Raw genomic sequence first — 96073 nt, 5'->3', positions numbered from 1 at the left:
AAAGGCGCCCGGCAAGGCGTAAACCGCAGCCATACCGCGTGGTATGGCGAGGATTTACAACGCAGCAGGGCGCTTTTTTCCGTGCCAAGACCGCCGCCATGAATAAATCAGCGCTTCCTTAAGCATCAGGTACCCGGCTCGGTATCGGCCGGGTCGGTCAGGCTCTCGCCTTTCGACAGGTTGATGGCCAGGTCGCGCAGGGCGGTGCGCACGCCCTCTTCGATCACCGGGTGGTAGAACGGCATCTCGAGCATCTGGTCGACCGTCAGCCGCATCTGGAACGCCCATGACAGCAGATGGGCCAGGTGTTCGGCGCGCGGCGCGATCATCTCGGCGCCCAGGAACAGCCGGGTGCCATACTCGGCATACACCCGCAACATCCCCTTGTTCTGCAACATCACGCGGCTGCGGCCCTGGTTGGCGAACGATACGCTGCCGACCGCGAACTTGCGCTGGCCGCCGGCGCACAGGGCCTTGTAGTTCTTGCCCAGGGTGGCGATATTCGGCTCGGTGAAGGCGACCGCGATCGGCGCACGGCGCAGGCCCGGACGCACGTCCGGATAGCGGCCCGCGTTGTCGCCGGCGATCTTGCCGTGGTCGGCCGCGTCGTGCAGCAGCGGGCGCTCGTTATTGGCATCGCCCGCGATGAAGATATGGCTGGTACCGCACTGCATGGTGCGCGCGTCAAAAACAGGGATGCCATCCGGCCCCCGCTCCAGTCCCGTATGTTCCAGTCCCAGGTCGTGCACATTCGGCGTGCGGCCGGCCGTCATCAACACATACTGGAAGCGCTCGGTGCTGTCCTTGCCCAGCGCGTCGCGCACCGTCAGCGCCACCTCGTCGCCCTCTTGCACCGCCCCCACCACCTCGGTCTGGAAGGCGATGTCGAGTTCCTCCATCAAGACGCGCCCGGCGCAGCGCAGCACTTCGGGATCGGTGATGTTGGCAATGCTGCCGCCGCGCGCGTAAAAACGCACGCGCACCCCGAGCCGGGCCAAGGCCTGGCCCAGTTCGAGGCCGATGACCCCGGTGCCGATCACGGCCACCGAGCGCGGCAGGTCGTCCCAATAGAACACGTCGTCGCTGGTGACGATGGCGGGGCCGACGTTTTCCAGCTGCGGCAGGCGCAGCGGCGTCGAGCCGGTGGCAATCACGATGCGGCCGGCCTGGATCTCGGTGTGCTCGTCGACCACCAGGGTGTTGGGACCGGTGAAGCGCGCGCGGCCCTGCAGGCGGTCTTGCACCGGCATCGCCTCGACGCCTTCGAGCACGAAGCCGACGAAGCGGTCGCGCTCGCGTTTGACCCGGTCCATCACGGCGCGGCCATCGATGCGTTTATCGGAAGCATGGACGCCGAACGGGCCCGAGGTGTCGATCACGTGGGACGCCTCGGCGGCCGCGATCAGGAGCTTGCTCGGCATGCAGCCGACCCGGGCGCAAGTGGTGCCATACTGGCCGCTCTCGATCACCACCGTGCGCGCGCCTTGCGCCTTGGCGGCGCGATAGGCGGTCATGCCGGCGGTGCCCGTGCCGATGATGGCGACGTCCACGTTCATTTGTTTCATTCATGCTCTCCGCGATTGACTGGCAAAACGATACGCTATTTTGTCCTCTCAGGTGACGGTATGCAGCTTCAATCCCCCCAGCAGAGATACGATATTTTCCGGGGACAGGTGTCGGGAAACTTTACATATCTCCCCTTTGCGAGATATTGAAATTTTAATTTTGTATTGAAATCAGTTTGTTAGGCAAACATTCCTTCTGAGGCACATTTTTTGCTTGATTAGCACTTTATATCTATAAGGGAGATCTCATGAAGTTGATCAACTTAAGCAAGCTGCTTGCCAGTATGTCGCTTCTTGCCTGCACGTCCGTATTCGCCGCCCCCATTGTTGTCGATGTCACTGGCATCCAGAGCTATAGTGAGCTTGACGATCCTGGCAATACGGTTATCTCGCTCGACGTTGGCGCCAATTCAATGGTGACCAGTGTCACCTTCGACGTCAATGTGACAGCGTTCAGGCCGAGCTGGCAATCGGAAATCGGCCTCGTTTTCGAGACCTCGAAGCTGACCGAGAGCGTGACCTTCTATCCGGGAGCGTTGGTCAACGAATCAGGTACGGATAACTATACCGGCGTCTACGACCTGGTTGCCGCGAACCTCGATTTCGCCGTAGGCGTCGACGGCATTCTGCGCCTGGAGTTCTTCGATTTCTTCGACGATATTATTGGCGCAGCTGACGGCGTCTGGAACTTCGGCACCATCACCTTTAATGTCGAGCCGCCCGACGTTGAACAGCCCGGCGAAGTGCCCGAGCCGTCCACTATCCTGTTGATGGGCGCCGGTCTCGCCATGCTGGGTTACGCCGGTCGCCGTCGCGCAGCCTGCGGAACTGCCGCCCCAAACCTCTAGATGTCGAGCGGGTCGACTTCAAGCGACCATTTCACGCGGGCTTTCATGGCCCGCAGCTCCTCGATCCAGACCCGCAAGAAGGCCTGCAGCGCGGGCCGCGAGCTGGACTCGACCAGCAACTGCGCGCGGTCCACGTTGTGGACCCGCGTCATCGTCATCGGGATCGGGTCGTTGATCAGGATGCCGTCGGCCGGCAGGCAGTCGCGCGCCGCCTCTAGAAATGCCATCGCGATCGGCAGTTCCTTCGCCTCGGCCCGTAGCAAGGCCTGGTACATGAAGGGCGGCAGGCCGGCTTCGCGACGCTCTTCCAGCAGCTGGCCGGCGAAGCGCTCGTAATCGTGGCGCACCACGGCGCCATACAGCGGATGCTGCGCATAGCGGGTCTGCACCAGCACCTCGGACGCCAGGCCGGCGCGACCCGCCCGCCCCGCCACCTGCATCAGCTGCGCGAACAGGCGCTCGCTGGCGCGGTAGTCCTGCGAGAACAGCGCGGTATCAGGGTTCAGGATCCCGACCAGGGTCAGCTTCTTGAAGTCGTGGCCCTTGGCGACCATCTGCGTGCCGATCAGGATGTCCACCTCGCCCCGGTGCACGCTGTCGAAGGCGGCTTGCGCACTGCCCTTCAGGCGGGTGGAATCGGCGTCGATGCGCAGGATGCGCGCCTCGGGGAACATGGCCTGCAAATGCTCTTCCACGCGCTGGGTGCCGCGGCCCAGCGGCTGCAGGTCGACATTGCCGCAGGTCGGGCAATGGCGCGGGATGCGCAATTCCAGGCTGCAGTGGTGGCAGCGCAGCCGGTGCTCGGGCTTGTGCAGCACCATGAAGGCGGTGCAGCGGGTGCAGTTGCTGATCCAGCCGCAGGCGTCGCAGCTGATCACCGGGGCGTAGCCGCGCCGGTTCAGGAACAGCAGCGACTGCTCGCCGCGCTCCAGCCGCCCGCGCAGGGCCGCCAGCATCTCGCCCGTCAGGCCGTCGCGCGCACGGTCGCGTTCCATGTCGACCAGGCGTACCTTGGGCAGCACGGCGTCGCGCACGGCGCGCTGGCGCAGGTCCAGCCGCTTGTAGCGCCCAGAGCGCGCGTGATGCCAGGATTCGAGCGAGGGGGTGGCCGAACCCAGCACGATCGGGATCCCCAGCTGGTGCGCGCGCCACACGGCCAGGTCGCGTGCCGAATAGCGCAGCCCTTCCTGCTGCTTGTACGAAGGGTCGTGCTCTTCGTCGATCACGATCAGCTTGAGGTTCGGCAGCGAGGCCAGGATCGCCAGCCGGGTGCCGAGCACGATGCGCGCCTGGCCCGTGTGCGCAGCCAGCCAATGCAGCATGCGCTCGCCCTCGGACAGGCTGCTGTGCAGGGTGGCCAGCATCATGCCCGGGAAGCGCGCGCGGATATTCCCTTCCAGCTGGGGCGTGAGGTTGATCTCGGGGACCATGATCAGGATCTGCGCCTGCGGGTCGCGCTGCAAGACCTGGGCGCAGGCCTGCAGGTAGACCTCGGTCTTGCCGCTGCCGGTCACGCCCCACAGCAGGAGCGGCGTGAAACCGTCGGCGCCGCCGATCGCATCGGCCGCTTCCTGCTGGGCCGGATTGAGGGTCGGCATATCGACCGCCGTCGCATCCTGCCCGGCATCGAGCTTGCCGAGCTTCTTGAGCGCGCGGTCGAGAGCCACGGTCCTGGGCACGCGCAGGTTCTTGGGCAGGCCGGGCAGCGCCACCTCGCCCAGGGGGCGCTGGTAATAGTCGGCGGCAAAGCGCGCCAGCGCGATCCAGCGCTCCGGCAGCGGCGACAACTGGCTGCGCACGGCCAGCGCATCCTTAAGTTTTTCTGGCGCGACATCGGTGTCGTGTTTGACAGCGACGATCAGGGCCATGACCTCGCGCCGCGCGAACGACACCAGCGCCAGCTGGCCGGGCAATGGTTCCTCGCCCGGCTGGCAAGGCCAGCGGTAATCGAAGCTGCTGTTCAGCGGGGTATCGAGCACGACTTCAAGAAAGCAGTGCGTGCCGGTGCGATCGGTGCTGGTCGACAATCTGAGCCCTGTGCAAATCTGTGGAAAACTTTGTGAATAGCGTGGGACTTGACCCCATCAAAGGTTTACGTTAGATCAAGTCGCAACCGATAATTCCTGAATTCAAGACAATTTTTATCTTATAAATCAACAGCTTGCATATTCGTCTTTAGAACTGTTAACAAGCTCGGGTGCTTTTTCCGCGTTGTGCATAACTAAGACAATCGACGTGGAAAACTCGCTGCATTGCATCACGAAGTTAAGGCAATACTTGAAGAAGCGTGCTAAGTCCCGGTAAACCAAGCACTTTTCCCCTTCGCCCAAACGTCTGTTGATAACTTTGTGAACAAGCGTCAAACTTTGCTGGATTCTACTGGACAACCTTGTGGCCCAGAAGGCACTCAGCACTGGATCGATGCAAAAAACGCTTATAAATCATCGTTTTACGTTGATTAGGAAGATGCTGAGATGTCCACAGGAATTTTTACCCGCTTTTAGGAAGTTGTGAACAAGTGAGGGGTCTGGCTGGCAGCCTTGTCAAACCAGGCCGCCAGCCGCGGGGGATAACTCAGGCGGCGCGCTGCTTGCGGCTGAAACTGTGCACGGCCTCGACCATGGCGCTGACCGATTCCGGCGGCGTGAATTGCGAAATGCCGTGGCCCAGGTTGAACACATGGCCATGGCCGGCGGACGGCGCGCCATAGGCGGCGAGCGAGCGCTCGACTTCGGCGCGGATCTGGTCCGGCTCGGCGAACAGGATGGCCGGGTCGAGGTTGCCCTGCAGCGCCACGCGGTCGCCCACCAGGCTGCGCGCGCGGCCCAGGTTGACGGTCCAGTCCAGGCCCAGGGCGTCGGCGCCGATGTCGGCCATCTCGTCCAGCCAGATGCCGCCGCCCTTGGTGAACACGATGGCGGGAATGCGCACGCCATCCTTCTCGCGTTGCAGGCCGGCCAGGATGGTCTGCATATAACGCAGCGAGAATTCCTGATAGGCGCCATCGGCCAGCGCGCCGCCCCAGGAATCGAAGATCATCACGGCCTGGGCGCCGGCGTCGATCTGCGCGTTCAGGTACTGGGTCACCGCCTGCGCATTGATGTCCAGGATGCGGTGCATCAGGTCCGGACGGCTGTACAGCATCTTTTTCACCGTGTGGAATTCGCGCGAGCCGCCGCCTTCGACCATATAGCAGGCCAGGGTCCATGGGCTGCCCGAGAAGCCGATCAGCGGCACGCGGCCGTTCAGCGCGCTGCGGATCGAGGTCACTGCCTTGAACACATAGTCGAGCGAGGCCATGTCGGGCACGGCCAGCGCGTTCACGTCAGCTTCGGTACGCAGCGGACGCTCGAATTTCGGGCCTTCGCCATCGGCGAAATACAGGCCCAGGCCCATCGCGTCCGGCACCGTCAGGATGTCCGAGAACAGGATCGACGCGTCCAGCGGATAGCGGTCGATCGGCTGCAGCGTGACTTCGGTGGCGTAGTCGGGATTCTTTGCCAGCCCCAGGAACGAGCCGGCGCGCGCGCGGGTGGCGCGGTATTCCGGCAGGTAGCGGCCCGCCTGGCGCATCAGCCACACCGGGGTGTAGTCGGTCGGCTGGCGCAACAGCGCACGCAGGAAGGTGTCGTTCTGGAGCGGGGCAAATTGTGGCATGGCTGACAATGGCGTTGGTAGGGAAACGGCTATTATCGCATTCTTGGGCAAACACTATAATGCTGGTCCGACCAAGGAAAGAGTCAAGATCATGACGATTGCCACCAGCAAACAACCGATTCCCTGCGGCGCCTGGCCCTCCCCGATCAGCGCCGCGGTGGTTGCCGCCGGCGCGGTGCCGCTGGCGCAGGCGATGCTCGACGGCCAGCGCCTGGGCTGGCTCGAAGGCCGGGCCAGCGAGGCCGGACGCACCACGCTCATGGTCCACGATGGCGGCGGCACGCGCGAACTGACGCCGGCGCCGTTCAATGTGCGCAGCCGCGTGCATGAATACGGCGGCGGCGCCTGCCTGCTGGCCGGCGGCGTGGCCTGGTTCTCGCATCACGTGGACAACCGCCTGTACCGGGTCGAGGACGGCGCCGCGCCGGTGGCGGTGACCGCCGAAGGCACGGGCCACCGCTTTGCCGACTTCGTGCTCGACGCTGGCCGCCAGCGGCTGGTCGCCGTGCGCGAGGATCACTCGGCCGGCGCCACCTACCCCGTCAACACCGTGGCCGCGGTCGGCTTCGACGGCGTCGAGACCGTACTGGTGGAGGGCAACGACTTCTATGCGGCCCCGCGCCTGTCGCCCGACGGCCGCCAGCTGGCCTGGCTGTGCTGGGACCATCCGCGCATGCCGTGGGAAGGCACCGAGCTGTGGCTGGCCGACGTGCTCGAAGACGGCGCGCTGGTCAACGGCCGCCTGGTCGCGGGCGGCCCCGAGGAATCGATCTGCCAGCCCGAATGGTCGCCCGGCGGCGTGCTGCACTTCGTGTCCGACCGCAGCGGCTGGTGGAACCTGTACCGCTTCGACCACGGCGTCGTGCATGCGCTGTGCCCGCGCGCGGCCGAATTCGGCGGCCCGCACTGGAATTTCGGCGGTTCGCTGTACGGTTTCCGCTCCGGGGACGAGATTGTGTGCGCCTATATCGAGAAGGGCGTGAGCTACCTGGCGCGCCTGTCCGGCGGCACGCTGCTGCCGCTCGAATCGCCATATGAAGAAATCCGCGAGCTGCGGGTGCAGGGCGACGTCGTGGCCCTGCTGGGCGGCGCGCCGACCATCGCGCCGGAACTGGCGCGGATCGACCTGGCCACCAACGCCACCGAGGTGAGGGCCCACTCGATCCCGCAACTGCCGGCCGCCGGCTACCTGTCGGTGCCGCTGGCGATCGACTATCCAAGTGAAAACGGCCGCACCGCCCACGCTTTCTACTATGCGCCGACCAATGCCGACCACGCGCCCCTGGCCGGCGAACTGCCGCCGCTGATCGTGATCGGCCACGGCGGCCCGACCGGCATGGCGGCCAGCACCCTGAAGCTTTCCACCCAATACTGGACCAGCCGCGGCTTCGCCGTGCTGGACGTAAACTATGGCGGCAGCACCGGCTTCGGCCGCGACTACCGCAACCTGCTCAAGCATCAATGGGGCGTGGTCGATGTCGCCGATTGCGTGGCCGGCGCGCGCCACTTGGCGGCGCAAGGGATCGTCGACCCCGAGCGCCTGCTGATCCGCGGCAGCAGCGCCGGCGGCCTGACGGTGCTCTCGAGCCTGGCCTTCCACGACGTGTTCAAGGCCGGCGCCAGCTACTATGGCGTATCCGACCTGGCCGCGCTGGACGCCGACTCGCACAAATTCGAGTCGCACTACAACCAGTACCTGATCGCGCCGCCGGAGCGCGCGCAAGCGGTCTACCGCGAACGCTCGCCGATCCACCACACCGATAAGCTGCGCCGGCCGATGATCTTCTTCCAGGGCCTGGACGACAAGGTGGTGCCGCCGCAGCAATCCGAAAGCGTGGTCGAAGCGCTGCGCGCGCGCAAGCTGCCGGTGGCCTACCTGACGCTCGAGGGCGAAGGCCATGGTTTCCGCAAGGCCGACAGCGTGGTGCGCACGCTGGAAGCGGAGCTGGTGTTCTATTTGCGTGTGTTCGGCATCCCGGTACCGGGCGACCTGCCTGCGATCGAGATCGAGAATCTCGCGTGATGGTGGAGGATGTGAACGCGCGCCTGGCCGCCTGCACGGCGGAAGAACGCGCGCTGCTGGTGGTGCTGGCGATCGCGGGCGAACCGATGGGCCGCCAGCGCATCCTGGAACATATGCGGGCACTGGGCGTGGCGCTGCCGATCGCGCAATGGGTCGATGAACTGGCGCGCCTGCGCGAGCGCGGCCTGGTGCTCGACATGGGCGAGCGCGGCACCGGCATCGCAGCGGAGCTGGCCTGGCCGGTGCTCGACGCCGCCCTCGACGACGGCGTGTTCGACAGCGTGGCGGGCGCCTATGCCCAGGTCTCGACCGTGCGGCGCGACTGGCAGGGCACGCTCATGCTGCGCAGCTACCGCCAGGGCCTGGCGCTGCTGCGCATCGCCCTGCTCACCGGGCAGGAACACGACGTCGTGTTCCCGCTGCTGGACGCCTGCCAGCGCTGCCACGAGGCGAGCTACCTGCATCCGCTGGTCGACGTCTGCGCGCGCCCATTCGCACCAAGCATGATGGAGCGCATCCACCCACGCCTGCGCGAAGGCATCCTGCACATCCTGGTCATGCACGCGCGCAGCGAACCGGCGCTGGCCCCTGGCGTGCGCGACTACGCCGAGCGCCTGATACCGCGCAGTAGCCCAGAGAGCCCCTTGCGCCGGTCGCTGGGCGAACACTACATCCTGTGCGGCCGCCTGGACGATGCCCTGCTGCTCGTGAATGAGACGGGCGATTCGCCCGGCCTGTTCCTGCGCAGCGTGGTGCAAGTGCTCCGCGACGACCTGGATAGCGGCCTGGCCGGCATCGAGGCCGCGCTCAAGCAGCTGCGCCGCGAAACCGGCAAGCGCAAGGCCGTATTCGACGGCCATTGCGCGCACATCGCCGTCGCCGCCCTGCTGCGCAGCAACGACCCCGGCCACCGCAAGCTGGCCGACGCCTGGCTCGAGATCGAGACGCGCGCGGTCCAGCGGCCCGACAACGCCGTCTGGTTCCAGCTCGGCATGCTGCACGAGATCCAGCGCGGCACCGTCGACGCGCTGCTGTTCGGCACGCGCAGCTGGGAGATGTCGCTGGAACCGACCGTGTTCCGCGCCCTGATCCACCATTGGCTGGCCCTACCGGCCCTGGACAGCCAGCGCGCGCGCCTGGAAGACATGCTGGCCCAATCCGAGGCGGCCGGCTTCGACCTGTGGTCGGCCCAGCTGGCCGGCGTGCTGGCGCAGATGGGCCAGGCCGGCTACCTGGTCCACGAACAGCGTGCGGGCGAATTGCGGCGCCGCCACCGCCTGCCCGACATGGCCGGCTGGTTCACGCGCGAAGAGCCGTGGGAGCGCCAGCTCAATGCCCTGATCAACCTGCAGCCGGCGGTGAGCACCGAGAACGTGCGCGAGTCGCGCCTGGTCTGGCTGATCCGCTACGACCCGCACCTGGGCGTGCAAGAACTTGAACCGCGCGAACAGAAGCGCGATGCGCAAGGCGGCTGGAGCCGCGGCCGCGCCATGGGCCTGAAACGCCTGGCCGAGGAAGGCGCCGGGCTCGACTTCCTCACCGCGCAAGACCTGCAGGCGGTGAACGCGATCGCCGGCCGCCGCTACTATGCCGGCAGCGGCATCCGCTTCGAGCTCGAGGTGCACAAGGCGCTGGCCGCCCTGGTCGGCCATCCGCTGCTGTTCTGGATGGAGTCGCCCGGCACCCGGGTCGAGCTGCTGCCGGGCGAACCGGAGCTGATGGTGAAGAAGCACGGCGACACGGTCTCGATCGCGCTCAATCCCCCGGTCGAGGACGGCGATGGCGACGTCGTCGTCACGCGCGAGACGCCGACCCGCCTGCGCCTGGTGCAGATCAAGGAAGAACACCGGCGCATCGCCGCCATCGTCGGCGCCGGCCTGGCGGTGCCATTGGCGGCCGAGCGCCGCGTGCTGCGCGCGATCGGCGCCGTGTCCTCGGTGGTCACGGTGCAGTCGGACATCGGCGCCAGCAGCAGCGATATCGAGACCGTGCCGGCCGATCCGCGCCTGCACGTGCTGCTGCGTCCTTATCAACAAGGCATGCGCATGCAGCTGCTGGTGCGTCCGCTGACGGGCGGCGCCTATTATGGCCCGGGCGAAGGCGCTGCCAATGTGATCGCCGACGTCGAAGGCATCCGCACCGAGGCCCAGCGCGACCTGAACGCCGAGCGCGAGGCCGAGCGCCAGCTGGTGGGCAAGTGCCAGGCGCTGGAGCACGCGGAACCCGACCACGGCGAATGGCTGCTCGGCCAGCCGCTGCTGGCGCTCGAACTGGTCGACCAGCTGCGCGCGCTGGATGGCGCATCCATCGTGGTGGCCTGGCCCGAAGGCGAGAAATTCCGCGTCACCAGGAAGGCGACGACCAAATCGGTGCGGGTGCAGATCCGGCGCGAGCGCGACTGGTTCGCGGCCAGCGGCGACGTCGTGATCGACGAAGGCCGCGTGATGAACCTGCGCACCCTGCTGGAAAAAATCCAGGAGAGCGGCAGCCGCTTCGTGGCCCTGGGCGAGAACGAATACCTGGCCCTGTCCGACGAGCTGCACCGGCGCCTGATGGAGCTTGGCGCGTATGGCGAGCCCCATGGCGACGGCATCCGCACCCATGCGCTGGCCAGCTTCGCGCTGGACGAACTGGCGCGGGAGGCCGGCAGCGTCGACGCCGACAAGGCCTGGCAGGGGCACCTGCAACGCATGGCCGACAATGCGGCGTATCTACCCGAGCTGCCCTCCACCCTGCAGGCCGAGCTGCGCGATTATCAAATCGACGGCTTCGGGTGGCTGGCGCGCCTGGCCCAGTGGGGCGTGGGCGCCTGCCTGGCCGACGATATGGGCCTGGGCAAGACCTTGCAGGCGCTGGCGCTGCTGCTCACGCGCGCGAAAGACGGCCCGGCGCTGGTGGTGGCGCCGACCACGGTGTGCCTGAACTGGATCGACGAGGCAGCACGCTTCGCGCCGACCCTGAAGCTGCACCTGTTCGGCCCGGGCGAACGCGCCGCCACGATCGACAATGCAGGACCGTTCGACGTGGTCGTGGTCAGCTACGGCCTGCTGCAACTCGAGGCGGCGCGCTTCAAGGGCCGGCGCTGGCACAGCATCGTGCTCGACGAGGCCCAGGCGATCAAGAATATGCACACCAAGCGTTCGCAGGCGGTGATGGCGCTACAGGGAGATTTTCGGATGGCGGCCACCGGCACGCCGCTGGAGAACCACCTGGGTGAGTTGTGGAACCTGTTCCGCTTTATCAATCCGGGCTTGCTGGGCAGCGCCGAGCAGTTCCAGCTGCGCTTTGCCGGTCCGATCGAAAAAGCGCAGGACAAGCGCGCCGAAGCCGGCGCCCGCGCGCGCCTGCGGCGCCTGACCGCACCCTTCATCCTGCGCCGCACCAAGGCGCAAGTGCTGTCCGAGCTGCCGCCGCGCACCGAGATCGTGGTCCCGGTGGAGCTGAGCGCCGAGGAAAACGCGCTCTACGAATCGCTGCGCCGCCAGGCCCTCGACAAGCTGGCCGCGCTGGAAGCGCCGGAAGGGCAAAAGGCGATCGAGATCCTGGCCGAGATGATGCGGTTGCGCCGCGCCTGCTGCAATCCCGAGCTGGTCGCGCCCGGCGCCGGCATCGCCAGCAGCAAGCTGGCCACCTTCGCGCGCCTGACGACCGACCTGCTCGAGAACCGGCACAAGGTGCTGGTGTTCAGCCAGTTCGTCGACCACCTGACCCTGATCCGCCAGTATCTCGATGCGCAGGGCATCGCCTACCAGTACCTGGACGGCTCGACGCCGATCCAGGAAAGGAAGCGCCGGGTCGACGCCTTCCAGGCCGGCGAGGGCGACCTGTTCCTCATCAGCCTGAAGGCGGGCGGCGTCGGCATCAACCTGACGGCGGCCGACTACGTGATCCACATGGACCCGTGGTGGAACCCGGCGGTGGAAGACCAGGCCTCGGACCGCGCCCACCGCATGGGCCAGCAGCGGCCGGTAACGATCTACCGCCTGGTGGCGCGCGGCACGATCGAGGAAGGCATCGTCGACCTGCACCGCCACAAGCGCGACCTGGCCGACAGCCTGCTGGAGGGGACCGAGATGGCGGCGCGCATGTCGCCGGGCGATATGCTGGAGATGCTGCGCACGGGGCTGGGACGCTGACTTGCACTTTGGTCAACGTTGACATTCATGCGTGTCGGAATGTTTCAACTGTCGGCAAATGCAGCGTTTGGTGCTAATCTGCACGCCTTCGCGCATGCGCGCGTCAAGACATCTCCTTACGTTACAGGGCCTGAATACGATGATGAAAACGAAAATCGCGCTGGCAGCCTTGCTGGCGTGTTTCGCACTGACGCCGGCCGTCGCCGCCACTTCCAAACCGGCCAAGGGCAAGGCCAAGTCCTCGAAGGTCGTCAAGAAGAAGACCCCGGGCAAAGGCAAGAAGGCCCTCGTCGGCGCCGCGGCAGTGGGCGCGACGGCGGCAGCGGCTGGCGTCGCCAACGCCAACGCCGCCGAAATGCGCCTCGACCGCCGCATGTCGACCCTGAGCATGCAGTACCTGACCGCCCTGTGGCGCAACGATCCGGAAGGCGGCATCTACGTCGGCAAGTTCGACCACGCCGCCAACCTGACCATCCCGAATGCCGACACGCGGGCCAAGCAGCTCGCCTTCGCCAACGAGTGGCTGGAAAAATTCGGCAAGCTCGATCCCAGGCAGCTGTCGCCGCGCTACCGCACCGACCTGGCCCTGCTGGTCAACAAGCTGGAAAAGGACCGCTGGCGCCTGACTACCTGGCGCGAGTTCGAGTGGAATCCGTCGCAGTACAACGTCGCCGCGCCGCTCGACCTGATCCTTAACACCGACTACGCGGCCAAGCCGCAGCGCCTGCGCACCATCCTCAAGCGCCTGGCCGATGTGCCGGCCTATTACGCGGCGGCGCAAGCCTCGATCACCCATCCGACGCGCGAACACACCCAGCTCGCAATCGGCCAGGCGCCGGGCACGATGGCGGTGCTGGCCGACCTGGGCCGCGCGGCCGAGGAATCGATCCTGACCCCGCAAGAAAAAGCCATCTTCGCCCAGCGCATCGCCAACGCCGGCAGCGCGGTGCTGGGCTATGTCGACTTCTTGAACGGCGTCGAAAAGCGCCAGGCGGCCAGCGGCCAGGCGCGGCCTTTCCGCGCCGGCAAGGCGCTGTACGAGCAGAAATTCGCGCTCGACATCCAGTCGTCCTCCAGCGCCGAAGAGACCTTCCGCAAGGCCTTGGTCACGCGCGAGGAACTGCTGTCGAATATGGACCGCATCTCGGACGAGCTGTGGCCGCGCCATATGGCGGGCGTGAACAAGCCGCAGGACCGCTTCCAGAAGATCGGCATGATGATCGACAAGTTATCAAGCCGCCACGTGGCGCGCGAGAACTTCTTCGCCGAGATCCGGCGCCAGATCCCGCTGCTGCAGGACTGGGTGATCAAGCACGACCTCTTGACCCTGGACCCGAGCAAGCCGCTCGAGGTGCGCGAGACCCCGATGTACCAGCGCGGCGTGGCCGGCGCCAGCATCGACGCGCCCGGCCCCTACCGCTCGAAGGACAAGACGTATTACAACGTCACACCGATGGACAGCCTCTCGGCGCAGCAGGCCGAGAGCAGCCTGCGCGAGTACAACGAGTGGATCCTGCAGATCCTGAACATCCACGAGGCGATCCCCGGCCACTATGCGCAGCTGGTACACGCCAACCGCTCGCCTTCGCTGATCAAGTCGCTGTTCGGCAATGGCGCGATGGTCGAGGGCTGGGCCGTGTATGGCGAGCGCATGATGCTCGAATCGGGCTATGGCGACAACGCGCCCGAGATGTGGCTGATGTACTCGAAATGGAACCTGCGCAGTGTGACCAACACCATCCTCGACTACAGCGTGCATGTGAACGGCATGGGGCAAGAGGCGGCGATCGACCTGCTCACCCGCCAGGCCTTCCAGACGCGCCAGGAAGCCGACGAAAAATGGCGCCGCGTGACCCTGACCTCGGTGCAGCTGACCAGCTACTTCAGCGGCTACCACCAGATCATGGAATTGCGTGAACGCCGCAAGCAGCAGCTGGGCGACCGGTTCAAGCTGAAGGAGTTCCACGACCAGTTCCTCAGCTATGGCAATGCGCCGGTCAAGATGATCTCGGAACTGATGCAGTAGCGACCCTCCCTGCATGGCCGTCCAGGTCGTGCAAAAACGCACAAGCGGCGTGCTCGCACGCCCGCTTGTGCGCCTCGTTCTCCGCACTATGATGAAAGTCGGCAGGCCTTTCGCGCCAGCCCACGACAACCATATTCGGAGACACAGCATGCAGCCCTTCCATCGACGAGCGGCGCAAGCCGCGATCTGCCTGGCGCTATCGGCGCCCTTCTCCCACGCCGTCGCACAAACCCCGGTCCAGGCCGGCCCCGGTTACAGCGGCAGCGTGACCGCCATCGGCAGCAATGGGCAAGCGTCCGGCGCCTGCACCATACCGGCCTTCCAGGTCGGCGGCGGCACGCCGCCGCCGGTGTTCACCTGCACCACCTCCAGCGCCAGCAACTACGCCCATGTGCAGGCGGGCCGCGCCCATGCCGGCGGTGGCTACGCGCTCGCCAATGGCTCGAACCAGAACATGGGCCTGTACAACACATTCTTCACCAGCACGCTGGCGCAGACGGCGCAGGGCTATTACATTGTGGGGAACTGTCCGTAGGAGTGCGGATCACATCCGCATCTGCTTCATGATCTCGCCCGCGATCCCGCGCAGCGGCAGGCTGCGCTCGACCGCACCGCGCTTGACGGCTTCTTTTGGCATGCCATAGACCACGCAGCTGGCTTCGTCCTGGGCCACGGTCGCGGCGCCGGCCTGCTTCATCTCAAGCAGGCCGGCCGCGCCATCGTCGCCCATGCCGGTCATGATGACGCCGAGCGCGTTGGCGCCGGCGCTCTTGGCCACTGACCTGAACAGCACGTCGACCGAGGGCCGGTGGCGGTTGACCAGCGGCCCGTCGACCACGTCGACGTGGTACTGGGCGCCGCTGCGGCGCAGCAGCAGGTGCTTGCCGCCGGGGGCCAGCAAGGCCTGGCCGGCCATCACGCGCATGCCCTGGCGCGCTTCCTGCACGCGGATACGGCAGATGCTGTCGAGGCGGGCTGCGAAGGCGGCGGTGAATTTCTCGGGCATGTGCTGGACGATCACGATGCCGGGCGAGACCTGGGGCAGCGCGGTGAGTACTTCTTCCAGCGCCTGCGTGCCGCCGGTGGAAGTGCCGATCGCGACCACCCGTTCCGTGGTCTGGGCCATCGGCCCGTGGCCGCCCGGGGGCAGCACCGCGTCGGCGGAGAGCTTCGGCGCCGGCACCGCGGGGGCCGCCGCTGGCACGTTGCGCGCACGCGCTGCCAGCACGCCGACGTTGGCGCGCGCTGCCGCCTTGATCACGCTGGCCAGGCTCTCGGTCGACTCGCTCAGGAATTGCTTGAGGCCGAGCCGGGGCTTGCCGATGGTGGTGACCGCGCCTGCCGCCAGCGCCTCGACCGTGGTGCGCGCGCCCTGCTCGGTCAGGGTCGAGCAGATCACCACCGCCGTCGGGCGCTCGGCCATGATGCGGCGCAGGAAGGTCAGGCCATCCATCTTGGGCATCTCGATATCGAGCAGGATCACGTCGGGCCAGGCGTTCTTCATCCTGGCCATGGCCAGGATCGGGTCCGAGGCCACCCCGATCACCTCGATCGCCGGGTCGCTGCCCAGGATCTCCGAGGCGACCTGGCGCACGACCGCGGAATCGTCCACGATCATGACCTTGATGCGGCGCGCCGTCACGCGCCGTTCCCGGGCTTGCGATAGACCGACGGTGCGATTGGCCGCAGTTCGCCGCAGATGTCGTGCAGGCTTTCGGAGTGGCCGATGCACAGCACGCCGCCCGGCCGCAGGGTCGAGGCGATCCGCTTGACGACCTCGCGCTTGGTCTCCTTGCTGAAATAAATCATCACATTGCGCAGGAAGACCATGTCGAACGGTCCCAGGCGCGGCAATTCCTCGTTCAAGTTGACCTGGGCGAACTGCACCTGGCTGCGCACTTCCTTCGACACCAGCATGGTCCCTTCCTGCTCGCCGGTGCCCTTCAGGCAGAAGCGCTGCAGCAGGGGCGACGGCAGCAGCCGCGCGCGCTCGAGCGGATAGTGGCCGCGGCGCGCGCGCGCCAGCACGGCGGTGCTGATGTCCGAGCCCAGCACGCTCCAGCGGCTGCGCTTGCCGAGGGCGTCGGCCAGGGTCATCGCCATGCTGTAGGGCTCCTCGCCGCTGGAACAGGCCGCGCTCCACACATGGAATTCGCGGCCCCGCTCCGCCGCTGCCAGCGCATGCTCGCGCAGCACCTCGAAGTGGCGGCCCTCCCTGAAGAAATAAGTCTCGTTGGTGGTCAACAGGTCGACCGCGGTCTGGAACTCGCCCTCGGCCGAGCCGCTGCTGAGCAGCTTGAAATAGGCGCCGTAGCTGGCCAGGCCGCAATGGTCGAGGCGCTTGGCCAGGCGCCCGCTCACCAGCGCCTTCTTGGCGCCCGACATGCTGATGCCGGCGGCGTCGAAGATGAAGCGCTGGAACTGGGCGAACTCCTGGTCGCTGATGGACGGACGAAGCATGGCGATCCTATTCCGCGCTGGTGCCGGCCGCCTGCAGCAGGGCGATCTCTTCGATCGAGAACACGCGCGCCACGTCGAGCAGGATCACGAACCGGTCCTTCACCTTGCCCATTCCGGCGATGAATTCGGTGCGGATGCGGGCGCCGAAGCCGGGCGGCGGCTCGATGTCCTCCGGTGCGATCTCGAGCACCGCGCTGACGCTGTCGACCAGGATGCCGACCACGTGCTGCTCGCCGGCTTCCTCGAGTTCGACGATGATCACGCAGGTACGCTTGCCGATCTCGGCGCGAGGACGGCCGAAGCGCGCCGCCAGGTCCATCACCGTGACGACCGCTCCGCGCAGGTTGATCACGCCGCGCACGCACTCCGACATCATCGGCACTTCAGTCACGCCGGCGTACTCGATGATCTCCTTGACGCACAGGATGCCGATCGCAAAAGTCTCGCTGCCGGAGCTGAAGGTCAGGTATTGCGTCGGCTCCTGCCTGGGCGCGGCCGACTGCGTCGTTGCTGGTTTCATGCGCGGCCTTTAGAAGTTGGTGAAGGCGGCTTCGTCGAGGTCGCCCGCGGCCGCCATCGAGACCGCGCCGGCGCGCGACATGCCGCGGTTGGCCAGCGCCGGCTTGGCTGCCGGGGACTTGCGCACGCGGGTGTCGCGCTGCTTTTCACCGGCCACGGTGAAGAAGGCCATCGTCTGTTGCAGCTGCTCAGCCTGGCTCGCGAGTTCTTCGGCGGTCGCCGCCAGTTCTTCCGAGCTCGATGCGTTCTGCTGGGTGGCCATGCTCAGCTGGCCGACGGCGGCGTTGATCTGGCCGACGCCCGACGACTGCTCTTCGGAGGCGGCGGTAATCTCCTGCACCAGGTCGGAGGTCTTGCGGATGTTCGGCACCATCTCGTCGAGCAGGCGGCCGGCGCGGCCGGCCAGTTCGACGCTCGAGCTGGCGACGGTGCTGATTTCCTGGGCCGCGACCTGGCTGCGTTCGGCCAGCTTGCGCACCTCGGCCGCCACCACGGCGAAGCCCTTGCCATGCTCGCCGGCGCGCGCCGCTTCGATCGCGGCATTGAGCGCCAGCAGGTTGGTCTGGTAGGCGATGTCGTCGATGATGCCGATCTTCTGGGCGATCTGGTTCATGGCGCTGACGGTCGCCTTGACCGCTTCGCCGCCTTCCTGCGCCTCGGCCGCCGACTTGGTCGCCATGCCGTCGGTGACGCGCGCATTCTCGGTGTTCTGCGAGATCGAGGCGGTCATCTGCTCGATCGAGGCGCTGGTTTCTTCCACGCCGGCCGCCTGTTCGCTCGACGACTGCGACAGCGACTGGGCGGTGGCGTTGACTTCTTCCGAGGCGCTCGACAGGGCGTCGGTGGCGCTGTTGACCTCGCGCACGATGCTGGAGAGGCGCTCGACCATCTGCTTGACCGCATACATCATGCTGGCGTTGTCGCCCTTGCGGGTCGCCACCTCGACCGCCAGGTTGCCCTTCGAGACTTCGATCAGGATGTCGGCTGCGTAGCCCGGCTCGCCGCCCAGGGTCTTGAGCAGGTTGCGGGTGATCAGCACGGCGATCAGGATCGACAGCAGCACGGCGGCGCTGGACAGGGTCACGATCATGTCCTTCGCATCCTGGTAGGCACTGGCCGCTTCCTTGGCCGATTCGACCATCAGCTCTTCCTGGTAGGTAGACAGTGTGCCGATAGCGGCAATCAGGCCGTTGTTGGCCGGCGCGAAATCGTTCTTGAGGTAGGCGACGGCCCGGGCCGGGTCGGTCTTGGCCAACTGGTACAGGGGCTCGTACTTGCCCGACAGGATGCGGCGCTTCTCCAGGGTGTCCTTGAGCAGCGCCCGCCCCTTGTCGCTGCCGATCAGCTTCTCGATCTGGTTGAAGATCTCGGTATTGGCGGCACGGTTGGCGGCGATGGTTTCCTTGGCGCTCTGGGCTTCGGCCTCGTCGACCGCCAGCAGGATGCTGCGCACCAGGCGGCCATTGTCCAGCGTGCCCTGGATCGCTTCGGACGCCAGCTTGGTCTTGACATAGCGGTCCTCGGTGATCAGGACCGTCTGCGCGTTCATGTCGTGCATCTTGTTCAGGCTGATCAGCGACTGTGCAACCAGCATGACCAGCACGATCCCGAACCCGAGCGCCAGCCGGGTGGCGATCCGCATATTCTTAAACATGATGTGATTCCTTCAGACAGGTAGGTGGTATGGTTGTTATGCGAACGCCGATTCGCTCGGCTGGGTCAGGCGCGCGTGATCTCCCGCCGCCTGGTGGATCAGGGATGGCACGTCCAGGATCAGGGCCACGTCGCCGCTGCCGAGGATGCTGGAGCCGCTGATGCAGCGCATGTGCCGGAATACCTTGCCCAAGGGTTTGATGACGGTCTGCGATTCGCCCAGCAGGCCGTCGACCACCAGGCCCGCGCGCTGGCCCGCGTAGCGCACCACGACCAGGCTCTGGCGGCTCGCGGCCGCGCCGTCCAGGGCGAACAGCTCGCGCAGGCGGATGAAGGGCAGCACCGTGCCGCGCAGGTTGGCGTAGTCGTGGGCGTCGTCGCTGCGAAATTCCACGCATTCCTCGACCATCTCGAGCGGCACCACGAACACCGAGCCGCCGACCGCGACCTGGAAGCCGTCGATGATCGCCAGGGTCAGCGGCAAGCGCACCCGCATCGTGGTGCCCACGCCCGGGGTGCTGTCGATCTGGATGGTGCCGCGCAGCGCCGTGATATTGCGCTTGACGACGTCCATGCCGACGCCGCGGCCGGACAGGTTGGTCACCTGCTCGGCGGTCGAGAAACCGGGCTCGAAGATCAATGCGTACACCTCGGCGTCGCTCAGGTGGCGGCCTTCCTCGACGATGCCGCGCTCGATCGCCTTGGCCAGCAGGCGCTCGCGCTGCAGGCCGCCGCCGTCGTCGCCGACCTCGATCACGACGGTGCCGGAATCGTGGTAGGCGTTGAGCCAGATGGTGCCGTGCGCCGGCTTGCCGCGTTCGCGGCGCAACTCGGCCGGCTCGATGCCATGGTCGATCGCATTCCTCACCAGGTGGGTGAGCGGATCGGCGATCTTCTCGACCACGGTCTTGTCGAGCTCGGTGTCCTCGCCGTCGATCGCCAGCTCGATGTCCTTGCCCAGGTCGCGCGCGACGTCGTGCACCACGCGCTTGAAGCGGGTGAAAGTCGAGCCGATTTTGACCATGCGCAGCTGCAGGGCGCTGTTGCGCACGTCCTCGACCAGCGAATTGAGGGTCGCGCCATATTCTTGCAGTTCGACGTTCTGGGCACGGCGCGCCGCCAGGTTGGCGCCGGCGGTGGCCACGATCAGTTCGCCCACCAGGTTGATCAGGTGGTCGAGCTTGTCGGCATCGACGCGCACGCTGTTCTTTTCCTGGCCGCGCCGTTCGCGCGGGCGGGCGCCTTCGGCCGCATCCGGCTCGCCTGCGCAATCGGCGGCGGGGAGGGCCGCGTCGGCATCGACCTCGGTCCAGCTGCCGCATTCGGCCAGCAGGCGCTGCATGACGGCGCGCTCGGCGGGAAATTCGTCCAGCAGCGCACGGTAGGCCTCGGGTGGGCTGTCGGGCGCCACGATGCGCAGGCGGCAGTCATCGCGCACGAACTCGAACGCACCCTCGATGGCGGCCAGGCTGGCGCTGCTGCGCAGGGCCAGCTCCAGGCCGAGATAGCAGGCTTCGGCATCGAGTTCGTCGAGGGCCGGGACGGCGTCCAGCACCGGCGCCACATGCACCACGCTGCCGAGCGTCGACAGGTAGCGCAGGAAGGACAGCGGGTCCATCCCGTTGCGCAGCACCTCGCTGCCGAAACGCAGCGAGATATGCCAGTGGCCGGCGGCGGCGGTGGCCGCCGCAGAATCGGGGGCAGCCGCGGCCTGGCCCGCCGACTCGCCGCCGAGGTAGGCCGCCAGCCGCTGCCGCAGCGGCTGGCCGGCGTCGGCCAGTCCAGGGTCTTCGTCCAGGTGGCCGGCCGCCACTTCGTCGACCAGGCGCGCGATGTGGTCGCGGCAGGCCAGCATCAGTTCGATCAGCTCCGGCGTGAAAGGCAGTTGTCCGGCGCGCACGGCATCGAGCACGCTCTCGGCGACGTGGGTGAAGCCGACGATGTGGTCCAGGCCGAACAAGCCGGCCGAACCCTTGATCGTGTGGGCCGCGCGGAATACCGCATTGATGCTGTCGGCGCTCACATTGCCCTTGACGCCGCTGAGCAGCGCGTCTTCCATTTCTTGCAGCAGTTCACGGCACTCGGCGGTGAAGGTCTGCAGTGCCTGTTCGATGGACATGGGGTTTCCTTTCAGGCGGCGATGGGCAGGTGCCGGCCCAGGCCGAGCAGGTCGATTGTCTCGACCAGCGCGGCGTTCGGCCGTGTGAGGCGCAAGCTGCCCTCCCTGGCGGCGAGCGTGCGCGCCGTCGCCAGCAGCAGCTGCAGGCCGGCGCTGTCGATCTCGCCGACGTCGGCCAGGTCGAGGTCGACCGCCCGCGCGCTGTCGACCAGCGCCAGCAGCGATTCACGCGCCTCGGCCGCCTGGTAGATGGTCAGGTCGCCCGCGACGTGGATGGACAGGCGGCCGTCGGCGCCCGGGTGGATAGTCAATTTCATGTCAGGGCAGGATCAGCTTCTGGACCGCGTTCAGCAGCACCTCGGGCTTGAACGGCTTGACCACCCAGGCCCTGGCGCCGGCGGCCTGGCCTTCGCGCTTCTTCTCGTCGCCCGACTCGGTGGTCAGCATGATGATCGGCAGGAAGCGGTATTCGGGCTGGGCCTTGACCGCCTTGACGAATTCGATGCCGTTCATCTCGGGCATGTTGACGTCGCTGACGATCAGGTTGACCTTCTGGCGGCCCAGTTTCGCCAGCGCGTCCTTGCCGTTGCTGCCCTCGACCACGTCGTAGCCGGCGCCGCGCAGGGTCAGGCCGACCACCTGGCGGATCGATATGGAGTCGTCGACGATCATCACGGTTTTTGCCATGGTTTGCTCACTTTTTTGCTGGAAGATTGTTTCGGGAGGCCGCTCAGAAGAAGGTCACTTCGTCGTCGGCGTCGGCGCGCCGGGCGGCCGGGGTATGGCTGACGTGTTCGTCAGCCATCGTGTATTTTCCGCTCAGTTCGAGCAGCCAGGTCTCGGCCGCGGGCAGGGGCGCCGCCTCGTCGGCGGCCAGCCGCGCCAGCCGGTCGATGTCGGCGTCGACCACCTCCAGGATCTGGCGGATACGGTCCTGGAACTGCAGCGCGACGATCATCTGTTCGACCTCGGTGCGGATCGCGCTGCCCTGTTCACGCATGGTGTCGGCATCCTGGCCCAGGCCGCGCACATGGCCCAGCACTTCCTCGACCACGCCACGCGAGGCGCCGATGGTGCGGCGGTCGTTCTCGTCGGCGTCGGCGGCCGATTCGAGGGTCAGCGACATCGTGGTGGACATGCGGTCCATGCCCTTGGTGATTCGCTTGCCGATGTCGGCCGACACGTTCGACAGCTTGCGCACCTCGGCGGCGATGACGCCGAAGCCACGCCCCATCTCGCCGGCACGCGCCGCCTCGATGGCGGCATTGATGGCCAGCAGATTGGTCTGGGCCGCGATCTTGCCCACTTCATCGGCCAGCGACTTCAGTTCGGACGTGGCTTCCGACAGCGTGCGCACATGGGTCAGGAGTTCGGTCTTGCTGTCGACCATCTGCTCGAGCCAGGACATCACCGGATCGAGTTTCTGTTCGCAGGTCGCCAGGCGCTGGGCGCTGCCGCCGGCGCCGGCGTCCTGGCCGCTACGGATGCCCGAAAAACCGGCGCGCTCGAAGTGCTCGAGCAGCGCGCTGAAGCCACCGAGCAGCTGGGCGATCGCGGTCTCGCTCTGGTCCTTCACGCTGCGCACGTGACGCCCCCAGACCGGCGCCACCTCGGCCATCAGCGGCGCCATGCGGTCGGCGTCCGCAGCCGCGCTTCCTGCCGACGGCGTCGCCGCATCCTGCCCAAGCGGCCGCACGCACCACAGGACGAGGCCGGCCAGCATGGCCAGTCCCGCGAACGAGATGCATTCCAGCACCGACATACCGTCGAGGAGCGGCAGCACGGCCAGCGCCAGCATGACGGCCAGGGCCGCACGAATCCGGCCTTGGGTAATCGTTGGTACTGATTCGAAGTTGAGTATCGGTGGCATAGCGAGACGAAAGGGTTGCTTCCGTGAAAGTCGTATGCGTTCGATTATGGCTGGTTCTGATTTTTCGTAGGACAAATCCTACTGACATTTTTTTGATTTCGTTGTCGCACGGCAACGATATTTGCGGGATTTGCTGTTCTTTCAAGCTTTAAAGACAAGTATTTCAGCTTGATGGCACAGTATTCTGGAAAAGCTTTGCAAGTCGGGAACATCAGATCGTGCCGGCGAGCGCCGGCACAAACTGCGAAGAATGGGAATAGACGGGAAGAACGAAACGCTTAGGCAGTTTCTTCAGGCGCCGTGGTCGCGCGCTGGAACATCGGCGCCACCAGCAGGCCCAGCTCGTAGAGCAGGCACATCGGGATGGCCAGGGCCAGCTGGCTGACCACGTCCGGCGGGGTGACGATGGCGGCGATCACGAAGGCGCCGACGATTACGTAGGAACGGATTGCGCGCAGCTTCTCGAGGCTGACGATGCCCATGCGCACCAGGATCACGACCACCACCGGCACTTCGAACGAGGCGCCGAAGGCCAGGCACATCGACATCACGAAATCGAGGTAGTTCTCGATATCGGGCATGACCGCGATCGAGGTCGGCGCGAATTCGCCGATGAAGTGGAATACGCGGCCGAACACGAAGAAGTAGCAGAACGCCACGCCGGCAATGAACAGGACCGAGGACGAGATCACCAGCGGCAGCACCAGGCGCTTCTCGTGGGCGTACAGGCCGGGCGCGATGAAGGCCCAGGCCTGGTAGAACACCCAGGGCAGCGCCAGGATGAAGGCCAGCAGCAGGGTGACCTTCATGGGCACCAGGAAGGGCGAGATGACGCCGGTGGCGATCATGGTCGAGCCAGGCGGCATCGAGGCAATCATCGGCGCCGCGATCAGGTCGTAGATGTGCGACGGCCCCGGCCACGCCATCAGCACGGCGCATACGATCGCGATCCCGATCGAGGCCTTGACCAGGCGGTCACGCAGCTCGACCAGGTGCGAGATGAAAGTGTCTTCGCCGGCGGCTTGCTCAGTCATTTAGAAGAAGGAAGAATTGGATTTGGCGCCCGAGCCGGGGCGGAACTTGCGCACCCGGGCCGCGCCCGACATCACATGGCGCTTGGTGCCATGGCGGTTCTTGTACCAGGCCGGCACGGCGGAAGTGCGCACCAGCTTTTTACGACGGAAATCCTTGGCCTTGCGGTCGATGTCGGCCACGGTCGGCGCGATCGTGTTGCCGGCGTCATGCGATGCGCGGCCATCCCACAGGGCTTCGACTTCGTCGACGTGGCTGGTGACCGAGGATTCGAAATCGCTGGTGGCCGATTCGACCTCGCTCTTGAACGATTGCGCTTTCTCTTGCACTTCCTTGTGCAGGTTGCGCAGCTCGTCGAGCTCGATCTCGCGGCTGACCTCGGACTTGACGTCGTGCAGGTAGCGCTGGGCGCGGCCGTACAGCGTGCCGGCCATGCGCGCCACCTTGGGCAGCTTTTCAGGGCCGATCACGATCAGGGCGACCACGCCGATGATCGCGATTTTCGACAATCCGAGATCGATCATGCTGCGCGCCGCTTACAGGCGGGTCTTGTCGCGGGCTTCCACGTCGATGGTCGACTTGTCGGCCACCTGCTGCGTTGGCTGGACCGGCGCGGCGGGATTGGCTTCGGCAGCCTTCTCTTCGTCACCCTTCACGCCATCCTTGAAGCCCTTGACGGCCTTGCCCAGGTCGGAACCCATATTGCTGATTTTCTTGGTACCGAAGATCAGCATCACGACCACCAGCACGATGACCCAGTGCCAAATACTCAAACCACCCATATTGTTCTCCTAGCAAGGCGTATATGCCTGAAAAATCGGGAAAGCGTCTACCACAGTATACGCGATGCGGGGCACTCTCGCCCCTTCGAAACTTAGTCCTGGCTTAGGCCAGGCATTACAGCGCCAGGCCGCGCCACGGGCGCGGACCGCCATACATATGCAAATGCAGGTGATACACCTCTTGCCCGCCATCCGGGCCAGCATTGATCAGCGTCTTGAAACCGCCGTTCGGCTTGCCATCGGCGTCGGTCTTGACGTCAATCCCATTCTCTTTTGCAAGCTTTGGCGCCAGCGCCAGCATCTTGCCCAGCACCGCCGTATGTGCCTCGGTACAGTCGGACAGGGTGGACACGTGCAGCTTGGGAATCACCAGCAGGTGTACCGGCGCCGCCGGGTTGATGTCCTTGAATGCCAGGACGTCATCGTCTTCATAGACGACGGCGGCCGGAATCTGCTTGGCGACGATCTTGCAAAAAATGCAGTTATCCATCTTGTCTCCGGATGTATTACAACTCTTGTATTACAACAGTCCAAGGAATTATATGACCATGAAGCCGAGGCATCGTATCAGCGACGCATGACATCGGTATGACGGCAAGTAGCCGATTATGACACCGACCGCCGGGCTGCGCACGGTGAGCAGGTACTCACTTGCAATACTTGGGAAATATTATTCCTTGCGGGCAGCTTTTTCCTCGATGCCCGAGACGCCTTCGCGCCGCGCCAGCTCGTCCAGCACCTGTTGCGGCGTCAGGTCGAACTTGGCCAGCAGCACCATCGAATGGAACCACAGGTCGGCGCATTCGTAGAGCACCTTGGAGGGATCGCCGGCGACGCGCGCGTCCTTGGCCGCCATCACCAGTTCGGTAGCTTCCTCGCCGATCTTCTTGAGGATGGCGTCGTCGCCCTTGGAAAACAACTTGGCGACGTACGAGGTCGCAGGGTCGCCGCCGTGTTCAGGCTTGCGCGATTCGATCACGGCCGCGACACGGGCCAGGGTAATGCTCATGGGGTTTTCTTTGTATCTGGATAAATGGTGGCGGGGTCCTGCAGCACCGGTTCCACGCTGTGCCAGTCGCCGTTGTCGTACTTCTGGAAGAAGCAGGAATGGCGGCCGGTATGGCAGGCGATGCCGCCGACCTGCTCGATCTTGAGCAGCACGACGTCTTCGTCGCAATCGAGGCGGATCTCGCTCACCTTCTGGATGTGGCCGGATTCTTCGCCCTTGTGCCACAGTTTCTTGCGCGAACGGCTCCAGTACACCGCCTCGCCGGTCTCGACGGTGCGGGTCAGGGCTTCGCGATTCATCCAGGCGAACATCAATATGTCACCGCTTGCAGCTTCTTGCGCGATCACCGGCACCAGGCCGTGCTCGTCCCAGCGCACCTTGTTGAGCCACTTGGCATTGGTCGGCATGGGGCTTCCTTAGACGAGGCGCATCGGGATGCCGCGATCAAGCATGTAGCGCTTGGCTTCGCCGACCGTGTGCTGCCCATAGTGGAAGATGCTGGCCGCCAGCACCGCATCGGCATGGCCTTCGAGCACGCCATCGGCCAGGTCTTGCAGGCCGCCGACGCCGCCCGAGGCGATCACCGGGATACCGACGGCGTCCGAGACGGCGCGGGTCAGGCCCAGGTCGAAGCCGACCTTGGTGCCGTCACGGTCCATCGAAGTGAGCAGCAATTCACCGGCGCCAAGGCTCTCCATCTTGCGCGCCCATTTCACCGCATCCAGGCCAGTGGCGTTGCGGCCGCCATGGGTGAACACTTCCCATTTGCCGGGCCCCGTCTGCTTGGCGTCGATCGCCACCACGATGCACTGCGAACCGTGCTTGTTGGCGGCGTCGAACACGAGCTGCGGATTGGTCACGGCCGAGGTATTCATGCTGACCTTGTCGGCGCCGGCGTTGAGAAGGCGGCGCACGTCCTCGACCTTGCGCACGCCGCCACCGACGGTGAGCGGGATGAACACGGTGGAGGCCACGGCCTCGATGATCGGCAGGATCAGGTCGCGGTTGTCGCTCGAGGCGGTGATGTCGAGGAAGGTGATCTCGTCGGCGCCCTGGCCGTCATAGCGGCGCGCGATCTCGACCGGGTCACCGGCGTCGCGCAGCTCGGTGAAATTGACGCCCTTGACCACGCGGCCGCCGGTGACGTCCAGGCAGGGGATGATGCGTTTAGCGAGCATGGGTTATGCGCCGGCGCCTTCCGTCAGTTCATCGGCACGTTCCTGGGCCGATGCCAGGTCGAGCGTGCCTTCGTAGATCGAGCGGCCGCAGATCACGCCTTCGATGCCCTCGTCTTGCACCGCGCACAGGGCTTCGACGTCGGCCAGCACGTGCACGCCGCCCGAGGCGATCACGGGAATCCTGACGGCGCGCGCCAGCTTGACGGTCGCCTCGATGTTCACGCCGGCCATCATGCCGTCGCGGCCGATGTCGGTGTAGATGATCGATTCGACGCCATAGCCTTCGAACTTCTTGGCCAGGTCGATGACCTCGTGGCCCGACATCTTGCTCCAGCCGTCGGTCGCGACCTTGCCGTCCTTGGCGTCCAGGCCGACGATGATGTGGCCCGGGAAGGCGCCGCAGGCATCGTGCAAAAAGCCCGGGTTCTTGACCGCGGCGGTGCCGACGATGATGTAGCTGATGCCGTCGTCCAGGTAGCGCTCGATGGTGTCGAGGTCGCGGATGCCGCCGCCGAGCTGGACCGGGATCTCGTCCAGGTCGTTGTCTTCGGCGTATTCCTGCACTACCTGCAGGATCGATTTGATGGCGCTCTCGTTCTTCGGCTTGCCCGCGAATGCGCCGTTCAGGTCGACCAGGTGCAGGCGCCGCGCGCCCTTCTTGAGCCAATGCAGCGCCATGTCGGCGGGATCTTCGGAAAACACGGTGGCGAGGTCCATATCGCCTTGTTTCAGGCGAACGCAGTGACCGTCTTTCAGGTCGATGGCGGGGATCAGCAGCATGGTCGTTGTCGGTTGGTTGACGGGTTGTGTCGGAAACTAAAACCTGGAATCACGGATTCCAGTGGATGAAATTGCGGTACAGGCGCAGCCCGGCGGCGGCGCTCTTTTCGGGGTGGAACTGGGTGGCGACGATATTATCGCGGCCCACGGCGCAGCAGAACGGCGCGCCGTAGTCGGTCTCGCCGATCACATCGTCCGCATTCCCTGGCGCCGCATAATAGCTGTGCACGAAGTAGAAATAGCTGCCGTCCTCGACGCCTTCCCACAGCGGGTGGGCGCGCGACTGCTGCACGCGGTTCCAGCCCATCTGCGGCACCTTGAAGCGCGAACCGTCGGCCTGCAGCCTGCCGTCGAGCTGGAACCGCACCACCTTGCCGGGCAACAGGCCCAGGCCGGGGGTGCCTTCGTTCTCTTCGCTCTCATCGAACAGCATCTGCTCGCCCACGCACACGCCCATGATCGGACGGGTCTTGGCGGCGCGCAGCAGCGCGTCTTCGAGACCGGATTCGCGCAGGCTGTTCATGCAGTCGCGCATGGCGCCCTGCCCCGGCAGCACGATGCGGTCGGCGCGGTCGAGATCCGCGGCCGAGCTGGAAATGAGGACGTCGGCCTCGGGCGCGGCGGCGCGCAGCGCCTGCGCCACCGAGCGCAGGTTACCGAGTCCATCGACGACGACGATCTTGTTGGCCATGATTACAGGCTGCCCTTGGTCGACGGGATGATGCCGGCCGCGCGTGGGTCCAGTTCGGTCGCCATGCGCAGTGCACGGCCGAAGGCCTTGAACACGGTCTCGCACTGGTGGTGGGCGTTCACGCCACGCAGGTTGTCGATGTGCAGGGTGACGGCAGCGTGGTTCACGAAGCCGCGGAAGAATTCGCCGGTAAGGTCGACGTCGAAGGCGCCGATCATGGCGCGCGTCCATGGCACATGCAGTTCCAGGCCCGGGCGGCCCGAGAAATCGATCACCACGCGCGACAGCGCTTCGTCCAGCGGCACATACGAATGACCGTAGCGCACGATGCCCTTCTTGTCGCCGATCGCCTTGGCCACCGCCATGCCGAGCGTGATGCCGACGTCTTCCACCGTGTGGTGGGCGTCGATGTGCAGGTCGCCCACGGCCTCGACCTCGAGGTCGAACATGCCATGGCGCGCGATCTGGTCGAGCATATGGTCCAGGAAAGGGACGCCGGTATTGAGCTTCTGGCGGCCAGTGCCGTCGAGGTTGATCGAGACGCGAATCTGCGTCTCGTTGGTATTGCGCGTGATGTCGGCGGTGCGGGTCATTGCTCAGGGCGTTCGTGACCGGTCTCTCGCTGGGGAGAGGCCGGCTGGATTAAATGGTGTCCGTCAGGGGCGCTGGATTACAGCGACGTCTTCAGGGCTGCCAGGAACTGGTCGTTCTCTTCGGGGGTGCTGACCGTCACGCGGATGCAGTTGGCCAGCAATTTATGCATTTTACTCAAATTTTTGATCAACACCTTCTCGCCGTGGAGAATCGCGCAGGCGCGCTCGGCGTCCGGCACGCGCAGCGAGATGAAATTGGCGGCCGAGGGGAAGACTTCCACGCCCGGCAGCGCGGCCAGCGCGGCGGCCAGGCGCGTGCGTTCCTCGTTGAGCAGGCCCGCCTGGCGGTCCAGCACCTCCACGTGGTCAAGCGCGAACTCGGCCGCCACTTGGGTGAGCACGTTGACGTTGTACGGCGGCCGCACTTTCTCGAACTCGGCCAGCAGCGGCGCCGCGGCCGACATATAGCCGAGGCGGATGCCGGCCAGGCCCAGCTTGGACAGGGTGCGCATCACGACCAGGTTCGGGTATTGCGGCAGGCGCTCCATGAAGCTGACCCGGGCGAACGGTTGATAGGCTTCGTCGACCACCACGATGCCATGCTCGCCGCAGGCCTCGATGACCTGCGCCATCGCACCGGCGTCGTACAGGTTGCCGGTCGGGTTGTTCGGATAGGCCAGGAACACCAGCGAGGGCTTGTGCTCGTCGATCGAGGCCAGCATGGCCGGCAGGTCGAGCGAGAAGTCATCCTTGATCGGCACGCCGACGAAATCGGCGCCCGCGAACTGGGCCGAACGCGAGAACATGACGAAGGCAGGCACTGGCGCCATCACCACCGCGCGGCGGCTGCCCGGCTCGCGCTCCTGGCGCGCGATGGTCGTCGCCAGGATCGTGATCAGCTCGTCCGAGCCATTGCCGAGCAAGACGTCGTAGCCTGCCGGCACGCCCAGCTTGCTGCAGATGCGGCTCTTGAGCGTGCTGTATGACGGCACCGGATAGCGGTTCAGGGCCGCCTCGGCCAGGCGCGCGCCCAGTTCGGCGCGCAGTGCCTGCGGCAGCTGGTACGGGTTTTCCATCGAGTCGAGCTTGACGTAGCCGATCGAGTCCGGCACGTGATAGCTGCCCACGGCGCGCACGTCGGCGCGGATGGTGTTCTCGATCAGTCTGGCGATGTCGGTCATGATGTTTCTTCCGTAGTGGTGACGGCCTTGGCGGCCTTGCGCAGTTTCTTTGCCTTTGCTCCCGTCATCGGCACCTCGGGCGCGGCCAGGCGTTCGGCGATGATGGCGCAGTAGTCGGGATTGAGCTCGAAGCCGCTGTACTGGCGGCCCAGGCGCTTGGCCGCGATGGCCGTGGTGCCGCTGCCCATGAAGGGATCGAGCACGACGCCGCCCGGCGGGCACGAGGCCTTGACCATGCGCTCGATGATCTCGAGCGGCTTCTGGGTAGGGTGATCGGCCCGCTCCGGGTGCTCGCGGTGCAGGCGCGACACGCTCCACACGTCCTTCGGGTTGTAGCCGACTTCGAGCCACTTGGCGCCAACGAAGATCGAGCGCGAGCGCGCCTTCTTGGTCTCGGCGTCATACGGGATGCGCACCGCGTCCAGGTCGAAATAGTAATCCTTGCGCCTGGCGAAGAAGCCGATGGTGTCGTGCACCGACGAGAAGCTGCGCACGCTGCCGCCCATCGACGGCACGCGGCGGTCCCAGATGATCTCGTTCATCATCGTCATGCGCTTCTTGAGCATGACGAAGATCTCGGGCGCGAAGCGCCAGGTGAGGAAGATGTACAGGCTGCCGTTGGGTTTGAGCTTCGGCACCGCCGCATCGATCCACTGCTCGGTCCAGGCCAGGTAGGCCTCGACGCTTTGCTGGTCCGAGGCATTGCCGTAGTCCTTGCCCAGGTTATAGGGCGGGTCGGTCAGGATCAGGTCGATGGACCCGTCCGGGATGCGCGCCAGGCCGGCCAGCGCATCCTCGCAGAATACCTGGTTGACCCAGGCCGTCATGATTGCTGCGGTGGCACGGGGTCCAGACGCAGCTCGGCGCTGCGCGCGTGCGCCTGCAGGCCTTCGCCGTAGGCCAGGGTGGCGGCGACCTTGCCCAGCACCTGGGCGCCGGCTTCGCTGACCTGGATGATCGACGAGCGTTTCTGGAAGTCGTAGACGCCCAGCGGCGACGAGAAGCGCGCCGTGCGCGAGGTCGGCAGCACGTGGTTCGGGCCGCAGCAGTAGTCGCCCAGCGATTCGGACGCCCAGCGGCCAAGGAACATGGCGCCGGCGTGGCGAATCTTGTCGGCCCACTGCATTGGGTCGACGGCCGAGATTTCGAGGTGTTCGGCGGCGATGGAGGATGCGATCTCGCAGGCTTCATCCATGTCGCGCACGAGGATCAAGGCGCCGCGGTCGGTCATCGACGTCGTGATGGTCGCTGCGCGCGGCATCGATGGCAGCAGCTTGTGGATGCTTTGCTCCACCCTGGCGATATAGTCGGCATCGGGGCACAAGAGGATGGCCTGGGCCAGCTCGTCGTGCTCGGCCTGCGAGAACAGGTCCATCGCCACCCAGTCCGGGTCGGTGGTGCCGTCGCACAGCACCAGGATCTCGGACGGGCCGGCGATCATGTCGATGCCGACCGTGCCAAACACGCGGCGCTTGGCAGCGGCGACATAGGCATTGCCCGGGCCAACGATCTTGTCGACCGGCTCGATGGTCTCGGTGCCGTAGGCCAGCGCGCCGACCGCTTGCGCGCCGCCGATGGTGATCACGCGCGTCACGCCGGCGATCGCGGCGGCGGCCAACACCATCTGGTTCTTCACGCCATCAGGGGTTGGGACGACCATGATGATTTCCTTCACGCCGGCGACGTGGGCGGGAATCGCATTCATCAGCACCGACGACGGATAGGCAGCCTTGCCGCCCGGGACGTAGATGCCGACCCGGTCCAGCGGGGTCACGCGCTGGCCCAGTACCGTGCCGTCGGGCTCGGTGAAGGTGAAACCGGTCGAGGCATCCTTCTGGCGCTCGTGGAACACGCGCACGCGCTCCGCCGCCACTTGCAGGGCCGCGCGCTGGGCGTCGGGCAAGGAAGCCAACGCCTGTTCCAGCTCGGCCTGGCCGATGTCGAAGGCTGCCATCGAGGTCGCGCCGCCATTCGGGATACGATCGAATTTGTTCGTATATTCCAGCACAGCCGCATCGCCACGCGCTTTCACGTCGCGCAGGATATGCGCGACCGCGGTTTCGATGGCGTCATCGGTTTCCGCTTCGAACGCCAGCAGGGCGTCGAGGGTCTTCTTGAAGTCGGGCGCGGTGGAATCGAGCTTGCGGATCTGTACTGCCATGGTTGTGCTTCAGCCTTGTTGTTGGGACGCGCGTTCAAACGCTTCCAGGATCGGTTGCAGGCGCTCGCGCTTGAGCTTGAGCGCGGCCTGGTTCACCACCAGGCGCGAAGAGATATCCATGATCTTTTCGACTTCGACCAGGTTATTGGCGCGCAGGGTGCCGCCGGTCGAGACCACGTCGACGATGGCGTCCGACAGACCGACCAGCGGCGCCAGTTCCATCGAACCGTACAGCTTGATCAGGTCGACGTGCACGCCCTTGCTGGCGAAGTGCTCGCGCGCGGTGTTGACGAACTTGGTCGCCACCCGCAGGCGCGCACCCTGGCGCACGGCGCTGTCGTAGTCGAAACCGGCATTGACCGCGACCGACATCCGGCACTGGGCGATGCGCAGGTCGATCGGCTGGTACAACCCCTCGCCGCCATGCTCGAGCAGCACGTCCTTGCCGGCCACGCCGAAATCGGCGGCGCCGTGCTGGACATAGGTCGGCACGTCGGAGGCGCGCACGATCAACACCCGCACGCCGGGGTCGTTGGTCGAGAGGATGAGCTTACGCGAAGTCTCGGGGTTTTCCAGCACCTCGATCCCGGCCGCCGACAGCAGCGGCAGGGTGTCTTCGAAGATGCGGCCCTTGGAAAGCGCCAGGATCAGCTGGGGTTCTCCATTGATGCCATTGAATGTCATGTTCGTCTTACTTGATTCGCTTATTTGATGCGGACGATGTCGGCGCCAACCGCCGACAGTTTCACTTCCATCCGGTCGTAGCCGCGATCGAGGTGGTAGATGCGGTCGATCAGCGTCGTGCCTTCGGCCGCCATGCCGGCGATTACCAAGGAAGCCGAGGCGCGCAGGTCGGTCGCCATCACCGGCGCGCCGACCAGGCGGTCGACGCCATTGATGAAGGCGGTATTGCCCTCGGTCGAGATCTGCGCGCCCAGGCGGTTCATCTCCTGCACGTGCATGAAGCGGTTCTCGAAAATCGTCTCGGTGACTTTCGACGGGCCGTTGGCGATCGTGTTCACGGCCATGAACTGGGCCTGCATATCGGTCGGGAAGCCCGGATACTCGGTGGTGCGGAACGAGACCGGATGCGGACGGCCATCCATTTTCGCGCGGATGGTGTCCGAGCCCACGGTCAACTGCAGGCCGATCTCGCGCAGCTTCTCGAGCGCCACGTCGAAGATATCGGTGCGGGTATTGGTCAGCACGATGTCGCCGCCGGTGGCCGCCACCGCGCACAGGAAAGTCGCCGCCTCGATACGGTCCGAAATCACCGCATGCTGCGCGCCGTGCAGTTCGTCGACGCCCTGGATCACCAGGCGGTCGGTGCCGATGCCGTCGATCTTCGCGCCCATCGCCACCAAGAGGTTGGCCAGGTCGGTCACTTCAGGCTCGCGCGCCGCGTTCTCGAGCACCGTCTCACCTTCGGCCAGGGTCGCGGCCATCAGCAGGTTCTCGGTGCCGGTGACGGTGATCATGTCGGTGTGGATGCGCGCGCCTTTCAATCGTTTGGCTTTGGCATGGATGTAGCCGCCCTCGATCGTGATCTCGGCGCCCATCGCGCGCAGGCCCTTGATGTGCTGGTCGACCGGACGCGAGCCGATCGCGCAGCCGCCCGGCAGCGAGACCTTGGCTTCGCCGAAGCGCGCCAGCAGGGGGCCCAGCACCAGGATCGAGGCGCGCATGGTTTTCACCAGCTCGTACGGCGCTTCGAGGGTGTCGATGGCGCCGCCGTTCAGGGTCACTCGCTGTTCTCCTTCCTTGTCGTCCTGTACGACCCGGAGGCCGGTCTTTTCCAGGAGCTTGAGCATGGTGCGCACGTCATGCAGGCGCGGCACGTTCGACAGCTGCAGGTCGCCGGCGGTCAAGAGGCCCGCGCACAGGATGGGCAGCGCCGCGTTCTTGGCGCCGGATACCGAAATCTCACCGGCCAGGCGCTTGCCGCCGACGATCTGGAGCTTGTCCATGCTTATCCTCCGAATTCTTCAGGGGTCAGGGTTTTCATCGACAGCGCGTGGATTTCCTCGCGCATGCGGTCGCCCAGCGCGGCGTATACGATCTGGTGACGCTGGATGGGGCGCTTGCCGGCGAATGCGTTCGAGACGATCACGGCGTCAAAATGGTGGCCGTCGCCCTTGACCTCGAGGTGGGTGCATTCAAGGCCGGCGCTGATATAGCCGTGGATCAGTTCAGGTGTGGTCGCCACGATAACTCCAGAATAAAAAAGCTTGGTTCTTAATGACGCAGATTGTAGCCGCGCTTGAGCAGGTTGATCGCCACGCCCGTCAGCACCGCGAAGAACACGGTCACGACGGCCAGGCTGGTCCAGGGCGAAACGTCGGACTGGCCGAAGAACCCATAGCGGAACCCGTCAATCATATAAAAGAACGGGTTGAAATGCGAGACAGTCAGCCAGAAAGGCGGCAGTTTTTGCACGGAATAGAACACACCGGCCAGGAAGGTCGCCGGCATGATCAAGAAGTTCTGGAAAGCCGCCAGCTGGTCGAACTTCTCGGCCCAGATGCCGGCGATCGTGCCCATGGTGCCCAGGATGGCCGCGCCCAGCAGGGCGAACACCAGGATCCACACCGGCGCCACGAACTCGAGGTGGGCGAACCAGGCGGTGATGATGAACACGCCGGCGCCGACCGCGATCCCGCGCAGCATCGAGGCCAGCACATAGGCCGACAGGATCTCGGCATGCGACAGCGGCGGCAGCAGGATGAAGACCAGGTTGCCGCTGATCTTGGACTGGATCAGCGACGAGGACGAGTTGGCGAAGGCATTCTGCAGCACGCTCATCATCACCAGGCCCGGGACCAGGAAGGAGGTATATGCCACGCCGTCGAGCATCTCGACCCGGCCGTCGAGCACGTGGCCGAAGATCAGCAGGTACAGCATGGCGGTGACCACGGGCGCGGCCACGGTCTGGGTCGCGACCTTCCAGAAGCGCAGCGACTCCTTGTAGAACAGGGTACGGAAACCGATCGAGAACATTATCTGCCTTCCTCCATGATCTGGATGAAGATGTCCTCGAGGTCGGCCTGCTCCAGCTGCATCTCGTCGATGACGGCGCCGTTCTCGCGCAGGCGGGCCAGGATCGGCTCGACCTCGTTGTAGTCGTTCACGCGCAGCGTGTACTTGTTGCCACTGGCATGCTCGTCGTGCGATACCAGGTGGCGCAGCCCGTCGGGCAAGTCGCCCGACTTCAAATGCACCACCAGCTGCGAACCCGACACCCGGCGCAGCAGCGCGCTCATGCTGTCCAGCGCCACCACATTGCCGCGCCTGAGCATGGCCACGCGCTGGCACATGGCCTGCGCTTCCTCGAGATAGTGGGTGGTCAGCACCACGGTGTGGCCGCCCTCGCGGTTCAGGCGGGCGATGAATTTCCATAGCGTCTGGCGCAGCTCGACGTCGACGCCGGCGGTCGGCTCGTCGAGCACGATCACGGGCGGACGGTGCACCAGGGCCTGCGCCACCAGCACGCGCCGCTTCATGCCGCCCGACAGCGCGCGCATGTTCACGTCGGCCTTGTCGGTCAGGTCGAGATTGTGCATCACCTCGTCGATCCAGGCGTCGTTGTTGCGGATGCCGAAGTAGCCCGACTGCAGGCGCAGCGTCTCGCGCACCGTGAAGAAGGGATCGAATACCAGCTCTTGCGGCACCACGCCCAGGCGCTTCCTCGCTTCGCGGAAGTCGGAGACGACGTCGTGGCCATGGATACGCACGCTGCCGGCATCGGGCCGGATCAGGCCCGCGATGGTCGAAATCAGGGTGGTCTTGCCGGCGCCGTTCGGGCCCAGCAGGCCGAAGAACTCGCCTTCCTGGATGTCCAGGGAGACGCCCTTGAGCGCCTTGAAGCCTTTGTAGCTCTTCTCGACGCTATCAATCTGGATTGCTGTCATGCTTGTTGGATGGCGCGCTGCGCGTAGTGGAAGGCGCAACGGTAGACCGTGCAGGGAAACGGTCCATTATAGGTGAAATCGCCATGTCAAGCGGCAGAGGGGACAATTGCGCAAGACGCGCAAGAGGTAGGCAGAAAAACAATCGGCGGCCAATGGCCGCCGATGCTCAAGCTTGTGGCAGCAGCGTGTCGACGCCGTACAGCGCCGCCAGCTTTTGCACGTTGTCGGGCACGTTCACGAAGGTGAGACGATGGCCGGCATCCAGCGCGCGGCGCTGCCAAGCCAGCAGCAGGGCCACGCCGGACGAATCGGCAGCCTTGACACCGCCGAGATCGAACACGGTTTCGCCGGCGCGGATCGCTGCCTCGCCCTGTTCCAGCGCCTGGTGGGCGCTCAGGAAGGTCAGGGCGTCGATCGACAGCATCGGGTTGGATTCAGCCATATCAGTCGGTCACTTGGCCGGCGCGGCCAGCGGCTTGGATGCCAGCTGGGCGTTGCGGTCGGCCAGGCGCTTGATCAGGCCATCGACGCCGCTCTTGCTGATCTCGCTGTTGAAGGTGCTGGTGTAGGTCTGGACCAGCCAGGCGCCCAGCACGTTCACGTCATAGATCTTCCAGCTGCCTTTTTCGTTGCTCAGGCGGTAGTTCAGGGTGATCGGTTCGCCGCGGGCGACGTTCACCTGCGAGCGCACTTCGACGTCGCTATCGGTCGGCGCGCCGCGCATCGGCTTGAACTCGACGGTCTCGTTCTTGATGGTCGACAGCGCGCCGGCATAGGTATACACCAGCAGGTCGCGGAACTCTTTCGTCAGCTTCTGCTTCTGTTCCGGGGTGGCGCTGCGCCAGTGGCGGCCGGCCGCCTGCTGGGTCATCTTCTCGGCGTCGACGTAGGGCAGGATCTTTTCATTGACCAGGCCCATGATCTTGCTGCGGTTGCCGGACTGGATGTCCTTGTCGGCCTTGACGCTGTCGATCACTTCATTGCTGATGCGCTTGACCAGCGCGTCCGGCGCTTCGGCGGCGGCCACCGGGGCGGCGACCAGGACGGTGGAGATGGCCACGGTGGCCGCGGCTGCTACCAGGTGCATGAATGGCTTCATCGGTTTCCTTTCGGTTGGCGGCGGCGACGGCCGCGCGCACGGTTTATCTGATTACTGCTTCGCGGCCGGCGCTTCGGCGTCGCCCTCGTCGACAGCCTGGCGCGGCACGTCGCCGTCATACACCTGGCTCTGGCGGCGCTGCAGGTAGCCGTCGCGCAAGAACTCGTAACGGTCGAGCGCGGCGTCTTCGAGCAGGCTGGACGCGTCGAGCAGCGAAGCGCGGGTATCGACGATCCGGATCGCGGCGCCGATATTGCGCCAGTTGGCCGGTTCCTTGTATTTCCAGATATCGCCGCCGATATCGGCCGGCAATGCTGCGGTATCACGCACCGTAGATGGGCCCAGCAGCGGCAAAATCAAGTACGGGCCGCTTGGCACGCCCCATTTGCCCAAGGTCTGGCCGAAATCCTCGTCGCTTTTCTGCATGCCGGCTTCGGACGCGATATCGAGCAGGCCGAAGATGCCGAAGGTCGAGTTCAGCGCAACGCGGCCGAAGTCGGTGCCGGCTTGCTCGGGCTTGCCCTGCAGCAGGTTGTTGACCGAGCTCCAGGCGTCCGACAGGTTGCCGAAGAAATTACCGACCCCGGTCTGGGCGAAGCCCGGCACCACGTTCTTGTAACCGGTAGCCACCGGCTTGAGCACGGCGCGGTCGACCGCGTCGTTGAAGCCGAACATGGCGCGGTTATAGCCTTCCAGCGGATCCTGGGGATTATTGGCAGTGGTGGCGCACCCGGTCAGGACCAGGATGGCAGCGGCGGCGGCGCCGAGGCGCAAGTGCGAGAGCGTGACGGCGTAGTTCATTCACTACCTTCCTTTCCTTCTGCAGCTTTGCTGTAGATAAATTGATTAATCAAGTCTTCCAGGACCGTCGCCGACTGGGTGCGATTGATGCGATCGCCTTCCGCCAGGTTCTTTTCGTCGCCACCGGCTTCGATGCCGATGTATTGCTCGCCCAACAGGCCAGCAGTCAAGATCTTCAGCGAACTGTCTTTAGGGAATTTATATTCCGTTTCCATATCGAGGCGTACTGATGCCTGGAAGCTCTTGTCGTCGAAGGTGATGTCACCCACGCGACCGACCACCACGCCGGCGCTCTTGACCGGCGCCTGTGGCTTGAGCCCGCCGATATTGTCGAAACGGCCCGTGACCGAATACGTCTGGCCGAAGGACAGCGTCCTCATATTTCCTGCCTGGAAAGCCAGGAATAGCAGCGCGGCCAGACCCAGCAGAACGAACAAGCCGACCCAGACGTCGATAGTTTTGCGATGCATTTGAATACCTTACAGTAACCGATTTAATTATTTATTAAACATCAGGGCGGTCATGACGAAGTTCAGACCCCAGACCAGCAACGATGCGATCACGACCGTGCGCGTGGTTGCGCGCGACACGTCTTCCGGCGTCGGCTGGGCCTGATACCCCTGGAACAGGGCGGTAAAGGTCACTGCGATGCCAAAGATAAAGCTTTTAATCACGCCGTTCAGTACGTCATCTCGCACATCGACGCCGGATTGCATCTGGGCCCAGAAGGAACCTTCATCGACACCGATCAGCTTGACGCCGACCAGGTAGCCGCCCAGCACGCCCACCGCCGAAAACACGGTCGCCAGCACGGGCATGGCGATGACGCCGGCCCAGAAACGCGGGGCCAGCACACGCTGCACCGGGTTGATGGCCATCATTTCCATGGCCGACAATTGCTCGCCCGCCTTCATGAGGCCGATCTGCGCGGTCAGCGAGGTGCCGGCGCGGCCGGCGAACAGCAGCGCCGTGACCACCGGCCCCAATTCGCGCACCAGCGACAGGGCGACCACCTGGCCCAGCATCTGTTCGGCGCCGTACTGGTTCAGGGTGTAGTAACCCTGCAGGCCCAGCACCATGCCGACGAACAGGCCCGACACGGCGATGATCACCAGCGAATAGTTACCGATGAAATGAATCTGCTCGGAAATCAGGCCCGGACGGCGAAACGCACCGGGTGAGACTTTCAGCACACTGAAGAAGGAGCGCACGGCGAAGCCGAGGCCGGCGAAGGCCTCGCGCACGGTGCAGCCGACCAGGCCGAGGACGCGGGCGATCATGTGCGCGCTCCCAGGCCCAGGTCATCGGCCAGCGACTTGCCGGGATAGTGGAAGGGCACCGGGCCGTCCGGGGCGGCGTTGACGAATTGTTTCACGTAGGGGTCTTCCGAGACACGCAGGTCGTCCGGCGTGCCCTCGGCCACGATCTTGCCAGCGGACATGAAGTACACGTAGTCGGCGATCGCGAAGCATTCGTGCACGTCGTGCGAGACGAGGATCGAGGTCGAGCCCAGCGCGTCGTTCAGGTTGCGGATCAGGTTAGCGGTCACGCCCATCGAGATCGGGTCGAGGCCGGCGAACGGCTCGTCGTACATGATCAGTTCGGGGTCCAGCGCCACTGCGCGCGCCACGGCCACGCGGCGCGCCATGCCGCCCGAGATCTCGGCCGGCTTGAGGCGGTGCGCATTGCGCAGGCCGACGGCGTTGAGTTTCATCAGGACCAGGTCGCGAATGATTTCTTCGGGCAGGTCGGTGTGCTCGCGCAGCGGGAAGGCGACGTTATCGAATACCGACAGGTCGGTAAACAGGGCGCCGAACTGGAACAGCATGCCCATGCGGCGGCGCAGGCGGTACAGGCCTTCGGTATCGAGCCGGTGCACGACTTCGCCACCGATACGGACTTCGCCGCGCTGGGGACGGATCTGGCCGCCGATCAGGCGCAGCACCGTGGTCTTGCCGCAACCCGATCCGCCCATGACGGCAATAAGCTTGCCACGTGGGAAGTCCATACGGAGATTCGACAGGATTGAACGCTCACCGTAAGCAAAATGCAGATCGCGGATTTCGACTAGGTTCGACACAGCATAATTAATGTTTGGGGAATCCGGTATTGTAGTGCAGAAAGCTATTTACCTGCTTGGGGGACCCGATTTTACCCCCGGTTGGCGACGCACTATTACAACACTAATAACTAATGAGTCAGCTATTTCAACTCATAAGTGTTTGTTTTTGTTGTGATATGTATGTTTCGCAATATTGCTCTTGTTGAATTGTATCAACAAGAGCGGTGTCATAAACCGCCGAAGGAGCCGATTTAAGCTCCTCCTAATTACTGACACGATCTTGTCTCTTTTTGCATCGCACCATCATATGAGGCGCGATGCAGAAATAACAAGTGACATAATATGCAACACTTTGTCGCTGATTTGTCGTCGCAAGCTCAAGCGCCGAAATGACGCCCCACCTCGGCCGAGGCCCGGGCCCGCCCCTCGGCCTCCCGCTCCGCCCCCAGCGCCAGCCCTTCGGCCGAAAACACCGTCACGTCCTTCAGGCCGATCATGGCCAGGATGGCCCGCAGATAGGGTTCGAGAAAGTCTGGCTGGCGCGCCCGTTCGCCGGTGCGCCAGCCCCCGCTGGCCAGGGCCAGGTAGACCGGGCGGTCATGCAGGTTGCCGACCTTGCCCTCGGGCGTGGGCCGCATGGTGCGGTTGATGCGCACCACGTGGTCGATCCAGGATTTCAGGGTCGAGGGCACGGTGAGATTGTGCATCGGCGTGCCGATCACGACGATGTCGGCCCGCACCAGCTCCTCGATCAGGCCATCGGAGCGCAGCTGCGCGCCATCGACGCCCGGCTCGTTGGCGGCGCTCGACAGGGCCAGCGCATAGCCGGCGTCGATATGCGGCAGCGCCGTACTGTCGTCGCCGTCTTCGCCGCCGGCCAGTTCGCGCAGCGTGACGCTGGCGCCGGGATGGCGCGCCAGCAGGCGCGCGACGACCTGGTTGGACAAGGCGCGGCTGGCCGCTTGCGCGCCGCGCGGGCTGGCGCTGATGTGCAGGATGTTCATCTGTTGCTCCAATGTCGATAGTGAAATCAGGCGAAATGCAGGCGCAGGCCGCACATCGCGAGGATGATGACGGTGGCCAGCAGCGCGGCGAACAGCGTGCCGCCCACCAGCACGCGGTCGGCACTGGCGCGCGGCGCATGGTGCGCCAGCATCACGATGCGCAGGCCGCAGAAGGCATGGGCCACCACGAAGAATACCGCGCCCAGGTAATACGGCAGCAGCCGGATATTCCAGGAATCGAGCAGCATGCCCACCGGCGCCCCGACCGCGAAACCCCAGTCGGTGTCGATCCCGAAGTGCACGCGCGCCAGGTACAGCACTGCGTTGACATGGCTGATCACGGCCCACACCAGAAACACGCCGCCGGCCACCTGCAGGGTGCGCGCCGCATCCATCGGCCGCGCGCTCCAGCGCCAGGCCAGCCGCGAACCGGTCACGATCATGAAGGCGAACACGCCGATCAGCAGCGGCTCGACGAACGGCGAGCGGTACACCACGCGCAGCACCTTCATCACCGCCATATGGGCTTCCGGTCCGACCAGGCCGACCAGGTGGTTACTGAAGTGGAAGCACAGGAACAGGATCGCCAGCACGGCGCCGAAGCCGTGCGCGCGGCGCCAGTTGCCGGTCGCGCCGGCCGGGCCAGGCGCCGCCTGGCGTTGCGGCGCGCGGTCGGCGCTGGCGATGCGCAACGCCAGTGCGGCCCACACCACCAGCAGGAAGCCGATGTCCCAGTCCGGATGGCCGAGCAGCAGCGCGCCGACGCCGGTCAGCGTGAACATCGGCGGCACCGCCACCGCCAGCAGCGCGGTGCGGCGCGCCGCCAGTTCGGCCGCGCTGGGGTCCGGTATGCGGCCCAGGCGCAGCGCGGCGCCGAAGGCGATCGCCGGCATCGCCAGCGCCGCCGCCAGGGCCAGGCCGGCGCCGAGCCAGGCGCCGGCGCCATCGCCGCGCTCGACCGCCCTGGCTGCGCCGTGATACAGCGCCAGCAGCCAGGGATAGACGGCTGCCGCCAGCGGCGCCGCGAACCAGTGCGCCTGCAAGGTGCTGGAGGTGGCGATCCTGTTGCCACGGGCCAGGTCGATGTCGCTCATGCCGCCCTCCTTCACGGAACGATGACGTGGTCGGGACGCGCCAGCGCGAAGGCGGCGTCGCGGTCCGGGGCCGGCGGATAGATCCACTCGGTGTTGATGGCGCGCTTGAGCGCCTTGCCTTCTGCGCGCGTCAGCCTGACCTGGCGATCCCAGCCCTCCGTATACAAGGCGCCCCATGGACCGAGGTCGAGGCAGGTCACGTACTTCGGCTGGCTGTAGGCGTGCAGCGGCAGGCCCACCAGTTCGGCCACCGCGTTGTAGCCGGCCACCCGGCCCAGGCTCAGCGCGTGCTGGCACGACATCGCGGCCACATTGCCTTCGTTGTCGGTGGCGGCGCGCGCCACGTCGCCGCTGACGTAGATACCGTCGGCGCCGGGCGCCCGCAGGTAGGGATCGGCGTGCACCCGGCCGAAGCGGTCGATTTCGCCGCCGATCTGCTCGGCCAGCGGATTGGCGCGCATGCCGGCGGTCCAGATCACGGTCGAAGCAAAAAAGCGGCGGCCGTCGGCGGTGACCACGCCATCGGCGTCGATCGCGGCCACGCCGCTAGAGGTGAAGGTCTCGACGCCGACTTCGCGCAGCGCTTCCTCGATCACCGGACGCGGACCGGCGCCAAGTTCAGGGCCTACCACTGGCGCATGTTCCAACATCAGCACCCGCACACTGGCATCCTGGCCCAGGATGGCGCGCAGGCGTTCCGGCATGTCGGACGCGGTCTCGATGCCGGTGAAGCCGGCGCCGACCACCACCACCGTGTCGCGCGTCTCGCTTTGCGGCCTCGCGGCCAGGCCTTGCAGGTGTTGTTCCAGCCTTTCGGCCTGTTGTAGCTGGTCGACGTTGAAGCCATACTCGGCCAGGCCCGGCACGTCCGGCGTCAGGACCTGGCTGCCGGTGGCGAGCACGAAGCGGTCATAGGGCAAGGTGCTGCGGCTGCCGTCGTTCAACGCGACGTCGACCTGGCGGCCCTTGGCGTCGATTTTTTCAATGCGGCCGGCCACGTGGCGCACGCCGATGGCGGTGAACAGCGGGCCCAGTTCGGGGGCCATATTGTCGAGGGTAGCCTCGTACAGGCGCGGACGCATATGGAGCGCTGCGACTGGCGAGACCACGGTGATCGAAAGTTCGTCCGACTTGCCTGCGACGTGGGCGGCGCGGGCGGCGGCGATGGCGGCCCACAGGCCGGCGAAGCCGTTGCCGGCGATGATGACGTTCTGGATCATGATGGTCTCCTCGGAGTTGGTTGTCGCTGGGTTGTCGATGGAAGCATTCTGGCGGTAGACTGGCCCGATGTATTGATCCAGTCCTCTCACAAACGATTGATCCACTTCCCATGACAGAGGCATCCACCACACGATCGAGCCGCGGCGCCCTGGCCCTGGGCGCGCCGGACCGGGGCGAGACCCTGCAGCGCTGGCTGTACCGCAGCCTGCGCCAGGCCATCCTCGATGGGCGCCTGCCCGAGGGCGCCCTGCTGCCCGGCACCCGCGCGCTGGCCCAGCAATACACGATGGCGCGCGGCACCGTGCAACTGGCCTACGACCAGCTGCTGTCCGAAGGCTATCTGCAGGCCCGGCACGGCAGCGGCACCCGGGTCAGCCGGGTGCTGCCGGACGCCAGCCTGCAGGCCGGGCCGGCCCCGGTACGGGTGCTCGAAGTGCCGATGCGGTTCGAGCCGGGCGGCCCCTGGCTGCGCAATATCGGCGACCAGGCGCCGGCCTTCCCGCTGCGGCCCGGCAGCGGCCTGCCGCCCACCTTCCACCCGCACCGCTGCGACGTGCGCGGCTTTCCCATCGACCTGTGGCGGCGCCTGCACGGCCGCCATCTGCGCACCTCGAAACTGGCGATCCTGTCCGAGAACGAAGCCGCGGGCCTGGCGGCGCTGCGCGCGGCGATCGCGCGCCACCTCGACCTGGCGCGCGGCGTGTCGGTCTCGCCCGACCAGATCGTGGTGCTGGGTAGCGTGCAGCAGGCACTCGACATCTGCCTGCGCCTGCTGGTCGCGCCGGGAGACGCGGTGTGGATGGAAGATCCCGGCTATCCCGGCGCGCGCCAGGCCATGCACGCCCACGGCGCGCGGGTAGTCGACGTCGCCCTGGATGGCGACGGCATGCGGGTGCACGATGCGATTGCCTGCGCACCGGATGCGCGGCTAGCCTATGTGACGCCGGCGCGCCAGGCGCCGCTGGGCATGGCGCTGTCGCCTGAACGCCGGCTGGCCCTGCTGCAGTGGGCGCGCACGCACGGCGCCATCGTGTTCGAGGACGATTACGACAGCGAATACCGCTTCTCGGCCAAGCCGGTGCCGGCGCTGCGCAGCATGGAAGGCGCCGAATCGCACGTGGTCCTGGCCGGCACCTTCAGCAAGCTGCTGTTCCCGGCGATCCGCCTGGCCTTCGTCGCCCTGCCCTGGCAGCTGGTCGACCCGTTCATTCGCGCCGCCTCGCTGGCTGCGCGCAATGCCAATGCGCTGTCGCAGGCGGTGCTGGCCGACTTCATCGACGATGGCCATTTCGACCGCCACGTGCGGCGCATGCGGCGCGTGTATGCCGGCCGCGCGGCTGCGTTCGAACAGGCGGCGCAGCGCCATTGGTCCGGCTTGATCGAAGTGCCGGCGGTGACGGCGGGGCTGGATGTGGTGACGCGCCTGGTGGCGCATGAGGAGCGCGATGCCTGGCAGCGCCTGAATGCGGCCGGGCTGACGGCGTTTCCGCTCGCGCGCTATTGCGCGCAGGCGCAGCTGCCGCCATCGCTGGTGATGGGTTTCGCCGCTTTCGACGAGGCGGCAATCGATGCGGGAGCGAAGGCGGTGGCGGCCGCCTTGCGCAGCCGCACCTGAGGTTTTATTGCACGCCTAGCGCGGCAGGTTCGACACGCCCATCAGGAACTCGTCGACCGAGCGCGCGCACTGGCGGCCTTCGCGGATCGCCCACACCACCAGCGACTGGCCACGGCGCATGTCGCCGGCCGCGAACAGCTTCGGGTTCGAGGTCTGGTAGGCGCCTTCGCCTTCGGTCGCGGCGCGCGCGTTGCCACGCGGGTCCTTCTGCACGCCGAAGGCGTCCAGCACCTGCTGCACCGGCGAGACGAAGCCCATCGCCAGGAACACCAGGTCGGCCTTGAGTTCGAATTCGCTGTCCGGCACTTCGGCCATCTTGCCGTCCTTCCATTCGACGCGGCAGGCGATCAGCTTCTCGACCTTGCCGCCCTTGCCTTCCAGGCGCTTGGTCGCCACCGCCCAGTCACGTTCACAGCCTTCCTCGTGCGAGGACGAGGTGCGCAGGCGGGTCGGCCAGTAAGGCCAGACCAGCGGCTTGTTTTCCTGCTCCGGCGGCTGCGGCATCAGTTCGAACTGGGTCACCGAAGCAGCGCCATGGCGATTCGAGGTGCCGACGCAGTCCGAGCCGGTGTCGCCGCCGCCGATCACGACCACGTGCTTGGCCGTCGCCTTGATCTGGTCCTTGACCTTGTCACCCGCATTTACGCGATTCTGCTGCGGCAAAAAGTCCATCGCGAAGTGCACGCCTTTCAGCTGGCGGCCCGGCACCGGCAGGTCGCGCGGCTGCTCGGCGCCGCCGGCCAGGACCACGGCGTCGAAGTCTTTTTCCAGGTCTTCCGGGAAGATGGTCTCGCACGCCATATTGCTGACCGTGGCCGGGAAATCCTTGCCGATCAGGACACTGGTGCGGAAGGTCACGCCTTCGGCCTGCATCTGCGCGACCCTGCGGTCGATCAGGTCCTTCTCCATCTTGAAGTCGGGGATCCCGTAGCGCAGCAGGCCGCCGATGCGGTCGCTCTTCTCGAACACCGTCACGTCGTGGCCGGCGCGCGCCAGTTGCTGGGCCGCGGCCAGGCCGGCGGGGCCGGAGCCGACGATGGCGACCTTCTTGCCGGTCTTGACGCTCGGTGGCTGCGGCACCACCCAGCCGTGCTCCCAGCCGGTATCGATGATCTTGCGCTCGATCGACTTGATGCCGACCGGGTCGTCGTTGATGCCCAGGGTACAGGCCGATTCGCACGGCGCTGGGCAGATGCGGCCGGTGAACTCGGGGAAGTTATTGGTCGAATGGAGGTTGTCCAGCGCATGGCGGTAGTTGCCATGGAAGACCAGGTCGTTCCAGTCCGGGATCATATTGTTGACCGGGCAGCCCGTATTGCAGAAGGGGATGCCGCAATCCATGCAGCGCGCGCCCTGCACCTTGGCCTGGCCGTCGGTCAGGGTGACGACGAATTCCTTGTAGTTCTTGAGACGGACGGGCGGGTCGAGGTATTCCTCTTCCTGCCGTGCGAATTCCATGAAACCGGTGATTTTGCCCACAATGTTTTCCTTTTCTACGGCGCTCAGGCGGCCAGTTCGATCTTGTCGTTCGCTTCTTCCATGCTCGAGTTGTGCATCTCCTCGAGGGCGCGCTTGTAGTCGGTCGGGAACACCTTGACGAACTTGGCGCGGCTATTGGCCCAGTCATCCAGCAGGTTGCGCGCGCGCGTGCTGCCGGTGTGCTTGAAGTGACGCTCGATCAGGCGGCGCAGGATGGTTTCATCGCATTCGCGCTCGCCATTGCGGGTCTGGCTGTGCCAGGCCGCCGGGTCGCTCTGCTCCTTGGCCGACAGCACCGGCTCCAGGTTGACCATCGTGGTGTTGCAGCGGCCCGCGAACTCGCCTTTCGGGTCGTAGACGAAGGCCACGCCGCCCGACATGCCGGCCGCGAAGTTACGGCCGGTCTCGCCCAGCACGACCACGGTACCGCCGGTCATGTATTCGCAACCGTGGTCGCCGCAGCCCTCGACCACCGCGATGGCGCCCGAGTTACGCACCGCGAAGCGTTCGCCGGCCACGCCATTGAAGAAGGCTTCGCCCGAGATCGCGCCATACATCACGGTATTGCCGACGATGATGTTGTCCACCGCCCAGCCGCGGAATTCGGTGTTCGGGCGCACGATGATGCGGCCGCCCGACAGGCCCTTGCCGACGTAGTCGTTGCCTTCGCCGACCAGGTCCATCGTGATGCCGCCGGCCAGGAAGGCCGCCGCCGACTGGCCCGCCGTGCCTTGCAGCTGGATGTGGATGGTGTCGTCCGGCAGGCCGGCGTGGCCATAGCGCTTGGCGACTTCGCCCGACAGCATGGCGCCGACGGTGCGGTTCAGGTTCTTGACCGGCGAGATGAACGAGACGCGCTCGCCCTTTTCCAGCGCGGCCTTGGCCTGCGCGATCAGTTTATGATCCAGCGCCTTGTCGAGGCCGTGGTCTTGCCCGCTCGTGTGGTAGAGCGAGGTGCGACAGTCGACCTGCGGCTGGTAGAAGATGTTCGAGAAGTCCAGGCCCTGCGCCTTCCAGTGGCCGATCGCCTTCGATTTATCCAGCAGGTCGGCGCGGCCGATCAATTCGTCATAGGTGCGGATGCCCAGCTGGGCCATGATCTGGCGTGCTTCTTCGGCGACGAAGAAGAAGTAGTTCACCACGTGTTCGGGCTTGCCCTGGAACTTGGCGCGCAACACCGGGTCTTGCGTGGCCACGCCCACCGGGCAGGTATTCAGGTGGCATTTACGCATCATGATGCAGCCCTCGACCACCAGCGGTGCGGTGGCGAAGCCCACTTCGTCGGCGCCCAGCATGGCGGCGATCACGACGTCGCGGCCGGTGCGCATCTGGCCGTCTGCTTGAACCCGGATTCGGCTACGCAGGCCATTGAGCACCAGGGTCTGCTGGGTCTCTGCGAGACCCAGCTCCCACGGGGTGCCGGCGTGCTTGACCGAGGACAGCGGCGAGGCGCCCGTGCCGCCGTCATGGCCGGCGACCACCACGTGGTCGGCCTTGGCCTTCGAGACACCGGCGGCGACGGTACCGATGCCGACTTCCGACACCAGCTTGACCGAGATCGAGGCGCGCGGGTTGGCGTTCTTGAGGTCGTGGATCAGCTGGGCCAGGTCTTCGATCGAATAGATGTCATGGTGCGGCGGCGGCGAGATCAGGCCGACACCCGGCACCGAGAAGCGCAGGCTGGCGATGTACTCGGACACCTTATGGCCCGGCAGCTGGCCGCCCTCGCCCGGCTTGGCGCCTTGCGCCATCTTGATCTGGATCTGGTCGGCCGCGTTCAGGTATTCCGCGGTAACGCCGAAACGGCCAGACGCGACTTGCTTGATCTTCGAGCGCAGCGAGTCGCCGTCTTCGAGCGGGATGTCGACCATCACGCGGTCCTTGCCCAAGACCGACGACAGGCTCTCGCCCTTCTTGATGGCGATGCCCTTGAATTCGTTCAGGTAGCGCGCCGGATCCTCGCCGCCTTCGCCGGTATTGCTCTTGCCGCCGATGCGGTTCATCGCGATCGCCAGCGTGGCGTGGGCTTCGGTGCTGATCGAGCCGAGCGACATCGCGCCGGTGGCGAAGCGCTTGACGATGTCCTTGGCTGGTTCGACTTCCTCGATCGGGATCGCCTTGTCGCGGTCGATCTTGAACTCGAACAGGCCGCGCAGGGTCAGGTGACGGCGCGTCTGGTCGTTGATCAGCTGGGCATACTCTTTATAGGTCGAGAAGTTGTTGGAACGGGTCGAGTGCTGCAGCTTGGCGATCGCATCCGGCGTCCACAGGTGGTCTTCGCCGCGCACGCGGAAGGCATACTCGCCGCCGACGTCGAGTGCATTGGCCAGCACCGGATCGTTGCCAAAGGCCAGCGCGTGCAGGCGCAGCGCTTCTTCCGCCACTTCAAACAGGCCAATGCCTTCGACATTCGACGAGGTGCCCTTGAAGTATTTGTCGACCAGCGACTTGTTCAGGCCCACGGCCTCGAAGATCTGGGCGCCGCAGTAGGACATATAGGTGGAGATGCCCATCTTCGACATCACCTTGAGCAGGCCCTTGCCGATCGCCTTGATGTAGTTGTAGCTCGCGGTCTCCGCCGACAACTCGTGCGGCAGACCGTGGGCCAGTTCGGCCAGGGTTTCCAGCGCCAGGTAGGGGTGGACGGCTTCGGCGCCGTAGCCCGCCAGCAGCGCGAAGTGGTGCGTTTCGCGCGCCGATCCGGTTTCGATCACGAGACCCGTGGAGGCACGCAGGCCCTTGGCCACCAGGTGCTGGTGCACGCTGGACGTGGCCAGCAGCGCGGGAATCGCGACCAGGTCGGGCGACAGGCGGCGGTCGGACACGATCAGGATGTTGTGGCCCGACTTGACGGCATCGACCGCTTCGGCGCACAGCGAGGCGAGCGAGGCTTCGATGCCTTCCTTGCCCCAGGCGACCGGATAGCAGATGTTCAGCTCATAGGCCTTGAACTTGCCGCCGGTGTGCTGGCCGATGGCGCGCAGGCGCGCCATGTCGTCGAAGCCGAGGATCGGCTGCGACACCTCGAGGCGCATCGGCGGGTTGACGTTGTTGGTGTCGAGGATGTTCGGCTTGGGGCCGATGAAGGACACCAGCGACATGACCATGCTTTCGCGGATCGGGTCGATCGGCGGGTTGGTCACTTGCGCGAACAGCTGCTTGAAGTAGTTATACAGCGGCTTGAGCTTGTTCGAGGTGACGGCCAGCGGCGAATCGTTGCCCATCGAGCCGGTGGCTTCCTCGCCCAGCACGGCCATCGGCGCCATCAGGAACTTGAGGTCTTCTTGCGTGTAGCCGAAGGCTTGCTGGCGGTCGAGCAGGGTCAGGGCCTGTTTCTCGCCTTGCGCGTCTTTTGCGCGCCCGGCGATCAACTGCAGGTCGGGCTGTGAAGCGGACAGCTTGATCTCATTGAGCTTGATGCGCACCGACTTGATCCAGGCCTTATAGGGCTTGGCGTTGGCGAAGCTGTCCTTGAGCTCCTTGTCGTCGATGATGCGGCCGGCTTCCAGGTCGATCAGGAACATCTTGCCCGGCTGGAGGCGCCACTTCTTGACGATGCGCGATTCCGGGATCGGCAGCACGCCCGATTCGGAGGCCATGACGACCAGGTCGTCCTCGGTGATGACGTAGCGCGCCGGACGCAGGCCGTTGCGGTCGAGGGTGCCGCCGATGTGGCGGCCGTCGGTGAAGGCCATGGCGGCCGGGCCGTCCCATGGTTCCATCATGGCCGCATGATATTCATAGAAGGCGCGGCGGTTGTCGTCCATCGCGGTGTGGTTTTCCCAGGCTTCCGGGATCATCATCATCATCGCCTGGGCCACCGGATAGCCGGCCATCACCAGGAGTTCAAGCGCGTTGTCGAAGCAGGCGGTGTCGGACTGGCCTTCGTAAATCAGCGGGAATAGCTTGTTCAGGTCGTCGCCCAGCACGGCCGACTTGAGCGTGCCTTCGCGCGCGCGGGTCCAGTTGAAGTTGCCCTTGACGGTATTGATCTCGCCGTTGTGGGCGATCATGCGGTAAGGGTGGGCCAGCGGCCACTCGGGGAAGGTATTGGTCGAGAAGCGCTGGTGGACCAGCGACAGGGCCGAGATGCAGCGCGGATCCTGCAGGTCTTTATAGTAGACGCCGACCTGGTCGGCCAGCAGCAGGCCCTTGTAGACGATGGTGCGTGCCGACATCGACGGCACGAAGAACTCCTTGCCGTGCAGGAGTTTCAGGGCCTGGATCGCGTGGCCGGACGATTTGCGGATCACATACAGCTTACGTTCCAGTGCATCGGTGACCATGATGTCCGCGCCGCGGCCGATGAAGATCTGGCGGATGACCGGTTCCTTGGCGCGCACGAAGGGCGACATCGGCATGGTCTCGTCGACCGGCACATTGCGCCAGCCGAGCACGACCTGGCCTTCGATGCGCACGGCGCGTTCGATTTCCTGTTCGCAGGCGATGCGCGATGCATGCTCTTTCGGCAAGAACACCATGCCGACGCCGTATTCGCCGGGCGGCGGCAGCTCGACGCCCTGCTTGGCCATTTCGTCGCGGAAGTACTGGTCCGGGATCTGAATGAGGATGCCGGCCCCGTCGCCCATCAGCGCATCGGCGCCGACGGCACCCCGGTGGTCGAGGTTCTTCAGGATCTGCAGACCCTGTTCAATAATCGAATGACTCTTGTTGCCCTTGATATGGGCGATGAAGCCGACGCCGCAGGCATCGTGTTCATTGGCTGGGTCATACAAACCTTGGGCAATCATGAGGCAATCTCCACTACTTTTCAGGGGTCGAACGCCGAGAATAGTGCACTGCAAAATACCCCGTCAACCAGAATAATTAGGGTCAGAGTCGAATTGTTTGACAACTTTCTATCTTGACGATTAATTGGGGACAGAGTCAATCGCCCGTGTTCAAAATCAGTTGATTGTCCGCTAAACTGTTGATTTTACTTGGTATTTCAGTAAAAAAAACGGCGCGAATAACCGCGCCGTGATGTCAAGAATTGCCCGCTTCAGGCTGCTGGTAGCGGCGGCAAAGGCGGATTGAACGGACGTCCGCGCTTGGCAGGAAGGATCTGGCGTTGCGTTTTTTGCTCGAGTTCTGTCTTGAAGGTGAGCGAGCCGAGCGGCTGGTTCTTGAGGATGGCGACCGTGATGAAATCGACCTCTTCCGTGCTGAGGCCTTGGCGTACCATATCGATATACGCCGCCTCGCGCTGGAATGGGGTATTGCCCAGTCCCCAGAACAGCGGGTGATCGGCGACCAGCGTGTCGGTGCGGATGCCGGCGTGGTGGGCATAACTCGACCAGGGATAGTCATCCGGGGCAATCGAGAGCTGGGCACGTACCGGATTGAGCTCGATATAGCGGCTGCAGGTCATGAAATAGCGTTCCGAATCGATCAACGAGGTACGGAAACGCCCCTCGAACAGGCCGCCGCTGCGCTCGTACTTGTGATTGAACCAGGGTACGTACAGCCGGCCGACCTTCTGCATCATCAGCGCCAGGCCGGTGGTGTCGCTGGGCGTGGCCAGTAAATGCAGGTGGTTCGGCATCAGGACATACGCATGGATCGCTACGTCGTAGAACTTGGCGCCTTCCTTGAGCCAGACCAGAAAACGCTGGTAATCGGCCTGTTCGCGAAAGATCACCTGGCGGTTATTGCCGCGCTGGATGACATGGTGCGGTTGCTCGGGAACGATGAGTCGGGGTTGGCGTGCCATGGCGGTCTGCTCGTTGTGAGCCGCCGATTCTACAATAGAAATCGACTCTGTCCCTAATTAATCGCAAGCCGCGCTCAGAACAGGCTGACTCTGTCCCCATTTATTCGGAACCTGGCCTAAACGCCATGGCTGCCGTGCTCTTTTACATAAATTTGGTTAAATCTGGCACGATTGCAGAAGAAATTGGCCAATAATTCTACGCTGACCCTAGTTGTCCGAGTGGCAATTGGCCAATAATTTTACTCTGACCCTAATTGAGGGTGAAGCCGGCGGAGAGGCTGTAGCCTTCGCCGTAGGCGCTGCGCAGGGGGAGGTCCTGGCCGAGGCCGGAACGGGCTTTCTTGCGCAGGCGGTAGACGAGCATGTCGACCCGGCGGCTGGCGTCCGGGTCTTCGCCGCCCATGCCGGCCACGATCACGTGACGCGGCACCGGACGGGTGTTGATCGTCAGCAGGTGCAGGAAATTGCACTCTTTTTCGGTCAGGTCGATCACCTTGCCCATCAGCTCGAGCTGGCGCGCGCTCACGCGCAGGGTCCACTTGCTCGGGGCCGGGGCGGGATCGGGTGGGCGCACGCGGCGGTCCAGGGCTTCGATGTGGGCCGCCAGTTCGGGGAACTTGATCGGCTTGGTCAAATAATGGTCGGCGCCCAGGCGCAGGCCCAGGATGCGGTGGTCGAATGCCACCCGGCCCGTCAATACCAACAGCCCGATTTCAGGATATAGCTGGCGCATGCGCGGGATCACGTTGAAACCGTCCTCGTCCGGCAAACCGAGGTCGAGCACCACCACCCCTGCCGGCGTGCGCGTGAGCGCCGCCCACATCTCGCTGGCGGTCCTGGCGATCGCCACTTCATGGTCGAGCTCCTTCAGGAACTCGGCCATGTCGTCGGCGTACTCGCCATTGTCTTCAACAATCAGAATCTGCGTCATGCCTTGGCCATAGTGTTCTCTTCACCAGCAATGATACCAATGGTAACGTTATCCTTGCTGGATTGCGGTCCGATTATCACTGCTGAGGCTGTCTGAGGCAAGGAGTTGTTCCCTCAGAGCCCTAATGCCGGCATCCAGAGACGGAATTCGGCGCCTGCCCCATCCTGCCCCGGCGCCAGGCTCAGCACCCCGCCGTGCACCTCGACGATCGAGCGCGCCATGTACAGGCCGAGGCCGCTGCCGGCCAGGCCGGCGGCGTTGCGGCCACGGTAGCCCTTGTCGAAGACCCGCGCCACGTCGTCCGGCGGCACGCCGGCGCCGCCATCGAGCACCGCCAGCTCGACCCCGCCGCCGCTGCGCCGCGCGCGCAGCGTCACGGGGGCCGAGGGCGGCGAAAACGCCAGCGCGTTGTCGATCAAGACCTTCAGCGCCAGCCGCAGCCCTTCCGGCTCGCCGCGCAGCGTATGCTGCAGCCGGTCGCCCTGGCTGGATGCCAGCTCGTCCAGCCGCAGCACGGCTTCGCGGTTGGCCGCGCGGATCTGGGTGGCGCCGGTCTCGACCAGTTCGCTCACGGTGATCGTGTTCGGCTGGCGCGTACGGCCGAGCGCGGCCATGCGGTCCGGCGACAGGTATTCGTCGAGCATCCCGATCAGGCGGTCGACCGCGGCGCCGATCTTGCGGTAGCGCGTGCGGGTCGGCTCGTCGGCATGGTTCGAGGTCGCCTCCAGGCGCTGGATGGCGCCGTCGATGGTGGCCAGCGGGGTGCGGAATTCGTGGTTGAGCATGCTGGCGAAGCGTTTTTGCTCGCTTTGATGGGCGCGCCGCGCCGACAGGTCGCGCAGCTGGCCGACCAGGGTCGCTGCATCGTCCAGCGGGACGATGGCCAGCGCTTCCAGCGCCAGCGGCCGGCCCTCGGCATCGAGCAGGTCGAATTCGCGCCGGCTGCGCACGCCGGACTGGCCGCCGGCCGCGTCGCGCAGCCAGGCCGCGAGCGGCGCCAGGCTCGACGCGCCGTCGCCGTCGAGCGCTTCCTGCAGCTTGTCGCGTTCGTAGCCGCTCAGCTCGGTAAAGACGGGGCTCAGGTAGCCGAGGCGGTGGGTGGGCAGCGCAATGGCGAAGGCCGCGTCGCCGTCCAACTCGGCGATCGTGCGAAACTGCCAGGCCGGCAGCGCGTCGTCGCCAGGGGCGGCGGCGGCGGGGGGATTGGACTTCATCTAGGCTCTTTCTTAACCAACTGGCAATGATTTCATGTTTACCAGCAAGTATACAGCCGCGAAACGATATTTGTGAAATATCTATCGATGGCAAGCAACGATTGTCGCCACGCAGGATGACGGTGCCGGCGACACGAGCAAAGAAATGCGCCATGTTGCGGCGAGTTGAGGGATAATTCGCGCACTATGAACGATACCGCAACCCTCCCCCCGCTCCCAGACCGGCTGTCGATCGACCCGAGCAGCCCTTTCCACAACCGTGACGTGTTCCAGCAAGAAATCGGCATCCGTTTCAACGACAAGGATCGCTACGACGTCGAAGAATATTGTCTCAGCGAAGGCTGGATCAAGGTCGCCGCCGGCAAGACCCTCGATCGCAAGGGCAAGCCGATGCTCATCAAGCTCAAGGGCAAGGTCGAAGCCTTCTACAAATAAGATGTTCTCACGCGGCCTTGCGCGGCGTGTCCTCCCCGGTCGCGCTCAGCTTAATGAGCGCGACGCCAGCTCCAGTCCCAATCCGATCAAGAAGGCCAGGAAGCACTGCCTGAAGCGCTTGGCGCTGATGCGCGCCCGGATCGCCTGCCCGATCCACATCCCCAGCAGCGCCGGCGCGATCGCCAGTGCCGACAGGCTCAGTTGCTCCAGCGCGAAGGCGCCATGCGTCGCCAGCCCGATCGCCAGCGCCACGGTCGAAACCGTGAACGACAGGCCGAGCGCCTGCACCAGTTCATCCTTCCCGAGCCTGAGCGCCTGCAGATAAGGCACGGCCGGCACCACGAACACACCGGTGGCGCCGGTGACCAGGCCCGTCGCCACGCCCACCACCGGTCCCAGCCAGGGTTCATGGCGGCGCGGCAGCGCCAGGTTCGGCGCCGCCAGCGCATAGCCGGCGTACAGGATCAGGGTCACGCCCAGCGCCAGGCTCGACGTCTGCGGATCGACCCGCGCCAGCAGCACCACGCCGCCGGCGGTGCCGACCACGGTCCCCAGCAGCATCGGCCACAGGCGCGCCACCAGCCGGCCGGCACTTGGCCCCGCCGTCATCTGCAGCACATTGGTCACGAAAGAAGGCAGCACCAGCATCGCCGCCGCGGCGGCCGGCGCCATGGCGATGCCCAGCAGGCCCATGGCCACCGTGGGCAGGCCCATGCCGGTGACGCCCTTGACCAGGCCCGCAACCAGGAAGGTGGCGGCCAGGATCGACAACAGGAAGAAAGACTCGTTCATGGCACGTATTGAACCAGCGCGCCAGTCCCGGCACAATGCGGTTTTCACCTTGCCGCCTTCGGCCAATCCGAAGGCAGAGAAAGGCGCACCATGCGGCTCGACCTGGCCGACCTGCAGCTGTTCTTGTCCATCCTCGACGCCGGCAGCATCTCGGCCGGCGCCGCGCGCGCCAACCTGGCGCTGGCCTCGGCCAGCGAGCGGTTGCGCAGCATCGAGTTCGATGCCGGCGTGATGCTGTTCGAACGCCGGCCGCGCGGCGTGGTCGCCACCCAGGCCGGCGAGGCGCTGGCCCATCACGCGCGCCTGATCCTGCGCCAGCAGGCGCTGCTCAAGGGCGAGCTGCGCGATTTCGCGCACGGCGTCCAGGGCACCCTGCACCTGCATGCCAACACCGCGGCGCTGGCGGAATTTCTACCACGCCGGCTGGCGCCCTGGCTGGCCGGGCGCCCGCGCCTGCACGTCGAACTGAAGGAACGCACCAGCGCCGACATCGTGCGCGCGATCGCGGCCGGGCTGGTCGAGGCGGGCGTGGTGTCGGATGCGGTCGAGGCGGCTGGATTGCACCTGCAGCCGGTCGAACGGGACCACCTGGTGCTGATCATGGCGCCCGGACACCGGCTGGCGGATGCGGGAAGGCTACGGCTGGCGCAGGTGCTGAACGAAGCCTTCGTCGGCCTGGCGCACGGCAGCGCCCTGCAGGACTACATCGACGCGCAGGCACTGGCGTCCGGGCGCACGCTGGCGTTGCGCATCCGGATGACGACGTTTACGGGATTATGCGAGATGGTGGCGCATGGCGTGGGCATCGGGATCGTGCCGCAGAACGTCGCCACGCGTAACCGGCGCCGCTACGGCTTTCGCACGATCGCGCTGGACGAGCCGTGGGCGCGGCGCCAGCTATGCCTGTGCTGGAAAGACTGGGACAGCCTGGCCGCACCGATGCGCAGCCTGCTGTCCCATCTGGGCGCGACGAACGTTTAGTCGTCCAGCGGCGCGAAGATCGCCTGCAGGTCTTCTTGCGTGAGCGCCATCTTCTGCGACTCGCCTTCGGACAGGATCGACTGCGCCAGCTCCGATTTCTTCTGCTGCAAGAGCTGGATCTTTTCTTCCAGCGTGCCTTTCGCAATCAGCTTGTAGACGAACACGGGCTTGTCTTGCCCGATGCGCCAGGCGCGGTCGGTCGCTTGATTTTCGGCCGCGGGGTTCCACCACGGATCGTAGTGGATCACGGTATCGGCCGCTGTGAGATTGAGCCCGACCCCGCCGGCCTTCAGGCTGATCAGGAAGATCGGCACCGCGCCCTGCTGGAAAGCCGCTACCTGGGCCGAGCGGTCGCGCGTCTCGCCGGTCAGGATCGCATAGGGGATGTTGCGGGCGTCGAGTTCTTCCTCGATCAGGCCCAGCATGCTGGTGAACTGCGAGAACACGAGGATCTTGCGGCCCTCGCCCAGCAGGTCTTCGACCATCTGCATCAAGTCGGTCAATTTGGCCGACACTGCCGCCGTGTTCTTCTTGGACGGCATCGCCTTCACCAGGCGCGGATCGCAGCAGACCTGGCGCAGCTTGAGCAGCGCCTCGAGGATGACGATCTGGCTGCGCGCCACGCCCTTGCGGTCGATCTCGTCGCGCACCTTCTTGTCCATCGCCAGGCGCACGGTTTCGTACAGGTCGCGCTGCGGGCCGGACAGCTCGATGCGGCGCACCATCTCGGTCTTTTGCGGCAGTTCCTTGGCCACGTTGTCCTTCGTGCGGCGCAGCAGGAAGGGACGGATGCGGCGATTGAGCAGGGTGCGGCGCACCGGGTCATCTTGCCGTTCGATCGGATGGCGGAACTGCGTATTGAAGGTCTTCTCGTCGCCCAGGAGGCCCGGGAGCAGGAAGTGGAACTGCGACCACAGCTCGCCCAGGTGGTTCTCGAGCGGGGTGCCCGACAGGCACAGGCGATGGCTGGCGTCGAGCGAGCCGGCCGTCTGCGCCGCCTTGGAGCGGGTGTTCTTGATGTAGTGCGATTCGTCCAGGATCACCAGGTGGTAGTGGTGCTTGCGCAGTTCTTCCTCATCGCGCGGCAGCAGCGCATAGGTGGTCAGGACGATGTCGGCGCCATCGATCTGGTCGAACTGGTCCATGCGCTCCTTGCCCTGCAAGAGCAGGACCTTGAGGCTCGGCGCGAAGCGCGCGGCTTCGTCGCACCAGTTGGCCATCAGGCTGGTCGGGGCGATCACCAGGGCCGGGCTGGTCAGGCGCCCGGCCTCTTTCTCGGTGAGGATGTGGGCCAGCGTCTGCACGGTTTTACCGAGGCCCATATCGTCGGCCAGGATGCCGCCCAGGTCGTACTCGCGCAGGAACTGCATCCACGACAGGCCGTCGAGCTGGTAGTCGCGCAGTGTTGCTTGAAGTCCGACTGGCGCCTCGACCTTCTTCACGGCCCCGAACTGGCTCAGTTTGCGGCCAGTCTCGCGCAAGCGCTCGCCGCCGGTCCAGCGCAGCTCGACGCCGCGCGCCAGTTCTTCGAGGCGGGCCGCGTCGAGCGTCGACAGGCGCAGCTTGCCCTTGATCTTGTCGTTGAAATACAGCTCGCCCAGGGTGGCCAGGATGGGCTTCAAGCGGCCCCACGGCAGCGCCACGCGCGCGCCATCGGGCAGCACGGCCAGCATCTGGTCGGCCTCGCCATGGGCGGCCAGCACGGCCGGGTCGAATTCGAGCGGCGCGCTGCGGATCAGCTGCACCAGCACCGGCAGCAGCGGCACGCGCTTCTTTGCCACCACGATGCCCAGTTCCAGCTCGAACCAGGCGTTGCCTGCCTCGGCCGGTTCGTCGATATCGGCATACCAGTCTTCGACCGGCACCACGTCATACCGGTACTTGTTCGATTTCTGCAGGTGCCAGCCGGCGTCGGACAGCGCGTCGACGTCGTTTTCGGCAAAGCGCAGCCAGTGCGCCTGGCTTTCGAGCTGCAGCGCGCCGGCCATGGCGTTGAACGGCGCGGTGGCCGGCTTGCGGAAACCGATCTCGCCCAGTTTATCCAGGGCGTCGCTCTCGGCCTTCGGATCGCGTTCGATGATCTCGGTAAGGTCGCCGACCTGGCGCACCACGCGCTGCGACGGGTCGAACGAGACGCGCTGGCCGTCGTAGTCGAAGGCCAGCACGGCGAAGTCTTGCCAGCGCGTGACGTTGCCGTCGGCGAGCTGCACCGCATCGAGCATCAGGTGCGGAATCGGCTTGACGTCATTCCGCAGGCGCTGGGTGAGCGGCTGCGGCAGCGGCATCAGGGCCTGCAGGCCGTGCGCCAGCAACAGCTGCGAGACGCGTTTTTTATCGGTGCCGGTCAGGGTCGGGGCTTGCGCCACCAGGGCCTGCAATTCGGCCAGCGAGATGTCGATGCCGCCGCGATTCAGGTCGAGCGGCCCGCACGACAGGTTGTCGATATACCACGGCGGATCGGTCGGCAGCATGTAGTCGATCTGGTCGGCCGCGTTGTGGGTGGCGCCGCCGCCCACCGGCTCCACCGACCATCCGAGCTTGGCCACGCGGCCTTCGTCGCGCCAGGCCAGGCTGGCCAGGCGGGTCGGGCCGCCCTGCAGCGGATACACCAGGCCGCTGGCCATGTCGGACCACGAGTTCGCCCACAGCAGCTTGCCCTGCTCGAGCAGCATCTGCAGCAGGATCGCGCCGACCTTGCCTTTGGGTTCGGTGGCGCTGGTGCCCTGGGCCGACCCGCTGCGCATGGCGATGAAGAAGCGCACCAGGTCGACGTCGTCGCCTTCGAGGTAGGCGGGCGGCGCCGACAGCAGCGAGAATACTTCGCTCACCGGACTGGCCGCGGCCACGTCGCCGTTCGGACGCAGGCGCGCCTTGCACAGGCACAGGGCGACGTGGCGGCCGCCGCTGGTGGGTGCCATGACGTAGACGAATTTGTATTGCGCGGCCTTGGGGTCGACGACTTCGTCGGTCAGCTTCGGCTGGGGGTGGGCTGCCGCCTCGACCCGCTGCAGCCAGCTCACCACCGGCGCGGGAAGGGCCGGGGAACGTGCGGGAGCGCGGACCGGAGCTGCGTCGCCGGCTTTCTCGCGAAGATAATCGACTGTGGTCATTGGGTCCCGTGGCTTCGTATCAAAAAAGGCAATAAACGACATTATCTCGCATACGAACACTTCCGTTTTGTTCGGAATCGCACGTAGCGGACAAATCTCATCAGTGCGCACTGCGCACGCTTTCACGTCAACCGGTTGTTCTCTCATGTTCGTGTGGCGCTGTCAAGACTGGCGCATCGCCAGTGAGCGGGTATCATTGATCGCTTGACCTTCGATACAACGATCCACGATCCATGCTGCCATCCATCGAACAACGCCTCGCCCAAGAACTCGCCGCCAGGCCCGCCCAGGTGGCCGCCGCCATCGCCCTGCTCGACGAAGGCGCCACCGTGCCCTTCATCGCCCGCTACCGCAAGGAAGCCACGGGCGGTCTCGACGACATCCAGCTACGCCTGCTGGAAGAACGCCTGCGCTACCTGCGCGAGCTCGAAGACCGCCGCGCCACGATCATTGCCTCGATCACGGAGCAGAACAAGATGACGCCCGAGCTGATGCAGGCCATCGCCCTGGCCGAGGATAAAACCCGGCTCGAAGACCTGTATTTGCCGTACAAGCAGAAGCGCCGCACCAAGGCCCAGATCGCGATCGAGGCGGGCCTGGCGCCGCTGGCCGACAGCCTGCTGGCCGATCCCTCGCTCGCCCCCGAAGACGTCGCGAACGGCTACCTGCGCGAGGCGTTTACCAACGCCGATGGCGGCGCCAACCCCGGCGTGGCGGATACCAAGGCGGCCCTGGACGGCGCGCGCCAGATCCTGATGGAGCGCTTTGCCGAAGACGCCGAGCTGCTGCAATCGCTGCGCGAGTACGTACAGGAGCACGGCGTAGTCGAATCGAAGGTCGTCGCCGGCAAGGAAGACGAAGGCGAAAAATTCGCCGACTACTTCGACTACAACGAACCCCTGGCAGCCGTGCCCTCGCACCGCGCGCTGGCCCTGCTGCGCGGCCGCCGCGAGGGCGTGCTGGACGTCTCCCTGCGCCTGGACACCGAGCCCGAGAAGCCGAAGTGGGATGCACCGCTGAACTCCTGCGAAGGCCGCATCGCGGCGCGCTTCGGGATCAAGGCACAGGGCCGCCCGGCCGACAAATGGCTGCAGGACACCGCGCGCTGGACCTGGCGCGTCAAAAGCTTCATGCACCTGGATACCGAGTTGATGGGCGCCCTGCGCGACAAGGCTGAACAGGACGCGATCGGCGTGTTCGCGCGCAACCTGAAGGCCCTGCTGCTGGCGGCGCCGGCCGGCCAGCGCGCCACCATGGGCCTCGATCCCGGCCTGCGCACCGGCGTCAAGGTGGCCGTGGTCGACGCCACCGGCAAGGTGGTCGACACCGCCACCGTCTATCCGCACCAGCCGCGCAACGACTGGCATGGCGCGCTGCACACGCTGGGCCAGCTGGCGGCCAGGCACCAGGTGTCGCTGATCTCGATCGGCAACGGCACCGGTTCGCGCGAGACCGACAAGCTGGCGCAAGACCTCATCAAACAGCAGCCCGACCTCAAGCTGACCAAGATCGTGGTGTCGGAAGCCGGCGCTTCGGTGTATTCGGCGTCCGAATTCGCCTCGCGCGAGTTGCCCGATATGGATGTCTCGCTGCGCGGCGCGGTCTCGATCGCGCGCCGCCTGCAGGACCCGCTGGCGGAGCTGGTGAAAATCGACCCGAAATCGATCGGCGTCGGCCAGTACCAGCACGATGTATCGCAGACCCAGCTCGCGCGCTCGCTCGACGCCGTGGTCGAGGATTGCGTCAATGCGGTGGGGGTGGACGTGAATACCGCCTCGGCGCCGCTGCTGGCGCGGGTCTCGGGCCTGTCGAACACGGTGGCCCAGGGCATCGTGGCCTATCGCGACGCCAATGGCGCCTTCGCCTCGCGCGCGGCGCTCAAGAAAGTGCCGCGCCTGGGCGACAAGACCTTCGAGCAGGCGGCGGGCTTCCTGCGCGTCGTGAACGGCGCCAATCCGCTGGACGCGTCGGCGGTGCACCCGGAATCGTATCCGGTGGTCGAGAAGATCCTGGCCGACGTGAAGCGCGACATGAAGGCCGTGATCGGCGACGGCTCGCTGCTCAAGGGGCTCAATCCATCGAAGTACGCCGACGAGAAGTTCGGCGTGCCGACCGTGAGCGACATCCTGAAAGAGCTGGAAAAGCCGGGCCGTGACCCGCGTCCGGAATTCACGACCGCCACCTTCAAGGAAGGCGTGGAAGAGATCTCGGACCTGCGGCCGGACATGATCCTGGAAGGCGTGGTGACCAACGTCGCGGCCTTCGGCGCCTTTGTCGACATCGGCGTGCACCAGGACGGCCTGGTCCACATCTCGGCGCTGTCGAACACCTTCGTCAAGGATCCGCACACGGTGGTCAAGGCCGGCCAGGTAGTGAAGGTCAAGGTGCTGGAAGTGGACCCCAAGCGCAAGCGCATCGCGCTTACCATGCGCTTGACGGACAGCGCGCCGCAAGCCGGTTCGCGGCCCGAGCAGCGCGCCGACCGCAACGACGCCAAGCGGGTGGCCCAGCACCAGCGCCAGGAACGTGCGGCGCCGCCGTCGAATAATGCGATGGCGGATGCTTTCGCCAAGCTGCGTAAATAAGGCGGGGGATGGCGGGGGCGGGCCGCCGGCCCGCAACGCGCGATGTTATCCGCTGTGCTTCATGAACATGCCGATCAGGTAGACCGTCAGGCAGCCAAAGCCGATCAGCAGCATCTTCGCCTGCGGAATCGCCGGCAGGCCGGTCTTCTTGATGTGCAGGGCGTCGCGCACCAGCAGCGCGGCGTACACCAGCGCGGCCAGGCCCGACAGGATGTCGCCCGGGCTCGAGCGGGTGATGCCGCCATAGACGTTCAGCATGCCGGGAACGCCCAGCAGGGCGGCGATCACGAAATTCATGGTCGGCGACGGTACGCGCGGGCGAGGTTGCTGCATCTTTACTCCGATATCAGGTGACAAACCTTGGGATCATACCGCAATGCCGGCCGCATACCCAGCCAGCTTGAGCGACGAACCCTGGGTCATGATCTTGACCAGGAAGCTGCCGGCGAAGGCGCCGAAGCAGATGTAGCCGACCAGGGTGGCGCGCCGCGACGCGATCAGCGCGCTGCGGCCGGCCTTGCGCTGCCAGGCGCACCAGGCCAGGTACAGCGCCATCATCAAGGGACCGATTGCGAAGAAGATGCCGGCCAGCCAGCCGCGCGAGAAGGCGACGAACAAATCGTACAAGGCAGGCAGCCCCAGCAAGGCCGCAAACACCCACATGGCGATGGGTGGCAAGGTAGCAAACGTCTTCATCGTCTTTCTTGTTAATCTTGAACTGGTCGATGATACCGCAGACTAGTGGCGGTCGATGGCGATGCTCCCCACATCGATTTCTTATAGAATGTCGCCATCTACTTATTCCTTTTCTTCAAAGGCAGAATCAAAATGAGCGATGTGCAAACCTGGATCAAAGAAACCGTGACCTCCACCCCGGTCGTGCTGTTCATGAAGGGCACCGCCCAGTTCCCGCAGTGCGGCTTCTCGGGCCGCGCCATCCAGATCCTGAAAGCCTGCGGCGTTGACAATGTTGCCACCGTCAATGTGCTGGACGACCCTGAAGTTCGCCAGGGCATCAAGGACTTCTCGAACTGGCCAACCGTTCCGCAGCTGTACGTGAACGGCGAGTTCATCGGCGGCACCGACATCATGAACGAGATGTACGACTCTGGCGAACTGCAGACCCTGTTCAAAAAAGACTGAAGCATGACTGAGCGTCCGCGCCGCGGTGGCGACCGCCGAATCATTGTCGCCATCACGGGCGCGACCGGCGCGACCTATGGCGTGCAGCTGCTGCGGCGGCTGCACGCCACCCCTGGCGTCGAGACCCACCTGGTCATTTCCGACGCCGCCTCCCTCACCCTGCACCAGGAACTCGGCCTGCAGCGGCGCGACGCCGAAGCATTGGCCCATGTCGTCCACCGCAACCGCGACATTGGCGCCTCGATCGCCAGCGGGTCGTACCAGACCGACGGCATGGTGATCGCCCCCTGCTCGATGAAAACGCTGGCGGCGGTGGCCCATGGTCTTTCCGACAACCTTGTGACACGCGCGGCCGACGTGGTCCTGAAGGAACGCCGGCGCCTGGTGCTGATGGTGCGCGAAACGCCCTTCAACCTGGCCCACCTGCGCAATATGACGGCCGTGACCGAAATGGGCGGCATCGTCTTCCCTCCCCTGCCAAGTTTTTATCACCGGCCAGCGACGATTGCGGACATGGTCGAGCACACGGTCGACCGTGTCGTGGATTTATTAGGGATAGAGAATGCCCAAGCCGCCCGCTGGGGCGGCATGAAGGGCGAACAAGACGTGTAAAGCGCGGCGCCTGCGTCCTGCCGGCGCTGTGCTCAACGCTTGTCGTCGTACTGCTTGTCCTCGGACTTCTTCAACTCGCGCGCCTCTTCAAGCATTCGTCGCCGGGCGTTGCGCTCTCGCATGACCTCGGCATGACGCGCTGCCGTCATTGGCGGCGCAGTCATCAAATCCTTGAGCTGGGCGGTATTGGCGTAGTTGTTTCGCATGCGTCAGCTGCTCCTGGGTGGACCTGGGGCGGTGGCGAACATGCTGCCACCTGAACAGATTATGACCCAGCTGCGGTCGTTTGTGCGGCCGGCATGTCGAAAAGTGCAAGTCTCGAGGAAACCGGCTTACTTCGCCTCTGCCTTCTGGTGATTCATGCGCACCAGCATGCGGATGAACTCGCGCGCCAGCTGGCGGTGGTGTTCATCCAGGCGTTGCAAATCTGCAATAAGCTTGACGTCGGCCGACTCAAAGCGGGCGCCGCCGTTGGCGGCATCGGTGCTGGCGGCCTGCTCGGCGCCGCCGAAACGCAGCCAATCGGCTGGTACGCCCAGCCATTGGGCGATCATGCGCAGCTTTTCTTGCGTCGGAATGGCTTCACCTACCAGCCATTTGCGGGCTGCGTGGACCGTGATCGGACGACCTTCGAAGCGGATATTAAATTCTCGGGCCAGGCGGGTGGGGCTGTCGGGCGAGTAATGGGCGTTTTTCAGGGCCTGCTGCAGACGCTCGCTGAAGCTCTCCCGTTCATTCGTTGAGTTCATCGTGATACTAGGTTGTATAGACTGGACGGGCGGCTTCTTCTCTCTTATGGATGAGAAGCCATGGGGTCCAAATCATACAACTAAAATGTAACAATGATGTGGTTTTTTAAGAGTTTTTACGCCTAATGCAACTAATACCCAACAGCAATACAGTAAAGGATGTTTTTCACTAAATATTCTATTATTCAAAATGAATAAGTGTACGCAGCATTACTTAGACAAGATAACTGGAATGCATGTCCCAAAAAAATTGTATCCAATGGTTACAATTTAATTGTTAGATTTGTTGAAATCTTATTACGCCATCGTTACCTTTGACCCGCCGTAATTCGCCGTCGCGCCAGAGCTTGTGCAAGTGGGCCAGTGCCTCGCCCAGTGCAAAGCTGAGCTGGTGGGCATCGAGCGGCCGGCGGAACATGATCGGCACGATGTCCACCGCCGATTGTGGCGTGGCGCAGGCCTCGATCACCTCGGCCAGGCGCGCTAAGTGGTGTTCGCGCAACTGGGCGATGCGGGTGTGCAGGCCGCGGAACGGCTTGCCGTGGGCAGGCAGCACCAGCACGTCGTCGGGCAGCCCGGCGAACTTCGACAGCGAATCGAGGTAGAGCTGGAGCGGATTGCCTTCGGGCTCGACCGCAAACACCGAAACGTTGGTCGAGATGCGCGGCAACACCATATCGCCCGACACCAGCACGTTCAGCTCCGCGCAATACAGCGAGGCGTGTTCCGGAGAATGGCCGAAGCCGGTAATTACGCGCCAGTCGTGCCGGCCAATCCTTACGACCTGCTCATCCTGTAATCGAGTATAACCTTGCGGTACCGATGGCACCAGTGAAGGATAGTAATTACGGCGGCTGCGCATCTGGTCCAGCATCGCTGCGTCAAGCAATCCGTGGCGCTCGAAGTGGGGAATGGCCGACGGCCCGTCCACGCCGGGCAGCGCCGCCGCCATCATGCGCATGAAGCCGAACTCGCCCGTAGTAGTCCAGAACGGCGCATCGAAGCGCTCGCACAACCAACCCGACAGGCCCACGTGGTCGGGATGGCAATGGGTGGCGATCACGCGCACGAGCGACTGGGCATCCAGGCCCTCGGCCAGCACTTGCTCCCAGGCGGCGCGGGTGGCGTCGGTCCCGGCGCCGGTGTCGATGAGGCTCCAGCCACGCTGCCCCTCGAGCTCGTCTTCCAGCAGCCACACATTGATATGATCCAGCGCAAACGGCAATGGCATGCGCGCCCAGCGAAGGCCAGGCACGATGTCGTGCACGGCGCCGCGGGCGGGGATAGTGTCGTCGAAGGGATAATCCAGCTGGGCTTCAAGGGCGTTCATGGCAATCTTTCGTTTTCCGGGTGCGCGGAGCGCGCTACAATGCGACGAGACAGTTAACGTAAACGGCAACCGTGGGTTCGCTTTCGATTCTAAGCGATTCGCGCCATCGTTTCCCAACCGCCCTGAAACTCATGCCTACTACCTATACCATCGCCGAACTGGCACGCGAATTCGACATCACCGCCAGGGCGATCCGTTTTTATGAAGACCAGGGCCTGCTCAGCCCCATGCGCGAAGGCGTGGGCGGACGCAACCGCGTGTATACCCCGCGCGACCGCACCCGCCTGAAACTGACCCTGCGCGGCAAGCGCCTCGGCCTGACCTTGTCCGAAATTAAAAGCATCGTCGACATGTACGAGTCGCCGAAGGACACCGTGGCCCAGATCAACCGCTTCCTGGGCGTGCTGGGCCAGCAGCGGCTGACGCTGGAACAGCAGCGCGCCGATATCGAGATGGCACTGGAAGAGATCGCGGCCCACGAAGACGAATGCCGCCGCCTGCTCAGCGAAGACGCGGACCGCGGCGAGAAGGCGGCCGCGGCCGCGGCCTGAAGCCTGAAGGCGGGAACCGAGGTTCCCGCCTTTTTTTCGGCAGATGGTTGACGTTTACGTTAACGTAACAGGCGAGTATGATATTCCTTCATTGGCTGTCCCATCTGCCCAACCACCGTTCACCGTGAGGACGACATGCTGCACCTTCCTGGCTTGACCTTTGACCATGGCGAAGACATCGCCGCGCTGCGCGAAGCAGTCCAACAATTCGCGGCAAGCGAAATCGCGCCGCGCGCGGCGGAGATCGACCGCAGCGACCAGTTCCCGATGGACTTGTGGAAGAAGATGGGCGAGCTGGGCCTCTTGGGCATCACCGTGAGCGAGGAATATGGCGGCGCCAATATGGGTTACCTGGCCCACATCGTCGCCATGGAAGAGATCTCGCGCGCCTCGGCCTCGGTCGGCCTGTCGTATGGCGCCCACTCGAACCTGTGCGTCAACCAGATCAAGCGTAACGGCAACGAAGAGCAAAAACGTCGTTATCTGCCTCGGCTGATCTCGGGCGAGCACGTGGGTGCGCTGGCGATGTCCGAGCCGAATGCCGGCTCCGATGTGGTCAGCATGAAGCTGCGCGCCGACCTCAAGGGCGATCGCTACGTGCTGAACGGCAGCAAGATGTGGATCACCAACGGTCCCGACGCCGATACCCTGGTGGTGTACGCCAAGACCGACCTCGACGCCGGCCCGCGCGGCATGACCGCCTTCCTGATCGAAAAAGGTTTCAAAGGGTTCTCGGTCGCCCAGAAACTGGACAAGCTGGGAATGCGCGGCTCGCACACCGGCGAACTGGTGTTCCAGGATTGCGAAGTGCCCGTCGAGAACGTGCTGGGCGGTATCGGCAAGGGCGTCAATGTGCTGATGTCGGGCCTGGATTTCGAGCGCACCGTGCTGTCCGGCGGCCCGCTGGGCATCATGTCGGCCTGCATGGACGCGGTGGTGCCGTATATCCACGACCGCAAGCAGTTCGGCCAGGCGATCGGTGAGTTCCAGCTGATGCAGGGCAAGATCGCCGACATGTATTCGACCATGATGGCTTGCCGCGCCTATGTGTATGCCGTGGGCCAGGCCTGCGACCGCGCCACCGGGCCCGAGCAGGTGCGCGCCCTGCGCAAGGACGCCGCCGGCGCCATCCTGTACAGCGCCGAGAAAGCCACCTGGATGGCGGGCGAGGCGATCCAGACCCTGGGCGGCAACGGCTACATCAATGAATACCCGGTCGGCCGCCTGTGGCGCGACGCCAAGCTGTACGAGATTGGCGCCGGCACCAGCGAAATCCGCCGCATGCTGATCGGCCGCGAGCTGTTCGGCGAAACCATGTAACGTATATCAGGAGAACAACACCATGAACGATCCAGTCGTTATCGTCGGCGCCGCGCGCACCCCGATGGGCGCCTTCCAGGGCGATTTTTCTTCCAAGACCGCGAGCGACCTTGGCGCGGTGGCGATCAAGGCCGCCGTCGAGCGCGCCGGCGTCGCTCCCGAGTCGGTCGAGCACGTCTACTTCGGCAACTGCCTGATGGCGGGCCAGGGCCAGGCCCCGGCGCGCCAGGCGCTGATCAAGGCCGGCCTGCCGATGTCGACCGGCGCCGTCACGCTGTCCAAGATGTGCGGCTCGGCGATGCAGAGCGCCATCTTCGCCCACGACCAGCTGGTGGCCGGCAGCGCCGACATCGTGGTCGCCGGCGGCATGGAATCGATGACGGGCGCGCCCTACCTGATCCCGAAGGCACGCGGCGGCTACCGCATCGGCCACGCGCCGATGTTCGACCACATGATGCTCGACGGCCTCGAAGACGCCTATTCGCGCAACGAAAAAACCGGCGAAGGCCGCTCGATGGGCACCTTCGCCGAAGAGTGCGTGGCCACTTACCAGTTCACCCGCGAAGAGCAGGATGCGTTCGCGATCGCCTCGGTCAAGCGCGCGCAGGCCGCCAGCACCGACGGCGGCTTCGACTGGGAAATCGCGCCGGTTACCGTCACCAGCCGCGCGGGCGAGACCGTGATCGACAAGGACGAAGGTCCGCTCAAGGCCAAGGTCGACAAGATCCCGTCGCTCAAGCCGGCCTTTAAAAAGGATGGCACCGTGACCGCCGCCTCGTCGTCGTCGATCAACGACGGCGCCGCCGCGCTGGTCATGATGCGCGAATCGAAGGCAAAAGAGCTGGGTCTCACCCCGATCGCGCGCGTGCTGGGCCACGCTACCCACGCGCAAGAGCCGAACCTGTTTACCACTGCACCGATCGGCGCGATGCAGAAGCTGTTCAAGAAAACCGGCTGGACCGCCGGCGACGTCGACCTGTTCGAGATCAACGAAGCCTTCGCCGCGGTGCCGATGGCCGCCATGCGCGACCTCGACATCCCGCACAGCAAGGTCAACGTCCATGGCGGCGCCTGCGCGCTGGGCCATCCGATCGGCGCCTCGGGCGCGCGCATCGTCGTCACCCTGCTCGGCGCGCTCAAGCGCAGCGGCGGCAAGCGCGGCGTGGCCGCGCTGTGCATCGGCGGCGGCGAAGCCACCGCCATGGCGGTCGAGCTGGTGTAATCCCTTCTACCAGCGCGCGGCAATGATGAACAAACCATGCGAACATTGAAGACGTCTTTTCAAACATCGTTCACAAGGAGTTCATCATGCCTACCGTATTGATCGTCGGCGCCTCGCGCGGCATCGGGCAAGAAATGGTCCGCCAATACCGCGCGGATGGCTGGCGCGTCATCGCCACCGCGCGCAAGCAGGAAGACTGCAACGCGCTGGTTCACATGGGCGCGGTGGCGCACCAGCTGGACGTCACGAGCGCCGAATCGATCGCCGCACTGGGCTGGCGCCTGGACGATGAAAAGATCGACAGCGCCTGGCTGGTGGCGGGCGTCTACGGCCCGGACCACGGCAGCTTCCCGACCGGTCCCGAATTCGACGCCGTCATGCACACCAACGTGCTGGCCGCGATGCGCCTGATCCCCATCGTCGGCCCGCTGCTGGCCGACACCCGCGGCAAGCTGGCCGTGCTGTCCTCGCGCATGGGCTCGATCGGCGAGCGGTCCGACACCCAGGGTACCCTGTACCGCGCGAGCAAGGCTGCGCTCAACTCCGTGCTCAAGGACGCCTCCATCACCTATGGCGCGCAGGGCGTGACCTGCATCGCCTTCCATCCGGGCTGGGTCCAGACCGATATGGGCGGTTCCGGCGCGGCCCTCACGCCGGAACACAGCGTGCGCGACCTGCGCGCCACGCTCGAGAAGGCGAACGCCAGCGCCAACGGCAGCTTCCTGAACCACGACGGCGCGCCGATCGCCTGGTGAGCCGTCATCCACATACAAGAACACACGAGACACCATGATCCTGAGCGAAGAACACCAGATGATCCGCGACGCCCTGCGCAGCTTTGCGCAGGAGCGCCTCGCCCCCAACGCCGCGCGCTGGGACCGCGAGCACCACTTCCCGAAGGAAGAGCTCAAGGAGCTGGCGACCCTGGGCGCCTTCGGCGTGGCGGTGCCAGAGCAATATGGCGGCGCGGGCCTCGACTATGTGTCGCTGGCGCTGGTGCTCGAGGAGATCGCGGCCGGCGACGGCGGCACCTCGACCATCATCTCGGTCAACAATTGCCCGGTATGCAGCATCGCCATGATGTACGCGAACGAGGAACAGAAACAGCGCTGGCTGCGTCCTCTCGCGCAAGGCGAGCTGCTGGGCGCCTTCGCCCTGACCGAGCCGCATACCGGCAGCGATGCGGCGGCGCTGCGCACCACGGCAGTACGTGAAAAAGGCGGTGACGGCGACTATTACGTCATCAACGGCACCAAGCAGTTCATCACCAGCGGCAAGCATGGCGACGTGGCGATCGTCATGGCCGTCACCGACAAGGCCGCCGGAAAGAAGGGCATCAGCGCGTTCTGGGTGCCGGTCGACACTCCTGGCTACATCGTGGCCGGCATCGAGCACAAGATGGGCCAGCATTCGTCGGACACGGCGCAGATCGTGTTCGACAACTGCCGCGTGCCGGCGGCGAACTTGATCGGCGAGGAAGGCATGGGCTACAAGATCGCCCTGTCCGGCCTCGAGGGCGGGCGTATCGGCATCGCCTCGCAATCGGTCGGCATGGCGCGCGCCGCGTATGAGGCGGCGCTGGCCTATGCGAAGGAACGGGAGAGCTTCGGCAAGCCGATCTTCGAGCACCAGGCGGTGCAGTTCCGCCTGGCCGAGATGGCGATGAAGATCGAGGCCGCGCGCCAGCTGATCCTGCATGCGGCGGCGATGAAGGATGCGGGCCTGCCCTGCCTGAAAGAGGCGGCGATGGCCAAGCTGTTCGCGTCCGAGATGGCCGAGAACGTCGTCTCGAGCGCGATGCAGGTGTTCGGCGGCTACGGCTATGTGGCCGACTTCCCGGTCGAGCGCATCTACCGCGACGTGCGTGTGTGCCAGATCTATGAAGGCACGAGCGACATCCAGAAGATCCTGATCGCACGCGCGCTGTGAGCTTGCCCATCCTCCAGATCGTACCGCTGGCGCCCGAGCGGCTGGCGCAGCTTTTCCAGTATCTCGACGACCAGCTCCAGGAGAACGGGCGTGACGGCATGCCCTTGTTCCAGCCGCTGTCGCGCCTTGCGTCACGCGTGCCGCCCGAAAAGGCGGCGGCCTTCGCCGCCAGCTTCTCGGTGCCGTTCGGCCAGCCGGGCTGGCGTCATATGTGGATCGCACTCGATACGCTGGGCGCGATCGCCGGCCACGTCGACCTGCGCGCGCGGTCCGATCCGGCCTCGCGCCATCGGGCACTGCTTGGCATGGGTGTACACCGCGACTATCGGCGCTTTGGACTGGGCCGCCAACTGGTCGAGACGGCGCTGGCCTGGGCCGGCGCGACGCCGCCGCTCGAATGGGTCGACCTGGATGTGCTGACGGTGAACCTCGCCGCGCGCCGGCTGTACGAGCGCGCCGGCTTCGTCGTCACCGGCGAAGTGCCCGACCTGTATCGTATCGACGGCGAATCGCACGGCTCGGTCATGATGAGCCGGCGGGTCAGGTAACCGCGGACTCCAGCAAGGTGATCGTCTGGGCGCGGGTATCGATCCGCGCCTGGATTCCCATCGGCAGGGTGAACTGGTTGCGGATGTGACCGATCGAATAGCCCGACACCGCCGGGATGGTCAGCGGATGCAGGTGCAGGCCCAGCGTGCGCTCCAGCGTGAGCGAGATGTCCTCGTGCTCCGGCCCGCAGTTTTCGCAGATGCCGACCACCAGCGCCGCCGCGTTCCTGAAGCCGCCCGCCAGGTCGAGCTGGGTCATCCAGCGGTCGATACGGTACGGCGCCTCGTTGACCTCTTCCAGGAACAGGATGCTGTCCCTGATGTCGGCCGCATACGGCGTGCCGGCCAGCGCCGCCACCAGCGACAGGTTGCCGCCCATCAGCGGGCCGGTCGCTACACCGTGGGTGAAGGTGTGGACGCCGAAATGCGGTTCGCTGGGCGCACGCTCGGCATTCTCCGATGACATCGGGATCGTGTAGCTGGCCTGCGGCTCGGTCAGCACCGCCATCATGTGCTGCGTCGAATACGGCGTCATGGTCGACGAGGCCACCGGCCCGTGGAAGGTCACCAGGCCGGTTTGCTTGTAGATCGCAAGGTGCAGCGCCGTGATGTCGGAGTATCCGATCAGGACCTTCGGATTGCGGCGAATGAGGTCGTAGTCCAGCCCGGCGAGCAGCGAGATGCAGCCCGAGCCGCCGCGGATCGGCCAGATCGCCTTGACCTTGGGGTCGGCGAACATCGCGTGCAGGTCGGCCAGGCGCTGCTCGCTCGACCCCGCATAGTTGCCGAACACCTCGCGCAGATACGCGCCCTGCTTGACGCGAAAGCCCAGCGCCTCGATATTGCGCACCGCCTTCTCGATGGAGCGGTCGCTCGTGTAGCCGCCGGGCGCGATCAGGCCGACGGTATCCCCCTGGCGCAAGCGAGGAGGTTTGATCAGTTTCTTCATAGGACGTGGGGAATGCGGACGTGCTGCGGCAAACGTGGGCAAGGACAAGGCGGCGGCGATGGCGCCAAAACTGCGGCGGCTGATCTTCATGCGTGCGGTGGCGCTCCAAAAGAAAAACGGCCCGCACCGGGAGGTCGAAACCTGCCGCGGCGCGGGCCCTCAGTGTAGAGCAATCAGAAGAACTTGTAGTTGGCCATCAGGGTGAACGAGCGGCCACGCGGATCGGCAACCCGCGGTTCCCAGCTGCTGCCGGCGCCGGTATTGCTGTCGTAGGTGATCGCGAACGGCGGATCTTCGTCGAGCAGGTTCTTGACACCCGCGGTCAGGGTCAGGTTCTGGAAGCCCGTATAGTTCACCGACAGGTTGAAGATCGAGTAGTCGTCGACCTTGCGCTGGTAGTTCGACGGCGTCACACGGCCGCTGGCCACGCCCGGCAGCACCTGGTCGTCGTAGCCCGAACGATAGATGTTCTGCAGCATGCCGCTCCAGTTGCCGTACTTGTAGGTCGCATAGGCGCTGTGCTTCCACTTCAGGCCCAGGTCGCCGGTGAACAGGAAGCGGCCCACTTCGCTCTCGCCGAATTCGGCGTTGCGGGTGGCGCGCGATTTCTTCTCGAGCAGGCGCGAACCGTCGATGCCCAGGCTCCAGACCGAACCGGTGCTGAACTTGCCGTTCAGGCGGGCGCCGACTTCGACGCCGCGCGTGATGCGCTCGCCGGCATTGAGCCAGCGCTGGTCGATCACCACCAGGTTGCCGGCCTGGTCGCGGATGAACTGCTCCTGGAACAGGTTGTAGTTCTCCACCATGGTCGCCACGTTGAACGAATCGATCGTGTTTTCCTTGCGAATCTCCCACAGGTCGGCGTTGGCCGAGAAGTAGCTGGTCGGCTCGAACACCACGCCCAGGCTGGCCTGCTTGGCCGTTTCAGGTCCCAGCGTATCCTTGCCGCCGGTGACAGTGACCGGGTTGACAGCCTGGCAGCCGGCGATCGTGCTGTCGACGCGGCCGCTCGGGCAGGTGGCCGGATCGGCCAGGTCCTTGCCGGCGTACGGCGACTCGGTCAGGCCATTGAACAGCTGGTTGAACGACGGCGCGCGGAAGCCCTCATTGTACGAACCGCGGAACATCAGTTGCGGGATCGGCTGGTAACGGAACGAGACCTTCGGATTGGTGGTCGCGCCAAAGCCCGTGTAGTCATCGCGACGGATGGCGAAGGTCAGTTCCAGCGCCTGGGTCACCGGCACCAGCACCTCGGCGTAGATCGCCTTGATGTCGCGCTTGACCTGGTCCAGCGCATTGACGTCGTCGAACGGCGCGTTCAGGATCGCCGGACGTTCATTGGCGGCGCGGCGGTCGCCGTTGAACTTGTATTCCTCGCGGCGCAGGTCGGTGCCGAGTGCGGCCAGCACGGGGCCGGCCGGCAGGTTGAACAGTTCGCCCGAGATCGCGGCGTCGAACTGGGTCATGGTCACCTTGCCGCCATACATCACCACACCGGCGGCCGACGTGGCGCGGATCGCATCGATCGCTTCCTGGCTCTGGGTCTGGCCCGGCAGCAGGAAGGGATTCACGATGCCCGAACCGAGCACGTCGGCCAGCGCCCTGGTGTAGTTGTAGCCGGTGCCCAGCGTCGAATCCGATTCGCTGAAGGCGCGCGACAGGCCCACACGATAGTCGTAGCGCTTGCCGAACAGGTTCAACGGACCGTCGGCCCCGACCAGCACGCGGCCGGCCTTGGTCTCGGTCTCGATCTCGCGGTTGCCGCACTCCATGCAGCGCCAGCGGTAGGCGATCGGCAGGCCGTAGTTGGCCGAAATGCCCGGGAACACCTTGACCAGCGCGTTATACACATCGTTGTAGGCGGCGCCGGTGCTTGGATAGAAGGAGCTGGGGCCGAAGGTCGAGGCCGACGGCGAAATCTGGTTCGGCGAGAAGCGCTTGGCCACTTCGACGCGCGAGCCCACGCCTTCGGCAAAGAATTCATGCTCGCCCAGGCGGAAGGTCGCGCGTGCCAGCGCATTGGAATTCTTGACCGGCTGCTGCAGCACCGCGGCGCGGCCGGTATCCCAGGCGCAGCCATAGGCCGAGCCGGGCGAATCCCACAGCTTCTCGTCGTAGGCGCCCATGCCGTCGATGCTGTCGCAGCCGGGGCCGCCCGGCAGGTCGAGCAGGCTGATGCCGTTGAAGGCCACGTTTCCGCCCGGCAGGGTCGGGCCGGTGCCGGTTGGCGACAGCAGGGACGGACCCAGCGTCGTCGCGAAAATATTGCCGCTTGGGGTGCCGCGCGTATCGACCGACACGCCGCGGTTCGGCTGGAAGGTGTTCACGAAATCGCGCTGGTCGCCGCGCAGCGCCTTGTTCTCGCTGTGGGCGGCCGTCACCAGCACGTTCCAGCCCTGGGTATCGAGGTCGCCCCAGCCGCCGGTAAGGGTCGCGCGGCCGATCTCGCCGCCGCCCGCTTCGGTCACGTCGGTGAAGGCCTGGGCTTCCAGGCCCTTGTAGTTCTTGCGCAGGATAAAGTTGATCACGCCGCCGATCGCGTCGGTGCCGTAGACGGCCGAGGCGCCGTCCTTGAGCACTTCGACGCGCTCGACCGCCGCCATCGGGATCGAGTTCAGGTCCACCGCGGAACCTTTCATGCCGTGGGTCGCGACGCGGCGGCCGTTGAGCAGGACCAGGGTCGAATCGGAACCCTGGCCGCGCAGGTTGGCGCTCGAGGCGCCGTTGTTGCCGCGCTGGGCGCCGGACGTCACGTCGGCGTTCGACGCCAGGTTGTCGGAGCCGTTGCCGTTCACGTTCAGGGTGGCGATCAGCTGCTCGGCCGTCACGATGCCCTGGTCTTCGAGCTGTTTGCGCGAAATGATTTCAACCGGCAGCGCACCTTCCTTGGCGATGCGCTTGATGCTCGAGCCGGTGATTTCCACCCGCTGCATCGGCGCCTCGCTTTGTGCCTGGGCTTGCGCCACGATCGGGGCGGCCACGCCCATGAGGGCCATCAACTGTGCCAGTTTTTTCAATTTCACCGTGTTTCTCCTAACGTTTCCCTTGGCGGTCTTGGGCCAGATTGGTGCACTGCAAGGTGCACGCCTGGCCTGCTCTCTTCGTAATGGCTAGTTCGCTCTTAGCATTACGTTATGTTCTGATTTCAGAGTACGCCCACAAATTTCGCAGGTGCCAATGAATTATCCAGAGGGCAGTATAACCAGCGGGAATATTTTATTTAGGAAAAACTAACGAAATCTAACGCTTGCCTCTGGCACCACGTGCTCTTTGCGCAACATCGACATCGAGGTAACGCCAGGTCGTGAATTCGACCGGATGTCGTTTGTAGTTTTTCAGCCACGGATGACGCAGGTCGCCAGACAGCACATGGGTCAATGGGACCCATGGGTTATAGGCGTGGATCAGCTGGTTCATCTCGAAATACAGCTTATTGCGCTGTGCACCATCGCTGAGCATGCGCGCCCTTTCGTAGCGCACGTTGTACTCGGGCAGGTTGAAGCGGGCATAGTTGGCACGGCCCGCGTTGGGGCCGTACAGCAGCTGGTAGAAATTGTCGCCGTCGGGGAAGTCGGCGATCCAGTTACTCTCGAACATCTGGACCGTGCCCAGGCGCGAGGCCTTGATGATCTCGGTCTTCTTGTCCGACTTGAACACCACGCGCAGGCCGATCGCGTTCAGGCATTTTCGCCACAGCTCGTCGCGCAGGCGGCCGCCGACGGTGGCTTCGCTATGCATGGTCAGGGTCAGCGGCTTGCCGCCGGGCGCGCGCCGAAATCCGTCGGGATCGCGTCCGCCGTAGCCATGGCGGTCCAGCAGCGCATTGGCCAGGGCCGGGTCGTAGGGCACGGGGCTGCGGTAATTGGGGTCGTAGCCGAGCACATTGGGCGGCAGCGGCGATTCGGCCTTGATCGCGAAACCCTTCTTGAGCAGTGCGATGTCCTCGGCGCTGTTGTACGACAGCGAGATCGCGCGCCGCAGCGCCACCGCGCCCTTGCCGTAGCCGCCGACCACCGGGTCGTTCATGTTCATCCACATATAGTAGGTCTGCAGCACGGGGAAGCGCGACAACACGATGCCGCGCGCCGCCAGCCCGGGCTTCAGGGCGCCGTCGTGCACCACCATCTCGGTCATCGATTCGGGAATCTGCTCGAGGTAATCGTATTCGCCGTTCAGGAAGCCCAGCATGCGGCCCTGGAATTCCTCGGCGATCTTGACGTCGATCCGGGCCACCCGCGGCAGGCGTTTTCCGTCCAGGGCGGCGGCGATGGCCCGGTCTTCGGGGTTGTCGCCCGGCGTGGCGGTGAACACCGCCGTCGAATACGGGTTGGCCAGCAGGACGATGCGGTCGCTGCGCTTCCATTCGCCAATCATGAACGGTCCCGTGCCCACCGGATGGTTGCCGGCCTGGCCCGGATAGGCCTCGATCACTTCGCGCGCCACCACGCCGGTGGCCGGGGTCGCGAGATAGAACAGGAAGTTGTTGTCGGGCGCGGCCAGGCGGATGCGCAGCGTATAGCGGTCGACGGCCTCGGCCCGCTTGCCTTCGACCATATACGACCAGGGCGACCTGAGCGACGGGTCGCGCAGACGCTCGAGGCTGTACACATAATCGGCGGCGGTCACTTCGCGTTTCACGCCCTTGAAGGCCGGGTCGGGCGTGAAATGGATGCCCGGGCGGATGCGGAAGGTATAGGTCAGGCCGTCGGCGCTGACTTCGGGCATCGCGGTCGCCGTGTTCGGGCGCAGCCTGGCCGGGCGCGCCAGGTAGTCGTAGCGCAGCAGCGGATCGAACAGGTTTTCCAGCAGCGACAGGGTGGCGTTGTCGGACGCCACCGCAGGGTCGAGCCCGGTTTCGCTGGTGGACAGGAACATGCGCAGCACTTTCTGCTTCGGCTGCAGTACCGGCTGCGGCTGCGCCTGTTCCTGGGCCGCCTGCGCACCGAGGCAGGACAGGGTGAATACGAGGGCGGCGGCGTAGCGGAATGTCATGACGGCAGGTCCTGTTGGGCGTTGCGTATCATAGGCCGTGCAGCCATCCGCAAGCAACGCTCATAACTTTTAAACATGGTGCGGCTGCATTCTTTCATCCACCTTGCTTGCCCTTAGCCATTTACCGCTGCACAATCGTGCGATACCCAGCAGCGACCTACTACATGGCACTCAATTACATCTGGACAGGCTTCTTCCTTGTCGGCTTCCTCGCAGCGCTGTTCCAGTGGCTGTTCCTCGGCGATACCGAGATTTTCAAGCGCATCATCGACGGCACTTTCGACTCGGCCAAGATGGCCGTGATGGACATCGCCCTGCCGCTGGCCGGCGTGATGACCTTCTGGCTCGGGATCATGAATGTCGGCGAAAAGGCCGGCGCCATCAATCTGTTCGCGCGCGTGATCGCGCCCTTCTTCTCGCGCATCTTCCCCGGCGTGCCGAAGGATCACCCGGCCAACGGCCATATGGTGATGAACTTCTCGGCCAATATGCTGGGCCTGGACAACGCAGCCACCCCGTTCGGCCTGAAGGCGATGGAGAGCCTGCAGTCGATCAATCCGAAGAAGGACGAGGCCAGCGACGCCCAGCTGATGTTCCTGGTGATCCAGACCTCGGGCCTGACCATCATCCCGCTGGCCGTCATGGCCCAGCGCGCGGTGCTGGGCGCCGCCAATCCGGCCGATATCTTCATCCCGACCCTGATCGCGACCTATACCGCCACCATCTTCAGCATCATCGCGGTGGGCATCCGCCAGCGCATCAATATGCTCGACCCGGTGGTGTTCGCCTGGATCGGCGGCACCGCCGCGCTGATCGCCTCGATGGTGTTCAGCTTCACGTATTTCCTGGACAAGGAGCAGATCCAGCTGGTGTCGACCGTGGTCGCCAACATGGTGCTGTTCTCGGTGATCGCCGCCTTCATGACCGGGGCCCTGGTCAAGAAGGTCAACGTGTTCGACGCCTTCATCGAAGGGGCCAAGGGCGGCGTGGAGACCGCGATCAAGATCATCCCCTACCTGGTCGGCATGATCGTCGCCATCAGCGTGGTGCGCAATTCGGGCATCCTCGGCTTGATCGTGAGTGGCTTCGCCTGGGTATTCGGCGCCCTCGGCCTGCAGACCGATTTCGTCGGCGCGCTGCCGACCGCGCTCATGAAGTCGCTCTCGGGCAGCGGCGCGCGCGCCATGATGATCGATGCGATCAACACCTATGGCGTCGATTCCTTCGTCGGCCGCCTGGCGAGCGTGCTGCAAGGCGCATCGGACACCACCTTCTACATCATCGCCCTGTATTTCGGGTCGGTCGGCATCCGCAAGACCCGCTATGCGGTCAGCTATGGCCTGCTGGCCGACCTGATCGGCATCGTCGCGGCCATCTTCGTCGCCTATCTCTTCTTCGGTTAAAGGAACAGCATGCTCCGACGTCCAGCACTCGCCCTCGCCCTCTTTTCGAGCATCGCGTTCGCCCACGCCCAGCTGCCGCAAGCGGTGGCCCAGGCGTTGCAGCAGAACGGCATCGCGCAGGACGAGATCGGGGTGCTGGTGCTGCGCGGCGACGCCACCGTGCTGGAACACCGGGCCGGCCTGCCGATGCAGCCGGCATCGACCATGAAGCTGGTGACGACCCTGGTCGGCCTGGAGCGCCTGGGGCCCGCCTTCCGCGGCCGCACCGAACTGCGCACCGCGGGCCAGGTCGAGGACGGCGTACTGCGCGGAAGCCTGTACCTGAAGGGCGGCGCCGATGCCGACCTCTCGGGCGAACATATCGCCGACATGCTGCGCGCGCTGCGCTACGACGGGATCCGGCGCATCGAGGGCGACCTGGTGCTCGACCGTGGCTTGTTCCAGCCGGCGCGGATCGATGTCGGCCTGCCGCCCTTCGACGAATCGCCGGAAGCGTATTACAACGTGATTCCCGACGCCCTGCTGGTCAACAAGAACATGCTGCAGCTCGACATGCGCTCGACCGCGTCAACCCTGCAGCTGCGCATGCATCCGGAACTGGAACGGGTCTCGGTGACGTCCGAGATGATGCTGGTCGATGCCGAATGCCCGCAATGGGAAAACGGCTGGAAGCTGCCCGAGACGCGGCGCGAGCCCGATGGCCGCATCAAGGTGGTCTTGCGCGGCACCTTCCCAAAGAACTGCAACCGCAGCTATGGCGTCAATGTGCTGGATCGCGACGATTATGTCGGCCGCCTCGTGCGCCAGGCCTGGAGCGACGGCGGCGGCGTGCTGAGCGGCCGCACCATCACCGGCGCCACGCCGCCCGATGCGCGCCTGCTCGCGGCCCATGTGTCGCGCCAGTTGCCCGAGCTGGTCCGCGACATCAACAAACCGTCCGACAATGCGCTGGCGCGCACCCTGTTCCTGAGCCTGGGCAGCCTGCAGGCCGATCCGGTCGCGGGCAGCCTGGCGCTGCCGCTGGCCGAAGAATCGACCTTCGCACGCGCCGACGCCGCCGTGCGCGGCTGGCTGCGCGAGCGGCAGGTCGACGACACCGGCTTCGTGATCGACAATGGCTCGGGCCTGTCGCGCATCGAACGCATCAGCGCCCGGCAGATGGCGCGGCTGCTGCAGGCCGGCCTGCACAGCCCGTGGGCGCCGGAATTCCAGGCCAGCATCCCGATCGGCGCGGTCGACGGCACCATGCGCCGCCGCCTGCAGGACAGCCCCGCCGCCGGCCGCGCGCGCCTCAAGACCGGCAGCCTGCGCAATGTGACGGCGCTGGCCGGCTATGTGCCGGACGCGAACGGCGTGTCTTGCGTATTCGTGGCGATGATCAATAGCGAGCAAAGCGGCAATGGCCGCGGGCGCGCGGTGCTCGATACGCTGGTGGATTGGGTGGCGCGCTCCGGCGCGCCGGCGGCAACGGCGCCGCTCGCGCCCTGACCCGGGAATGTACAGGCGAATATTGCTATCGAGACAAGGTAACTGTCGAATTACTATAATTCGTTAGTTTTCGATAGCAAAAGCTGACACAATAGCGGCCAGGCGCGTGTCCCACGCTCCCGGTTTCCGCCTCCCCAGGACGCGATGCCGACCGTCGAGATTGGCCGTCCTGATCATTCATGAAATTCCACCCACTGACCGGAGAATTCGCGCGCACCGCGGACGAGACCGAATTCCTGACCAGCCAGTTGCCGCGCACACGCTCGCTGCTCGGCTTCACGCTGCTGTTCTGCGTCATCTTCTTCCAGCTGTTCTTCCTGACCGATATCGCGGCACTTGGGCTGGACGCCGCGCTGCGTGATACCCTCCCCGCGCGCCTGGGCGTCGCGCTCATCGGCGGCACCGGGGCCTGGCTGGCCTATCGCCGTCCGCTGACGGTAGCAGGCACGCGGCTGGCCGCCTCGAGCGCCGAATTCCTGTCACTGCTGTGCTTCATGGTGGTCGCGCTGGCGCGCCCGAACGAGGTGCACTGGCATGCGCTGTCGATGGTGGTGATCCAGGTCGTGATCTACCTGTATATCCCGAACCGGCTGGCCTATGCCACCGCCATCGCGACCGGCGGCGTGATCGTGTTCCTGGCGCTGGTGCACTTCATGCTGCCGCCGCGCCCGATGGCCGACCTGCTCACGATGGGCATGCTGCTGGCGATGATCAATACCTTCGGCATCCTGGCGGCGCGCCGCTTCAACCGGGTGGCGCGCGAGGAATTCCGCCTCCAGACGCAACTGAAGCGGCTGGCCGAGCGCGACCAGCTCACCGGCTGCTACAACCGCCATTACCTGAACGACCACCTGCTCGGCGCCGAGCTGGCGCGGGCGCGGCGCTTCGGCCATCCGGTGTCGGTCGTGCTGTGCGATATCGACCATTTCAAGCACATCAACGACACCTTCGGCCACCACCAGGGCGATACCGTGATCCAGGGCTTCGCCGCCCTGCTGCTGGGGATGACGCGCCAGGGCGTCGATGCGGTGGTGCGCTACGGCGGCGAGGAATTTTTGCTGATCCTGCCCGAAACCGGCCTGGCGGGCGGCGTGGCGCTGGCCGCGCGCATGCGCGCCGCCTTCGCCGCCAGCAATACGACCGTCGACGGCGAACCGGTGCCGACCAGCGCCAGCTTCGGCGTGGCGGCCTTCGATTTCTCCCGTCCCGGGCTGGGCATCACCCTGCCCGACCTGATCCTGGCCGCCGACCGGCAGCTGTACGTGGCCAAGCGCCACGGCCGCAACCGGGTCGAATCGATCGAGCTGGCGGGCGCACCGGACCGATGACCGGTCTTATGCGGCTATAGCACCCGCCGGAACGTGCGGCGCACCAGCTCGCGGTCGCCGCAGTCGAAGTGCCACCACTCGGTATTGATGCCCAGGAAGCCCGCCTGCAGCATCGCTTCGCGCAGCAGGCGGCGGTTGGCCAGCTGCTGTTCGCTGAGCTCACCGGCCAGCACGAAGCCCTCTTCGAGCGCCGGGTGCGACAGCTCGGTCATGTCGTCGAAGCCGGTGCCCATGTCCAGTTCGACGCCGTCGGCATCGACCAGGGTGAGGTCGAGCGCCATCCCATACGAATGGATCGAGCCGCGCACCGGATTGGCGAGGTACAGCCGCAGCTCGGTGCCCTCGAGCGCATCCCACAATTGCTGCTGCACGCGCTGGGGACGCAGTGCGTCGAGCACCAGCGGCGTCAGGTCGGGGCGGCGCGACGCCAGCCAGGCCACCACGCGTTCCAGCGCCGCCGCTGCTTCGACGTGCAACCAGGCGCAGTCATACGGCGAATACAGGTCGCGCCCGACGAAGTTGTTGGGCGTGGCATAGCGCAGGTCGACCCGGATGCCGGCGATGCTGTTCAAATGGCGGAAATCCGGGCTGGCGGCGATGTCCTCGCTGGCGAGGGTAAGGTTCATTTACGTGGTTTCAAGACAGGCGCGCGCGGTCGCGCCGATGCAGTTGGCCAGCTCGCGCGCCCCGTGCGACAAGGGCGAATGGCTGGCGGTGAGCAGGTACAGGTGCACCGGGATCGACGGCGACCACTGGCGGCACTGCACCTTGTTGGGCGCGGCCGAGGCGGCTGTGAAGGGATCGAGGATCGCCGTGCCGGCGCCGGCTTCGACCAGCGAGCGGGCGATCTGGTAAGTCTGCACCACGGTGCGAAACACCGGCTGCACGCCCTGCGCCTCGCAGGCCGCCACCACCATCTCGCCCAGCGGATCGCGGTCGGCCAGGCCGATCAGTTCGCCGCTCAGGTCTTCGGCCGAGATCGGCCTCTTGCATTCTTCTGCGCTCCAGGTGCCGCTCGGGGCGACCACGGTCAGCAAGCCGTGGGCGATCGGCTCGGCCACGATGCCGGGGTGGCGCGGATCCTGCAGCGACAGGGCGAGGTCGGCTTCGCCCAGGCGCAGCGCGTTGACGATTTCGCTGGTGTGATGTGTGGCCAGTTCGCAACGGGTCTCGGGAAAGTCGCGGCGCCAGGCCGTCATTCCGACCGGCAGCACACTGACCGCGATGGTCGGCGTCGACACCAGGCGCACGGTCTCGACCGCGCGGCCCTTGAGGCTCGCGGCCAGGCGCCGGATGCCCTGCAGGTCGCGGTTCAGTTTCTCGGTTTCGGCGAACAGGCGGTGCGCCTCGGGCTTGGGATACAGCTTGCCGCGCACCCGCTCGAACAGCGGCATGCCCAGCTGCAGCTCGGCATGCTGCAGTACCTTGGTCACCGCCGGCTGGGAGATATGCAGCACCTGGGCGGCGCCGCTGATGGTGCCGACTTGCATGATGGCGTGGAACACCTCGATATGACGCAGACGCATTGCTTTACCCTTCAGTAAAAACCCGCCCCGCATACGCACAGGGCGGATTGGCGAAGGATACAGCGAAAATTGCTGTACGGCGATGGGTCACGGCGTGTTCACCGGCGGCGTGGCGGGCACCGGCGACGGCACCGGCGCGGTCGGCGGGATGTTTTCCAGCGCACCCGGCAGCGGCTCCGGGGCCGGTACGGGCGCCGGTACTGGCATTGGCACTGGCGTCGGGGCCGGTGCCGGCGGCCATGGCTGCGGCTGCGGCTGCGCCGGCACCGCCGGGATGACCGGCATCGGCGGCGGCGGCGTGCCGGCCGGCGTGGTCAGCACTTCCAGCAGCGAGGCCGTCTCGGCGTCCGGATTGCCGGCGATATCGAGCGGGCGGTATTTCATCTGGAAGGCGGCCAGGGTGGTGCGGGTCGCTTCATCGTATACGCCGCTCTGCACCAGGCCGAAACCATGCATGGCCAGCTTGCGCTGGAACCAGGCGACGTCGGGCAGCAGGGCATCGAAGGCGGGGCGCACGGCCGCCACGCGGGTGGCGTCGGGCCACAAGACCAGGCCCTCTTGCGCCAGGCGCTGCCACGGGAATTGCGGACCCGGGTCTTGCTTCCTCAAGGGCGCGATATCGCTGTGGCCCAGCACGTTCTCGGGTGCGATGCCGTGGCGCTGGACGATGTCCTTCACCAGCGGGACCAGGGCGTCGACCTGCGACTGCGGAAACGGCGCGTAGACGCGGCCCGTTGGCGTATCTTTCCAGCCGGCGTTGACGATCTCGATGCCGATCGAGCTGTTGTTCAGCTGGGTGTAGTTCTTCCAGCTCGAGTTACCCGCATGCCATGCCGAGCGGTTCTCGTCGACCAGGCGGTAGATCCTGGGCGTCGCCTCGTCGGTCAGCAGGTAGTGCGAGCTGACCTCTTTCTCGGTCAGGATCTTGATCGAGGCTGGCGTGTTGGCCACCGTGTAGTGCAGCACCAGGAAGCGCGCCCGGCTCGACTGGCCTTTCGCGTCATAAGTGGTGTCGTAGCGCGGGGTGGTGGAGCAGCCCGCCAGCACGGTCAGGGCAAGTAAGGCGGCGATCGATTTCATGGTGTTCTCCTCGGTGGGTTCTTGTTGTTCAGGCCAGCGCCAGCCGTGCGGCGGCGTGGTGGGCGCGCATGCCGGTGCGGCTGAAGGCGGTAGCGGCAGGCAGCGCCGCACGCATGGTCTCGGCGATGACGGGATGCAGCTCGGCGGCGCGGCCGGCCAGCGCCACGGGGCGCAGACCGAAGCGCGCAATCAGCGCCGACGCCAGGCGCGCCAGTTCGCGGCCCGCGTCGACCAGGATGGCATGCGCCGCCGGATCGCGGTCAGCGCTGGCGGCGACGGCCAGCGCCAGCTTGCCGACCGTCCCGCGCTCGCTGTGATAGATGAACTGGCGCGACTGGGCCCAGTCCGCGCCGCCGATGTGCTCGAACACGGCGTGCGCCATCGGCGAATCCTGCCAGCAGCCGGGCCGTTCGTCTTCGTTGCGCCAGATATGGCGCAGCGCCTCGCGCGCGATCCAGAAGCCGCCGCCGCCATCGTCCAGCACCACGCCGCGGCCGCCGGCGCGGTGGAAGACATGCTGTTCGTCGATGAAGGCGCCGATCGAGCCGGTGCCGGCATACACCAGGTAGCCCTCTCCCGGCGCGAAGCTGGCGCGGTAGGCGATCTCGATGTCGTTGCACAGGACGACCGCGCTCGGCGCCACCCCGAGCAGTGCCGCCAGCCAGCCCTGCAGCAGTTCGCCGTCGCCGCCAAAGCCCGTCAGGCCAGCCTGCACCCGCACCGGATTCGCGTACTGCAATACCGCCGCCGCCAGCTCCTCGAAGGTGGTGCGCACGGCTTCGCGGCCGTGGGGCGTGGCCATCTGCAAGGCCGACAGCCCGGCGACCATGCCCTCGGCCAGGATGGCGCCGCCCGGCGCCGCCAGCGCCCAGCGGGTCTGGGTGCCGCCGGCGTCGATGCCCAGGCCGGGTCCAAAGCCTGCCTTGCGCAAATTGTCTCGATCAGTCGGCATACCGGGATGCTACCTGCATTATGGTTTCGACCACACACGCACGCGCTCACCCTCGTTGCCGAGGCGGTCGACCGCGCTCACCACGACGATCTCGGCCGGGCCGAGGCGGTCGTCGTCCGACACCGTCCAGGTCGCGCGCGCGGCCGGCGCCACGGCAAAGCGCCATTCGCCGCCGTGGCGGGCCCAGATCGCGTACAGCGCATTGCCCTTGCCCGCCTTCAGGCTCAGGTCGACCGATTTCGCCCCGCGCGTGGCCTTGATCGCGGGCGTACCGGGACGCGCGCTGCCCAGCCACGGCGTGGCCGGCACCAGCGCCTGGCCCGTGTAGCGGCTCGCGCGCAGCTGGTCGCTGATGCCCTTGCGGTTCTGCATCAGGGCCACCATGCTGAAGTGGATGTGGCCGGTGGCGCGCGGACGCGAACGGGTCACGCTGACCTGCTGCAGCACTTCGTCGGGCTGGTAGTCGCGGGTCGGCGCGCCGATGCGGCTGGTGAACAGGCCGGGCCAGATGTGGCGGCCCATCGGGTTCTGGCCGATCCAGTAATCGAGCAGCACGTCATAGGCCTGGGCCGGCCCCTTGATCGGCCAGTACAGCTGCGGCACGAAGTAGTCGAGCCAACCCTTCTCGAGCCACAGCTCGGCGTCGGCGTACAGCTTGTCGTATTGCGAGAAGCCAACGATGCCGGGCGGACGGCGATCCGGGCGGCCCAGGCCGAAGGGACTGATGCCGAAGCGCACCCAGCTCTTCTCGGCGTGGATACCCTTGTACATGGCCTCGATCAGCCGATTCACATTGTCGCGGCGCCAGTCGGCGCGCTCGAGCTGGCCGCCGCTGGTCAGATAACGCTGCCAGGCCGGATCGTCCGGGAAGTCCAGTTCGGCCTTGGCGGTGCGCCCGTCCAGCGCCGCGGCATTGCCGGCCACCGCCGGCGTGGCCTCGATCGGGTAGGGATAGAAGTAATCGTCGATGTGCACGCCGTCGATGTCGTAGCGGCGCACGACGTCGAGGATCACGTCCATGGTCTGCTTGGCGGCCGCCGGCTCGCCCGGGTCCATCCACATGAACTTGCCATAGCGCTTGACGACGTCGGGATTGGCATTGGTGATGTGGTTCGGCGCCGATTGCGAACGCGCCGCATCCATGCGCGCGCGATAGGGGTTGAACCAGGCATGCAGCTCGAGGCCGCGCGCATGCGCCTGGTCGATCCAGAATTTCAGCGGATCGTAGGCCGGCTGCGGCCCCTTGCCCTGCGCGCCGCTCAGGTACTCGGTCCAGGGCTCGATCTTCGATGGATAGATCGCGTCGGCCGACGGGCGCACCTGCAGCACGATGGCATTAAGGTTCAGTGCCTTGGCGCGGTCGAGGATGGCGATGGCCTCTTGCTGCTGCCTGGCCGAGGTCAGGCCGGGTTTGCTCGGCCAGTCGATATTGGCGACGGTCGAAACCCAGGCCGCGCGCAGCTCGCGCGGCGCGGCCGGCGGATCGTCGCCGCCACTGGTTTCCGCGACCGGCACGGTGCGGGTGAGCGGCTTGGTGCCGCAGCCGGCGAGCAGGCCGCCGAGGGCGAAGGCGCTGGCCAGGCCGAGCGTGAAAGCGCGTTTGTTCATATTGGGAAGCAAAATGGCTCCTTGTATCCTGTTCAGACTTTGACGAACCAGCGCCGCCGCCACATCCACCAGGCGATGGCGAACATGCAGGCATTGAAGGCGATGGCGTACAGTAATGAGGTGTTGCGTGGGTCCAGCGGCAGCGCCGCGATTGGCGCGTACAGGAGTCGGCCGAGCGCGAGCTGGATGCCATCCGCTTGGGTGAACTTGATAAAGCCGAGCATCTTGGCGACCAGGCCGGATAAAGCGAAGATGAACAGCGCGTTCATGCCATAGATGACGAAGGGCGTGCAGAGGCGCGCCATGCGTTCGCGCAGTGCTGATGATGGCGCGGCATCGAGCAGCCAGTAGCTGGCGCCGAAGGCCAGCAGCGCCCAGCCGGTCATCAACAGGCAGTACGACGGCGTCCACAGGCTTTTATTGATCGGCATGAGGATGGCGTCCAGGGTGGAACCCAGCGCCAGGCAGGCCAGGCCCGCCAGCATCAGCCACACGACCTGCTCGCCGCGCGCCAGTCGCGACAACAGCAGCCGGCCGGCCAGCGCCCCGAACAGCAGGCTGCACATGGCCGGCAGGGTCGAGACCAGGCCTTCCGGGTCCCAGGTCTTCGCCTGCACCCACAGGTGGCCATCCATCAGCGTGCGGTCGATCCAGGCGCCGAAGTCCTGGCCCGGCGCGAGCACACCGGCGCCGATGCCGGGAACCGGCACGGCCAGCATCGACACGCTGTACAGCGCCAGCAGCACAAGAATGGCGAGCGCCTGGCCGCGCCAGGTCAGGTAGACCACCAGCGGCGCCGCCAGCAGCGTGCACAGCGCAATCCGCTGCAGCACGCCGGGAATGCGCACGGTCTCGAAGTCGAAACGCGGGATCAGGTTGAGCAGGAAGCCGATCAGGAAGATGAGAAAGGCGCGTTTGGCGAGCTTGACGAGCAGTTGCGGTTTATCGGCGCCAGCCGCGGCCAGGCGGCCCAGCGACAGCGCCATCGCGACGCCGCCGATGAACAGGAAGAACGGGAAGATCGTGTCGGTGAACGTCCAGCCATGCCAGGCCGCATGCGCGAGCTGCGCATGCAGGTGGCTCCAGTCGCCCGGATTATTCACGAGCACCATCGCGGCGATGGTGAAGCCGCGGAAGGCGTCGAGCGATGTCAGGCGCACCGGTGCGTCGACCATGGCCCTTATTTTTTCCCGAACCCGGGATCGATCTTCACCAGCGCCGCCACGATGAAGGCGGGGACCGTCGCCAGGCAGGTCCAGATGAAGAAGTGCTTGTAGCCGAGATACTCTTGCAGGTCGCCGCTCCACATGCCCGGCACCATCATGCCCAGCGCCATCAGGCCGGTGCAGATCGCGTAGTGCGCAGTTTTATTGGGACCGTCAGCCACCATGATCATATACATCATCATCGCGGTAAAGCCGAAGCCGTAGCCGAACTGCTCGAGCGCCAGGAAGGCCGACACCGTCACCAGGTCGGTCGGCTGGGTCTGCGACAGGTACACGAACACCAGGTCTGGCAGGTGGATCGCGAACACCATCAGCCACAGGCAGCGCTTTAGCCCCAGGCGCGAGATCAGCCAGCCGCCGGCCAGGCCGCCCAGGGTCAGGGCGATGATGCCGACCGTGCCGTAGGCGATGCCATATTCGGCGGTGGTGAGCCCCAGGCCGCCTTCGCTGACCGGGTCTTTCAGGAACGGCGCCACGAGTTTCAGCAACTGGGCCTCGCCCAGGCGGAAAGTCAGGATGAAGGCGACGATCATCCAGATGTCGCGCTTCTTGAAGAAGGCGGCGAAGGTGCCGAAGAAGTCGCGCAGCGGGTTATTGCTGGATGGGACGGCCTTGTCGTCAGGCGGGGTCGGCAGCACGAACTGGTGCCAGGCGAAGGCGGCGAAGAAGATCGCGGCCAGCACGTAGAACACGATCGCCCAGGCTTGCTTGACGTCGCCCAGGCTGACCGCCAGGTAACCGGCCAGCACCACCAGCGGGCCTTGTCCGACCAGGGTCGCGAGGCGATAGAAGGTGCTGCGCACGCCGACGAAGGCGGCCTGCTGCTGCTGGCGCAGGCCCAGCATGTAGAAACCGTCGGCCGAGATATCGTGGGTGGCCGAGCTGAACGCCATGATCCACATGACGGCCAGGCTTACGGCGAAGAAGGCGGGCGTATGCAATACCGTGCCGACCGCGACCAGCGAGGCGCCGACCGCCACCTGCAGCAGCACGGTCCAGCGGCGCTTGGTGCCGAACATGTCGACGATGGGCGACCACAGCGGCTTGATCACCCACGGCAGGTACAGCAGGCTGGTATAGAAGGCGATGTCGGAATTCGAGATCCCCATGTCCTTGTACATGATGACGGTCAGGTTCATCACCACGACATAGGGAATGGCCTGGGCGAAGTACAGGGACGGCACCCACAGCCACGGGCGGTTTGCTTGCGGTTTCTGCATGTCTCTCAGTTGTGCGACAACTTTTTTTGTGCCGTGAGGGCTGGGGGCCGGGAAGGCGCGCTCAGGCGAGCGCCTGGCGCACGCTGCCGCGCGCCGCTTCCAGCAGCGCCTGCGCCTGCTCGACACTGGTTTGCTTGGACAAGGCCACGATGGCGGTCTTGACGTGGAATCCGCATTGCTCCAGCACCGCCCGCGCGGCTTCCTCGTCAGCGCCGGTGGCGAAGCTGGTGAGGCGGATCGCGCGCTTGACCAGTTTGGCATTGGTAGCCTTCAAGTCTACCATCAGGTTGCCGTAGACCTTGTTCAAACGGACCATCAGCGCGCTCGAGAAGGTGTTCAGCGCGATCTTCTGCGAGGTGCCGGCCTTCAGGCGCGTGCTGCCCGAGACGACTTCGGGGCCGGTGTCCAGGGTGACGCCGATCTCGGCTTGCTGCGTAACCGGCGCATCCGGGTTGTTGGCAAAGCCCACCGTCAGCGCGCCGACGGCGCGCGCGGCCTGGATCGCCCCCAGCACATAGGGCGTGCCGCCGGATGCGGCAATCGCCAGCACCACGTCGTCCGGCCCCACGTTCACGCCGCGCAGGTCGGCGCCGCCCTGCTCGAAATCGTCTTCCGCCCCTTCGACCGCGACGAACATCGCATCGCTGCCGCCGGCCAGTAGCGCCACCGCGCGCCCGTGCGGCCAGGAGAAGGTCGGGTACAGCTCGACGCTGTCGAGCACCCCGAGGCGGCCCGAGGTGCCGGCGCCGACGTAGATCAGGCGTCCGCCCGCTTCCATGCGCGGCAGCGCGGCGGTGACGGCGGCGGCGATGCGCGGCGCGGCTTTGCGCACCGCCTCGACGGCCTGGAACTGGTCGTCGACGAAGACGTTCACCAGTTCGACGGTCGGGTACTGGTCGAGGGCGGCATGCGCCTGGGAAGGGGTTTCGGTATTGAGCATCGCCGTCTCTGCAGTCGCAAGTTTGATAAAACCAGTGTAATACCAATTCGGCAAGCCATCCCATGAAAGGATCGGCCGCCGCCATGCCGGGAAGTTATGCAGGTCTCCTGAGCTCGGCCACGAAGTCGTAATGGTCGCTGCGGCAGTAGGAATGGGTCAGCTCGACCGGCTCGCCCGACTCCAGGTAGCCGATGCGGGTGATGAACAGCACCGCGCGGCCTTCGGGCACGGCCAGCCGCGCCGCCAGTTCGGCATCGGCATTCATGGCGCGGATGTGCTGCAGCGCGCGCACCGGCATGTGGCCGGTCTTGCCGAGGTGGGCGTAGAGCGAGGCCGCTACGCCGTCCGGGCGCGGCAGCACCGTGGCCGGGATCACGCTGACTTCATAGGCCATGACGATGTCGTCGGCCAGGCGCAGGCGTTCCAGGCGCGCCACGCGCGCGCCTGGCGAGAGACCGAGCGACAGCTGCTGGTCGGCGTCGGCCACGACCACTTCACGGCGCAGCCATTCCGAGCGCGGGGTATAGCCGCGCTGCTGCAACTGCTCGGAAAAGCTCGACAGATTGGACAGCGGCTGCTCGATGCGCGGCGCGATGTAATTACCCGAACCGCGGCGCCGCACCACCAGGCCCTGCTCGACCAGCTGGTCGATCGCCTTGCGCGCCGTGACGCGCGAAACGTCGAGCTGCTCGGACAGCATGCGCTCGGAGGGCAGCGCCTGGTCGGCCTGGTAGCGGCCGTCGCGCACGTCCTGCGCCAGCTTGCGCGCCAGCTGCATGTACAGGGGAGAGTTATCGTCCAGGTTGACCTGGAATCCGGGACCGGGGGTGTTCATACCGTGGAAGCATACCACTTGAGACCAATACAAAAGAGTTATGACTTCCCCACGGCTATTCATTAGGCAAGGGTTTCGCGCTGTCCGTATCCTGATCCGGCAAACTCAATAAAAAAAGGAATGGAATGAATCACGGCAGGCGATCCCTGCTCGGCATGCTCATGCTGGGCGCGATGGAACCGCTGTTCGCGGCGATGCCCCCAGGGCCCGGCGGCGCGGCGGCCACGCTCGACGCCGAGCTGGCCGCCATCGTCGACGATCCCTCCTTTCCGCTGGCCAGCCTGTCGGTAGTGGCCCTGCGCGCCGGCCAGCCGGTGTATGAAGGCGCGTTCGGGCGCCGCACGATCGGCAATGGCGCCTTCCCCGACCGCCCGGCCACGCCCGACACCTTGTTCCGCATCGCCTCGATCTCGAAGCTGGTCACCACGCTCGGCCTGATGCGCCTGCATGAGGGCGGCAAGGTCGACCTGGGGGCCGACGTCTCGGGCTACCTCGGCTTCGAGCTGCGCAATCCGCATTTCCCGGCGCAGGCGATCACCCTGCGCCACCTGCTGCTGCACACCTCGTCGCTGCGCGACGACGGCGGCTACTTCTGGCCGGCCACGACTGCGCTGAAGGACGTGCAACCCGCCTGGGCCAATATCGCCGGCCCCGACGGCGGCTACTACACCTACTGCAACCTGGGCTTCGGCCTGATCGGCACGATCATGGAGCGCGTGACCGGCGAGCGCTTCGACCGCCTGATGGCGCGCCTGCTGTTGCAGCCGCTCGGCCTGCAGGCCGGCTACAACCCGTCGGCACTGCCGCAGGCGGCGCAAGACCGGCTGGCCACGATCTACCGCAAGCGCGCGGTCGACAGCGAAGAGTGGCGCCCCGACGGGCCCTGGGTCGCGCAGGTCGACGCCCCCGGCATCCAGCCGCCGCCGGGCCTGGCAGGCTACGTCCCGGGCACCAATGCCACCCCGTTCAGCCCGACCGGCGGCCTGCGCATCTCGGCGCGCGATCTCGGTGTCGTCATGCGCTTCTTGACGACGGGCGGCGTCCACCAGGGCCAGCGCCTGCTGCAGCAAGCGACCGTGGAGCGGATGTTCGCGCGCCACTGGTCCTACGATGGCGCCGGCGGCAACGGCAATCCGCTGGGCAGCATCCTCAGCCCGCGCGGGCTGGGCAATGCCCATTATCCCGATCGCCCCGGGATGTGGCTGACGCCGGGCTTCGACGCGGTCGGCCACCTGGGCGACGCCTATGGCCTGCGTTCGATCCTGGCCATGGATCGCGCTCGTGGCAACGGCATCGTGGTGCTGGCCGGGGGCAGCGCGCGCGATCCAGCGGCCAACCCGGGCCGCGACTCGTCGCTGGCGCGCTACGAGGAGCGCGTGCTGGCAACTGTCTACCGGCGCGCCATCCTCGGCCAATCTTCCTGAACCGCCCTGCAAATGCGTACATATATGCCGGTTATGACTTCGCTTCCACCATTCATTGGCGGCCCGCCCGACCAGCATCTAAGCTCATTCCCCCAATGTGAACAAACGAGTCTGGCATGCAGCACATCATCGTGATCGGCGGCGGCGTCGTCGGCCTGGCATCGGCCTGGTGGCTGGTGGAAGCCGGCTACGGCGTCACCCTGCTGGAACGCGCGCCGGAAGTCGGCAGCGGCGCCAGCTATGGCAATGGCGGCCAGCTCAGCTACCGCTACGTCTCGCCGCTGGCCGACGAGGGCATCCCGCTCAAGGCCGTCAAATGGCTGTTCCAGGCCGACGGCCCGCTGCGCTTCAAGCCCGAAGCCGACCTGCGCCAGTACCGCTGGCTGGCCAGCTTCCTGGCCCACTGCCGCGCCGACGTCAACCGCCGCACCACGGCCAAGCTGCTCGAACTGGGAGAATGGTCGCGCCGTGCGATGCAGCAGCTCGAACCGGTGGTGCCGCCCGAATCCTTCCACTGGCGCGACGCCGGCAAGCTGGTGGTCTACCGCTCGCGCGACGTGTTCGAGGCGGCCGCCTCGAAACCGGGCGCCGGCCAGGTCTGGTCGCCGGAGGAATGCGGCGCGCGCGAACCGGCGCTGGCAGCCAGCCAGCACCTGCTGGCTGGCGGCATCCATAACGCCGGCGAAGCGGTGGCCGACTGCCACGCCTTCTGCATGGCGCTGGCCGAGCGCCTGCGCACGCACCCGCGCTTTCGCGGCTTCGTGCACGGCGAGGCGCACGGGCTGTACGCCGAGCGCGGACGCATCCGCGGCGTCGAGACCTCAGGCGGCCTGCTCACGGCCGACGCCTACGTGCTGGCGGCCGGCATCCAGAGCCGCGACCTGGCCGACTCGGTCGGGATCCACCTGCCGCTGTACCCGCTCAAGGGCTACAGCCTCTCGGCCCCGATCCGCCAGGACGACGTGGCGCCCGAGATCAGCGTCACCGACTTCGAGCGCAAGGTGCTGTATGCGCGCATCGGCGACCGGCTGCGGGTGGCGGCCATGGTCGACATGGTGGGCGAAGACCTGCGCCACGATCCTAAGCGGGTCGAGGGCCTCACGCGCCAGGTGCGCGAAACCATGCCGCGCGCGGCGGATTATTCGCAGGTGTCGGTGTGGGCAGGCTTGCGGCCGGCCACGCCGGGCAGCGCGCCGATCATCGGGGCCACGCGCTATGACAATCTGTGGCTGAACGTCGGGCACGGGCCGCTGGGATTTACCTTTGCCTGCGGGACGGCGGCGGTGCTGGCCGATCTGGTGCAGGGGAAGGCGCCGCCGTTTGGGCTGGATGGGTTGACGCTGCGCGCGTAGGGTCGGCGGCTTCGCCGCCGACGCGGTGATAGTTGACAGTGAGATCATCCGGCGCGACATCGGAACCGATAACCATCACCGCGTCGGCGGCAAGCCGCCAACCCTACTGTTATCACATACTTAATGGGTTGACGGCCATGCATCCCGCATGACCGGCTTGGGCGAAATCGCGGATAATTGCCGCCATGTCCACCCGCCCCACCTCTCCCTGCCCCTGCGGCGGCCCCGCTTTCGACCGCTGCTGCGGCCCCTATCTGGCCGGCGCGGCCGTGCCGTCGACTGCAGAAACCCTGATGCGCTCGCGCTATACGGCGTTCACGCTCAAGGACGAACCGTACCTAGTTGCCACCTGGCACCCCAGCACCCGCCCGCAGGAAGCGATCATCGATGACGCCGAGTCCATGCGCTGGATCGGACTCGAGATAAAAACTGCTTTACGTTTACGTCAACGTAAAGCAGAATTGCCGGACGATCCAGGGCAAGACCCGAACCGCGACACTGTTGAATTCGTCGCCCGCTTCAAGATCGGCGGTCGTGCACACCGCCTGCACGAAGTCAGCCGCTTCGTGCGCGAGCCCGGCCCCGACGGTGCGCTTCGCTGGTTCTACCTGGACGGCAGTTTCCCTGACAAGAAGTGACCGCTGGAGAGGCGGAACGAGACAAGAGGACGGCACATGCCCCAGATCGAGAGCAAACTGAACCCGCGCAGCGAGGACTTCAAGACCAATGCCAGCGCGATGCAGGCGGTGGTGGACGACTTGCGCGCGCGTGTTGCGCAACTGGCCCGGGGCGGTGGCGAAGCCGCCTGTGCCAAGCACATTGCGCGCGGCAAGCTGCTCCCGCGCGAGCGCGTCGAACACCTGCTCGATCCGGGCACGCCCTTCCTCGAATTCTCGCAACTGGCCGCCTACGAGATGTACGACGGCGCCGCGCCCAGCGCCGGCATCATCACCGGCATAGGCAGGGTAAGCGGCCAGGAATGCGTGATCGTCTGTAACGACGCCACCGTCAAGGGCGGCACCTACTACCCGATGACGGTCAAGAAGCACCTGCGCGCGCAGGAGATCGCCGAACAGAACAACCTGCCCTGCATCTACCTGGTCGACTCGGGCGGCGCCAACCTGCCGAACCAGGACGACGTGTTCCCCGACCGCGACCACTTCGGCCGCATCTTCTACAACCAGGCCAATCTCTCCGCCAAGGGCATCCCGCAGATCGCCGTGGTCATGGGTTCGTGCACCGCGGGCGGCGCCTATGTGCCGGCGATGAGCGACGAATCGATCATCGTCAAGGAACAGGGCACGATCTTCCTCGGCGGCCCGCCGCTGGTGAAGGCCGCGACCGGCGAAGTGGTCAGCGCCGAAGACCTGGGCGGCGGCGACGTCCACACCCGCCTGTCGGGCGTGGCCGACCACCTGGCCCAGAACGATCCGCATGCGCTGGCCCTGGCGCGCACGATCGTCTCGAACCTGAACCGGGTCAAGCCGGTACAAGGCGCGCTGCGCCCATCGCTCGAGCCTCGCTATGCGCCGGAAGAACTGTACGGCGTGATCCCGGTCGATACCCGCAAGCCCTTCGATGTGCGCGAAGTGATCGCCCGTGTCGTGGATAACAGCGAATTCGACGAATTCAAGGCGAGATACGGCACCACCCTGGTGTGCGGCTTCGCCCACATCTACGGCATGAAGGTCGGCATCATCGCCAACAACGGCATCCTGTTCTCGGAGTCCGCCTTGAAAGGCGCCCACTTCATCGAACTGTGCTGCCAGCGCAAGATCCCGCTCGTCTTCTTGCAGAACATCACCGGCTTCATGGTGGGCCGCAAGTACGAAAACGAAGGCATCGCCCGCAACGGCGCCAAGATGGTCACCGCCGTCGCTACCGCCTCGGTACCGAAGTTCACCGTCATCATCGGCGGCTCTTTCGGCGCCGGCAACTATGGCATGTGCGGCCGCGCCTTCTCGCCACGCTTCCTGTGGATGTGGCCCAATGCGCGCATCTCGGTAATGGGCGGCGACC

General features: G+C 65.6%; 86 protein-coding genes (1 of these 86 only partly in view). 24 read left to right on the top strand and 62 right to left on the bottom strand.

Annotated elements, in window-relative coordinates; translation table 11 throughout:
* Positions 1–125 precede the first annotated feature (125 nt).
* The gene (locus tag E8M83_RS07950) at positions 126–1565 is read right to left on the bottom strand and encodes a dihydrolipoyl dehydrogenase (RefSeq protein WP_137172807.1); all 1440 of its coding nucleotides are present in this window, start codon (positions 1563–1565) and stop codon (positions 126–128) included.
* A gap of 248 nt (positions 1566–1813) precedes the next feature.
* Between E8M83_RS07950 and E8M83_RS07945 the strand changes: the two genes are divergently transcribed.
* Positions 1814–2413 (top strand): PEP-CTERM sorting domain-containing protein, encoded by a 600-nt coding sequence (locus E8M83_RS07945; RefSeq protein WP_137172806.1) that lies wholly within the window; start codon positions 1814–1816, stop codon positions 2411–2413.
* On the opposite strand, the gene E8M83_RS07940 is transcribed toward E8M83_RS07945, so the two are convergent.
* The gene (locus E8M83_RS07940) at positions 2410–4440 is read right to left on the bottom strand and encodes a primosomal protein N' (RefSeq protein WP_137172805.1); all 2031 of its coding nucleotides are present in this window, start codon (positions 4438–4440) and stop codon (positions 2410–2412) included. The two genes, E8M83_RS07945 and E8M83_RS07940, sit on opposite strands and share 4 nt — an antisense overlap.
* Positions 4441–4987: 547 nt before the next feature.
* Complete coding sequence (gene hemE, locus E8M83_RS07935) at positions 4988–6070, bottom strand: uroporphyrinogen decarboxylase (RefSeq protein ID WP_137172804.1); 1083 nt, start codon at positions 6068–6070, stop codon at positions 4988–4990.
* Between the two features lie 91 nt (positions 6071–6161).
* On the opposite strand from hemE, the gene E8M83_RS07930 reads away from it, so the two are divergent.
* The 4 genes from E8M83_RS07930 (at position 6162) to E8M83_RS07915 (ending at position 14790) form a co-directional block, all read left to right on the top strand.
* The gene (locus E8M83_RS07930; RefSeq protein WP_137172803.1) at positions 6162–8093 is read left to right on the top strand and encodes a prolyl oligopeptidase family serine peptidase; all 1932 of its coding nucleotides are present in this window, start codon (positions 6162–6164) and stop codon (positions 8091–8093) included.
* Entirely contained in the window at positions 8093–12229 is a 4137-nt protein-coding gene (locus E8M83_RS07925; RefSeq protein ID WP_137172834.1) for a DEAD/DEAH box helicase, read from the top strand. Before E8M83_RS07930 ends, E8M83_RS07925 begins: the two co-directional genes overlap by 1 nt.
* 139 nt (positions 12230–12368) lie before the next feature.
* Positions 12369–14255, top strand: a complete 1887-nt coding sequence (locus E8M83_RS07920) for a DUF885 domain-containing protein (RefSeq protein ID WP_137172802.1) — start codon at positions 12369–12371, stop codon at positions 14253–14255.
* A 148-nt stretch (positions 14256–14403) separates the two neighbouring features.
* The gene (locus E8M83_RS07915) at positions 14404–14790 is read left to right on the top strand and encodes a hypothetical protein (protein ID WP_206077437.1); all 387 of its coding nucleotides are present in this window, start codon (positions 14404–14406) and stop codon (positions 14788–14790) included.
* 9 nt (positions 14791–14799) lie between these two features.
* On the opposite strand, the gene E8M83_RS07910 is transcribed toward E8M83_RS07915, so the two are convergent.
* From E8M83_RS07910 to E8M83_RS07740, 35 genes are all read right to left on the bottom strand, one after another.
* On the bottom strand, positions 14800–15873 hold the full coding sequence (locus E8M83_RS07910) for a chemotaxis response regulator protein-glutamate methylesterase (protein WP_137172833.1): 1074 nt from the start codon (positions 15871–15873) through the stop codon (positions 14800–14802).
* Between the two features lie 20 nt (positions 15874–15893).
* Positions 15894–16715 (bottom strand): protein-glutamate O-methyltransferase CheR, encoded by an 822-nt coding sequence (locus E8M83_RS07905; RefSeq protein WP_137172801.1) that lies wholly within the window; start codon positions 16713–16715, stop codon positions 15894–15896.
* A gap of 7 nt (positions 16716–16722) precedes the next feature.
* Complete coding sequence (locus E8M83_RS07900; protein WP_137172800.1) at positions 16723–17235, bottom strand: chemotaxis protein CheW; 513 nt, start codon at positions 17233–17235, stop codon at positions 16723–16725.
* Between the two features lie 9 nt (positions 17236–17244).
* Positions 17245–18888, bottom strand: a complete 1644-nt coding sequence (locus E8M83_RS07895; RefSeq protein ID WP_137172799.1) for a methyl-accepting chemotaxis protein — start codon at positions 18886–18888, stop codon at positions 17245–17247.
* A gap of 36 nt (positions 18889–18924) precedes the next feature.
* Positions 18925–21006, bottom strand: coding sequence for a chemotaxis protein CheA (locus E8M83_RS07890; RefSeq protein ID WP_137172798.1), 2082 nt, complete (start codon positions 21004–21006; stop codon positions 18925–18927).
* Positions 21007–21017: 11 nt separating this feature from the next.
* A complete protein-coding gene (locus tag E8M83_RS07885) occupies positions 21018–21323 on the bottom strand; it encodes a lipid asymmetry maintenance protein MlaB (protein ID WP_137172797.1) in 306 nt (101 codons plus the stop codon).
* A 1-nt stretch (position 21324) separates the two neighbouring features.
* Entirely contained in the window at positions 21325–21693 is a 369-nt protein-coding gene (locus E8M83_RS07880) for a response regulator (protein ID WP_137172796.1), read from the bottom strand.
* Positions 21694–21736: 43 nt separating this feature from the next.
* Positions 21737–22876 (bottom strand): methyl-accepting chemotaxis protein, encoded by a 1140-nt coding sequence (locus E8M83_RS07875; RefSeq protein ID WP_206077436.1) that lies wholly within the window; start codon positions 22874–22876, stop codon positions 21737–21739.
* A 278-nt stretch (positions 22877–23154) separates the two neighbouring features.
* Positions 23155–23910: a twin-arginine translocase subunit TatC gene (gene tatC / locus E8M83_RS07870; protein ID WP_137172795.1), complete on the bottom strand. Its 756-nt coding sequence runs from the start codon at positions 23908–23910 to the stop codon at positions 23155–23157.
* A complete protein-coding gene (tatB, locus tag E8M83_RS07865; protein WP_137172794.1) occupies positions 23911–24432 on the bottom strand; it encodes a Sec-independent protein translocase protein TatB in 522 nt (173 codons plus the stop codon).
* A gap of 12 nt (positions 24433–24444) precedes the next feature.
* Entirely contained in the window at positions 24445–24690 is a 246-nt protein-coding gene (gene tatA / locus E8M83_RS07860) for a Sec-independent protein translocase subunit TatA (protein ID WP_137172793.1), read from the bottom strand.
* 115 nt (positions 24691–24805) lie between these two features.
* Positions 24806–25180, bottom strand: a complete 375-nt coding sequence (locus tag E8M83_RS07855; protein WP_137172792.1) for a histidine triad nucleotide-binding protein — start codon at positions 25178–25180, stop codon at positions 24806–24808.
* 180 nt (positions 25181–25360) lie between these two features.
* On the bottom strand, positions 25361–25699 hold the full coding sequence (locus tag E8M83_RS07850; protein ID WP_137172791.1) for a phosphoribosyl-ATP diphosphatase: 339 nt from the start codon (positions 25697–25699) through the stop codon (positions 25361–25363).
* Positions 25696–26106 carry a phosphoribosyl-AMP cyclohydrolase gene (gene hisI / locus E8M83_RS07845; RefSeq protein WP_137172790.1) on the bottom strand — a complete coding sequence of 137 codons (411 nt, stop codon included), beginning with the start codon at positions 26104–26106 and terminating at the stop codon, positions 25696–25698. The genes E8M83_RS07850 and hisI overlap by 4 nt, the downstream gene beginning before the upstream one ends.
* A gap of 9 nt (positions 26107–26115) precedes the next feature.
* On the bottom strand, positions 26116–26877 hold the full coding sequence (hisF, locus tag E8M83_RS07840) for an imidazole glycerol phosphate synthase subunit HisF (RefSeq protein WP_137172789.1): 762 nt from the start codon (positions 26875–26877) through the stop codon (positions 26116–26118).
* A 3-nt stretch (positions 26878–26880) separates the two neighbouring features.
* Positions 26881–27657: a 1-(5-phosphoribosyl)-5-[(5-phosphoribosylamino)methylideneamino]imidazole-4-carboxamide isomerase gene (gene hisA, locus E8M83_RS07835; RefSeq protein ID WP_137172788.1), complete on the bottom strand. Its 777-nt coding sequence runs from the start codon at positions 27655–27657 to the stop codon at positions 26881–26883.
* A gap of 49 nt (positions 27658–27706) precedes the next feature.
* A complete protein-coding gene (gene hisH, locus E8M83_RS07830) occupies positions 27707–28348 on the bottom strand; it encodes an imidazole glycerol phosphate synthase subunit HisH (protein ID WP_137172787.1) in 642 nt (213 codons plus the stop codon).
* A gap of 2 nt (positions 28349–28350) precedes the next feature.
* Complete coding sequence (gene hisB, locus E8M83_RS07825) at positions 28351–28941, bottom strand: imidazoleglycerol-phosphate dehydratase HisB (protein ID WP_109345845.1); 591 nt, start codon at positions 28939–28941, stop codon at positions 28351–28353.
* A gap of 77 nt (positions 28942–29018) precedes the next feature.
* Entirely contained in the window at positions 29019–30122 is a 1104-nt protein-coding gene (gene hisC / locus E8M83_RS07820; protein ID WP_137172786.1) for a histidinol-phosphate transaminase, read from the bottom strand.
* Positions 30119–30949 carry a site-specific DNA-methyltransferase gene (locus E8M83_RS07815; protein ID WP_137172785.1) on the bottom strand — a complete coding sequence of 277 codons (831 nt, stop codon included), beginning with the start codon at positions 30947–30949 and terminating at the stop codon, positions 30119–30121. The genes hisC and E8M83_RS07815 overlap by 4 nt, the downstream gene beginning before the upstream one ends.
* A complete protein-coding gene (gene hisD / locus E8M83_RS07810) occupies positions 30946–32283 on the bottom strand; it encodes a histidinol dehydrogenase (RefSeq protein WP_137172784.1) in 1338 nt (445 codons plus the stop codon). The genes E8M83_RS07815 and hisD overlap by 4 nt, the downstream gene beginning before the upstream one ends.
* Positions 32284–32292: 9 nt before the next feature.
* Complete coding sequence (hisG, locus tag E8M83_RS07805) at positions 32293–32967, bottom strand: ATP phosphoribosyltransferase (protein WP_137172783.1); 675 nt, start codon at positions 32965–32967, stop codon at positions 32293–32295.
* A 20-nt stretch (positions 32968–32987) separates the two neighbouring features.
* A complete protein-coding gene (gene murA / locus E8M83_RS07800) occupies positions 32988–34250 on the bottom strand; it encodes a UDP-N-acetylglucosamine 1-carboxyvinyltransferase (RefSeq protein WP_137172782.1) in 1263 nt (420 codons plus the stop codon).
* A 2-nt stretch (positions 34251–34252) separates the two neighbouring features.
* Entirely contained in the window at positions 34253–34489 is a 237-nt protein-coding gene (locus E8M83_RS07795) for a BolA family protein (protein WP_137172781.1), read from the bottom strand.
* A gap of 29 nt (positions 34490–34518) precedes the next feature.
* Entirely contained in the window at positions 34519–35280 is a 762-nt protein-coding gene (locus tag E8M83_RS07790; protein ID WP_137172780.1) for an ABC transporter permease, read from the bottom strand.
* Positions 35280–36191 (bottom strand): ABC transporter ATP-binding protein, encoded by a 912-nt coding sequence (locus E8M83_RS07785; RefSeq protein ID WP_137172779.1) that lies wholly within the window; start codon positions 36189–36191, stop codon positions 35280–35282. The genes E8M83_RS07790 and E8M83_RS07785 overlap by 1 nt, the downstream gene beginning before the upstream one ends.
* A 166-nt stretch (positions 36192–36357) precedes the next feature.
* Positions 36358–36633, bottom strand: coding sequence for a lipid asymmetry maintenance protein MlaB (locus tag E8M83_RS07780; RefSeq protein WP_137172778.1), 276 nt, complete (start codon positions 36631–36633; stop codon positions 36358–36360).
* 9 nt (positions 36634–36642) lie between these two features.
* Positions 36643–37290: a phospholipid-binding protein MlaC gene (locus E8M83_RS07775; protein ID WP_137172777.1), complete on the bottom strand. Its 648-nt coding sequence runs from the start codon at positions 37288–37290 to the stop codon at positions 36643–36645.
* 51 nt (positions 37291–37341) lie between these two features.
* Positions 37342–38091, bottom strand: a complete 750-nt coding sequence (locus E8M83_RS07770) for a VacJ family lipoprotein (protein WP_137172776.1) — start codon at positions 38089–38091, stop codon at positions 37342–37344.
* Positions 38088–38561 carry an outer membrane lipid asymmetry maintenance protein MlaD gene (mlaD, locus tag E8M83_RS07765; protein WP_137172775.1) on the bottom strand — a complete coding sequence of 158 codons (474 nt, stop codon included), beginning with the start codon at positions 38559–38561 and terminating at the stop codon, positions 38088–38090. Before mlaD ends, E8M83_RS07770 begins: the two co-directional genes overlap by 4 nt.
* Before the next feature lie 27 nt (positions 38562–38588).
* The gene (gene mlaE, locus E8M83_RS07760; RefSeq protein WP_137172774.1) at positions 38589–39371 is read right to left on the bottom strand and encodes a lipid asymmetry maintenance ABC transporter permease subunit MlaE; all 783 of its coding nucleotides are present in this window, start codon (positions 39369–39371) and stop codon (positions 38589–38591) included.
* Entirely contained in the window at positions 39368–40171 is an 804-nt protein-coding gene (locus E8M83_RS07755) for an ABC transporter ATP-binding protein (protein ID WP_137172773.1), read from the bottom strand. The genes mlaE and E8M83_RS07755 overlap by 4 nt, the downstream gene beginning before the upstream one ends.
* Before the next feature lie 359 nt (positions 40172–40530).
* Positions 40531–41157, bottom strand: a complete 627-nt coding sequence (locus E8M83_RS07750) for an FMN-dependent NADH-azoreductase (protein ID WP_137172772.1) — start codon at positions 41155–41157, stop codon at positions 40531–40533.
* Positions 41158–41183: 26 nt separating this feature from the next.
* A complete protein-coding gene (locus E8M83_RS07745) occupies positions 41184–42251 on the bottom strand; it encodes a hypothetical protein (RefSeq protein WP_137172771.1) in 1068 nt (355 codons plus the stop codon).
* A gap of 11 nt (positions 42252–42262) precedes the next feature.
* Positions 42263–43471 (bottom strand): NAD(P)/FAD-dependent oxidoreductase, encoded by a 1209-nt coding sequence (locus E8M83_RS07740; protein WP_137172770.1) that lies wholly within the window; start codon positions 43469–43471, stop codon positions 42263–42265.
* A 110-nt stretch (positions 43472–43581) separates the two neighbouring features.
* Between E8M83_RS07740 and E8M83_RS07735 the strand changes: the two genes are divergently transcribed.
* The gene (locus tag E8M83_RS07735) at positions 43582–45087 is read left to right on the top strand and encodes a PLP-dependent aminotransferase family protein (RefSeq protein ID WP_137172769.1); all 1506 of its coding nucleotides are present in this window, start codon (positions 43582–43584) and stop codon (positions 45085–45087) included.
* A gap of 15 nt (positions 45088–45102) precedes the next feature.
* Here E8M83_RS07735 and E8M83_RS07730 read toward each other — a convergent pair whose 3' ends face one another.
* The 5 genes from E8M83_RS07730 to E8M83_RS07710 all read right to left on the bottom strand — a co-directional run bounded on the left by E8M83_RS07730 (position 45103) and on the right by E8M83_RS07710 (position 54424).
* Positions 45103–46566, bottom strand: a complete 1464-nt coding sequence (locus E8M83_RS07730) for a glutamate synthase subunit beta (protein ID WP_137172768.1) — start codon at positions 46564–46566, stop codon at positions 45103–45105.
* Positions 46567–46589: 23 nt separating this feature from the next.
* The gene (locus E8M83_RS07725) at positions 46590–51317 is read right to left on the bottom strand and encodes a glutamate synthase-related protein (protein WP_137172767.1); all 4728 of its coding nucleotides are present in this window, start codon (positions 51315–51317) and stop codon (positions 46590–46592) included.
* Positions 51318–51568: 251 nt separating this feature from the next.
* Complete coding sequence (locus E8M83_RS07720; protein ID WP_137172766.1) at positions 51569–52279, bottom strand: transposase; 711 nt, start codon at positions 52277–52279, stop codon at positions 51569–51571.
* A 250-nt stretch (positions 52280–52529) separates the two neighbouring features.
* Positions 52530–53210, bottom strand: a complete 681-nt coding sequence (locus tag E8M83_RS07715) for a response regulator transcription factor (RefSeq protein ID WP_137172765.1) — start codon at positions 53208–53210, stop codon at positions 52530–52532.
* A 113-nt stretch (positions 53211–53323) separates the two neighbouring features.
* On the bottom strand, positions 53324–54424 hold the full coding sequence (locus tag E8M83_RS07710) for a sensor histidine kinase KdpD (protein ID WP_137172764.1): 1101 nt from the start codon (positions 54422–54424) through the stop codon (positions 53324–53326).
* A 186-nt stretch (positions 54425–54610) separates the two neighbouring features.
* Here E8M83_RS07710 and E8M83_RS07705 point away from each other — a divergent pair, with 186 nt between their 5' ends.
* On the top strand, positions 54611–54859 hold the full coding sequence (locus E8M83_RS07705; protein ID WP_137172763.1) for a DUF3297 family protein: 249 nt from the start codon (positions 54611–54613) through the stop codon (positions 54857–54859).
* Positions 54860–54904: 45 nt separating this feature from the next.
* Here E8M83_RS07705 and E8M83_RS07700 read toward each other — a convergent pair whose 3' ends face one another.
* Positions 54905–55651, bottom strand: coding sequence for a sulfite exporter TauE/SafE family protein (locus E8M83_RS07700; protein WP_137172762.1), 747 nt, complete (start codon positions 55649–55651; stop codon positions 54905–54907).
* 90 nt (positions 55652–55741) lie between these two features.
* Here E8M83_RS07700 and E8M83_RS07695 point away from each other — a divergent pair, with 90 nt between their 5' ends.
* On the top strand, positions 55742–56632 hold the full coding sequence (locus tag E8M83_RS07695) for a LysR family transcriptional regulator (RefSeq protein WP_137172761.1): 891 nt from the start codon (positions 55742–55744) through the stop codon (positions 56630–56632).
* Here E8M83_RS07695 and E8M83_RS07690 read toward each other — a convergent pair.
* The gene (locus tag E8M83_RS07690) at positions 56629–59742 is read right to left on the bottom strand and encodes a DEAD/DEAH box helicase (RefSeq protein WP_137172760.1); all 3114 of its coding nucleotides are present in this window, start codon (positions 59740–59742) and stop codon (positions 56629–56631) included. The two genes, E8M83_RS07695 and E8M83_RS07690, sit on opposite strands and share 4 nt — an antisense overlap.
* Before the next feature lie 233 nt (positions 59743–59975).
* On the opposite strand from E8M83_RS07690, the gene E8M83_RS07685 reads away from it, so the two are divergent.
* Positions 59976–62327, top strand: a complete 2352-nt coding sequence (locus E8M83_RS07685; protein WP_137172759.1) for a Tex family protein — start codon at positions 59976–59978, stop codon at positions 62325–62327.
* Positions 62328–62372: 45 nt separating this feature from the next.
* Here E8M83_RS07685 and E8M83_RS07680 read toward each other — a convergent pair whose 3' ends face one another.
* Positions 62373–62660 carry a hypothetical protein gene (locus tag E8M83_RS07680; protein WP_137172758.1) on the bottom strand — a complete coding sequence of 96 codons (288 nt, stop codon included), beginning with the start codon at positions 62658–62660 and terminating at the stop codon, positions 62373–62375.
* 33 nt (positions 62661–62693) lie between these two features.
* Complete coding sequence (locus tag E8M83_RS07675) at positions 62694–63023, bottom strand: hypothetical protein (protein ID WP_137172757.1); 330 nt, start codon at positions 63021–63023, stop codon at positions 62694–62696.
* 132 nt (positions 63024–63155) lie between these two features.
* Here E8M83_RS07675 and grxD point away from each other — a divergent pair, with 132 nt between their 5' ends.
* Both grxD and E8M83_RS07665 read left to right on the top strand, forming a co-directional pair.
* On the top strand, positions 63156–63470 hold the full coding sequence (grxD, locus tag E8M83_RS07670; RefSeq protein ID WP_137172756.1) for a Grx4 family monothiol glutaredoxin: 315 nt from the start codon (positions 63156–63158) through the stop codon (positions 63468–63470).
* A 3-nt stretch (positions 63471–63473) separates the two neighbouring features.
* On the top strand, positions 63474–64082 hold the full coding sequence (locus E8M83_RS07665) for a UbiX family flavin prenyltransferase (RefSeq protein ID WP_137172755.1): 609 nt from the start codon (positions 63474–63476) through the stop codon (positions 64080–64082).
* A gap of 32 nt (positions 64083–64114) precedes the next feature.
* Here the strand turns inward: E8M83_RS07665 and E8M83_RS25890 are convergent, their stop codons facing one another.
* The 3 genes from E8M83_RS25890 to E8M83_RS07655 form a co-directional block, all read right to left on the bottom strand.
* A complete protein-coding gene (locus E8M83_RS25890; RefSeq protein ID WP_170976722.1) occupies positions 64115–64288 on the bottom strand; it encodes a hypothetical protein in 174 nt (57 codons plus the stop codon).
* A gap of 126 nt (positions 64289–64414) precedes the next feature.
* Positions 64415–64831: a hypothetical protein gene (locus E8M83_RS07660; protein ID WP_137172754.1), complete on the bottom strand. Its 417-nt coding sequence runs from the start codon at positions 64829–64831 to the stop codon at positions 64415–64417.
* Positions 64832–65108: 277 nt separating this feature from the next.
* Positions 65109–66161 (bottom strand): MBL fold metallo-hydrolase, encoded by a 1053-nt coding sequence (locus E8M83_RS07655; protein WP_137172753.1) that lies wholly within the window; start codon positions 66159–66161, stop codon positions 65109–65111.
* A 131-nt stretch (positions 66162–66292) separates the two neighbouring features.
* Here E8M83_RS07655 and E8M83_RS07650 point away from each other — a divergent pair, with 131 nt between their 5' ends.
* From E8M83_RS07650 to E8M83_RS07625, 6 genes are all read left to right on the top strand, one after another.
* On the top strand, positions 66293–66712 hold the full coding sequence (locus E8M83_RS07650) for a MerR family DNA-binding transcriptional regulator (protein WP_137172752.1): 420 nt from the start codon (positions 66293–66295) through the stop codon (positions 66710–66712).
* 135 nt (positions 66713–66847) lie between these two features.
* Positions 66848–68032, top strand: coding sequence for an isovaleryl-CoA dehydrogenase (locus E8M83_RS07645; protein ID WP_137172751.1), 1185 nt, complete (start codon positions 66848–66850; stop codon positions 68030–68032).
* Positions 68033–68054: 22 nt separating this feature from the next.
* Positions 68055–69254 (top strand): acetyl-CoA C-acyltransferase, encoded by a 1200-nt coding sequence (locus E8M83_RS07640; protein WP_137172750.1) that lies wholly within the window; start codon positions 68055–68057, stop codon positions 69252–69254.
* 86 nt (positions 69255–69340) lie between these two features.
* Entirely contained in the window at positions 69341–70009 is a 669-nt protein-coding gene (locus E8M83_RS07635) for an SDR family oxidoreductase (RefSeq protein ID WP_137172749.1), read from the top strand.
* Between the two features lie 34 nt (positions 70010–70043).
* A complete protein-coding gene (locus E8M83_RS07630) occupies positions 70044–71183 on the top strand; it encodes an acyl-CoA dehydrogenase family protein (protein ID WP_137172748.1) in 1140 nt (379 codons plus the stop codon).
* On the top strand, positions 71180–71731 hold the full coding sequence (locus E8M83_RS07625; RefSeq protein WP_137172747.1) for a GNAT family N-acetyltransferase: 552 nt from the start codon (positions 71180–71182) through the stop codon (positions 71729–71731). The genes E8M83_RS07630 and E8M83_RS07625 overlap by 4 nt, the downstream gene beginning before the upstream one ends.
* On the opposite strand, the gene E8M83_RS07620 is transcribed toward E8M83_RS07625, so the two are convergent.
* The 3 genes from E8M83_RS07620 to E8M83_RS07610 all read right to left on the bottom strand — a co-directional run bounded on the left by E8M83_RS07620 (position 71724) and on the right by E8M83_RS07610 (position 77672).
* Entirely contained in the window at positions 71724–72770 is a 1047-nt protein-coding gene (locus E8M83_RS07620; protein WP_137172746.1) for an LD-carboxypeptidase, read from the bottom strand. The genes E8M83_RS07625 and E8M83_RS07620 overlap by 8 nt on opposite strands.
* 83 nt (positions 72771–72853) lie before the next feature.
* Positions 72854–75703: a TonB-dependent receptor domain-containing protein gene (locus tag E8M83_RS07615; RefSeq protein ID WP_137172745.1), complete on the bottom strand. Its 2850-nt coding sequence runs from the start codon at positions 75701–75703 to the stop codon at positions 72854–72856.
* Positions 75704–75920: 217 nt separating this feature from the next.
* Positions 75921–77672, bottom strand: a complete 1752-nt coding sequence (locus E8M83_RS07610; protein WP_137172744.1) for an ABC transporter substrate-binding protein — start codon at positions 77670–77672, stop codon at positions 75921–75923.
* A 164-nt stretch (positions 77673–77836) separates the two neighbouring features.
* On the opposite strand from E8M83_RS07610, the gene E8M83_RS07605 reads away from it, so the two are divergent.
* The 3 genes from E8M83_RS07605 to E8M83_RS07595 all read left to right on the top strand — a co-directional run bounded on the left by E8M83_RS07605 (position 77837) and on the right by E8M83_RS07595 (position 81891).
* Positions 77837–79075, top strand: a complete 1239-nt coding sequence (locus tag E8M83_RS07605) for a nucleoside recognition domain-containing protein (RefSeq protein WP_137172743.1) — start codon at positions 77837–77839, stop codon at positions 79073–79075.
* A 9-nt stretch (positions 79076–79084) separates the two neighbouring features.
* Positions 79085–80563, top strand: coding sequence for a D-alanyl-D-alanine carboxypeptidase/D-alanyl-D-alanine-endopeptidase (dacB, locus tag E8M83_RS07600; protein ID WP_137172742.1), 1479 nt, complete (start codon positions 79085–79087; stop codon positions 80561–80563).
* 179 nt (positions 80564–80742) lie between these two features.
* Positions 80743–81891 carry a GGDEF domain-containing protein gene (locus E8M83_RS07595; RefSeq protein ID WP_137172741.1) on the top strand — a complete coding sequence of 383 codons (1149 nt, stop codon included), beginning with the start codon at positions 80743–80745 and terminating at the stop codon, positions 81889–81891.
* Between the two features lie 14 nt (positions 81892–81905).
* Here E8M83_RS07595 and E8M83_RS07590 read toward each other — a convergent pair whose 3' ends face one another.
* The 9 genes from E8M83_RS07590 to E8M83_RS07550 all read right to left on the bottom strand — a co-directional run bounded on the left by E8M83_RS07590 (position 81906) and on the right by E8M83_RS07550 (position 91278).
* Positions 81906–82517, bottom strand: coding sequence for a M15 family metallopeptidase (locus E8M83_RS07590; protein WP_137172740.1), 612 nt, complete (start codon positions 82515–82517; stop codon positions 81906–81908).
* Positions 82518–83417 carry a LysR family transcriptional regulator gene (locus tag E8M83_RS07585; RefSeq protein ID WP_137172739.1) on the bottom strand — a complete coding sequence of 300 codons (900 nt, stop codon included), beginning with the start codon at positions 83415–83417 and terminating at the stop codon, positions 82518–82520.
* 87 nt (positions 83418–83504) lie between these two features.
* Positions 83505–84497, bottom strand: coding sequence for an N-acetylmuramoyl-L-alanine amidase (locus tag E8M83_RS07580; protein WP_137172738.1), 993 nt, complete (start codon positions 84495–84497; stop codon positions 83505–83507).
* 28 nt (positions 84498–84525) lie between these two features.
* Positions 84526–85449: an N-acetylglucosamine kinase gene (locus E8M83_RS07575; protein ID WP_137172737.1), complete on the bottom strand. Its 924-nt coding sequence runs from the start codon at positions 85447–85449 to the stop codon at positions 84526–84528.
* 18 nt (positions 85450–85467) lie between these two features.
* Entirely contained in the window at positions 85468–87057 is a 1590-nt protein-coding gene (locus E8M83_RS07570; RefSeq protein WP_229491448.1) for a glycoside hydrolase family 10 protein, read from the bottom strand.
* 32 nt (positions 87058–87089) lie between these two features.
* Positions 87090–88232 (bottom strand): acyltransferase family protein, encoded by a 1143-nt coding sequence (locus tag E8M83_RS07565; RefSeq protein ID WP_137172735.1) that lies wholly within the window; start codon positions 88230–88232, stop codon positions 87090–87092.
* Between the two features lie 5 nt (positions 88233–88237).
* Positions 88238–89503 (bottom strand): MFS transporter, encoded by a 1266-nt coding sequence (locus E8M83_RS07560; protein WP_137172734.1) that lies wholly within the window; start codon positions 89501–89503, stop codon positions 88238–88240.
* A 61-nt stretch (positions 89504–89564) separates the two neighbouring features.
* Positions 89565–90443, bottom strand: coding sequence for an N-acetylmuramic acid 6-phosphate etherase (murQ, locus tag E8M83_RS07555; RefSeq protein WP_137172733.1), 879 nt, complete (start codon positions 90441–90443; stop codon positions 89565–89567).
* A gap of 94 nt (positions 90444–90537) precedes the next feature.
* Positions 90538–91278, bottom strand: a complete 741-nt coding sequence (locus E8M83_RS07550) for a GntR family transcriptional regulator (protein WP_137172732.1) — start codon at positions 91276–91278, stop codon at positions 90538–90540.
* 125 nt (positions 91279–91403) lie between these two features.
* Between E8M83_RS07550 and E8M83_RS07545 the strand changes: the two genes are divergently transcribed.
* The 4 genes from E8M83_RS07545 to E8M83_RS07530 form a co-directional block, all read left to right on the top strand.
* Positions 91404–92702, top strand: coding sequence for a serine hydrolase (locus tag E8M83_RS07545; RefSeq protein WP_137172731.1), 1299 nt, complete (start codon positions 91404–91406; stop codon positions 92700–92702).
* 116 nt (positions 92703–92818) lie between these two features.
* Positions 92819–94054: a D-amino acid dehydrogenase gene (locus E8M83_RS07540; RefSeq protein ID WP_137172730.1), complete on the top strand. Its 1236-nt coding sequence runs from the start codon at positions 92819–92821 to the stop codon at positions 94052–94054.
* A 185-nt stretch (positions 94055–94239) separates the two neighbouring features.
* A complete protein-coding gene (locus E8M83_RS07535; protein ID WP_137172729.1) occupies positions 94240–94692 on the top strand; it encodes a YchJ family protein in 453 nt (150 codons plus the stop codon).
* 36 nt (positions 94693–94728) lie between these two features.
* Positions 94729–96073, top strand: partial view of a carboxyl transferase domain-containing protein gene (locus E8M83_RS07530; RefSeq protein ID WP_137172728.1) — the 5' portion only. It continues 263 nt past the right edge of the window; the window shows 1345 of its 1608 coding nt (coding positions 1–1345); its start codon is at positions 94729–94731; the stop codon falls past the right edge of the window.

The sequence above is a fragment of the Massilia sp. HP4 genome (assembly GCF_005222695.1).
Taxonomy (GTDB): domain Bacteria; phylum Pseudomonadota; class Gammaproteobacteria; order Burkholderiales; family Burkholderiaceae_D; genus Telluria.
This window is presented reverse-complemented; position numbering and strand designations above follow the sequence as displayed.

Coding starts and splice junctions, on each gene's coding strand:
- E8M83_RS07950 (WP_137172807.1), bottom strand. CDS start 1,565: ATGAAACAAATGAACGTGGACGTCGCCATCATCGGCACGGGCACCGCC.
- E8M83_RS07945 (WP_137172806.1), top strand. CDS start 1,814: ATGAAGTTGATCAACTTAAGCAAGCTGCTTGCCAGTATGTCGCTTCTT.
- hemE (WP_137172804.1), bottom strand. CDS start 6,070: ATGCCACAATTTGCCCCGCTCCAGAACGACACCTTCCTGCGTGCGCTG.
- E8M83_RS07930 (WP_137172803.1), top strand. CDS start 6,162: ATGACGATTGCCACCAGCAAACAACCGATTCCCTGCGGCGCCTGGCCC.
- E8M83_RS07925 (WP_137172834.1), top strand. CDS start 8,093: ATGGTGGAGGATGTGAACGCGCGCCTGGCCGCCTGCACGGCGGAAGAA.
- E8M83_RS07920 (WP_137172802.1), top strand. CDS start 12,369: ATGATGAAAACGAAAATCGCGCTGGCAGCCTTGCTGGCGTGTTTCGCA.
- E8M83_RS07915 (WP_206077437.1), top strand. CDS start 14,404: ATGCAGCCCTTCCATCGACGAGCGGCGCAAGCCGCGATCTGCCTGGCG.
- E8M83_RS07910 (WP_137172833.1), bottom strand. CDS start 15,873: ATGATCGTGGACGATTCCGCGGTCGTGCGCCAGGTCGCCTCGGAGATC.
- E8M83_RS07905 (WP_137172801.1), bottom strand. CDS start 16,715: ATGCTTCGTCCGTCCATCAGCGACCAGGAGTTCGCCCAGTTCCAGCGC.
- E8M83_RS07900 (WP_137172800.1), bottom strand. CDS start 17,235: ATGAAACCAGCAACGACGCAGTCGGCCGCGCCCAGGCAGGAGCCGACG.
- E8M83_RS07895 (WP_137172799.1), bottom strand. CDS start 18,888: ATGTTTAAGAATATGCGGATCGCCACCCGGCTGGCGCTCGGGTTCGGG.
- E8M83_RS07890 (WP_137172798.1), bottom strand. CDS start 21,006: ATGTCCATCGAACAGGCACTGCAGACCTTCACCGCCGAGTGCCGTGAA.
- E8M83_RS07885 (WP_137172797.1), bottom strand. CDS start 21,323: ATGAAATTGACTATCCACCCGGGCGCCGACGGCCGCCTGTCCATCCAC.
- E8M83_RS07880 (WP_137172796.1), bottom strand. CDS start 21,693: ATGGCAAAAACCGTGATGATCGTCGACGACTCCATATCGATCCGCCAG.
- E8M83_RS07875 (WP_206077436.1), bottom strand. CDS start 22,876: ATGCCACCGATACTCAACTTCGAATCAGTACCAACGATTACCCAAGGC.
- tatC (WP_137172795.1), bottom strand. CDS start 23,910: ATGACTGAGCAAGCCGCCGGCGAAGACACTTTCATCTCGCACCTGGTC.
- tatB (WP_137172794.1), bottom strand. CDS start 24,432: ATGATCGATCTCGGATTGTCGAAAATCGCGATCATCGGCGTGGTCGCC.
- tatA (WP_137172793.1), bottom strand. CDS start 24,690: ATGGGTGGTTTGAGTATTTGGCACTGGGTCATCGTGCTGGTGGTCGTG.
- E8M83_RS07855 (WP_137172792.1), bottom strand. CDS start 25,180: ATGGATAACTGCATTTTTTGCAAGATCGTCGCCAAGCAGATTCCGGCC.
- E8M83_RS07850 (WP_137172791.1), bottom strand. CDS start 25,699: ATGAGCATTACCCTGGCCCGTGTCGCGGCCGTGATCGAATCGCGCAAG.
- hisI (WP_137172790.1), bottom strand. CDS start 26,106: ATGCCGACCAATGCCAAGTGGCTCAACAAGGTGCGCTGGGACGAGCAC.
- hisF (WP_137172789.1), bottom strand. CDS start 26,877: ATGCTCGCTAAACGCATCATCCCCTGCCTGGACGTCACCGGCGGCCGC.
- hisA (WP_137172788.1), bottom strand. CDS start 27,657: ATGCTGCTGATCCCCGCCATCGACCTGAAAGACGGTCACTGCGTTCGC.
- hisH (WP_137172787.1), bottom strand. CDS start 28,348: ATGGCCAACAAGATCGTCGTCGTCGATGGACTCGGTAACCTGCGCTCG.
- hisB (WP_109345845.1), bottom strand. CDS start 28,941: ATGACCCGCACCGCCGACATCACGCGCAATACCAACGAGACGCAGATT.
- hisC (WP_137172786.1), bottom strand. CDS start 30,122: ATGACCGACATCGCCAGACTGATCGAGAACACCATCCGCGCCGACGTG.
- E8M83_RS07815 (WP_137172785.1), bottom strand. CDS start 30,949: ATGACGGCCTGGGTCAACCAGGTATTCTGCGAGGATGCGCTGGCCGGC.
- hisD (WP_137172784.1), bottom strand. CDS start 32,283: ATGGCAGTACAGATCCGCAAGCTCGATTCCACCGCGCCCGACTTCAAG.
- hisG (WP_137172783.1), bottom strand. CDS start 32,967: ATGACATTCAATGGCATCAATGGAGAACCCCAGCTGATCCTGGCGCTT.
- murA (WP_137172782.1), bottom strand. CDS start 34,250: ATGGACAAGCTCCAGATCGTCGGCGGCAAGCGCCTGGCCGGTGAGATT.
- E8M83_RS07790 (WP_137172780.1), bottom strand. CDS start 35,280: ATGTTCTCGATCGGTTTCCGTACCCTGTTCTACAAGGAGTCGCTGCGC.
- E8M83_RS07785 (WP_137172779.1), bottom strand. CDS start 36,191: ATGACAGCAATCCAGATTGATAGCGTCGAGAAGAGCTACAAAGGCTTC.
- E8M83_RS07780 (WP_137172778.1), bottom strand. CDS start 36,633: ATGGCTGAATCCAACCCGATGCTGTCGATCGACGCCCTGACCTTCCTG.
- E8M83_RS07775 (WP_137172777.1), bottom strand. CDS start 37,290: ATGAAGCCATTCATGCACCTGGTAGCAGCCGCGGCCACCGTGGCCATC.
- E8M83_RS07770 (WP_137172776.1), bottom strand. CDS start 38,091: ATGAACTACGCCGTCACGCTCTCGCACTTGCGCCTCGGCGCCGCCGCC.
- mlaD (WP_137172775.1), bottom strand. CDS start 38,561: ATGCATCGCAAAACTATCGACGTCTGGGTCGGCTTGTTCGTTCTGCTG.
- mlaE (WP_137172774.1), bottom strand. CDS start 39,371: ATGATCGCCCGCGTCCTCGGCCTGGTCGGCTGCACCGTGCGCGAGGCC.
- E8M83_RS07750 (WP_137172772.1), bottom strand. CDS start 41,157: ATGAACATCCTGCACATCAGCGCCAGCCCGCGCGGCGCGCAAGCGGCC.
- E8M83_RS07745 (WP_137172771.1), bottom strand. CDS start 42,251: ATGAGCGACATCGACCTGGCCCGTGGCAACAGGATCGCCACCTCCAGC.
- E8M83_RS07740 (WP_137172770.1), bottom strand. CDS start 43,471: ATGATCCAGAACGTCATCATCGCCGGCAACGGCTTCGCCGGCCTGTGG.
- E8M83_RS07735 (WP_137172769.1), top strand. CDS start 43,582: ATGACAGAGGCATCCACCACACGATCGAGCCGCGGCGCCCTGGCCCTG.
- E8M83_RS07725 (WP_137172767.1), bottom strand. CDS start 51,317: ATGATTGCCCAAGGTTTGTATGACCCAGCCAATGAACACGATGCCTGC.
- E8M83_RS07720 (WP_137172766.1), bottom strand. CDS start 52,279: ATGGCACGCCAACCCCGACTCATCGTTCCCGAGCAACCGCACCATGTC.
- E8M83_RS07715 (WP_137172765.1), bottom strand. CDS start 53,210: ATGACGCAGATTCTGATTGTTGAAGACAATGGCGAGTACGCCGACGAC.
- E8M83_RS07710 (WP_137172764.1), bottom strand. CDS start 54,424: ATGAAGTCCAATCCCCCCGCCGCCGCCGCCCCTGGCGACGACGCGCTG.
- E8M83_RS07705 (WP_137172763.1), top strand. CDS start 54,611: ATGAACGATACCGCAACCCTCCCCCCGCTCCCAGACCGGCTGTCGATC.
- E8M83_RS07700 (WP_137172762.1), bottom strand. CDS start 55,651: ATGAACGAGTCTTTCTTCCTGTTGTCGATCCTGGCCGCCACCTTCCTG.
- E8M83_RS07695 (WP_137172761.1), top strand. CDS start 55,742: ATGCGGCTCGACCTGGCCGACCTGCAGCTGTTCTTGTCCATCCTCGAC.
- E8M83_RS07690 (WP_137172760.1), bottom strand. CDS start 59,742: ATGACCACAGTCGATTATCTTCGCGAGAAAGCCGGCGACGCAGCTCCG.
- E8M83_RS07685 (WP_137172759.1), top strand. CDS start 59,976: ATGCTGCCATCCATCGAACAACGCCTCGCCCAAGAACTCGCCGCCAGG.
- E8M83_RS07680 (WP_137172758.1), bottom strand. CDS start 62,660: ATGCAGCAACCTCGCCCGCGCGTACCGTCGCCGACCATGAATTTCGTG.
- E8M83_RS07675 (WP_137172757.1), bottom strand. CDS start 63,023: ATGAAGACGTTTGCTACCTTGCCACCCATCGCCATGTGGGTGTTTGCG.
- grxD (WP_137172756.1), top strand. CDS start 63,156: ATGAGCGATGTGCAAACCTGGATCAAAGAAACCGTGACCTCCACCCCG.
- E8M83_RS07665 (WP_137172755.1), top strand. CDS start 63,474: ATGACTGAGCGTCCGCGCCGCGGTGGCGACCGCCGAATCATTGTCGCC.
- E8M83_RS25890 (WP_170976722.1), bottom strand. CDS start 64,288: ATGCGAAACAACTACGCCAATACCGCCCAGCTCAAGGATTTGATGACT.
- E8M83_RS07660 (WP_137172754.1), bottom strand. CDS start 64,831: ATGAACTCAACGAATGAACGGGAGAGCTTCAGCGAGCGTCTGCAGCAG.
- E8M83_RS07655 (WP_137172753.1), bottom strand. CDS start 66,161: ATGAACGCCCTTGAAGCCCAGCTGGATTATCCCTTCGACGACACTATC.
- E8M83_RS07650 (WP_137172752.1), top strand. CDS start 66,293: ATGCCTACTACCTATACCATCGCCGAACTGGCACGCGAATTCGACATC.
- E8M83_RS07645 (WP_137172751.1), top strand. CDS start 66,848: ATGCTGCACCTTCCTGGCTTGACCTTTGACCATGGCGAAGACATCGCC.
- E8M83_RS07640 (WP_137172750.1), top strand. CDS start 68,055: ATGAACGATCCAGTCGTTATCGTCGGCGCCGCGCGCACCCCGATGGGC.
- E8M83_RS07635 (WP_137172749.1), top strand. CDS start 69,341: ATGCCTACCGTATTGATCGTCGGCGCCTCGCGCGGCATCGGGCAAGAA.
- E8M83_RS07630 (WP_137172748.1), top strand. CDS start 70,044: ATGATCCTGAGCGAAGAACACCAGATGATCCGCGACGCCCTGCGCAGC.
- E8M83_RS07620 (WP_137172746.1), bottom strand. CDS start 72,770: ATGAAGATCAGCCGCCGCAGTTTTGGCGCCATCGCCGCCGCCTTGTCC.
- E8M83_RS07610 (WP_137172744.1), bottom strand. CDS start 77,672: ATGACATTCCGCTACGCCGCCGCCCTCGTATTCACCCTGTCCTGCCTC.
- E8M83_RS07605 (WP_137172743.1), top strand. CDS start 77,837: ATGGCACTCAATTACATCTGGACAGGCTTCTTCCTTGTCGGCTTCCTC.
- dacB (WP_137172742.1), top strand. CDS start 79,085: ATGCTCCGACGTCCAGCACTCGCCCTCGCCCTCTTTTCGAGCATCGCG.
- E8M83_RS07595 (WP_137172741.1), top strand. CDS start 80,743: ATGAAATTCCACCCACTGACCGGAGAATTCGCGCGCACCGCGGACGAG.
- E8M83_RS07590 (WP_137172740.1), bottom strand. CDS start 82,517: ATGAACCTTACCCTCGCCAGCGAGGACATCGCCGCCAGCCCGGATTTC.
- E8M83_RS07585 (WP_137172739.1), bottom strand. CDS start 83,417: ATGCGTCTGCGTCATATCGAGGTGTTCCACGCCATCATGCAAGTCGGC.
- E8M83_RS07580 (WP_137172738.1), bottom strand. CDS start 84,497: ATGAAATCGATCGCCGCCTTACTTGCCCTGACCGTGCTGGCGGGCTGC.
- E8M83_RS07575 (WP_137172737.1), bottom strand. CDS start 85,449: ATGCCGACTGATCGAGACAATTTGCGCAAGGCAGGCTTTGGACCCGGC.
- E8M83_RS07570 (WP_229491448.1), bottom strand. CDS start 87,057: ATGAACAAACGCGCTTTCACGCTCGGCCTGGCCAGCGCCTTCGCCCTC.
- E8M83_RS07565 (WP_137172735.1), bottom strand. CDS start 88,232: ATGGTCGACGCACCGGTGCGCCTGACATCGCTCGACGCCTTCCGCGGC.
- E8M83_RS07560 (WP_137172734.1), bottom strand. CDS start 89,503: ATGCAGAAACCGCAAGCAAACCGCCCGTGGCTGTGGGTGCCGTCCCTG.
- murQ (WP_137172733.1), bottom strand. CDS start 90,443: ATGCTCAATACCGAAACCCCTTCCCAGGCGCATGCCGCCCTCGACCAG.
- E8M83_RS07550 (WP_137172732.1), bottom strand. CDS start 91,278: ATGAACACCCCCGGTCCCGGATTCCAGGTCAACCTGGACGATAACTCT.
- E8M83_RS07545 (WP_137172731.1), top strand. CDS start 91,404: ATGAATCACGGCAGGCGATCCCTGCTCGGCATGCTCATGCTGGGCGCG.
- E8M83_RS07540 (WP_137172730.1), top strand. CDS start 92,819: ATGCAGCACATCATCGTGATCGGCGGCGGCGTCGTCGGCCTGGCATCG.
- E8M83_RS07535 (WP_137172729.1), top strand. CDS start 94,240: ATGTCCACCCGCCCCACCTCTCCCTGCCCCTGCGGCGGCCCCGCTTTC.